This is a genomic window from Oceanotoga sp. (genome assembly GCF_030445905.1).
GTDB classification, from domain to species: Bacteria; Thermotogota; Thermotogae; order Petrotogales; family Petrotogaceae; genus Oceanotoga; species Oceanotoga teriensis.
Genome location: NZ_JASUSU010000002.1, coordinates 1 through 115343, shown reverse-complemented (window position 1 = coordinate 115343; position 115343 = coordinate 1). Strand labels below are relative to the sequence as shown.

Annotated in this window: 102 protein-coding genes, 7 tRNA genes and 2 pseudogenes (1 of these 111 running past the window's edge); 34 read left to right on the top strand and 77 right to left on the bottom strand. The window is 26.5% G+C overall.

Going from position 1 to position 115343, the window contains the following annotated elements:
* The 5 genes in view from PWP28_RS01190 to PWP28_RS01170 are tightly spaced (at most 55 nt apart) and all read left to right on the top strand, a layout consistent with a single transcriptional unit that may run on beyond the window.
* A protein-coding gene (locus PWP28_RS01190) for an ABC transporter substrate-binding protein (RefSeq protein WP_308644076.1) crosses the window boundary here: on the top strand, positions 1-297 show its final stretch. It extends 2190 nt beyond the left edge of the window; 297 of the gene's 2487 nt are visible here — the last part of the coding sequence; its start codon lies beyond the left edge, outside the window; it ends in the stop codon at positions 295-297.
* A 55-nt stretch (positions 298-352) separates the two neighbouring features.
* Entirely contained in the window at positions 353-1393 is a 1041-nt protein-coding gene (locus PWP28_RS01185; RefSeq protein WP_109606312.1) for an ABC transporter permease, read from the top strand.
* 1 nt (position 1394) lies between these two features.
* Positions 1395-2795 carry an ABC transporter permease subunit gene (locus tag PWP28_RS01180; RefSeq protein ID WP_308644075.1) on the top strand — a complete coding sequence of 467 codons (1401 nt, stop codon included), beginning with the start codon at positions 1395-1397 and terminating at the stop codon, positions 2793-2795.
* A 52-nt stretch (positions 2796-2847) separates the two neighbouring features.
* A complete protein-coding gene (locus PWP28_RS01175; RefSeq protein ID WP_109606322.1) occupies positions 2848-3792 on the top strand; it encodes an ABC transporter ATP-binding protein in 945 nt (314 codons plus the stop codon).
* The gene (locus PWP28_RS01170; protein WP_109606308.1) at positions 3782-4828 is read left to right on the top strand and encodes an ABC transporter ATP-binding protein; all 1047 of its coding nucleotides are present in this window, start codon (positions 3782-3784) and stop codon (positions 4826-4828) included. Before PWP28_RS01175 ends, PWP28_RS01170 begins: the two co-directional genes overlap by 11 nt.
* A gap of 11 nt (positions 4829-4839) precedes the next feature.
* Here the strand turns inward: PWP28_RS01170 and PWP28_RS01165 are convergent, their stop codons facing one another.
* The 12 genes from PWP28_RS01165 to PWP28_RS01110 all read right to left on the bottom strand — a co-directional run bounded on the left by PWP28_RS01165 (position 4840) and on the right by PWP28_RS01110 (position 17379).
* Positions 4840-5364: a hypothetical protein gene (locus tag PWP28_RS01165; protein ID WP_109606306.1), complete on the bottom strand. Its 525-nt coding sequence runs from the start codon at positions 5362-5364 to the stop codon at positions 4840-4842.
* A 1-nt stretch (position 5365) separates the two neighbouring features.
* Positions 5366-6157: a DUF4895 domain-containing protein gene (locus PWP28_RS01160; RefSeq protein WP_264149724.1), complete on the bottom strand. Its 792-nt coding sequence runs from the start codon at positions 6155-6157 to the stop codon at positions 5366-5368.
* A complete protein-coding gene (uvrC, locus tag PWP28_RS01155; RefSeq protein WP_264149723.1) occupies positions 6157-7881 on the bottom strand; it encodes an excinuclease ABC subunit UvrC in 1725 nt (574 codons plus the stop codon). Before uvrC ends, PWP28_RS01160 begins: the two co-directional genes overlap by 1 nt.
* Before the next feature lie 12 nt (positions 7882-7893).
* Entirely contained in the window at positions 7894-8421 is a 528-nt protein-coding gene (locus tag PWP28_RS01150) for a DUF501 domain-containing protein (RefSeq protein ID WP_308644074.1), read from the bottom strand.
* Positions 8388-9245 carry a 50S ribosomal protein L11 methyltransferase gene (locus PWP28_RS01145; protein WP_305081786.1) on the bottom strand — a complete coding sequence of 286 codons (858 nt, stop codon included), beginning with the start codon at positions 9243-9245 and terminating at the stop codon, positions 8388-8390. Before PWP28_RS01145 ends, PWP28_RS01150 begins: the two co-directional genes overlap by 34 nt.
* 118 nt (positions 9246-9363) lie before the next feature.
* On the bottom strand, positions 9364-10593 hold the full coding sequence (locus tag PWP28_RS01140) for an ABC transporter permease (protein WP_308644073.1): 1230 nt from the start codon (positions 10591-10593) through the stop codon (positions 9364-9366).
* Positions 10580-11278: an ABC transporter ATP-binding protein gene (locus PWP28_RS01135; RefSeq protein WP_109606293.1), complete on the bottom strand. Its 699-nt coding sequence runs from the start codon at positions 11276-11278 to the stop codon at positions 10580-10582. Before PWP28_RS01135 ends, PWP28_RS01140 begins: the two co-directional genes overlap by 14 nt.
* The gene (locus PWP28_RS01130; protein ID WP_305081788.1) at positions 11275-12294 is read right to left on the bottom strand and encodes an efflux RND transporter periplasmic adaptor subunit; all 1020 of its coding nucleotides are present in this window, start codon (positions 12292-12294) and stop codon (positions 11275-11277) included. Before PWP28_RS01130 ends, PWP28_RS01135 begins: the two co-directional genes overlap by 4 nt.
* The gene (locus PWP28_RS01125) at positions 12287-13591 is read right to left on the bottom strand and encodes a hypothetical protein (RefSeq protein ID WP_305081789.1); all 1305 of its coding nucleotides are present in this window, start codon (positions 13589-13591) and stop codon (positions 12287-12289) included. Before PWP28_RS01125 ends, PWP28_RS01130 begins: the two co-directional genes overlap by 8 nt.
* Complete coding sequence (locus PWP28_RS01120) at positions 13588-14586, bottom strand: TolC family protein (RefSeq protein ID WP_305081790.1); 999 nt, start codon at positions 14584-14586, stop codon at positions 13588-13590. The genes PWP28_RS01125 and PWP28_RS01120 overlap by 4 nt, the downstream gene beginning before the upstream one ends.
* A gap of 321 nt (positions 14587-14907) precedes the next feature.
* Positions 14908-16794 (bottom strand): ATP-dependent zinc metalloprotease FtsH, encoded by a 1887-nt coding sequence (ftsH, locus tag PWP28_RS01115; RefSeq protein ID WP_264149716.1) that lies wholly within the window; start codon positions 16792-16794, stop codon positions 14908-14910.
* Positions 16795-16920: 126 nt separating this feature from the next.
* Positions 16921-17379, bottom strand: a complete 459-nt coding sequence (locus PWP28_RS01110; RefSeq protein WP_109606283.1) for a PadR family transcriptional regulator — start codon at positions 17377-17379, stop codon at positions 16921-16923.
* A gap of 148 nt (positions 17380-17527) precedes the next feature.
* On the opposite strand from PWP28_RS01110, the gene PWP28_RS01105 reads away from it, so the two are divergent.
* Genes PWP28_RS01105 through PWP28_RS01085 form a run of 5 tightly spaced genes read left to right on the top strand, consistent with a single transcriptional unit; the run spans position 17528 to position 22581 of the window.
* Positions 17528-17785 (top strand): metal-sensitive transcriptional regulator, encoded by a 258-nt coding sequence (locus PWP28_RS01105; protein ID WP_109606281.1) that lies wholly within the window; start codon positions 17528-17530, stop codon positions 17783-17785.
* Positions 17786-17806: 21 nt separating this feature from the next.
* Complete coding sequence (locus tag PWP28_RS01100) at positions 17807-19087, top strand: S41 family peptidase (RefSeq protein WP_305081791.1); 1281 nt, start codon at positions 17807-17809, stop codon at positions 19085-19087.
* Entirely contained in the window at positions 19084-19770 is a 687-nt protein-coding gene (locus PWP28_RS01095) for a hypothetical protein (protein WP_308644072.1), read from the top strand. The genes PWP28_RS01100 and PWP28_RS01095 overlap by 4 nt, the downstream gene beginning before the upstream one ends.
* Before the next feature lies 1 nt (position 19771).
* Positions 19772-20173 (top strand): hypothetical protein, encoded by a 402-nt coding sequence (locus PWP28_RS01090; RefSeq protein WP_109606275.1) that lies wholly within the window; start codon positions 19772-19774, stop codon positions 20171-20173.
* Positions 20170-22581 carry an RND family transporter gene (locus tag PWP28_RS01085; RefSeq protein WP_109606273.1) on the top strand — a complete coding sequence of 804 codons (2412 nt, stop codon included), beginning with the start codon at positions 20170-20172 and terminating at the stop codon, positions 22579-22581. Before PWP28_RS01090 ends, PWP28_RS01085 begins: the two co-directional genes overlap by 4 nt.
* A 25-nt stretch (positions 22582-22606) precedes the next feature.
* Here PWP28_RS01085 and PWP28_RS01080 read toward each other — a convergent pair whose 3' ends face one another.
* Positions 22607-25039: a hypothetical protein gene (locus PWP28_RS01080; protein WP_308644071.1), complete on the bottom strand. Its 2433-nt coding sequence runs from the start codon at positions 25037-25039 to the stop codon at positions 22607-22609.
* A 222-nt stretch (positions 25040-25261) separates the two neighbouring features.
* Between PWP28_RS01080 and PWP28_RS01075 the strand changes: the two genes are divergently transcribed.
* From PWP28_RS01075 to PWP28_RS01065, 3 genes are all read left to right on the top strand, one after another.
* Positions 25262-25349: transfer RNA gene (locus PWP28_RS01075), tRNA-Leu, on the top strand.
* 31 nt (positions 25350-25380) lie between these two features.
* A tRNA-Met gene (locus PWP28_RS01070) sits at positions 25381-25457 on the top strand.
* 9 nt (positions 25458-25466) lie between these two features.
* Positions 25467-25543 (top strand) — tRNA-Met (locus PWP28_RS01065).
* Positions 25544-25579: 36 nt separating this feature from the next.
* Here PWP28_RS01065 and PWP28_RS01055 read toward each other — a convergent pair.
* The 3 genes and pseudogenes from PWP28_RS01055 to PWP28_RS01045 form a co-directional block, all read right to left on the bottom strand.
* Positions 25580-26441: pseudogene (locus tag PWP28_RS01055) on the bottom strand (DegV family protein).
* 87 nt (positions 26442-26528) lie between these two features.
* A complete protein-coding gene (locus tag PWP28_RS01050; protein WP_158274905.1) occupies positions 26529-28775 on the bottom strand; it encodes an HD domain-containing phosphohydrolase in 2247 nt (748 codons plus the stop codon).
* A 39-nt stretch (positions 28776-28814) separates the two neighbouring features.
* Entirely contained in the window at positions 28815-29507 is a 693-nt protein-coding gene (locus PWP28_RS01045) for a Crp/Fnr family transcriptional regulator (RefSeq protein WP_264149710.1), read from the bottom strand.
* 176 nt (positions 29508-29683) lie between these two features.
* On the opposite strand from PWP28_RS01045, the gene PWP28_RS01040 reads away from it, so the two are divergent.
* The gene (locus PWP28_RS01040) at positions 29684-31627 is read left to right on the top strand and encodes a S9 family peptidase (RefSeq protein ID WP_109604276.1); all 1944 of its coding nucleotides are present in this window, start codon (positions 29684-29686) and stop codon (positions 31625-31627) included.
* 30 nt (positions 31628-31657) lie between these two features.
* Here PWP28_RS01040 and PWP28_RS01035 read toward each other — a convergent pair whose 3' ends face one another.
* Positions 31658-32053, bottom strand: a complete 396-nt coding sequence (locus PWP28_RS01035) for a hypothetical protein (RefSeq protein ID WP_109604275.1) — start codon at positions 32051-32053, stop codon at positions 31658-31660.
* 294 nt (positions 32054-32347) lie between these two features.
* Here PWP28_RS01035 and PWP28_RS01030 point away from each other — a divergent pair, with 294 nt between their 5' ends.
* The 8 genes from PWP28_RS01030 to argS all read left to right on the top strand — a co-directional run bounded on the left by PWP28_RS01030 (position 32348) and on the right by argS (position 40988).
* A complete protein-coding gene (locus PWP28_RS01030) occupies positions 32348-32725 on the top strand; it encodes a GNAT family N-acetyltransferase (protein WP_305081797.1) in 378 nt (125 codons plus the stop codon).
* A 295-nt stretch (positions 32726-33020) separates the two neighbouring features.
* Complete coding sequence (locus PWP28_RS01025) at positions 33021-34157, top strand: DUF3798 domain-containing protein (RefSeq protein WP_109604293.1); 1137 nt, start codon at positions 33021-33023, stop codon at positions 34155-34157.
* A gap of 66 nt (positions 34158-34223) precedes the next feature.
* Positions 34224-35837: a sugar ABC transporter ATP-binding protein gene (locus PWP28_RS01020; protein ID WP_308644068.1), complete on the top strand. Its 1614-nt coding sequence runs from the start codon at positions 34224-34226 to the stop codon at positions 35835-35837.
* On the top strand, positions 35834-36877 hold the full coding sequence (locus PWP28_RS01015; RefSeq protein WP_109604272.1) for an ABC transporter: 1044 nt from the start codon (positions 35834-35836) through the stop codon (positions 36875-36877). The genes PWP28_RS01020 and PWP28_RS01015 overlap by 4 nt, the downstream gene beginning before the upstream one ends.
* Positions 36877-37989, top strand: a complete 1113-nt coding sequence (locus PWP28_RS01010) for an ABC transporter permease (RefSeq protein WP_305081798.1) — start codon at positions 36877-36879, stop codon at positions 37987-37989. Before PWP28_RS01015 ends, PWP28_RS01010 begins: the two co-directional genes overlap by 1 nt.
* A gap of 11 nt (positions 37990-38000) precedes the next feature.
* Entirely contained in the window at positions 38001-38387 is a 387-nt protein-coding gene (locus PWP28_RS01005; protein ID WP_308644067.1) for a DUF6672 family protein, read from the top strand.
* 128 nt (positions 38388-38515) lie between these two features.
* The gene (locus PWP28_RS01000) at positions 38516-39286 is read left to right on the top strand and encodes a YaaA family protein (RefSeq protein WP_308644066.1); all 771 of its coding nucleotides are present in this window, start codon (positions 38516-38518) and stop codon (positions 39284-39286) included.
* Positions 39287-39299: 13 nt separating this feature from the next.
* On the top strand, positions 39300-40988 hold the full coding sequence (gene argS, locus PWP28_RS00995) for an arginine--tRNA ligase (protein ID WP_109604268.1): 1689 nt from the start codon (positions 39300-39302) through the stop codon (positions 40986-40988).
* A gap of 52 nt (positions 40989-41040) precedes the next feature.
* Here argS and PWP28_RS00990 read toward each other — a convergent pair whose 3' ends face one another.
* The 12 genes from PWP28_RS00990 to PWP28_RS00935 all read right to left on the bottom strand — a co-directional run bounded on the left by PWP28_RS00990 (position 41041) and on the right by PWP28_RS00935 (position 52989).
* Positions 41041-41832 (bottom strand): OAM dimerization domain-containing protein, encoded by a 792-nt coding sequence (locus tag PWP28_RS00990; RefSeq protein ID WP_264149704.1) that lies wholly within the window; start codon positions 41830-41832, stop codon positions 41041-41043.
* Positions 41829-43391: a lysine 5,6-aminomutase subunit alpha gene (locus PWP28_RS00985; protein ID WP_264149703.1), complete on the bottom strand. Its 1563-nt coding sequence runs from the start codon at positions 43389-43391 to the stop codon at positions 41829-41831. The genes PWP28_RS00990 and PWP28_RS00985 overlap by 4 nt, the downstream gene beginning before the upstream one ends.
* A gap of 13 nt (positions 43392-43404) precedes the next feature.
* Positions 43405-44775: a DNA mismatch repair protein MutS gene (locus PWP28_RS00980; RefSeq protein WP_308644065.1), complete on the bottom strand. Its 1371-nt coding sequence runs from the start codon at positions 44773-44775 to the stop codon at positions 43405-43407.
* Positions 44776-45771 (bottom strand): hypothetical protein, encoded by a 996-nt coding sequence (locus PWP28_RS00975; RefSeq protein ID WP_240597494.1) that lies wholly within the window; start codon positions 45769-45771, stop codon positions 44776-44778.
* A 14-nt stretch (positions 45772-45785) separates the two neighbouring features.
* Complete coding sequence (gene ablA / locus PWP28_RS00970) at positions 45786-47057, bottom strand: lysine 2,3-aminomutase (RefSeq protein WP_305081799.1); 1272 nt, start codon at positions 47055-47057, stop codon at positions 45786-45788.
* An 11-nt stretch (positions 47058-47068) separates the two neighbouring features.
* A complete protein-coding gene (locus PWP28_RS00965) occupies positions 47069-48100 on the bottom strand; it encodes a zinc-binding dehydrogenase (RefSeq protein ID WP_305081800.1) in 1032 nt (343 codons plus the stop codon).
* Positions 48101-48104: 4 nt separating this feature from the next.
* Positions 48105-48923, bottom strand: coding sequence for a 3-keto-5-aminohexanoate cleavage protein (locus PWP28_RS00960; RefSeq protein ID WP_109604262.1), 819 nt, complete (start codon positions 48921-48923; stop codon positions 48105-48107).
* Positions 48924-48927: 4 nt separating this feature from the next.
* On the bottom strand, positions 48928-49311 hold the full coding sequence (locus tag PWP28_RS00955) for a hotdog domain-containing protein (RefSeq protein ID WP_109604261.1): 384 nt from the start codon (positions 49309-49311) through the stop codon (positions 48928-48930).
* A gap of 253 nt (positions 49312-49564) precedes the next feature.
* The gene (locus PWP28_RS00950; protein WP_109604260.1) at positions 49565-49972 is read right to left on the bottom strand and encodes a MaoC family dehydratase; all 408 of its coding nucleotides are present in this window, start codon (positions 49970-49972) and stop codon (positions 49565-49567) included.
* Between the two features lie 15 nt (positions 49973-49987).
* Positions 49988-51031 carry an electron transfer flavoprotein subunit alpha/FixB family protein gene (locus PWP28_RS00945; RefSeq protein ID WP_109604259.1) on the bottom strand — a complete coding sequence of 348 codons (1044 nt, stop codon included), beginning with the start codon at positions 51029-51031 and terminating at the stop codon, positions 49988-49990.
* 12 nt (positions 51032-51043) lie between these two features.
* Positions 51044-51832, bottom strand: coding sequence for an electron transfer flavoprotein subunit beta (etfB, locus tag PWP28_RS00940; protein ID WP_109604258.1), 789 nt, complete (start codon positions 51830-51832; stop codon positions 51044-51046).
* 17 nt (positions 51833-51849) lie between these two features.
* On the bottom strand, positions 51850-52989 hold the full coding sequence (locus PWP28_RS00935; protein ID WP_109604257.1) for an acyl-CoA dehydrogenase: 1140 nt from the start codon (positions 52987-52989) through the stop codon (positions 51850-51852).
* A 277-nt stretch (positions 52990-53266) separates the two neighbouring features.
* Between PWP28_RS00935 and PWP28_RS00930 the strand changes: the two genes are divergently transcribed.
* Positions 53267-53842, top strand: a complete 576-nt coding sequence (locus PWP28_RS00930) for a hypothetical protein (protein WP_109604256.1) — start codon at positions 53267-53269, stop codon at positions 53840-53842.
* 33 nt (positions 53843-53875) lie between these two features.
* Here the strand turns inward: PWP28_RS00930 and PWP28_RS00925 are convergent, their stop codons facing one another.
* From PWP28_RS00925 to PWP28_RS00865, 13 genes are all read right to left on the bottom strand, one after another.
* Positions 53876-54451: an indolepyruvate oxidoreductase subunit beta gene (locus PWP28_RS00925; RefSeq protein WP_109604291.1), complete on the bottom strand. Its 576-nt coding sequence runs from the start codon at positions 54449-54451 to the stop codon at positions 53876-53878.
* A 4-nt stretch (positions 54452-54455) separates the two neighbouring features.
* A complete protein-coding gene (gene iorA, locus PWP28_RS00920) occupies positions 54456-56231 on the bottom strand; it encodes an indolepyruvate ferredoxin oxidoreductase subunit alpha (protein ID WP_264149695.1) in 1776 nt (591 codons plus the stop codon).
* 214 nt (positions 56232-56445) lie between these two features.
* Positions 56446-56688: an acyl carrier protein gene (locus tag PWP28_RS00915; RefSeq protein WP_109604254.1), complete on the bottom strand. Its 243-nt coding sequence runs from the start codon at positions 56686-56688 to the stop codon at positions 56446-56448.
* Positions 56681-57742: a nitronate monooxygenase gene (locus PWP28_RS00910; protein ID WP_308644064.1), complete on the bottom strand. Its 1062-nt coding sequence runs from the start codon at positions 57740-57742 to the stop codon at positions 56681-56683. The genes PWP28_RS00915 and PWP28_RS00910 overlap by 8 nt, the downstream gene beginning before the upstream one ends.
* Before the next feature lie 17 nt (positions 57743-57759).
* Complete coding sequence (gene fabG / locus PWP28_RS00905; RefSeq protein ID WP_308644063.1) at positions 57760-58494, bottom strand: 3-oxoacyl-[acyl-carrier-protein] reductase; 735 nt, start codon at positions 58492-58494, stop codon at positions 57760-57762.
* A 10-nt stretch (positions 58495-58504) separates the two neighbouring features.
* Entirely contained in the window at positions 58505-59380 is an 876-nt protein-coding gene (gene fabD, locus PWP28_RS00900; protein WP_264149693.1) for an ACP S-malonyltransferase, read from the bottom strand.
* Positions 59377-60324 carry a nitronate monooxygenase gene (locus PWP28_RS00895; RefSeq protein ID WP_308644062.1) on the bottom strand — a complete coding sequence of 316 codons (948 nt, stop codon included), beginning with the start codon at positions 60322-60324 and terminating at the stop codon, positions 59377-59379. Before PWP28_RS00895 ends, fabD begins: the two co-directional genes overlap by 4 nt.
* A gap of 11 nt (positions 60325-60335) precedes the next feature.
* Positions 60336-60755 (bottom strand): 3-hydroxyacyl-ACP dehydratase FabZ, encoded by a 420-nt coding sequence (gene fabZ / locus PWP28_RS00890; RefSeq protein ID WP_109604290.1) that lies wholly within the window; start codon positions 60753-60755, stop codon positions 60336-60338.
* Positions 60756-60760: 5 nt separating this feature from the next.
* Positions 60761-61603, bottom strand: coding sequence for a DegV family protein (locus PWP28_RS00885; RefSeq protein ID WP_264149692.1), 843 nt, complete (start codon positions 61601-61603; stop codon positions 60761-60763).
* A gap of 8 nt (positions 61604-61611) precedes the next feature.
* Positions 61612-62847: a beta-ketoacyl-ACP synthase II gene (gene fabF, locus PWP28_RS00880; protein WP_308644061.1), complete on the bottom strand. Its 1236-nt coding sequence runs from the start codon at positions 62845-62847 to the stop codon at positions 61612-61614.
* A 118-nt stretch (positions 62848-62965) separates the two neighbouring features.
* Positions 62966-63610, bottom strand: a complete 645-nt coding sequence (locus PWP28_RS00875) for a TetR/AcrR family transcriptional regulator (RefSeq protein ID WP_308644060.1) — start codon at positions 63608-63610, stop codon at positions 62966-62968.
* A gap of 148 nt (positions 63611-63758) precedes the next feature.
* Positions 63759-64919, bottom strand: coding sequence for a YibE/F family protein (locus tag PWP28_RS00870; protein ID WP_109604289.1), 1161 nt, complete (start codon positions 64917-64919; stop codon positions 63759-63761).
* A 78-nt stretch (positions 64920-64997) separates the two neighbouring features.
* The gene (locus PWP28_RS00865; protein WP_109604246.1) at positions 64998-66404 is read right to left on the bottom strand and encodes an alkaline phosphatase; all 1407 of its coding nucleotides are present in this window, start codon (positions 66402-66404) and stop codon (positions 64998-65000) included.
* A 117-nt stretch (positions 66405-66521) separates the two neighbouring features.
* Between PWP28_RS00865 and PWP28_RS00860 the strand changes: the two genes are divergently transcribed.
* Positions 66522-66680, top strand: coding sequence for a hypothetical protein (locus tag PWP28_RS00860; RefSeq protein WP_170110815.1), 159 nt, complete (start codon positions 66522-66524; stop codon positions 66678-66680).
* 27 nt (positions 66681-66707) lie between these two features.
* On the opposite strand, the gene PWP28_RS00855 is transcribed toward PWP28_RS00860, so the two are convergent.
* Together PWP28_RS00855 and PWP28_RS00850 are read right to left on the bottom strand one after the other, a co-directional pair.
* The gene (locus PWP28_RS00855; protein WP_109604245.1) at positions 66708-67667 is read right to left on the bottom strand and encodes a SufD family Fe-S cluster assembly protein; all 960 of its coding nucleotides are present in this window, start codon (positions 67665-67667) and stop codon (positions 66708-66710) included.
* A complete protein-coding gene (locus tag PWP28_RS00850) occupies positions 67657-68403 on the bottom strand; it encodes an ATP-binding cassette domain-containing protein (RefSeq protein ID WP_109604244.1) in 747 nt (248 codons plus the stop codon). The genes PWP28_RS00855 and PWP28_RS00850 overlap by 11 nt, the downstream gene beginning before the upstream one ends.
* A gap of 183 nt (positions 68404-68586) precedes the next feature.
* Between PWP28_RS00850 and PWP28_RS00845 the strand changes: the two genes are divergently transcribed.
* Positions 68587-69144 carry a hypothetical protein gene (locus tag PWP28_RS00845; RefSeq protein WP_109604243.1) on the top strand — a complete coding sequence of 186 codons (558 nt, stop codon included), beginning with the start codon at positions 68587-68589 and terminating at the stop codon, positions 69142-69144.
* Positions 69145-69146: 2 nt separating this feature from the next.
* Here PWP28_RS00845 and PWP28_RS00840 read toward each other — a convergent pair whose 3' ends face one another.
* The 4 genes from PWP28_RS00840 to PWP28_RS00825 all read right to left on the bottom strand — a co-directional run bounded on the left by PWP28_RS00840 (position 69147) and on the right by PWP28_RS00825 (position 73901).
* Entirely contained in the window at positions 69147-70364 is a 1218-nt protein-coding gene (locus PWP28_RS00840; RefSeq protein ID WP_109604242.1) for a MerR family transcriptional regulator, read from the bottom strand.
* 63 nt (positions 70365-70427) lie between these two features.
* Positions 70428-71648, bottom strand: coding sequence for an RNA polymerase sigma factor RpoD/SigA (locus PWP28_RS00835; protein ID WP_240597490.1), 1221 nt, complete (start codon positions 71646-71648; stop codon positions 70428-70430).
* Positions 71649-71784: 136 nt separating this feature from the next.
* Positions 71785-73017, bottom strand: coding sequence for an aminopeptidase (locus PWP28_RS00830; protein ID WP_206050517.1), 1233 nt, complete (start codon positions 73015-73017; stop codon positions 71785-71787).
* A gap of 14 nt (positions 73018-73031) precedes the next feature.
* Positions 73032-73901 (bottom strand): pyridoxamine kinase, encoded by an 870-nt coding sequence (locus PWP28_RS00825; protein ID WP_109604241.1) that lies wholly within the window; start codon positions 73899-73901, stop codon positions 73032-73034.
* A gap of 131 nt (positions 73902-74032) precedes the next feature.
* Between PWP28_RS00825 and nudC the strand changes: the two genes are divergently transcribed.
* Positions 74033-74824: an NAD(+) diphosphatase gene (gene nudC, locus PWP28_RS00820; protein ID WP_308644059.1), complete on the top strand. Its 792-nt coding sequence runs from the start codon at positions 74033-74035 to the stop codon at positions 74822-74824.
* Positions 74825-74968: 144 nt separating this feature from the next.
* Positions 74969-76876 (top strand): methyl-accepting chemotaxis protein, encoded by a 1908-nt coding sequence (locus tag PWP28_RS00815; RefSeq protein ID WP_308644058.1) that lies wholly within the window; start codon positions 74969-74971, stop codon positions 76874-76876.
* Here PWP28_RS00815 and PWP28_RS00810 read toward each other — a convergent pair.
* Together PWP28_RS00810 and PWP28_RS00805 are read right to left on the bottom strand one after the other, a co-directional pair.
* Entirely contained in the window at positions 76873-77745 is an 873-nt protein-coding gene (locus PWP28_RS00810; protein ID WP_109604238.1) for a VIT1/CCC1 transporter family protein, read from the bottom strand. The two genes, PWP28_RS00815 and PWP28_RS00810, sit on opposite strands and share 4 nt — an antisense overlap.
* A 140-nt stretch (positions 77746-77885) precedes the next feature.
* Positions 77886-78164 (bottom strand): hypothetical protein, encoded by a 279-nt coding sequence (locus tag PWP28_RS00805; RefSeq protein ID WP_264149684.1) that lies wholly within the window; start codon positions 78162-78164, stop codon positions 77886-77888.
* A gap of 199 nt (positions 78165-78363) precedes the next feature.
* On the opposite strand from PWP28_RS00805, the gene PWP28_RS00800 reads away from it, so the two are divergent.
* Together PWP28_RS00800 and PWP28_RS00795 are read left to right on the top strand one after the other, a co-directional pair.
* A complete protein-coding gene (locus PWP28_RS00800; protein ID WP_109604236.1) occupies positions 78364-79224 on the top strand; it encodes an ABC transporter ATP-binding protein in 861 nt (286 codons plus the stop codon).
* Positions 79225-79235: 11 nt separating this feature from the next.
* Positions 79236-80036: an ABC transporter permease subunit gene (locus PWP28_RS00795; protein WP_308644057.1), complete on the top strand. Its 801-nt coding sequence runs from the start codon at positions 79236-79238 to the stop codon at positions 80034-80036.
* 32 nt (positions 80037-80068) lie between these two features.
* On the opposite strand, the gene PWP28_RS00790 is transcribed toward PWP28_RS00795, so the two are convergent.
* Positions 80069-81733, bottom strand: a complete 1665-nt coding sequence (locus tag PWP28_RS00790) for a methyl-accepting chemotaxis protein (protein WP_308644056.1) — start codon at positions 81731-81733, stop codon at positions 80069-80071.
* 231 nt (positions 81734-81964) lie between these two features.
* Here PWP28_RS00790 and PWP28_RS00785 point away from each other — a divergent pair, with 231 nt between their 5' ends.
* Positions 81965-82840: a DegV family protein gene (locus PWP28_RS00785; RefSeq protein ID WP_308644055.1), complete on the top strand. Its 876-nt coding sequence runs from the start codon at positions 81965-81967 to the stop codon at positions 82838-82840.
* Positions 82841-82863: 23 nt separating this feature from the next.
* On the opposite strand, the gene PWP28_RS00780 is transcribed toward PWP28_RS00785, so the two are convergent.
* The 18 genes from PWP28_RS00780 to PWP28_RS00695 form a co-directional block, all read right to left on the bottom strand.
* On the bottom strand, positions 82864-84201 hold the full coding sequence (locus PWP28_RS00780; RefSeq protein WP_305081810.1) for a HAMP domain-containing sensor histidine kinase: 1338 nt from the start codon (positions 84199-84201) through the stop codon (positions 82864-82866).
* A complete protein-coding gene (locus PWP28_RS00775) occupies positions 84198-84866 on the bottom strand; it encodes a response regulator transcription factor (RefSeq protein ID WP_109604231.1) in 669 nt (222 codons plus the stop codon). Before PWP28_RS00775 ends, PWP28_RS00780 begins: the two co-directional genes overlap by 4 nt.
* A 65-nt stretch (positions 84867-84931) precedes the next feature.
* Positions 84932-85474 (bottom strand): hypothetical protein, encoded by a 543-nt coding sequence (locus PWP28_RS00770; protein ID WP_308644054.1) that lies wholly within the window; start codon positions 85472-85474, stop codon positions 84932-84934.
* Positions 85475-85606: 132 nt separating this feature from the next.
* Positions 85607-85681 (bottom strand) — tRNA-Gly (locus tag PWP28_RS00765).
* 6 nt (positions 85682-85687) lie between these two features.
* Positions 85688-85772 (bottom strand) — tRNA-Leu (locus PWP28_RS00760).
* 18 nt (positions 85773-85790) lie between these two features.
* Positions 85791-85866: transfer RNA gene (locus PWP28_RS00755), tRNA-Lys, on the bottom strand.
* 149 nt (positions 85867-86015) lie between these two features.
* Positions 86016-87266 (bottom strand): hypothetical protein, encoded by a 1251-nt coding sequence (locus tag PWP28_RS00750; protein ID WP_109604229.1) that lies wholly within the window; start codon positions 87264-87266, stop codon positions 86016-86018.
* Between the two features lie 8 nt (positions 87267-87274).
* Complete coding sequence (locus tag PWP28_RS00745; protein WP_305081812.1) at positions 87275-88699, bottom strand: Rne/Rng family ribonuclease; 1425 nt, start codon at positions 88697-88699, stop codon at positions 87275-87277.
* Between the two features lie 94 nt (positions 88700-88793).
* Positions 88794-90389: an HD-GYP domain-containing protein gene (locus tag PWP28_RS00740; protein WP_308644053.1), complete on the bottom strand. Its 1596-nt coding sequence runs from the start codon at positions 90387-90389 to the stop codon at positions 88794-88796.
* Between the two features lie 68 nt (positions 90390-90457).
* Positions 90458-91039, bottom strand: a complete 582-nt coding sequence (gene pth / locus PWP28_RS00735; RefSeq protein WP_109604227.1) for an aminoacyl-tRNA hydrolase — start codon at positions 91037-91039, stop codon at positions 90458-90460.
* Positions 91039-91671: a 50S ribosomal protein L25 gene (locus PWP28_RS00730; protein ID WP_109604226.1), complete on the bottom strand. Its 633-nt coding sequence runs from the start codon at positions 91669-91671 to the stop codon at positions 91039-91041. The genes pth and PWP28_RS00730 overlap by 1 nt, the downstream gene beginning before the upstream one ends.
* Before the next feature lie 19 nt (positions 91672-91690).
* The gene (locus PWP28_RS00725) at positions 91691-92644 is read right to left on the bottom strand and encodes a ribose-phosphate pyrophosphokinase (RefSeq protein WP_109604225.1); all 954 of its coding nucleotides are present in this window, start codon (positions 92642-92644) and stop codon (positions 91691-91693) included.
* A gap of 5 nt (positions 92645-92649) precedes the next feature.
* Positions 92650-93993, bottom strand: a complete 1344-nt coding sequence (gene glmU / locus PWP28_RS00720; protein WP_109604224.1) for a bifunctional UDP-N-acetylglucosamine diphosphorylase/glucosamine-1-phosphate N-acetyltransferase GlmU — start codon at positions 93991-93993, stop codon at positions 92650-92652.
* Between the two features lie 72 nt (positions 93994-94065).
* The gene (ruvA, locus tag PWP28_RS00715) at positions 94066-94623 is read right to left on the bottom strand and encodes a Holliday junction branch migration protein RuvA (RefSeq protein WP_109604223.1); all 558 of its coding nucleotides are present in this window, start codon (positions 94621-94623) and stop codon (positions 94066-94068) included.
* Between the two features lie 12 nt (positions 94624-94635).
* Entirely contained in the window at positions 94636-95943 is a 1308-nt protein-coding gene (locus PWP28_RS00710; protein WP_109604222.1) for a folylpolyglutamate synthase/dihydrofolate synthase family protein, read from the bottom strand.
* A 3-nt stretch (positions 95944-95946) separates the two neighbouring features.
* Complete coding sequence (locus PWP28_RS00705) at positions 95947-98568, bottom strand: valine--tRNA ligase (RefSeq protein ID WP_308644052.1); 2622 nt, start codon at positions 98566-98568, stop codon at positions 95947-95949.
* A 34-nt stretch (positions 98569-98602) separates the two neighbouring features.
* Positions 98603-99052: a threonine/serine exporter family protein gene (locus tag PWP28_RS00700; protein ID WP_109604220.1), complete on the bottom strand. Its 450-nt coding sequence runs from the start codon at positions 99050-99052 to the stop codon at positions 98603-98605.
* A 3-nt stretch (positions 99053-99055) separates the two neighbouring features.
* Positions 99056-99796 carry a threonine/serine exporter ThrE family protein gene (locus PWP28_RS00695; RefSeq protein ID WP_158274776.1) on the bottom strand — a complete coding sequence of 247 codons (741 nt, stop codon included), beginning with the start codon at positions 99794-99796 and terminating at the stop codon, positions 99056-99058.
* A gap of 28 nt (positions 99797-99824) precedes the next feature.
* Here PWP28_RS00695 and PWP28_RS00690 point away from each other — a divergent pair, with 28 nt between their 5' ends.
* Both PWP28_RS00690 and PWP28_RS00685 read left to right on the top strand, forming a co-directional pair.
* The gene (locus tag PWP28_RS00690) at positions 99825-101756 is read left to right on the top strand and encodes a HAMP domain-containing sensor histidine kinase (RefSeq protein ID WP_158274775.1); all 1932 of its coding nucleotides are present in this window, start codon (positions 99825-99827) and stop codon (positions 101754-101756) included.
* Positions 101757-101842: 86 nt separating this feature from the next.
* Positions 101843-101917, top strand: a tRNA-Asn gene (locus PWP28_RS00685).
* Positions 101918-101959: 42 nt separating this feature from the next.
* Here the strand turns inward: PWP28_RS00685 and PWP28_RS00680 are convergent.
* The 5 genes from PWP28_RS00680 to PWP28_RS00660 all read right to left on the bottom strand — a co-directional run bounded on the left by PWP28_RS00680 (position 101960) and on the right by PWP28_RS00660 (position 109205).
* Entirely contained in the window at positions 101960-103729 is a 1770-nt protein-coding gene (locus PWP28_RS00680) for an oleate hydratase (protein WP_305081817.1), read from the bottom strand.
* Between the two features lie 147 nt (positions 103730-103876).
* The gene (locus PWP28_RS00675; RefSeq protein ID WP_305081818.1) at positions 103877-104440 is read right to left on the bottom strand and encodes a TetR-like C-terminal domain-containing protein; all 564 of its coding nucleotides are present in this window, start codon (positions 104438-104440) and stop codon (positions 103877-103879) included.
* 71 nt (positions 104441-104511) lie between these two features.
* Positions 104512-105003 carry a hypothetical protein gene (locus PWP28_RS00670; protein ID WP_308644051.1) on the bottom strand — a complete coding sequence of 164 codons (492 nt, stop codon included), beginning with the start codon at positions 105001-105003 and terminating at the stop codon, positions 104512-104514.
* A gap of 19 nt (positions 105004-105022) precedes the next feature.
* The gene (locus PWP28_RS00665; protein WP_308644050.1) at positions 105023-107287 is read right to left on the bottom strand and encodes a glycosyl hydrolase family 65 protein; all 2265 of its coding nucleotides are present in this window, start codon (positions 107285-107287) and stop codon (positions 105023-105025) included.
* A gap of 88 nt (positions 107288-107375) precedes the next feature.
* Positions 107376-109205 (bottom strand): heme NO-binding domain-containing protein, encoded by a 1830-nt coding sequence (locus PWP28_RS00660; RefSeq protein WP_308644049.1) that lies wholly within the window; start codon positions 109203-109205, stop codon positions 107376-107378.
* A 255-nt stretch (positions 109206-109460) separates the two neighbouring features.
* On the opposite strand from PWP28_RS00660, the gene PWP28_RS00655 reads away from it, so the two are divergent.
* Positions 109461-110321 carry a DMT family transporter gene (locus PWP28_RS00655; protein WP_109604212.1) on the top strand — a complete coding sequence of 287 codons (861 nt, stop codon included), beginning with the start codon at positions 109461-109463 and terminating at the stop codon, positions 110319-110321.
* Here the strand turns inward: PWP28_RS00655 and PWP28_RS00650 are convergent, their stop codons facing one another.
* Positions 110322-110906, bottom strand: a complete 585-nt coding sequence (locus PWP28_RS00650; RefSeq protein WP_206050514.1) for a DNA-3-methyladenine glycosylase — start codon at positions 110904-110906, stop codon at positions 110322-110324.
* 444 nt (positions 110907-111350) lie between these two features.
* Here PWP28_RS00650 and PWP28_RS00645 point away from each other — a divergent pair, with 444 nt between their 5' ends.
* Complete coding sequence (locus PWP28_RS00645) at positions 111351-113033, top strand: ABC transporter ATP-binding protein (RefSeq protein WP_308644048.1); 1683 nt, start codon at positions 111351-111353, stop codon at positions 113031-113033.
* Between the two features lie 15 nt (positions 113034-113048).
* Here PWP28_RS00645 and PWP28_RS00640 read toward each other — a convergent pair whose 3' ends face one another.
* Together PWP28_RS00640 and PWP28_RS00635 are read right to left on the bottom strand one after the other, a co-directional pair.
* A complete protein-coding gene (locus PWP28_RS00640; RefSeq protein WP_308644047.1) occupies positions 113049-114845 on the bottom strand; it encodes an ABC transporter ATP-binding protein in 1797 nt (598 codons plus the stop codon).
* Between the two features lie 275 nt (positions 114846-115120).
* Positions 115121-115343, bottom strand: a pseudogene (locus tag PWP28_RS00635) (hypothetical protein); the annotation flags it as partial.

The following is a 115343-nucleotide window of genomic DNA, read 5'->3' as shown; positions in this document are numbered from 1 at the left end:
GCTCCTGATATAGCAATGTCTGGTGAAGATGCTGAATTTGAAATCAATGTTTCTAAAGTTAGTTTCCCTAATGATGAAACAGCTTTAGCAAATGAAGCAGAAGTAAAAATAATACTTGTAACTCCTGAAGGTGAAGTAGAATTTGATGCTATGAACTATGGTCCTGGAGAATTTATGGGATTAATTCCATCAACAGCTACTGAAAAATTAGATTCAGGTAGCTATATATATGTTGTAACTGCAACTCTTGATGGATTATTTGTTGATACAAAAACAGGATCTTTAGTTATTTATTAAAAACAATCTTAAGGGGGGATTTTATCTCCCCTTTTCATAAACAGGAGTTGATCATATGTATTGGAAATATGTAATAAAAAGAATTATAGCCGGTATAATAATGTTTATAATTCTTATGTTTACATACTCTGCCCTGTTCAACAAAGTAATGGAAGAAACAACTATGGGTACCATTAATGAACAAATAAGAATGGAAGTAAAATCATTATCAGAAAATAACCCTAAATTTGATGCCTCTTCTTTTGTTAAGAACAGGAAAGAATATTATATAAAGCTTTATGGTCTAGATAAAAGTTATATTGAAAGAGTTTTTAATAATACTTGGAAAACTATAAGATTTGATTTTGGTCAGGCTACAAATATAACTTCGAGCTCTGGCGAAAAGGATGTTACAAAGATCGTTCTTGAAGCTCTACCTCGAACTATTGTATTATTCACTCTATCTCAAGTAATAATACTTATAATAGCTTTGCTCATAGGTCTGAAAAAAGCTCAAAAACCAAGCGGCAAATTTGATAGAACAACTTCTGTCATAACAATGATAGTTTTTGGTATGCCAAAATGGTGGGTTGGAATGATGTTTATAATGTTATTTAGTTATGGCTTAAAAATATTTCCAAGTGGCGGTATGCACAGAGTACCTCCTCCTGAAACATCTTTTGGACTATTTTTAGATTATCTTCATCATCTCGCTTTACCAGTTATAACTTATGTAATAGTGGGATTTTGGGGAGTATCTTTTATTGTTAGAAATATAGTTTTAGGAACACTTCAAGAAGATTATATAATGGCTGCAAGAGCAAGAGGTATAGGTGAAAATAGTGTTCTATACAGACATACTATGAGAACAGCTGCACCACCTATAATAACTATGGTAGTTTTATCTATTCTTGCATCTTTTGGGGGTTCTTTAATCTTTGAAGGAATCTTTAGTTGGCCAGGAATGGGAAACCTTTACCTGATAGCAAATCAACAAAATGATATTCCTGTATTAATGGGAAATCTTGCTTTTACTACGGGTATTTATATCATTGGCTTGGTTATTCTCGATCTCATATATGGATTCCTTGATCCTAGAATAAAAGTAGGTGGTTGATTTGAAATGGAAAGATTTTTCATATGCATTTAATGAATTTTGGACTGAATTCAGAAAAATTAAATCTGGTATGGTTGGTTTAGTACTATTGATAATCTTAATACTAACAACTATATTTGAACCAATTATTTCTCCTTATCCGGAAGCAACCAACAGATGGAGAGATATAACTTATTGGGAAGACAATCCAAAAAGTGCAGCACCTGTTTGGACTAATTGGTTTAGAAAAGAAAAATTGCCTGAAACACAAATATTAGAAAACTCTAACTTTGAAGAAATTTCTAAAGGTGCTTTAAAAATATATAATTTTGATTTTGATTATAACTTTGATTTTGCAACTGCACCAGAAGATTTTATAATACATTTTGATGCAATTGGTTCTCCAATTATAAGTATTAATTTGATACGCCCAGATGGAGAAAAAATAATTTTATCAAAAAAATCTTTAAACCTGAGCAATAAATCTGATGTAAGAATTTCGCTTGGTACAGATGCTAAAGATGGTGCATATAAATTTGCAAATAAAATAGATTATGAAAACTCATCAAGTGTGTTAAAGAGCACTATAAACCCTTTGAATATAATATTTTCACAAGCAAAAGAAAATATTATATCATCTCCAGAATTTTTAAAAGGAGATTATAAAATAACAGTTCAAGCTATTTTTACCAAAGGAGAAGGAGAGATCTCTAATCCTTTAGCTAAAATAAATGGAAAAGTTTCTGGTGTACTTGGTACCGATAATTTTAAAAGAGACCTTTGGAGTGGTGTTCTTGCGGGAATAAAATGGGCTTTATTAATAGGTCTTTTAACAGCTGCTATTTCAGTAACAGTAGGTGTTAGTTATGGTATAACCAGTGCTTATTATGGTGGTTGGGTAGACTCTTTTATGCAAAGAATTTTAGAATTTTTCTTAAATATTCCATTTATCCCAATATTAATAGTCATATCTGCAATATTTAAACCAAGTATATGGACTTTAATAATTTTGATGTGTTTATTAAATTGGACTGGTTCTGTAAGAACCGTTAGAAGTATGGGTCTTCAAATAAAAGAAGAAACTTATATAGAAGCATCAAAAGCTTTAGGTGCAAGTAATTCAAGAATAATTTTTAAACATATGATCCCTTTATTAGTACCTTATTCTTTTGCAAACATGGCTTTATCTGTACCTGCAGCAATACTTACTGAAGCAGGTATGAGTGTTTTAGGACTTGGCGATGCCTCTATTGTAACTTGGGGTCAAATCCTTCAAGATGCAAGAACTGGTGGAGCAATGGTTCAAGGTATTTGGTGGTGGATTATTCCTCCTGGGTTAATGATATCTGTGGTTGGAATGACATTCGCATTTATTGGCTTTTCTATGGATAAAATATTAATGCCTAAACTAAAAACAAGATAAGGTTGTGATTATTTTGAATAATGATATTGCTTTAGAAGTTAAAAATCTTAAAATGTATTATAAAACCGAAAATGGTGATGTAAAAGCAGTTGATGACATATCATTTAAATTAAAAAAGGGAGAAACTTTAGGTCTTGTTGGTGAATCTGGTTGTGGTAAAACCACAACAGGTTTTTCAATATTAAAAATGCCTTCACCTCCTGGTGAAATCGTTGGAGGTCAAATATTAATAGATGGTAAAGATATAGTTCCATTAACAGAAAGAGAATTGAGGAAAAATATAAGATGGGAAAAAGTTTCTATGGTATTTCAAGGTGCTATGAACTCTTTAACACCTGTTTTCACTATAGAAAAACAATTGATGGAAACTCTTCAATTGCATAAGCCTATGAGTAAATCAGAGGCTAAAAAAACTATGATAAAATATTTAAACTATGTTGGATTATCAGAAGATATTTTAAAAAGATATCCTCATGAATTATCAGGTGGTATGAAACAAAGAATTGCTATAGCTTCAGCACTTTTTTTAGAACCTTCATTAGTCATATGTGATGAACCTACAACAGCTCTTGATGTTGTAGTTCAAGCTCAAATAATAAATCTTTTGAAAGATTTAAAAGAAAAATTGAATCTTTCATTCATATTTATAACTCATGATTTGGCTACAGAAGCAGAAGTTTCAGATAGAATCGCTGTTATGTATGCTGGAAAAATAGTAGAAATAGGTACAAATCAACAAATATATGGTGAACAGGGACCTGCTCATCCTTATACTGAAAGGCTATTAGCGGCAACTCCTAAATTACATGAAAATGTAAAAGAATTAGCTTTTATTAAAGGAACACCTCCTAATCTTTTAAATCCTCCAAAAGGCTGTAGATTTCATCCTCGTTGTCCTTATGCTTTTGAAAAATGTAAAACAGAAGAACCTATTTTAAAAGAAATAGAAGCTGAACATAAGGTAGCATGTTGGAGGTGTGATGCAGATGAAAACTGAAAATTTAGTTGAAATAAAAAATTTAAAAAAATGGTTTCCAATAAAAAGAACTATGAAAGAATTTTTTTCAGGTCAGCAAAGATATGTTAAAGCGGTAGATGGGGTTTCTTTCAGTATTAAAAAAGGGGAAATATTCGGTCTAATAGGTGAATCTGGTTGTGGTAAAACTACAACAGCAAAAATGGTCATGCAACTTCATGAACCTACAGATGGTCAATTAATATTCAATGATGAAGATGTGACTCATATATCTAAAGATAGATTAAAAAAATATAGAACAGAAGTACAAATGATATTTCAAGATCCTTATGCATCTATGAATCCAAGATTTAAAGTGAAAGATGTTATGGAAGAACCTTTGATAATTCATAAAATTGAAGAAGATAGATTAAAAAGAGAAATTCTAATAAAAAATGGATTGGAAAAAGTTAGATTAATGCCCCCAGAAGAGTTTATGGGTAGATATCCGCATATGCTTTCTGGTGGTCAGAGGCAAAGAGCTTCAACGGCCAGAGCTTTAATGCTATCTCCAAAACTATTAGTCGCAGATGAACCAGTTTCAATGATAGATCTATCAACTAGGGCTGAAATCCTTCATATGTTAAAACAAGTGCAGAAAGAGTTAAATTTGACATATTTATACATAACTCATGATTTATCAACTGCAAGATATTTTACAGATAGAATAGCTGTTATGTATCTTGGTAAAATAGTAGAAATGGGAACACCAGATGATGTTATAGATAATTCACTTCATCCATATACAAAAGCTTTGATATCTGCTGTATGCGAACCAATTGCAGGAAAAGTAAATAAAGTAAAAAAAGTCCCTATAAAAGGTGAAATACCTTCTGCAGCAAATATTCCAAAAGGATGTAGATTTCATCCAAGATGCCCATACGCAAAGGAAGAATGTTGGGCTTTGGAAGAACCAGAAATAAAAGAATTTAATGAAGGTCATTTCGCTGCATGTAGAAGAATAGAAGAAATAATTAAAAATAATGAAGAAGAAAAAGTTTTAAATGGAGAGTATTAATACTCTCCATTTTATTTTCTCATGAGAATTAAAGAATAATATATCGTAAAAATAGAATATATTATATATAAAATTGAAGGCAGATAAAACCATTGATTTAAACCTATTGAAGTGTTTCCAAATATGCTTACACCAAACCAATTTATAGACATTTTATATATGTAAAATAATATAATTCCAGACATAAAAATACCATTAAAAAAAATTAAAAGACCATATAACTTATAATATCTTTTTGCTATCCTTTCAATAGAATAAAAATGTAAAAAGACTCCAAAAAGGAATATGGGTATAGTTATAAAAATCAATGGTCTCATATCTAAAGTAAATTGAGAACCTATTATTTGATGTATAGTAGATTTTAATAGATTTAAAATTATTGAAAAACTTAATATGGCTATAGAAAATATTATATTAAAAGTTCCCAAAAACATTTCTAATATTATAGATCCAGGAGAAAATTTTTTATTTATTTTTATTTTTTTAGGCGTTTCTTCTCTCTTTTCTTCTATAGGATCTAAAGCTATTTTAGCCATTTCATTCTCCTCCTATATCTATATCATCTATATAATTAATAACTTTTCTTATTTCATTTATCATACTTTTATAAATATCTTCAAAATCGATATTTTTTATATAATCTGCTCTGAGTTTAAATGCACATAGGGCAGGATCTTTTAAATTCATATCTGGCATTTTATATGAAGTTTCCAAAAAGTCAAAATTTTTTAGTATCTTATTTTTCAAACATCTTGAAATTTCTATCATAAGACCTCTTTTTTCAATGTCTATATTTTTTGGTAATAAAAAAACAATATGTATTTTATCTAAATATGGATGATAATATATATTATCTGATATTATCTTATATTTTTTCATTATTTGTTCAAAAGTATCTTCATCAATTATTTCATCAAAAGATAAGTTTTTTTCTCCATTCAATTTTTCTTTAAATTTCATTTTTTTTATTAATCTTTCATCACCTTCTAAAATATATGGATAAAATTTAAAAGGTGATTGTACTATTCCAGAGTAAAAAACTTTGTTTGCAACTTTATTATTTTTTAATAAAAAAAGTTCATATTCATCACTCAATTCATCTTTAAAATCTATATCTACTGGATACAGACAACTCATAACCTTTTTTGGAGGTTCAGCACTTATAGTTTTGAAAACTCTGCCTTGTTCATCTACAAAATAGCTCAAACAAGGAACTTTATTTTCAGAATCCGCTATACAAACATGAAAGAGATGATCATATTCATCTGCAAGTTTATTTTTATATTTTGAAAGTTGTTTTGCTCCCAATAGAATAAAATCATTTATCATTATTTATCCCCCAATTCTTGTTTTATCTTTTTTGCTACTTTTTCACTATTTATTACTTCAGCTATTTCTTCTACTGAAGCTTCTAAAATTTCATTTAATCCTCCAAAATGAGTTATAAGTTTTTTCTTTCTAACAGGTCCTATACCAGAAACTTCATCTAATTTGGTTTTTTCAAATCTTTTAGATCTCAATTTTCTATTAAATCCTATGGCAAATCTATGAGTTTCATCTCTAATATATATTAATAACCTTAAAACTGGATTATCAAGTGGAAGATGTAAATCATCCATTTCTCCTGGAAAAACAACTCTTTCATCTTCTTTCGCAATACCAACAAGGTCTACATCTTTTAAATCATAACCTAATTCATTTAGAGCTTTAAGTGCAGAATTAACCTGTCCTTTACCGCCATCAATGAATAATAAATCGGGAAGTTCATGTTTTTTATATCTTCTTTTTATAACAGTTTTTATACTTTCAAAATCATTAGGTTCTTTAAACTCATCGAGTCTATATCGTCTATAACCACTTTTTTCTGGTTTACCATTTTCAAAGTTCACAAGAGATGCCACCGTATACATTCCTTGAAGATGTGATATATCTATACCTTCTATTTTTTTTGGTATTTTTTTTAAACTTAATATTTCTTTCGCTTGTTTTAATGTATTTCCAAGATCTGTATACCTTTTGAGTTCTTCTTCCAAATTTTTGAAAGCTAATGAATATATGCTTGATCTTCTGCTTAATTTATTAAACATTTTAAGTCCATTATTTTTTAAATAATTTTTTATTTGTTCATCTATATTTTCATCATAAAGTGTAAATATTTGTGGCGGAATTTCATTTTTTCTTATTATATAAAATTGATGTATAAACTCATTTATATCGGAATCAAGGGTAAAAGAAACTTTTGATATTAAATATCCTTCTCTTATTTTCAATAAAACATAAATAGGTTCTTCATAGACTATAACATCTATATTTTTATTATGTTTAAATTCAACACCAAGCTTTATGAATAATCTATCGAGTTTTAAAAGTGTATCTCTCATTTGAGCAGCCTTTTCAAAATTTAGTATTTTAGAATATTCTTCCATATACTTTTCAAGATACTCTTTAACTTTTTCAACATTTCCTTTGAGAAAATTTAAAACATCATTAACTGCATTCTTATATGATGATTCATCAATTTCTTTATAACATGGTCCATAACACATTCCAAGATGATATAAAAAACAAGGTTTACTTTTTCTATCCATATTTCTTTCACATGATCTAACCTTATATACTCTTTGCAAAACTTCTATAACTTCTTTAACAAATCTAACATTTGGATAAGGTCCAAAATAGGTTCCTTTTTGTTCATTTTTAGTTCTAACATATTTTATAGTCGGATATTTTTCATCGGTAATGAGTATATAAGGATAAACTCTCGTATCTTTTAATAAAATATTGTATTTTGGTTTATATGTATATATGAGATTAGCTTCCAGAACAAAAGCTTCATCTTCACTTTCTGTTAAAATGTAATCTATATATTCTGAATCGTTTATTATCTTCAAAGTCTTTTCATTTTTTAATTGATTTGAAGGATTAAAATAAGAACCTAATCTATTTTTTAATCTCTTAGCTTTCCCAACATATATGGGTTTAAAATCTTTATCTTTAAATATATAAATACCAGGTTTTGCAGGTATGTTTTTTATAAGATCTCTATTTACCATTTTAAACCATCCTCATAAGTCACAGCATATACAATTAGCACATTCTAAATTTTCAAGACTTTCTACAACTATTTTTCCAACAGGATTTTTTATTCCACCAAGATAAGATGCCACATGTAAATGTAAACACTTGATATTAGAAAAATTCTTTATTCCTCCGATTCCAGTTTCTCTCAACTTTAATTTTATTGGACTTGATAATTTATTTATTTTATCATCTAATATTTCCAATCTGATTTTTATTTCTTCTTGATGTGCTTTAAAGTAATCAGCTCTTAAATTCTCATCTTCATCTATTATCTTTTGAATTCTTGAAATTTCTTGTATAGATTCTAATTTAGAAATTTCTGAATTTAAAAAAGGACAGCTTAACCAATGAAGAGTAGGAAATGGTTTATCCTTCTTTAAAGGATAATTTCTTATTATCTGTGGATATCCATATTTGCAATATTTCATAATTTTTACTTTTTCATCAATCTTTCTTTTCATTTGTTTTTTCAATACCTTTACTTCTTCTTCTGTAATTTTAAACCTATCCATGAACCTTCCTCCGTTTTTTCTATCAATTCTAAATTATGTTCTTTAATTTTTTCCATTATAAGATCTATTTTTTTGTCCATAATACCTGAAAAAATAACATAAGATCCTTCTTTTATAATACCATCAAATTTTTCATCTTTCAGTAACTCTATCAATATTTCTGCGACCATATTTGAAACAAAAATATCACTTTTTATATCTTCATTTACATTTTCTAAAAAATTTGATTGTTTAACTTTTATATCTAAATTATTTATCTCAATAGTCTCAATTGCTTTTTCAATTGCTAAACCATCATAATCATAAGCATAAACATCTTTTGCACCTTTTAATTTCGCTAATATCGATAGTATTCCTGTTCCACAACCCATATCTATAACTGTTTTATTTTCACAATTCATATCATTTAAAATTCTACCAGCAAGTTTTGTTGTAGAATGAAGACCTGTACCAAAAGCCGTTCCTGGAATTATTTTTATAACTTTTTCTTTATTTTTTAATTCTTTTTCTGGAAATGGATTTATCCAAATATCTTTGACAAATTCAAAAACTTCTAATGTATCAAGCCAAGCTTTTAACCAATCTTTTTCAATTACAACACTTTTAGACAAAAGTTCAAAATTAAATTTATTATTTAACTCATCGATTATATTATCATTTGGGTTTTCATAAGATGTATAAAGCTTTAAAACTTGAAGATTTGTTTTAAAATCATTATCGAGATAATAATCTTTAAATTCATTATCATAAAAAAATTCAATCAATTCATCTTCTTTATTAGAGTTTATTGAATATAAATACTCATAAAATTTCATTTTTTTCATTTTATACACTCTCCATCTTTCTTTATATTTAATTCAATTATACATTATATGATTTATATAAGTTTATATAAAAAGTTAATAATAAAAATAAAAACGCTGAATTAATTCAGCGTTTTTATTATTCATATCTTAAAGCTTCTATTGGACTCAACTTAGATGCCTTATTAGCAGGATATATTCCAAAAAACAATCCCACTCCAGCCGAAACACTAAAGGATACTATAATAGCTTCCAATGTCATTTCAGCAACAAGACCTATTCCTTGTCCAAAAATTGTTATAATTTGTGAAAGTCCCCAACCAAATAAAACACCTATTATTCCTGCTATAAAAGTTATTAAAACACTTTCAACAAGAAATTCACTTAGTATTCTTTTTCTGGTAGCTCCTATAGCCATTTTAATACCTATTTCTTTGGTTCTTTCAGTCACAGAAACAAGCATTATATTCATAATACCTATACCGCCAACGAGCAAAGAAATTGCAGCTATTGATATTAAAACAAATTTCATTATATTAGTCACTCGGCCTACAGTTTCAAGCATGGCATCTTGACTCATGATTTCATAAGTTTTATCATTTCCAAATTTTTCATACATATAATGATCTATTTCTTTTATGGCAAGTTTAGCTGTTTCTTCAGATTTTGCTTGTGCCACAATTATAGAAGTTCTTCCATTTGATTGAAAAAGCCTTGCATCTGATAATTTATCATTCATTAAAATCATATTATCAACATCAAAAAAACCTATACTACCAGATTTTTCCATCAATCCAATTATTTCAAAAGCTACTTTTCTTGTAAAATTTTTTCCAGGTTGAATCAAGTATATAGTTTTTCCAATTGGATTTTCTCCTGGGAATAATTTACTGGCAATATTATACCCAACAACTACATTATTTTCAGCATTTTTGTAGTCTTCATAACTCACATTTCTACCGGAAATTAAATCTACACTTAATAAATCGAAAAAAATTTCTGATGCTCCATAAACGGTAAAATATGAATTATTTTTACCACCTTGAACCAAAAAACTAGATCCTAATAATGACACTGCATTTTTTACACTTGGAGCCATTTCATTTAGTTTATCAGCATCTTCAAGTGAAAATGGATTTCGCTCGATTTTAACCGCAGCTCCTCCTTGCCCACCATAATATCCTCTTTGCACAAAAATCATATTAGATCCAAGAGATGATATTTGCGACTTTATTTGATTTGTTGCACCTTCTCCAACTGCCACAACTGTAATAACAGCCATTACTCCAATTATTATTCCAAGCATCGATAGAAAAATTCTCATTTTATTAGATCTTAAAGATCTTATCGTTTCTTTAAGTATTTCCATTTTTTTTCACCTCTATCGATTCTATGGCACCATCAAGAATTCTCACAACTTTATTTCCTATACTTTCCATTGTAGGATCATGGGTTACAACAACTAAAGTTTTTCCCATATCATTTAATTTTTGAAATATTTGAAGTATTTCTTTTCCACTTTTACTGTCTAAATTTCCAGTTGGTTCATCAGCCAATAAAAAAGCTGGTTCATTTGCAAGACCTCTCGCTATGGCAACTCTCTGCTGTTGTCCACCAGATAACTCTGTTGGTTTATGATCCATTCTATCCCCTAGGCCTACAAGTTCAAGATATTCTTTAGCTCTTTTTTTTCTTTCTTTTGTTGGAACATTTCCATATATCATTGGTAATTCAACATTTTCTAAAGCACTTAAATGAGATAATAAATTGAATTTTTGAAAAATAAATCCTATTTTTTTATTCCTAACTTCGGCCAATTTCTTATCTGGCATAGAAGATACTTCAGAATTTTCTATGTATACATTTCCTAAGGTAGGTCTATCTAAACATCCTAAAATTTGCAAAAGTGTAGATTTTCCACTACCTGAAGGCCCAACGATGACAATATAATCTCCATCTTCTATTTCAAAACTTATATCTCTGAGGGCATGTACTTCTATTTCCCCCATTTTATAAATTTTCTTAACATCCTCAAGTTTCATTACGCTCATCAGAATCCCCTCGGAACACCGTTAACATTTTGAAGTCTTTGGAGTTCAGCTCCATCTGGTATCAAAAGAACTATATCTCCTTCTTTAAGACCTTCTAAAATCTCAACATATTTTTTAGTTTCTTTTCCACTTTTTACATCTACTTCTTTTTTACCTTCAGAAGTTTTTATGTAAACAAATTTTGTACCATTTTCTCTTGTTTTCAAAGCTTCTTTTGGTATGGCTATTGAATTTTTAAGTTCTAAAGTTACTAATTTTACATTTGCAGTTAATCCTGATATTATTCCATATTTTAACGGATCTTCTGTAAATTTAATTTCTACAGGTATATAAACTATGCCTCCAGAACTTTCAGCAACCGGATTTATAAGCGTTAACTCTCCAGGTATAGATACTCCAAGCTGATTAAATTCAATTATGGCTTTCATACCAAGTTTTATATTTGGTAAATCTAATTCATCTATTGAAGATTTTACTCTCATAGACTCATTATCAACTATTACCATCATACCTTTATCCAATTGAGGATTATCTCCAACACTAATATCTAATTTTTCTATAGTTCCTTTAACAGGAGATTTAAGCGTAGTTTTTTCAAGTTCTTCTTTTGCTTGTTCGAGTTGAAGTTTTTTTAACTCTCTTATTTTTTCGGCCATGTTCAATGAATTATCATAATCTATTTGTTTTGAAATATAATTTATTCTATAAGTTAAATCTTCAAATTTTAACAGATGATCGCCTATTTCTACTTTTTGACCTTCTTCAACAAAAACATCTGTTATCTTTTCTTTAAATGGTGGATATATAGTTCTGGTATCAGCATTTACATTTCCAACTATTTCCGTATAATCTCCAAAGTCTCTTTTTTGAACTTTATATTCAAGATTTGGTATTTGAATATTTGCATTTATTTCAGGATTTGTTTCAGATTTTGATTTATTTATAAGAACATAACCTCCAATAATTATGATCAATATAATTATTATCCATATCCATTTTTTGCTTTTCTTTTTACTCAACTAAATCACCCCATAATGCTTCACCATTTTCAGAAGCTATATTCATATAGTTAAAATTATCTGTTAAATTTGAACTTTCAAAGTTTATTTCATTTATTCTATAATCTATTTCATAAAGATCATAATCGAGTTCACTCATAAAACCATTTTCAAATAATTTTCTATTTTTTAAAATATTTTCTTTTGACTGTTTTAAATTAGATGCATTTATTTTTTTATCAAATTCATTAATTCTTATATCATTTAAATAACTTTTTATGGTTCTTTCTATTGAATCAATTTTCTCTTTAACTTTCAAATCACTATAATTATTTTTTCTCGTGTTTGCAAGCTGTTCTTTTTCGCCAAAATCAAGTACATTTAAGTTTAAATCAAATGTCAAACTCCATTTGAAATTCTCTAAATCATTTATATTAAATGCAACAGACATATCTGGCAAATATGGCAAAAACCAAAAAGTTTCTTGTATCTTAGCTGCTTCTACTCTTTTATTCAAAGCTTTTATATCTTCTCTTTGAATATAATTCATATTTATTTTTTCATCATACTCTTTCAATAAATTTAATGCTTCTTCATAAGTTTTTTTATCGATATCATAATCGAAGTTTTCTTGTTTATCTTTTAAAGATTGTATGGATTTTTTAGTTTTTATAATGTCTAATTCAACTTTTTCTCTTTCATCTTCATCTTTTAAATATTCATATTTTTTTACCAATAATTCAAGTTTTTTCATATTAAGATTCATTAATTCTTCATTATTATTTTTATTTATTATAGAATTTATTGTATTCATATAAATAGAGTTTTTTGTCTTTTTTATTGAATATATGGCATCATAATAATTAGCTTCTAAATTTAATTTTTCAACTTCTGGTTCTTTTTTTAAATCCCTTGAAATAGAAAGACCTAAATTACCAATTTGAAACTTATTTTCATCTTCATTATATCCAAATGGTAAAGTCATTCCAAGTTGAGCACCATATAATTCAGTAAAATTTAAATACAACTTTGTAGAATAAGTATAATCATTTAAAGTCTTTTGTACATTTAATATATTGAAGTTTATACTATCAGAATTTTGATTATTTAACATGACAAAAGGACTTGACTTTATAGACATATAAGGAATAAAAAAATTATTTTTCTTTTTGATATTTATCTCTATATTTTTTAAATTATTTTCACTTTCTTTTAATTGTATGTTTTTGTTCAATTCTTCCTTAAATATATCCTCAACTGATGAGAAACTAATTATTGAAAATAAAGAAAGAAAGAGTATTAAAATTACCTTTCTCAATTTAATACCTCCTCAGGTCTCCTTCCAGTATCAAGTAAATATTTAACAAAAGAATTAAAATATTGCTTCATTGTTTCATAATAAGTTTTTGAACTATCGATATAATCAGCCTTAGATTTATTTAATTCAGCCTCTGAAGCTAAACCATTTATAAACTTATTATTTGTATCTTCATAAGTTGTTTTTGATAAATTTATTCTTTCTTCAAGATTTTTTATAGATATTTTAAAAGATTCTAATTGATTTTTTAAGTCTCTATGTGATTTATACAAAGCATCCTCTGAGTCTTTTATATTTACTTCAAGTTTTCTATTTTTTAATTCAAGATTTTTTATATCAAATTCTGATGAGTTTGAAGGTAATGTCTTCATCTCAACTTCATTTAATTCTTTATTCTTTTCTAATATTTTATAATCATAATTATTATCAAAATAAACTTTATCATCAACTAAATAATTGGCATAATCTATTAAACTAACCTTTATTTCAGAAATTTCTTTTGAATATATTTCTATTAAATCATTTTTTGAATCAAGCATTTTTACTTTTTTACTCGTTATAGAATTTTCTAAATCACTTAAAGTTAATTCAGCATTTTTTAGTTCATCAATAGAAATCAATTTTTTTTCGAATAATTTTTTCTTATTTTCTAAATCAATTCTTGCATTTTTGATTTTAAGTTCAGTACTTTCATAGTCGAGTTTATCTATTAAGTAATCAAAATAAGTATTTATAGTATCTGTATAAAATCTTTCTACAGTTTTTTTATTTTCTTTTAAAGAATTTAAAAAATTTATTTCCGCACTTAACTCTGACTTTTGATTTGTTGCCATTATTTTATTCTTATCATATTCCATTTCCATCAAAACATATTCCAAATTTGAAAGTTCATATGTTGTAGATGTAGCTTTAGCAGACTCTATAACATCAAATAATGTAGCAGAAAAACTCATAATAGTAAATACTAATACCAATAAAATTAAAATTTTTTTCATATCATTACCTCCCAATTAATATTGTTTCTAATATATATTATATTTTTTATTCTAATAAAATTCTATTTTTATACCTTACTACAAAGATAATTAACTTACATTTTTGTAAGTTATAAGTGCTTATTAGATTATATTATTTATTATGTGAAAAAATCAAGCAAAATCTAATAAATTCATCATATATTCAATATTGAATTTGTTATTGTGTTATAGTTATATATAACACTTTTTTATTATATCATTTTATCAATGATAAATCAAGTCACTTAAAAAAAAATAAAAGTGCATTGAAACAAAGTTCAATGTACTGATTATATTCATTTACGCTTTTACATCTAATATTTTTATTTTTATATTTTCATCATCGATTATTTTTTTATTTAAATCATCTATATCCATTTCCATCAATTTTTTAAATTCTTCTCCATCTATAGTTTCTTTTCCATACAAATATGCTGCCAATAGATCTAATCTCTGCTTATTTTCACCAAGTATATTTTTTGCTCTTTCATAACTTTCTATTATTAAGTTTTTTATTTCATTATCTATCTCTTTTGCAGTATCTTGAGAATAATTCTTCATTTTAGTTAATTCTCTTCCAAGAAAGACTTCGCCTTCTTCTTCTCCCCATGCAATAGGTCCTATCTTTTTACTCATTCCAAGCTGAGTGACCATCTTTTTAACTATTTCTGTGGCTCTTTTTAAATCATTACCAGCACCAGAAGTTATTTCATTAAAAATTATATCTTCAGAAGCTCTACCACCTAAAAGAGTGATTATCCTATCTTTTAGCTCTTCTTCACTCATTAAAAATTTTTCTTCTAATGGTAATTGTAATGTATAACCTAAAGCAGCATGACCTCTTGGGACTATGGTGATCTTATGAACTGGATCTGAATTTGGCAATAAATATCCTAACATCGCATGACCAAGTTCATGATAAGTTACTATTTTCTTTTCTTTATCAGAAAGTTTTCTGGATCTTCTTTCTGGTCCTGCAATAACTCTTTCAATTGCTTCTGAACAATCTTCCATAGTTATAAATTCTCTTTTATTTCTTGCTGCAAGTAAAGCAGATTCATTGATCAAGTTTTCTAAATCAGCTCCAACAAATCCAGGAGTACCTCTTGCAAGTACTTCCGGATCAACATCTTTAGATATTTTTTTACCTTTCATATGAACTTTTAGTATTTCTTCTCTTCCTTTTAAATCTGGAGCATCTATAACAACTTTTTTGTCAAATCTTCCAGGTCTTAAAAGTGCTTTATCAAGTATATCTGGTCTATTTGTTGCAGCCATAACTATAATTCCTGCTTTAGGATCAAATCCATCCATTTCAACAAGTAAAGAGTTTAAAGTTTGTTCTCTTTCATCATGTCCGCCACCAAGTCCGGCACCTCTTTGTCTACCAACAGCATCGATTTCATCTATAAATATTATTGCTGGAGCTTCAGCTTTTGCTTGATTAAACATTTCTCTAACACGTGATGCTCCAACACCGACAAATAACTCAACAAAATCAGAACCACTTATATAAAAGAAAGGTACACCAGCTTCACCTGCAACAGCTCTTGCTATAAGAGTTTTTCCTGTTCCAGGTTGTCCTACTAGAAGGACACCTTTTGGCATTCTCGCTCCGAGAGTATTAAATTCTTGAGGATTCTTAAGAAAAGTTACTATATCTTCAAGTTCCTCTCTTGCTTCATCTATTCCAGCAACATCTTTAAATCCTATTTTAGCTTTTTTGGGATCAAATTTTCTTGCCGGACTTTTTTTAAAGTTCATTCCAGGAGCTCCACCGCCTCCTCTTGAGCCGACACCTTTGAAAAGCCATACCCAAAAAAGTATCATTATTAAAATTGGTGCCATATATATCAAAAGACTTACCCACCAACTCGATCCAGTGCTCCTTATATATTTTATCTGTATCCCTTCATTTACAAGGGCTCTTGTATATGCTTCATCCTGTAACAAGGTAGGTGCATAAGCTTGGAGAATGTCTCCTGTTTTAGTTTTAGCCCTAACTAAACCACTGTCTTCAATTTCCAGTCTTATTATCTGTCCTTTATCGATTTGCTTTAAAAGTTCTGTATATCCTATCTCTTTATTGGATGGGGCATTTAATCTGCTTATACTAAAAACTATTATTGCAAACAATATTAAATAAACAAATATAGGCCCTAAACTTCTTTTAGGTTTTTTATCCATATTACCCTCCTTTGAACGAATATTCTTATAACTTTTATATATTTTATAATTTTTATATTACAGAAAAATTTAAAAGTCAATGCATATATTAATTGTATCATTTTTATCTATTATAAAAAAATAAAATTATTTATCTTTTTCAATTTCAGCATCTATTATATCCAATATATTCAAAAGTTTTTCTTTTATTTTTTTTAAATCTTTTATATCATAATAATCTGTACAATTGTAAAGACTATATAATATATTAAATTCTGTTTTTATATTTTCAGGATAATTACTTGGAATGTTCGTAAAAAACATGTCTATTTTTTTTACCTCTTTTTTTAAATTAACATATTTTTTATACATTTCTTTTGAATATTCTTTACCATAATCTGTAAAACTATATATTTTTTTATTTTTATAAATTTTAAAATCTATTATACCATTATCAGATAAAGTTTTTAAATGTGGATATACAGTTCCAGAAGAAACAGGAATATCCTTTCTTTTACAAAACTTTATAAAAGAATATCCAGTTATCTCTCCATTTTCTATCAAATATTGAATCATTAAGAATTTTAAAAAAGGAAGTTTAGCCATATTATCTTCTCCATAATATATCTATATAGATATATTATTCATTCGACTTAAAAAAAACTTAAAAATGAATAGCTTCAATTATTTTAAATCTTTTGATTTAAATTTTATGTTATAATTAAGTAGATATTTAAATAGGAAGGGAGAGAATATGAGCCAAAAAAATATAATAAACCGTCTAAAAAGAATAGAAGGTCAAGTTAGAGGTCTTCAAAAGATGGTTGAAGAAGATAGACAATGTTCAGAAGTTTTAACCCAACTTTCTGCAATAACAGGTGCTTTAGAAAAAACAGCAGAACAAATAGTTAAACAATATACAAAAGGTTGCATATTAGAATATGAGAAAACACAAAATGAAAAAATACTAGATGATCTAATAGCTAATATTTCAAAATTAAAAAATATCTAAATTGAAAGGAGTTTTTTATAAATGAGTCATAAAAATAAAAGAATTTTTATACTTTTATTGATAAGTATTTTATTAATATCTTCTTGGGTATTCGGAGCTAAAAATGATGCAAGAGAAATAGAACAAATATATACTGAAGATTTTCAAACTCCTATCGTAAAATTATTATATTATATAGATAATTTATACTATGAAAAAGATGATGTTGATTATGATAAAATACTTGATTCTACACTAAATGGTCTTGTAGAGGGATTGAATGATCCTTTTGCTTGGTATTTTGATGCGAGAACAACCAAAGAAAATAATATAAATGAATCTGGAGAATACGGTGGACTTGGAATAAAAGTAAAATATGATCCAAAAACAAAATCTATAGTTGTCGTAGCACCTATGCATAATAGTCCTGCCGAAAGAGCAGGAATACTACCAAAAGATTATATAATAAGTGTAAATGGTTCTTCAGTTGAATCTTTAGGATATTATGAATCTGTTGATCTAATGAGAGGAAAACCTGGAACAACGTTAGAAATAGAACTCTTTAGACAGGGTTGGGAAGAGTCAAAAATAATTGAAATAAAAAGAGAACTTATAGAAACTAAAACTGTTAAATATACATTTTTAAATTATGAAAATAATAATATTGCTTATTTAAGACTCACTGAATTTGGCGAAAAAAGTGCTTTCGAGATGGATGAAGCATTGAATAAAATATCAGAAAATAAAATAAACGGTTTTGTACTCGATTTGAGAAATAATCCTGGTGGTTATTTAAATGTTGTAATAGATATTGCTTCGATGTTCATAAAAAAAGGAGAAATAGTTTCTGTAAAATATTATAATGGTCAGCAAGAAATAATAACTCCAGAACCTGGAAAATACTTCAATATGTTTGAAAATATTCCAATAGTTGTTCTTGTAAACGGCGGTTCTGCATCTGCTTCAGAAATACTTACAGGAGCTCTCAGAGATAGCAAAAAAGGAGTTATAATAGGAGAAACAACCTTTGGTAAAGCTGCTGTTCAAAGGCCTATAGAATTTTCAAATGGTGGAGAAGTGTGGCTTCCTATTGGACATTATTTCACTCCAAATGGTGAGGATATTCATCTAAAAGGTATAAAGCCTCAAATAGAAGTAAAAGCAAAAGTTAAAGATGTTGTATCTATTACAGATACCTCAGATAAAGAAATAGATGAAATCTTAAATGAAACTACTAATAATATAACCGTAGATATAAATGATATTCAAGTAAAAACAGCTTTAGAGGAATTAATAAAAAAAATTAGGGGAGAAAATAATTGAAACTATATGGTTGGGTTTTAGTCATATTCATAGTGATTTTTCCTTTAACCCTTATTTTAAATTATATTTTTTTAGATAATTCAATTGAAAAAATAAATATAGAAAAAACTCCTGTAATATACCATAAAAAAGAAAATTTGATAAATGAATTTAATTCAATGGGAAACATATTTTCTGTTTCCCAGTTTACTTCAGGTCTTATGGATACTGACATATATGTTGGAGACATAAAATATGATCCAATCAATTCTGTTTTGTATTTAAGTCCTTTTTCAAAAAATAATTATGAAGATATAAAAAGTATAATATTAGCTGTAGATAATGATTATAAAGAAAAAAAGTCCGAATATGATTTATTTGGAATGAAACTTCCTTATTATCAGCTTTATACAAAAAATATAAGACTTAAAATGATACCTAAAATTTATATATTGAACAAAGATGATTTTAACGATTTCGAGTACGATTTTTTAAAAACAAGATATTTTTTCTTATCTTATGAAGATTATAGAGGATATTCTTTTAATCAGGTTACATTAAGTGCTTTAGAAGAGTATGGAAGTATAATACTCGATGAAAAATTACTTGAATATAAAAATGTTGTCGAACTAATAAAAGCTTTAAAAGAAAATGGTTTGAACACATTCTATAAATTAGAGTTCATAAACTTTAAAGGTGAATAATATGCATTTACAAAATATTCCAATAATAATATTCGATACATTATTTCAACCTAAACGAATATCAGAAAATACTAAAGAAAGTTTTTTTATACCGCTGATAATATTTTTTATTTATCAGCTTTCTCCTTTAAACTCACTTTTTTTAGAAAATATCATTTTTATTATGAGTTTGAGTTATTTAAGTACCGGCTTAAGATATGCTTTTGAAAATAAGTTTAAATATTATTCTCATATTTCTATGGTTTCACCTTTGATATTTGGAATAATCAACAAATATTTTTTGATAATATCTATTTTATGGGTTTTTTTTATAAAAATAAAATTTGATATATCTCAAAAATACTATTATTCATTGTTAATAGGATCTATTTTTGATATTTTTATAGTTTGGTGGTATTTATGAATAAAAATTTTTATGAAAAGATGACAAACTTTGTTATAAAAAACTCTAAAATTATAATAATAATTGTAGCTGTTTTAACTGCTATAAGTTCTTTTTTAGCCACGAAAATTGGTATAGATTCCGATTTGTTAAAAATAATACCTCAAGATTCTCCTATAATACAAGAATATAATTATGAACAAAAAGAATTATCAAGTTCAGATATAATGATAACGAGTTTCTTTTTAAATGAAAATTCTGACCCCGAAAAAATAGCTTTAGATTTTTATGATTTTATGCAAAACGAACCTACATTTAATAATTTTACAGAAACTGATCTATCATTTTTACTTTCATTTGGATTAGTTTATTTAGGAGATACTGATATACTTGAAACGATTTCTTCAAGTATTAATGATTTTTTTGAAGCTGCAAAATCTGCAAATCCATACGATTTTAAAACTATAGAATATTTAAATACTGCAATAGAAAATGTATATCAACTTGAATCTAATTTATCTAATAATAATGCAACAACAGAAATAAGCTCTTACTATGCCTTATCTCCAGATAAAAAAGTTATGATAATGGGTTCTACATTTACAAAGCCAGTTACAGATCTTGATTATGCTAGTTATATAGTTCAAAAAATAAAAAAACAAAGTGATCAATTAGAAAAAAAATATGATATAGAAATTGGATTAACCAATGCTTATGTAACTCAATATGAATCAAATAAAGCGATTTCAAATGATTTTAGCAAAACGACTATATTATCTGTTATTTTAATAATAACAGTATTTATAATAGCTTTTGGAAGTATTTATACAACCATAGTAGTCTTTGTTTCTCTAATAATATCAATGGTTATGACTATGGGAGTTTCTCAATTACTTTTTACAAATTTAAATATAATAACAACTTTTGTAATAGCAATAACTCTCGGACTTGGTATAGATTATGGAATTCATATAGTTACTGTATTAATAAATGAATATAAAAATAGGAACGATTTTGAACAAGCATTATTTATAACATATAAAAATACTTTTATACCCTTATTATTTGGCGTTTTAACTACTGTTGTAGTATTTCTATCTTTGACATTGATGGGATTACCAGCTTTCACAGAAATGGGTTTGATGAGTTCATATGGATTATTGATTTTCTTTTTTATGATGGTATTTTTTGTTCCAGCTGTAATATATCTGATAAGAGATAAAATAAAAGTCAGTAACTTCATCATATATATAAACAGATTATTTAAAAAATTAGGGTACAGAATTCCAAAACATGGAAATGTCATAAGTTATATTATAATTCCAATAATAGTAGTTTTAATAGGATTCGGAATAATGAATATTATAAATTTTTCATACACTCCACCAGGCATGATATCTGAAAAATCAGAATCTATAATAGTTGGAGAAAAAATATCAGAAGCTTTTGGGACAAATACCTTTAAATCTACTAAATATATTATGAGAATAGATGAAAATTTCGATAAAATATCTGCAGATCTTTTATCTACGGGGCTTGTAGATAAAGTTGAAAGTTTACCAGATATGATAAAATCCCAAATAGGAAACTTTTCTGACTTAAAATCAAAAATAAATGAATATTCACAAATAGTAAAAAATCCTATAGTTGTATCTCTTTTAAAAAAATATAACATGTATAATAACAGTCTTGATCTTATAAATATAGCTTCAAAATCGAAAGATCTATATCAATTTTCATTGAACATATCTGAAATACTTCCAGAAACAGTAAAAAGCAATTTTATATTCGAAAAAAATAATGAAAAATATATGATTTTAAATGTTTATACATCTATAGAACTATGGAAAGATAATGGTATAAAACTTTTATTTGATGAACTAAATCCAGAATCTCAAGAAAGAGTTGTTGGACTTTCAAAAGCAATGTTCAAAATAATGACAATGGTAAAACAAAAATTCATAATTCCAATGATAGTATCTTTTGCTTCTATTTGGTTATTAACTTTAATTTCAAGAAAAAAAATTGGTGAAGCTTTTGAAGCATTTGTTGGACTATTTGCAGCATCAGCCGCATCATTTGGTATTGGATATTTTTTTGGAATAGAAACAACCTTTGTAACTCTAATGACCTTCCCACTTGTATTTGGTATAGGTGCTGATGGATTTATACATTTATTTCATTCAATAGATGAAGATAAAATACATTATTGGCATACATTAAAGTCTGTAACTTTATCTTTCTTGACTTCAGCCTTAACTTTTGGAAGTTTTCAAATATCTGAAGGAGATTTTTTAAAAGCTTTTGCTTGGACTATGGTATTTGGTATAGTTTTAACTTGGATATTCACAGTTGTTCTAATCCCTTCTTTCAGAAGAAAATCGATTATTGGCGAATGGAATAAAAAAAATAATAACAAACGGAATTGAATTCAAATTCAATTCCGTTTTTTTATTACCATGGATACACAAAAGGTATATCTAAATCTATCCAATAAAATAAAGCTGAATTAAATTTCAAATATATTTTATAATCCAACTTGCTAAATGTTCCATAATCAAAACTACCACCCAAAATTATTTTATCCAATCTAAACTTACCATCAAAAATACTCCAATTTAAACTCAATAAATCTTTTTCTACACTTCCACCAAAAAATAATTCATTATAATCCCCTATTGTTCTATATCCAATCAAAGGATCTAATTTGATGTCATATAAAATAAATGGTTTATCAATTGCTAAACTATATTTTAAAGTTTTATCATATTCAAATAAACTAAAAAATCCCACTGTATATATATTCCAATGGTTTATAGAATATGGATCTATGATTAAATTATTTTTTAATGATACTTTATTAAAATTATAATCAAAAAAATCTATTCCTATTTCAGGAATAAATAAAAATTTATTCAATCCATTGTAAAATTCATAATCATCAGAAATATTAAACCCATAATTATATCCTTTATAATAATTAAAATATACCTTATTATGAGTATAAAAATCAAATTGTATCATCGAATCAAATTTAAAAGACTCATCAAAATCATATAAAAGAATAAAATCGCCAGAATAATTCATTGCTTCTGACATAAAACCTAAATCTATTCCATAAAAAGTTTTATCTTCACTTTTTTCATATTCTAAATATGGAAAAACAGAAAATTTAGGTAATTCATAATATTTATTTAATTCTTTATTTTCTAAATCCAAACTTTCAAATTCCATCTCAAATTCATAATCTTTTAAATAATGCTGATAAAAAATATTATAATCGAAATCATTTAAGTTTTTATATGCAATATGATAACCATCATATTCATAAACTAAATAATAAATTTTATTATCATAAATAATTGGATTGAAAGCTCCACTTATACTGTTTGTCAATTTATAAGTTTTAAAATCATTCAAATCCATACGATAAATATTATATATTCCATCTTCTTTATTAGAAGAATAATAAAGATAATTTTCATATGCAAATAGATTCAATTCTTTATATTCATCATCTGTTATTTTAATAAATTTTTCTTCTAATAAATCATACATATAAATATCACTGATATTATTTATATTCATGCTTATATATAGTTTATTTTCATATGATTCTATATAATTAAAAACAATATTAGAATAATCTTTTAAAACTTTCTTCTTTTTATTTTTAATATCATATAATATTAAAGCTGATTGTCCTTTATTGAGCTTAGAATAGACAATATTATTTTCTCCAACAAAAGAAAATGATATAACCCTATCATCTATAAATCTATCTCCCTTTGGACAATTACAATCAAAATATAAACTATATACATAATTATCATTTTTATTTCCAACAGTATAGATCAAAGAATCGTTTTTAGAAACATCAAAATTACTTATATTCTTTTTTATTAAAATATCATCTTTATAAAGACCTTTTATATCATTTTTTTGATTTTTAAAATAGTATATATGATCTTCACTGGCTTTAATATTTCCAGTATTATATTTTGGTCCTTCTAATTCATAATATTTATCATTATATCCCTTATTTTTCAACTCTATTTCCAAATTTTTATAAGACTTTTTTATATCGAATAGAAATTCATTCCAATTATCTCCTGTAATATCTTCAAATGATTCACTTATGGTATTCAAAACACTCGAATTTAAGTCTTTTATTATGAGTTTTAAAACTTCTTCCCCATATTTTATATAAATATTTTTAGTAATCAAAGCCCCATACATATAATTAAAACCTGCTGGTGAATAAATATCAATATTTGCTCCACCTCCATAATAATACCTTGGATAATCTTTACTTAAAACTTCTTGTTTTAGATACATATTAAAAATATCATCTCTATATCTCCCATTAAAATACTTGCTTTCCATATATATGGATACACCTTCATGCATATAACTTGGTATAAATAATCCCCCAATTAATTTTTTTATTGTGTCTGAAGGAATAATTTTTAAAATAGGATCTTCTATTAAGTTTCCATAAAAAACATGATTAAGTTCATGAGTAAAAACAAATTTAAGCCAATCAGTTACATTATCACCAAGACCTATGCTATCTTGAGGAGGATTTATATAAAGCCTTATAAAATTATAAGCTCCATTGGCAAATGAATTCGTATAATCAACATCATCAAGAATATAAACTTTTATTTTTTCTGGACTAACTCCGTAAAAATCAGAATATTCAGAGTAAATATACTCTGAAAAATCTTTTAATTCATAAAAAAAATTTTTTAAGTCTTTTTCAAATATAAACTTAAAATGTTCTGTTTCTTCAAAATATAAATCAGCCGGAGGTTGATAAATAATACCTGAAATTCCAATGAAAGATATTAAAATAACAAATAATATAATAAAATATTTTCTCACATCCCAAACCACCTTTTATATTAATTTTAAACGATTATAACAAAAAAAAATGACTTTTATAGAATCCATTTTCTTAAAAATATATCAATAATAAGAAGCTCATTAATTTATTATTTATAATTATTATTTATATCAACATATAAAAAAAATACTTTCTTAACAATACCCTCTTGACAACTTATCATATTTATGATAAAATTCTTTACGGAATGAATGAAAGATGCCGGGGTGGCGGAATAGGTAGACGCTGTGGACTTAAAATCCATTGGGCATTTCGCTCGTGTCGGTTCGAGTCCGACCCTCGGCACCATCTTTTAAAATTCCAAAGTACCTTTACTTGGTGCGGGGTGGAGCAGTCTGGTAGCTCGTCGGGCTCATAACCCGAAGGTCGTAGGTTCAAATCCTTCCCCCGCTACCATATTTTTTTGGCGAGGTAGCTCAGTTGGCTAGAGCATACGGCTCATACCCGTAGTGTCAAGAGTTCGAATCTCTTCCTCGCCACCAAAAAATAGTGTGATTTTTAATCACACTATTTTTTATTTATATCATATCATTTTCTGTTAAATAAACTATACCTATGGCACCTGGCCCAACATGAGTTCCTATAACTGGGCCTATAGGAATTTTATCTATTATCTTACCTGTTTGTTCTTTTATTAAATCTGCGAATTCTTGTGCATCATTATCACAATTTATATGATGAATTATTGCATCTTTAAATCCATATTGTTCTATATCCTTTAAAAATACATCTATCATCTTTTCAATTGCTTTTTTTTCTTGTTCTTATTTTTTCCATAACATCTGTTTTTCCATCATTTACAGTTAAAATAGGTTTTATTTTAAGTAAAGATCCTAAAAGTGCCTGAGCTGAACCTATTCTTCCTCCTTTTTTTAAGTATTTAAATGTATCAGGTATAAAAAGGAATCGGGTTCTTTTTATTGTATTCTCAATAGTCTCAACAACATCATTAAAAGCCCCACCAGCCTTAGAAATTCTTGCCCCTTCTATAGCCGCATAACCCAATTGCATACTATTGGACTTAGAATTTAAAATTTTTATTTTAGCCTTTGGATATTCTTTTAAAATCATATTTTTAACCATTACAGCTGTTGAAAAAGTTCCACTCATATCAGCTGAAATAAAAACTCCAACTATTTCATTACCTATTTTTATTTCTTTTTCAAACATATTATAAAAAAAATCAATAGATGGCTGTGAAGAAATTGGAATTTCTCCTTTTTCATCTAATTTTTTATAAAAAAAATCATTTGTAATCTCATTTTCAACAAAAGTTTCTTCATCGAATGAAACTCTAAGAGGAATTATCCCTATACTTAATTCTTCTACCATATTTTTAGGGATATAAGAGGTACTATCTGTAATAACTTTAACTGACATATTTATCTCCTTATCATGTAATTAATTTTTTTCACATAAACATTATAATATTATTCTTTAAAATTTTCTTTAAAATTTTTTTGTTTTTCACAAATCGAACCATAATTGTTTAATTTCATCAGAATTTTCTTTTAACACCTTTAAAATTTCTGGATTAAAATGATTGGGAGAGGTTCTTCCATCTCCTTTAAAAATTATTTCCATAGTTTTTTCATGCGAAAAATCTGATTTATAAGATCTTTTGCTTCTCAAAGCATCATATACATCAACAACGCTAACTATTTGAGCTTCAATGGGAATATCATTACCTAATAATCCTGATGGATAACCAGTACCATCAAATTTTTCATGATGATATAAAGCTATATTATAAGCTATTTTAAAATTAGAATTTCCAGATAACAAATAAGAAGAATATAATGTATGTTTCTTCATATCCTCCCATTCATCAGTAGTTAAACTTTCTTTTTTGGTTAGAATATTCTTATCCACAAAAATTTTACCTATATCATGAAGAGGTGCAAAAATCTTTATCTTTTCACAAAAATCCGAATTCAAATCCATCTTCTTTGCTATAAAATATGCAAGTTCACCAATTCTATATATATGATTCGCCATCTCTTGATCATAAGATTCTGCTATTATCGCAAGCTTATTACTAAAATCTACATATGAATCAAAAATTTCCTTGTTTTTTTCCATAATAGTTAGATAATTGAACATAATTTTATTAAAATATCTTGCAAATCTAATAGATTCATTTGAAAAATTCATATTTTCAGAGCATATATCAAAGATCATAACTCCATAAAGTTTTTTTTCTGTCCTTATAGAAATATTCATAGTTTTATACACTTTTATTTCATCTTTAGAATCTGAAAAAATTAATGGTTTATCATACTCTTTAATAAAGACTTTACTCATATTATAGAACTGTTCTACATTAAAATCAAAATTTTCAAGCATTTCATCAGTATAATTAGATTTTTCTACTATGTTTATTTTATCTTCTTCAAACAAAAGAACCCCGCCATTATCGGCCTCTGGCATCAAAAATTTCATCTTTGTAAAAACTTCTTTTAGAAAAGTATCTAAATTAGAAAAGTTATGAATAGAAAAATCTATTAAAACTTTAAGATTATTTAATAGAGTTTCATTTTCATTATATGATTCTTCAAGTGTTTCATTTAAAGCTTCAAGTTCTTCATAAGAAGCATTTAATTTTTCTTCTTGTTTTTTTAATTTTTTTATATATTTTTTCTTTATTAAAAGTCTTGATCTCAGATAAAAAATTAAAAGAAATAAAATCAAAAATATTATTAAATTCAAAATAATGAAATATTTATATTTTATAAAAAAAGATTCTGATTTGTTTATTAATTCATAATTTGAAGGTAAATATTTTCTGTTTATATTAAATTTATTGAGAATATAATTATCAAAAATAAATTTTTGATGGGGTTGATACAAATGTTCTTTTAATTCTTTTTGTCTTCTCAAATTTTCAAATATTTTTATCATTTCTTCAGCTTGAGATTGTCCACTCAAAACTTTACCACCAATCACTCCAGTATTCAAATAAAAATCCCATGGAACAAAAACAGGTACTTTACTATCAGAAGCCAATCTTTTAGAAAATTCTACAGGATCCATATACTTACCTTGTTTATCCACGAAATAAACCATTAAAAAAATTGCAGAATTTTTATCAATACTTTTGACAAAATCAAATATATCTTTAAAATTTTCATTCTCAATAAAATTAATTTCTTTAAAATCAAAAAATTCAATCTCTTTTAGAATTTCTTCTTTCAAAATAATTCCAGTTGCACTTTTATTATCATTTATTATATATAAAGAATTTAAATTTGAATACATATCCTTTATAAGTTTTAAATTATTTTTCATATCTATATCTTCAAAAATTCCATAATAATTTTTGAGTTCAGAAAAATCTATATTCTTATAATTATTTACACCACAAAAAATTATGGGAATATTTCCAAATATATCTTCACCAAAAACTCTAAGAAACTTCAATGCATTATCGTCTATAGAGAATATATAATCAAATTTTGTATTTTTATATTTTTCAGAAAAAAATTCTTTTAAATGTACAAAAAAATCATCTTCATAATGATGTTTTGTATCCATATACTCTATAAAATAATTATAATCATTCTTTAAATTATAATCAACTAAAAATTTTGTTATATCATCTGACCATTTATATCCAGAATGATATGAATTTAATATTAGAATATTCAAATCCTCAGAAAAAGAAAAGCCCATGATTAAAAAAAAAGAAATAAAGAAGAATATTCTTTTAAACATCATTCACCTCCTTTTAAATTAATTATAACATGTTTGATTTTATTTATATATATCTCCTGCTAATCCCTCTAAATAAACTCTATCTATAATTTTTATAAAATTATCTTCTCTTTTTATAACTCCTATTTCAGAAAGTTTTTTTATAACTCTATTCAAATGTCTATAACTTGTTCCAAGTAAATCTGCAAGCTCTGTAATTTTTTTAGTTTGCATCTCTTGTATAAATCTTGACTCTTCTTCAGTTACAGAAACTAAATATGCTGCCAATCTTTTTTCTACAGAATAAAGAAGATTTATAGAACTTGAATTAGATAAAAAATCTAATTTATAAGCCAAAGAATTACATATGTTTCTCAAAAAAATACTATCATCAAAACAATACTTATCTATATTTTCATAACTAATTCTTATTAAATAACTATCCATCATAGATTCCACATTAGTTTTTGCAATTCTATTTGAATAAGTATACTCTAAATCCCCTATAAATTTCAATGGTTCATAAAATCTTAATAAAAGAGATTTCCCATTTTCCAATAATGTATATATTTTAACTTTTCCTTCAACAAATAAATAAAAATACTCCATTTCAATATTTGTCATACAAATAACTTCGCCTTTTTCATACTTAACTAAATCCATAAATTCAGTAATATCTTTACTGAAAATATTTTGAATTTTGAACTCTTCAATGTACTGATTCATTTTTTGTTTATCTTTTATAACTTTCATAAAATCACCTCACATTTATTAATATTATACAATTAAAAAGACATTGACAAATACAAAAATATTCAAAGAAAAAAATTCTAAACAAATTAAAACAAAAAATGATCATCAATTTTAAATATTATAAAAAATAATATATAATATAGTTAACCAAACAAACTAATCAAGGGGTGATAAAATTGAGAAATATAAAGATTGATGATTTTACTGATTATTCTTATATATCAAACTTAGAAACATCTGCAAACAAAGAAAATTTTGCATTTGTATTATCAAAAGCAAATCTAAAAGATAATTGTTATGAAAAAAATATTTACCTTGGTAATTTAGAACAAAAAAATATAATCAAATTAACTAATAGCGGAAAAGATATGAATTTAAAATGGTTAAATAAAAATGAATTAATATTCATATCCCAAAGAAATAAAGATGAAAAAGAAGAAAAATCTACACATTTATACAAAATAAATATAAATGGTGGTGAAGCCGAAAAATTTATAACTATTGACCAAAATATAAGTTCATATAAAATATTACAAGAAAACAAAATAATTTTTACATCGATCAATGATAATTACAAAGACAATCTATCAAAAGATCAATTAGAAGAAGAAAAAGATTATGAAGTATTTGAAGAAATTCCATTTTGGTCAAATGGTAATGGATATGTTTCAAAAAAGAGGAATACTTTAAATCTGTATGATATAGAAACTAAAAAAATAAAAAATATATCAGGTAAAGAAAAAAATATATCTCATTATGATATAAAAAATGAAAAAATAGTTTTTATATCAAATGAATATGAACATAAGATGCCTTTAAATGAAGAAATTTATATATATGATTTAAAAACAGAAGAATCAAAAAAATTAAAATTAAATGAAAAACTAAGCATAGCATATGCATATTTTATAGACGAAAATACTTTAATATTTTCAGGTTCAAATATGAAAAAATATGGTATAAATGAAAATATGAAATTTTATTCTTATGATCTGAGAAATGATCAACTAAAATGTATAACACCCGAATTAGATCAATCGATGTGGAATTCTGTCGGAACAGATTGTAGATTAGGATCAACGAATGGACCAAGAGTTAAAGACAAAAAATTATACTTTGTTTCAACTGTTGGATATTATAGCAATATATTCAGTGTCGATTTAAATGGAGATGTAAAACAAATAACTGATATAAAAGGAACTGTAGATGGATTCGATATTTTAGAAAATGATTTTATATATTATGGATTAAAATCTGATCTATCTTTGCAATCAATATATACATATAATCAAAATATAAAATTAACAAATTTCAATGATTGGGTATTAAAAGAATTAAAATTATCTCATCCAGAAAAAGTAGAATTGAACAAAGAAAATATAAAAATTGATGGTTGGATATTAAAGCCTGTAGATTTTGATGAAAATAAAAAATATCCTTCGATATTAGATATACATGGAGGACCAAAAACTGTATATTCTGATATATTTTATAATGAAATGCAATATTGGGTAAATCAAGGGTATGTAGTATTCTTTTGCAATCCTCGTGGAAGTGATGGTAAAGGAAATGAATTTTCAGACATAAGAGGAAAATTTGGTACGATAGACTATGAAGATATTATGGATTTTACAGATACTATAATAAAAAAATATGATTTCATAGATCAAAATCGTATAGGTGTAACTGGCGGTTCTTATGGTGGTTTCATGACAAACTGGATAATAGGAAACACTAATAGATTCAAAGCTGCTGCTTCTCAAAGAAGTATATCAAATTGGATATCAAAATCTATGACAACCGATATTGGATATTATTTTGTACAAGATCAACAAGATGCAAATCCTTGGTCTGATATAATGAAACTATGGAATCAATCACCATTAAAATATGCAGACAAAGCAAAAACTCCTACATTATTTATACAATCTGATGAAGATTATAGATGTTATATGGCAGAAGCAATTCAGATGTTTACAGCTTTAAAAGTAAATGAAACAGATTCAAAATTAGTTTTATTTCACGGAGAAAATCATGAGTTAAGCCGTTCAGGAAAACCAAAACATAGAATAAGACGTTTAAAAGAAATTACAGATTGGATGAACAAATACTTGATTTAAAAAAACGGAGAATTTATAATTCTCCGTTTTTTATACTAAATTTTTATCATTTTTATTTTTTTCAATCCATAAATTTATAACTTTAACATCAATTCCAGTTTTTTCATGCAAAAACTTAGATGAAAGTTCAAAATCAAACTTGTCTTTCATACTCTTTAAAACAGAAATATCATATACAAAACCTTCTTTAAACCTTTTTGCATACTCATATATGGCTTTATTTTTAACAACAATAATTTTTAATCCGCTGAAATCAGAATCATAATTTATAAAACCTTTTTTATAAAATAATTCAATCCAGCATTTAACAGTATTAATATCAACATCTGAAAATTCTTTTATAATATCGGTATAATATACACAGTTACAACCATTTTCGAAATAAAAATTTAGTATATAATGAAAAAAATCTTCTTGTTTTTTCATAATATACACTCTCCTTTAAAAATAAATTCAAAATATTATATAATATAAGAGAAATTAATTAAAGCATACTGTAAATTATTTAATTAATTTTAGTTAATATTAAGTTACGATTTTTTTCTAAATTACAATAAAAAGGAGGCAAAAAACATAAAAATAATAGAGGGTAACCAAATAAACCTATTAAAACTAGAATATTCAGATTTTCATGAAATAATTAAAAATCCAAAAAAATTTGATTTAAATAATTCATTTTTTCCTTTTAAAAAACAAGAAAATATTTTATTCGAAAAAATTATGAAATCCCTACTTAAAGATATTCAAATATGTAAAAAAAACTATTCAGATTATATAAGATATGAAATATATCATAAAAAAGAAAATGTCAGAATAGGTAGTATAAGTTTAAAAGGAATTCTATTTATAAATGAATCTTTAAAAAAAGGTTATGAATTTGGATATGGAATAAACAAAGATTTTTGGAATAAAGGAATAATGACAGAATCAGTGAAATTATTTTCAAATGATTTTTTTACAAATTTTAAACAATATGTTTTATATGCAGAAACATTAAAAGGAAATATAGCTTCACAAAAAGTTTTGAGAAATAATGATTTTAAAATAATATATGAAAAAACTCTTACTTATATATGGTTAAAAGAAAAATCTTTCTAAAAAATAAAAGCTCGTTTTTTTATAAAACGAGCTTTACTTATTATTAACTATAACCTACTATTTTCAAGTCTCTCTATAATCCCCTATTAACATTTTATTAAATCAAACATATACAATGAAATATTTTTCATTAAACATTAATATTTGTAAATATTTTCTTCATATTTGTTATAATAATAGTAATCATAATTTTAATTTATATTTATTTTGTGTTATAATTCAATTAAATTATATTTAATTGAAGGGGGTGTGGCAATTGAAAAAGATATTAAGTTTGATATTATTATTATCTTTTATGGTATTTAGTTTTTCGGCAAACTTTCATATTGGGGTTGTAACAGGAACTGTTTCTCAAAGTGAAGATGATTTAAGAGGAGCAGAACAATTGATAAAGGAATATGGTGATGTTGCAAATGGTGGAATGATTCAGCATGTTACATATCCAGATAATTTTATGCAAGAAATGGAAACTACCATAGCTCAAATAGTTGGGCTTTCAGATGATCCTTTAATGAAAGCAATAGTTGTAAACCAAGCTGTTCCAGGAACAGTTGAAGCTTTTAGAAGAATAAAAGAAAAAAGACCTGACATAATATTACTCGCTGGTAATCCTCATGAAGATCCTGGAATGATAGCAGATGCTGCAGATTTATCTGTAACGCCTGACAATGTTGCAAGAGGTTATTTAATCGTAAAGGCTGCAAAAATGCTTGGGGCCGAAAAATTCATGCATATTTCTTTTCCAAGGCATATGAGTTATGAATTATTATCAAGAAGAAGAGACATAATGAGAGAAGCTGCAAAAGATCTTGGAATGGAATTTATAGATATGGGCTCTCCTGATCCTACAAGTGATATAGGTATAGCTGGTGCTCAACAATTTATATTAGAAAAAGTTCCTGCATGGCTTGATGCATATGGGAATAAAACAGCTTTCTTCTGTACAAATGATGCACATACAGAACCTCTTTTAAAGAAAGTTTCTGAATTAGGTGGATTCTTTGTAGAAGCTGATTTGCCTTCTCCAACAATGGGTTATCCCGGAGCATTAGGTATAGTTTTTACGGATAATGAAAAAGGTAATTGGCCTGCAATACTTAAAAAAGTTGAAAAAGAAGTTGTTGATAGAGGCGGAAAAAATAGAATGGGAACTTGGGCATATTCATTTGGATTCACAACAACAGCCGCACTTGGAGAACATGCAATCAATGTAATAAATAAAAAAGAAGAATTATTAGATTTTGACGCTGTAATGAAATCATTCATGAAATATACTCCTGGAGCAGGTTGGAACGGAAGTTATTATGTTGATGCCGACGGAGTTGACAGAGAAAATTTCATACTTGTTTATCAAGACACATATGTTTTCGGTAAAGGTTATTTAGGAATGACAAGCTTAGAAGTTCCAGATAAATATTTTGGAATAGAATAAATAAATTATTTACTCATAATAAGGGAACTTAAGTTCCCTTATTATTTTGATAAAGAGGTGAATTTGATGAATGAAAAAGTTCCATTATTAAAACTCGAGAACATCTCTAAAGATTTCTTTGGGAATAAAGTTCTCAATGATATTAATTTAACCATTGAACAGGGAGAAATAATAGGATTAGTTGGAGAAAATGGTGCTGGTAAATCAACTATGATGAATATAATATTTGGCTCTAATATAATAAAAGATACTGGTGGTTATGGAGGAAAAATTTATTTAAATGGTTCTGAAATTAATTTTAATTCTTCTTTTGATGCTTTAGATGCAGGAATAGGAATGGTTCATCAAGAATTTTCTTTGATCCCTGGATTTACAGCTTATGAAAATATAGTATTTAATAGAGAAGATACAAAATATAATTTTATGGTTGATATTTTTGGAGACAGACTTTCAACACTAAATAGATCTAAAATGAAAAAAAGGGCTGAAAAAGCTATAAAAACTCTCGAAGTAAATGTAGATATAAATATGCTTGTAAATGAAATGCCAGTTGGACATAAGCAATTTACAGAAATAGCCAGAGAAATAGATAGAAAAAATACAAAAATTCTTGTATTAGATGAACCAACAGCAGTATTGACAGAATCCGAAGCCGATATACTCTTAAAAACAATTAAAAAATTATCAAAAAAAGGTATATCCATAATCTTTATATCTCATAGATTGAAAGAAATTCTTGATATATCAGATAAAATAGTTGTTTTAAGGGACGGCGAATTAATAAAAGAAGTCTCACCTTCTGATACAAGTATTCATGAAATATCTGAATGGATGGTCGGAAGAAGTTTAGAAAAAAAAGAAAAAAAATCTATTGAAGAAAGAAAATTTGAAAATATTATTTTTAAAACCAAAAAATTATGGGTGGATATGCCTGGTGAAACTGTTAGAGATGTTTCACTTGAAATATATGAAGGTGAAATATTTGGTATTGGAGGGCTTGCTGGTCAAGGAAAACTAGGAATAGCCAATGGAATAATGGGTTTATATCCTGCTGGTGGATACGTAGAATTTCGAGGTCAGGAACTTCAATTAAATGATGCTCTGACACCTTTAAAAAAAGGGCTTGCCTTTGTATCAGAGGATAGACGAGGTGTGGGTTTATTATTAGATGAACCTATAGATCTAAATATAGGGTTTACAGCCATGAATATTCAAGAAAAATTTATAAAAAAATTATTCGGTGGATTATTGAAGTGGCGAGATGATGAAAGTCTACAAAATATTGCAAATGAATATATAAACTCATTAGAAATAAAGTGTACTTCTGAGAAACAAAAAGCAAAAGAACTTTCTGGTGGAAATCAACAAAAAGTTTGCCTTGCTAAATCATTTGCATTAAAACCAGATTTATTATTTGTATCAGAACCTACAAGAGGCATTGATGTGGGTGCTAAACAATTAGTGTTAGATACTTTAAAAAAATACAATAAAGAATATGGTACAACAATAATAATAGCTTCTTCTGAACTAGAAGAACTTAGATCTATATGTGACAGAATTTCAATAGTAAATGAAGGAAAAATTGCAGGTATACTTTCTCCTAAAGATCCAATAGCTTCTTTTGGAGAACTTATGGTTGGTAATGTGAGTACCGATTCAAAGAAGGTGAGTAATGTATGAATAAAATAAATAATTTTATTGAAAAAGCTGGTTGGCCAAGGATAATAATAGCTTTATTTTTATTATCTTTCTTTATAGCTACACCTTTTGTAGGTCTAAGATTAGATACATCCATATCTGATACATTAATTAGATTTGGTATGAATTCTGTACTTGTTTTAGCTATGGTACCCATGATACAGTCTGGTTGTGGATTAAATTTTGGACTTCCATTAGGTATAATCGCTGGACTTTTGGGGGCTGTTATAAGTATAGAAATAGGTATAACAGGATTCGCTGGTTTCATAATGGCTATAATAATATCTATTCCATTTGCATTAATATTTGGAATAGGTTATGGAATACTTCTAAATAGAGTAAAAGGTGATGAAATGACTGTTTCAGTGTATGTAGGATTTTCTTCAGTTGCTTTTATGTCTATGATGTGGTTATTATTGCCATTTAAGAGTCCTGATATGATATGGGCTTATGGTGGTGAAGGGTTGAGAACTACAATAAGTGTTGAAAAATATTGGTATCATGTATTAAATGACTTTTTGCCAATAAAAATAAACGATTATATAACAATTCCAACTGGTCTCATACTATTCTTTATATTGATGTGTTTAATTGTATGGATGTTTTTCAAAACAAAAACAGGAACCGCAATGAGTGCTGTAGGATCAAACCCTGATTATGCAAGAGCTTCAGGCATCAACATAAATAAAATGAGAATAATATCAGTGGTATTTTCAACAATTCTTGGTGGAATAGGAATAATAGTTTATGAACAAACATTTGGTTTTATTCAATTATACCAAGGTCCTTTTTATATGGCATTTCCAGCTGTTGCTGCAATATTACTTGGTGGTGCATCTATTCATAAAGCAACTATAACCCATGTAATAATAGGTACAATATTATTTCAAGGTATACTTACAATGACACCTTCTGTAATAAATAATATTATACAAACAGATATGTCAGAAACGATAAGAATAATAGTTTCAAATGGCATGATATTGTATGCATTAACGAGAGTAAAGAAGGTGAATAGCTGATGGATAATAAAAAAGATAAATTATCTCATTTTTTTATAAGTAATGCAGTTCCAATAATATTTATAATTTTATCTGCAATTTCTATTCCAATATCTGGTTTTTCTCCAGAATATTTAATACAAGAAATGATAATAAGATTATCTCGAAATTCCTTTTTAGTTTTATCTCTTTTAATTCCTGTAATCGCAGGAATGGGATTAAATTTTGGAATAGTTCTTGGAGCTATGGCCGGTCAAATAGGTTTAATTTTTATAACTGACTGGGGCATAGTTGGAATTTCAGGGCTATTTTTAGCTATGATAATATCAACCCCTATAGCTATATTATTAGGAATACTTGGAGGTATAATATTAAACAGAGCAAAAGGTAGAGAAACTGTAACCTCTTATATACTTGGTTTTTTTATAAATGGAGTTTATCAGATAATAGTTTTATATGGAATGGGAAATATAATACCAATAACTAATAAAAACATATTATTACCAAGAGGTTATGGTATAAGAAATGCAATAGATTTAAATGGTATAAGAAGAGTTTTAGATGATTTAATACCTTTAAATATAGGAAATATAAGAATACCTATCATGACTTTTGTTGTAATAGCAATACTATGTATTATTATAATATGGTTTAGAAAAACTAAACTTGGACAAGATATGAAAGCTGTTGGTCAGGATATGGAAGTCGCAAGATCATCTGGTATAGCTGTTGAAAGAACAAGAATATTATCAATAATAATTTCAACTGTTTTTGCAGCATTTGGTCAAATACTTTTTTTGCAAAACATAGGTACTATGAATACTTATAATTCTCATGAACAAATAGGTATGTTTTCAATAGCAGCTCTTTTAATAGGGGGAGCGTCAGTTATAAAAGCTACTATACCAAACGCTTTTCTTGGAATAATACTATTTCACATGATGTTTGTTGTATCTCCAAGGGCTGGAAAAGAACTTATAGGTTCGGCTATGCTTGGAGAATTCTTTAGAGTCTTCATATCTTATGGTATAATTGCAATTTCATTAGCTTTACATGCCTGGAGAAGACAAAAAGATAAAGAAAGGGCAAGATTTGAATTCAGAGGAGATACTTCTCCCTCAGATAATAATTAAGGGGGACTAAAATGACTACAAAAAAAAGAAGAACTTTAATAAGATTATCTTTAATAATATTAATAATACTATTTTCTTTCTTTCTATACTTAAGTGGAAAACAACATGAAATATTTATAGATAATAAGACAATAATCATAGAAAACGAAGAATATTTAAATATAAATACAGCTAAATTTAAAATTAATGATCAAGATTTTATAGATATTGCTAAAAGAAAAAGAAAAAAAGTAGTTGTCTCAGGTCCAAATCATAAAATAATAGTAGAATATGAAGATGAAAGCGGAGAAAAAATTTCTATTTCGAAAAATATAAACTTAGGATTAAAAAAAGATATGATAATTAATATTCCAGCTTTAATAAATAATAATAGTAAATTCATAACAGAAAAGGAATAAATACTTTTTTACTTAATATTTATAATGTATAAACAAATGATTGATATAATACATTTATAATATGAAAATCAATAAGCCTGCCATAAAGGCAGGCTTTTATGATATTATATAAAGGGAGGAAGAAACCCATGAAAATCCTTATACCCCCCTCAGAAGGAAAAAATACAAATATTAACACCAATATAATTTACTCCAATATCCGGAGTAAAAATACTTTTTATTTTCTCGAAGAACACAGAGATTTAATCTTTCGATATTTAGAAAATATGAATAAATTAAAAAAATCTGAAATCGAAAAAATCCTCTCTGTTAAAGGAGAAAATCTTGACATAGCATTAAAATCTAATATGAACATAAAAAATTCTGAATGTATACGATCAAAAGAGTTGTACACTGGAACTATGTTCAAATATATAGATTATAAAAATTTTAATGTAAAGCAAACAGACTTTTATGATGAAAATGTTATAATATTTTCAGGTCTTTTTGGTCTTTTATCGCCAAAAGATTTCATACCTAATTATAAATTAAAATCTAATACAACTCTACCAAACTTTAAAAAAATAGATATATACTGGAAAAATATAATAACAAATTACTTGATTTCTTTACAAAAAAAAGAATTAATAATAGATTTACTTACAAATACACATAGGAATATGTATGATCAAAAAAAATGTAACACTTTTAAAATAGATTTTTATGAACAGAAAAATAATATTATAAAAAAATCTGGACATAATTCAAAAAAATATCGAGGTATTTTCATAAACGAAATAATAAAAAATAAAGTAAGTTCTTTTACAGAATTAAAAAAAATTTCAATAGATAATTTATATTTTTTGGATGAAAAAAGCGATGAATCAAAAAATTATTCATATTTGATAAAAGAAAAATAGTGGAGGTTTTAAAATGAAGTTAACAGAAAAATATTTATACGAAATAATAAAAGATCACCTTATAAATTTATATAATGAAGAAATATCAAATTCTTTATTTATACAGGAGACAAATAACTCCAATTTTGGAGATTTTCAAACAAATTTTGCAATGATAAATGCAAAAACATTAAAAAAAGCCCCTAGAAAAATTGCAGAAGAAATACTTGAAAATTTTCCACAAAGTGATTTAATAACAAAGGTTGAAATTGCTGGTCCTGGTTTTATAAATATATTTATAAGTGATGATTTTGTGGGAGAACAATTAAAAAAACTTGGTAATGAAGAAATTGAATTCGATTTAAATACTAAGGGAAATGTTATAATAGATTATTCATCTCCTAATATCGCAAAACCAATGCATATAGGACATCTTAGAAGCACTGTTATAGGAGACGCTATAAAAAGAATTTATAGATATTTAGGTTATACTGTTATAGGAGACAATCATCTTGGAGATTGGGGAACTCAATTTGGTTCTTTAATCGTCGGATATGATAGATGGCTAGATAAAGAAAATTATAAACAAAATCCAATCGATGAACTTGAAAGAATTTATGTAAAATTCACCCAAGAATCAGAAAAAAACGTAGATTTAATTGAAATTGCCAGAGAAGAACAAAGAAAATTACAAAGTGGTGATGAAAGAAATACTAAACTTTGGAAAGAATTCATAGAAGTATCTTTAAAAGATTATGAAAAGATATATAAAAGAATGGATATAGACTTTGATACTTATTATGGAGAATCTTTTTATCACAATATAATGAAAGATGTTGTAAAAGATCTCATAGAAAAAAATATAGCTTTTGAAGATGATGGCGCTTTAGTTGTGAGTTTTGATGATGATAATCTTCCAAATTGTATAGTTAGAAAATCAAATGGAAGTTTCTTATATACTACTTCAGATCTCGCATGTATAAAGTTCAGAAGAGAAAATTATGATATAAATAGATTGATATATGTAACAGATCAAAGACAACAAACTCATTTTAAACAAGTATTTACAATAGCTGACAATCTTGGTTGGAATGAAAAAAAAGATCATGTATATTTTGGATTGATGAGATTTGTAGATGGAGTTTTTTCAACAAGAAAAGGAAATGTTATAAAACTTAAAGAACTTTTAGACAAAGCCACACAAGAAGCTGAAAAAATATTGTTAGAAAGAAATTCTAATAAAGAAAATTTAAAAGAAAAAGCAGAAATAATAGGAGTTGGAGCGGTAAAATATGCCGATTTAAGTCAAAATAGAACAAGCGATATAATATTCGATTGGGAAAAAATGCTTTCATTCAATTCAAATTCATCTCCTTATTTACAATATACATATGCAAGAATAAACTCTTTGATAAAAAAATCAGATTTAAATGATATACAAGAAATATATATATTTGAAAATGATTATGAAAAAAATCTTGCCAAAAATTTATTAAAATTTCCTAATGCAGTTATGAGAGCAGGAGAAAATTATAAACCAAATTTATTAACAGATTATTTATATGAACTTGCACAAACTTTTAATTCTTTTTATAATAATGTTCGTGTATTGAATGCTGAAGGAAAATATCTTGAATCAAAATTAGCTTTATGTAAAAAAACTGCTTATGTACTTGAAAAGGGCTTAAATCTTCTTGGAATTAAAACTTTAGAAGAAATGTAAAATATAAAATTAGGACTCTAAAATAGAGTCCTAATTTTATATAATTTAAATATTAATCCTCTTTCATTCTGTTCACTATTTCATTAGCTATATATGCACCAACATCATCAGCAAAAGAATTTGGCCCAAACCCCGCATCAAAACCTATTTCTTTTGCAAGTTCATGATTAATTCTCGCACCACCAGCTATTAAAATAGTCTTTTTTCTTATTCCTTCAGCTTCTGCAAGCTCTATAAACTCTGTCATATTTTGAATATGAATATTTTTTTGGGTTACCGTTTGAGAAACTAATATGGCATCTGCATTCAATTCAATAGCTTTAGAAATAAGATCTTCATTTAAAACTTGAGATCCCATATTATAAGCATCGAACATCTCATATCTTTCGAGGCCATAATGACCAGCAAATCCTTTCATGTTCATTATAGCATCTATTCCAACTGTATGTGCATCAGTACCAGTACTAGCACCTATTACAACAAGTTTTCTTCCTATATTATTTTTTATATAATCATCTATTTCTTCCATTGACATTTTATCAACTTTAACTTTAGGCACTTCAATAACTGTATAATCTACTGCATGGGGACATTCTCCATAAGCATTAAAAAAAGTAAATCCTTTATTTAATTCTTTATAAAAAACTATTTGAGGATTTTGAAATCCCATTTTTCTCATAAGTATTTTTGCAGCTTCAACAGCTTCATCTCCATATGGAACTGGTAATGTAAAACTCAATTGAATTTTACCATCATTCATAGTATCTCCATACGGTTTTACATTTTTCAAATCTAAAGTTTTATCATAATCTTTTTTATTTAATGAATATAAACCTCCACTCATCGTTTATCAGCCCCTAACATTTCTTCAATAAATGGATTAAAATAATTTTTATCCTTTTCAAAAACCCCATTAAGACCTTTACCACCATTTTTAGGTCTTTTAACATCTGCAAAAACACCTTTTTCAAGTGCATTAAAAAGACCTTCTCCTTCTATAGTTTTTAAAAGATCTTTTGATTTTTCTAAAACATGATTCGCTCTCTTCTGTATAACTCCATTTTCTTTAAACACTATTTCATCTCCAAGATTTCTCATGTTATTGAATATATATTTAGCATTTTCTATTGATAAATATCTGTCTGACATAAAAGGAGTATGAATTGCTTCAGTGAGCATTCCAAGAAGTTGTATTCCTTGATTCGTCCATATTGATATCACATTGAATAATGCATCTTGTACATGTCCTCTAAATATGTTACCAGTCATATATTTTGTAGGTGGCATATATTTTAAAGGTGCATTTGGGAATATCTCTCTTATCATTTGGGCTTGAGCTAATTCATACAAAAATCCATTTTCTATATCTGGACTCATTTCAAAAGCATGCCCAAGTCCCATCTGTTCTTCTGGAATACCTGCAATCAATGCCAATTGTTCATTTATGAAATCAGAAGCTAAAACAGTATGTGCTTCCTCATAAGCATCTGCAGTAGTTAAATAATTATCTTCTCCAGTATTTATAATAATTCCAGCAAATCCATTTATAACTCTCGAAAAATATTGATCTATTATTGTTCTTTGCATATTTATATCTCTGAATAATATACCATATAATGCATCATTTAGCATAACATCTAATCTCTCCATTGCCCCCATACCTGCAATTTCTGGCATACAAAGACCAGAAGCATAATTCACAAGTCTTATATATCTTCCAACTTCTTCTCCAACTTCATCAAGAGCTCTTCTCATTATTCTAAAGTTTTCTTGAGTTGCCATAGTTCCTCCAAAACCTTCAGTTGTAGGTCCATAAGGAACATAATCTAATAAACTTTGACCTGTTGATCTTATAACTGCTATTATATCTGCTCCCTGTCTTGCTGCTGCTTGTGCTTGAACAACATCTTCATAAACATTTCCAGTTGCAACTATTACATAAAGATATGGTTTTTTACCTTCACCTATATTTTTTATGTATTCATCTCTTTTTTCTTTATTTTCTTTTATTCTTTTGACCATACTTTTTACTAATGGATTTATATTTTCTTTTATTTTATTAAAATCATTTATCGGGAGTTTAGTTATATTCAAATCTCCAGAAGATATCTTTTCTGCTATTTCTTGAGGTTTCATACCAGTTTCAATCATAGCATTAGAAATATAAAAAGCTGCACCACTACTTAAACTATTATTCTCTTTTAAATGATCTATAAGTACATTTGGCAAAGGTATATCTTCATCATTCACTCCATCTATTTCAAAAAATCTACATATAGTTCTTTCAACTGAAACGGTTGAATATACATCAACGAAACCCTGAACTTTTTCAGCTATATTCTTTGCACTACTTCTTGCTTCATCTACATATTTCCAATTTAATCCCAATTTACTCTCTCGCATAATATATCTCCTTTCATTCAAGACTTTCTATAGAATTAAAAATCAATTCTTCATCAACCCCTAAAATTTTTGCTATATTAATAGCATCTTTAGATACCATTTTTTCATCTTCTATTTTTAAAATTGAATAATCTATATACTTTTCAATTTCATTTGCTTTTAACTCTAGATTTAAAATATCTTTCTTTAGCCCTTTAACTGTAAATAAATCAACATTCTCATAATTGATTCCACTATAATGAGTAGAAAGAAAAAATGTACAATTATAATTATAAAAAGTCTTCAAAGTTCCATTTATTATTGCAACACCTTCTTCAGGATTAGTTGTTCTTGCAAATTCATCAAAAATTATAAATAATTTTTCACCTTTTTTTAACCTTTTCAATGCTTCGTTTATTTTCAATATTTCAGAAGCATAAGAGGATAAGCCCTTCTCTATATTCTGAGAATCACCTATATTTATTATGATATCATCGTATACATCTAAACAAGCATTCTCCGCTGGAACATAAAAACCATATTGAAAAAGATATTGGGAAATTGCTAAAGATTTTAAAAAGACTGTTTTTCCAGTCATATTGGCACCCATTATGATATTTAATTTATGATTTATATTCACATCAATCGACTGATAATTCTTATTTTTATTTTTTAAAATATCTAAAACTCTAGGATTAAAAAGACCTTTATAAACTGTATTATTTTTTGAATATCTTGGTCTAACAAATTTTTTCTTTTCTATTAATTCTGTTTTAGCTATCAAATAATCCAAGTAAGATATTTTTTCGAAATTTTCTTTTAATATTTTAAAATCTTTTCTGATAATATCCGTTAATTTTTTTCTTATCAAATCTTCTAATTTACTTTCCTCATACAAAAGGTTCAAATAAGCTTCTTCATTTTCTTTGCCTTCTATTTGAAAAATTTTTTTCTTTTTTCTTAATTCTTTTAAATCTTCTGAATAAGAATTATAAATATAAAAAGAATTTAATCCATATTTTTCTGGATCTAAAAGATTTATTAAATTTTTTGTACTTTTTGGAAATAAGTTTTCTATGGAATCTATTTTCAAATTATAAATTTCTTCACAATATATACAAAAATTTTTTATTTCAAATAACTCTATATCATTAAAAAATAAATTTGAATCGGATAATTTATATATTGTATTTTCAATATCTTTAATATGAGACAAAGAAACTTTTAGAGGATTTATTAAATTAATATTTTTAATATAATTTCTCATTATTTCTATTCTTTCATATTCATTTTCTATATCCTCAATATTGGTCATAAATTTTAATTTTTCTATATATTTGCATCCAATTGGCGAATATAAATTCATATCTTTTAAAATAAAATTAATTTCTTTATTTTTATACATCTAATCAACCTTTCTAACATCGAAAATAGGTATATCAATATAATTTTTCAAATCTGAAACTATATTATCACTATTCATAATATAACCTTGTGGAGAAACTGGATTTACAGTTATAGCAATTAAATTTGGTTTTTTTAAGACTCTTAATTTTCCTCCCCTTTTTAAAAAAAGCAAAAAAATTTCTGAACTCAGAAATAATTTTGTATAATCTTTTACTATAATTTCGAATTTTCCGGTATCTTTTCTTTCTATTAAATATTTAATAAAATTATTTGTTAATGATCCCGTAGTATATATCTTATATGAATATTCTGAAATATCTTTATTCAAATTTTTTATGTTTAAAAGAGTTTTTATATTCAATCTATAAAAATTATTTTCTTTAATATAAAATATACCTTCTTCATATTTTTTAAACTCTTCACTGTATAATCCTTTATAAGGGTTTATATTTATAAGATTAAAAACATGCACTGTTTTTTTCACCAGTTCTTTTTGATTTAAAGAAACTGCAGCTCCTGTGGTTAAGATCATAGATTCTGTTATGAATGGTGATGATGGAGAAAGCCTTGAAATCGCACCATCTATTAAAACTGTATCTGAATTATAATTTTTTATTTTATTTATGATTTCATACATTTTATAAGTTGAAGATGGGCCAGATAATAATACTAGCCCATTTTCAAGACTTCTTGCAATAACTATTCTTCCAAGGGATGTTTTACTGTTTGAAACATATAAGATTTCCGCATTGAATTTTTTTTGTAAAAAATGTTTTTCAGAAGTCGCAAAGATCATATTTTCTTTTATTTTTATTTCAGGTTTTGATGTATAAGTAACTTGATCACATTTCTCACCATCTATTCCTATTGAAGTCAAACCAAGAATTTTGGTTTTATTTAATTTTTTTATGAGATAATTCAAAGTTTCTGTTTTTCCAGTATTTTTTTCTAATCCAACAACAGAAATACTTTTAAAATTCAAATTTAAATCCATATTTTATTCCCTCATCATAAACTATGTTTTTTCTTCCATTCTTTAACTCTATTACCTCTATCGAGATTCTCAGGTTCAAGACTTATCTTTCCATCTTTAGCCTCAAAAAGTGCAGCAACACCTTTTAATTCATATTTTTTTCTATATTCAGAATCATTTACATCTGTTTTAGTATCTTCTGGTTCATGATATGTAGTTATAACCCCTTCATAATTTCTTAAAATAACACTTCCATCACTTTCTGAAACCATATATTGTGGCATAAGTCTTATCTTTCCTCCACCACCTGGTGCATCAACAACAAAAGTTGGAACACAATAACCAGATGTATGACCTATAAGACTTTCCATAATTCCAAGTCCTTTTCTAACAGATGTTCTAAAATGACCTATACCTTGTGATAAATCACATTGATATATATAATATGGTCTAACTCTTATCTTTACAAGTTGATGAACTAATTCCATCATTATATACTTACTATCATTAACTCCTTTTAATAGAACACTCTGATTTCCGAGAGGTATTCCAGCATTTGAAAGCATTTCACATGCTTTTGTAGATTCAGGAGTTATTTCTTTTGGATGATTAAAGTGTGTATTAATCCATATAGGATGATATTTACTTAACATATTTACAAGTTCAGGAGTTATTATCTGAGGTAAAACAACAGGAGCTCTTGTTCCTATTCTTATTATCTCAACATGAGGAATACTTCTCAATTCTTTTATTATATATTCAAGCATTTGTACTCCTGCAAGAAGAGCATCTCCTCCAGATAACAAAACATCTCTAACTTCAGGAGTTTCTCTTATATATTCTATAGCCGCATCTATTTCTTTTTTTGTTCTTGCTGAATCAGTTTGACCAGCAAATCTCCTTCTCGTACAATGTCTACAATACATAGAACACATGTCTGTTATCAAAAATAAAACTCTATCTGGATATCTATGTGTTAAACCAGGAACAGGTGAATCTGCATCTTCATGCAACGGATCCAACATATCCCACCTATCCACGAGCAATTCTTTTCCAGTTGGAACTGCCTGTCTTCTTATCGGATCTTTTGGATCATTTGGATCCATTAAAAGGGCATAATATGGAGTTATTGCCATTCTCAATGTTTTAAGTGCATTCTTCACTCCTTCTTCTTCATCTTCAGTTAAATTTATAACTTTTTTTAATGATTCAACATCAGTTATTCTATTTTTTATTTGCCAATGCCAATCATTCCATTGTTCATCGTTAATATCTTTCCATAAAGAGATATCTTTATATGACCGCATCTTATCTCCCCCTAAATATATAATTTTTCAAATAAATTCCTTATTTTATTTGATTCCCTAAGAATATTCAAACTCAAATCTGCATGATTTTTAGTATATCCATTACCAATGATCATATTTATATCTTTTCCAACACCTTCAGCACCCAGAGCTGCTTTAGTAAATGATGTAGCCATAGAAAAAAAATAAACTATTCCTTCATCTTTTGTTATTAAAATAGAAGACATTTCGGTATTTTCAACATTAACATTATTTATAACAACATCGCATAATTCATTGTTTGTAATATCACAAATTTTTTCATATATATCAACAGGCTTTGTAGCATCTGCTACTACAACTTCATCAACAATATCGAGTTTTTTAAGTCTTTCAGCATTTTCTTTGGAGTATTCAACAACTATTACTTTTCCATTTTTTGCATTCTTTTTAGCTTGATATGCACAAAGCACTCCAGACTTTCCTCCGCCACCTATTATACAAACATTTTGACCGTCTTTAACAAGTTTATTAACTTGTGCAGGAGCTCCTGCAACATCTAAAACAGCTAAAGATAATTTTTCGGATATATCTTCGGGAATTTTTGCATACAAACCACTCTCAAAAAGAATGGCTTTTCCAATGATATCAACCTGATCAGTATCTTTATTAATTTTTAAAATACGATCTATCTTCAAAGGAGTTAAAGATAAAGAAACTAGTGTGGCTATTTTATCTCCAACACATAAATCTTTATCTGGGAAATCATCTCCTATTTCTAAAACTTCTCCTATGAGCATCCCACCCGAACCAGTAACTGGATTTTGAAGTTTACCTCTCTCATTGACTATATTTAAAATCATATTTTCTATTTTTTTCTCATCATTATCACAAGCATTTTTTATTTGTGTAAAGCTTGCTGAATCTACATTCAAAGTCTTAACATTTAATAAGATTTCATTAGAATATATATTCATATCATTATTTATTTTTTTTGCTGGCTGAGGCAAAGCTCCCTTAGGTTCTATAACTCTATGTGTTCCATATGGGTTTCCCAATTTCATATGATCAACTCCCTTTAATGTTTAATATTTTTCTAGCTTCATCTGGTGTTGCAATTTCTCTACCAATTTCCTTAGAAATTCTAACTATTCTTTCAACTAGTTGAACATTTGATAAAGCTTTTTCACCTTTCTTATAATATATATTATCTTCAAATCCAACTCTGACATGTCCCCCCATAAGAATTGCATGTACTGCAAGTGATAATTCAAATCTACCAATTCCTGCAACTGTCCAAGTTGCATCTTCTGGTATTTTATTAACCATATATACCAAATCATCTATATTTCCTGGTATCGCACCTGGAACTCCCATAACAAAATCAAAATGCATAGGTGATTCAATCAATCCGTTTTTGTTTAAATTTATTGCATTTTGAATCATTCCTCTTTCAAAAACTTCTATTTCTGGTTTAATACCCCTATTCTTCATTTCTAATGCAAATTTTTCTATATATTCTTTAGAATTCACAAAAATATCATCTCCAAAATTACATGTACCAGCTGAAAGTGTTGCCATTTCAGGGTTTAATTTCAGAGGTTGCATTCTTTCTTCAAAAGAATGCCATACAGCTCCTCCTGTAGAAGGTTGAAAAATAACATCACATTTTTCTTTTATTTTTTTTGAAATTTCTTTATATATTTCGAAATCCTGTGAAGGATTTCCATTCTTATCTCTTGCATGTACATGAACTATAGAAACGCCAGCTTTATAACATTCATAAGCTTCATCCGCTATTTCCTGCGGAGTCAAAGAAAGATTTGGTTGCTGTTCTCTTGTTACTTCAGCTCCAGTTAATGCAGCAGTAATTATTAATTTTTCCATAGCATCATCTCCTTTGTTTATCAGCAGGGACTATACATGTTCCAACAGCTTTACAAACAACTATTGAATCTTCAAGAAGATCGGCAGCTGAATCATTTATATCTGGTCTTGGAGATATAACTTTTCTTGCAATAAACTCCATTTTTCTGGAAGTTTTACCCTGTTTGATTATTTTACCAGTTGCTTCAATATAATCTCCTGCATATACAGGATTTAAAAAGTCTACACTTTCATAAGCCCTAAATAATCCTTCATCTCCATCATTTCTTATCAGTAATTCTGTTGCAACATCTCCAAATAATTGAAGCATTTTAGCACCATCAACAAGATTTCCACCATAATGAGCATCTGCCTGACTCATTCTAAGTCTTATAATAACTTGTTCCATATTAAAACCTCCTCGAAAACTTTATCACTTTAATTTCACACTATGAAATTTTTTTCATTTATCTATTTTTAATTATATCATTTATCTTTATTAATTAAAATTTCATATTATATATGATTTTTTAACAAATATAGTCTTTAAAGGCTTTAATCATGAATAATACAAAATATTTAGATTTAATTATTATGACAAAAAAATGAGAAATGTATTTAATACATTTCTCATTTTTTTATTTTATTATTTTATTATTTTATTATTTTTTAAATTGTACTAAAGCTTCTCCATCTATAGCAACTTTTCCATCTTCCTTAATAACTTGAGTTATTAAAATCAATCTGAATTTTTCATCGATTTTTTCTTTTACTTCAATTCTAACAGTGAGTTCTTCATCTAAAAATACTGGAGCTTTAAACTTTGCTGATTGTTGCATATAAATAGTTCCATTGCCTGGAAATCTCATTCCAAGAACAGCTGATATCTTTCCTAAAACAAGTATTCCATGAGCTATTCTTTGACCGAATATAGATTTTTTTGCAAACTCTTCATCTATATGAAGAGGATTCTTATCTCCACTTATCTCGGCAAAAGTATTAACATCAGTTGATGAAATTTTTGTTTTTTCTTCATAAACATGTCCCAATTCTATTTCTGCATACGTCATAAGACTACCCCCTTATCAAATAATTTTTTCAAGTTCATCTATATTATCTATGGAATCTATAATTTTTGGAATAATATCATATAAATCTCCCACTATGCCATAATCAGCTACTTTAAATATAGCAGCGTCTGGATTTTTGTTTATTGCAACTATATATTCTGAGTCCTTCATCCCTGCTATATGTTGAATGGCACCTGAAATTCCACATGCTATATATAATTTAGGTCTAACTGTTTTACCAGTTTGCCCAACTTGATGAGCTTGAGATATCCATCCTGAATCAACTGTAGCTCTTGAAGCTCCTACAACACCACCAAGTTTTTTTGCTAACCTTTCTAAAAGTTCAAACCCTTCTTTTTTAGCCAAACCTCTTCCACCAGCAACTATTATTTCTGCTTCTTCTATTGCTACATCATGTTTAGCTTCTTTTATTATCTCTATTATTTTTGTCCTTATTTCTTCTTCGTTTAAAGCATAATCAAATTTTGTGATCTTCCCACTTCTCGATTTATCTTCTTCTGCTTTTTTCATAACACCAGGTCTAACAGTAGACATCTGAGGTCTATGATTTGGACAAACTATTGTAGCCATTATGTTTCCACCAAATGCCGGTCTTGTCATAAGTAATTTTCCATCTTCTTCATCTATTTCAAGATTTGTACAATCAGCTGTCAACCCTGTAGCCGTTCTTGCAGCAATTCTTGGTGCTAAATCTCTTCCTATATGTGTTGCTCCCAATAAAATTATCTCTGGTTTCTTTTCTTCTATCATTTTAGATATTATTTTTGAATAAGCTTCAGTAGTATAATTCTTTATAGCTTTATTCTCATAAAGCAATACTTCATCTGCACCATGATTTATAAGATCTTGACTTAAGTGTTCAACTTTATCTCCTATCAATACGGCTACTACTTCTACATTTAATTTATCCGCCATTTTTCTTGCTTCGCCAAGAAGTTCATATACAACAGGCATTAATTTTCTTTCTCTTTGCTCTGCAAATATCCATACTCCTTTATATAAAGAATGTTCATTTTTAGCAGGATCTACATAAGCCATTTTCTTACCTCCTTATAATACGTGTTTTCTTTTCAATTCAACTATTAATTTCTGTGCCTTTTCTTCATTATTTCCTTCTAACATCTGTCCTTTACCTTTAGGTTCAGGTGTGAAAGATTTTTTTACTTGTGTTGGTGAGCCTTTTAAACCTATATTCATTCTATCAACATCTAAATCATCGAGTCCCCAAACTTTTACTTTATCATTTCCAAAAGCTTCAAATATTCCCGCCATATTCATATATCTTGGTTTATTCAATTCTTTTATAGCTGTCAATAAAACAGGTGTTTGTGTTTCAATTATTTCATAACCATCTTCTAAAGCTCTTTCAACAATTATTTTATCTTCATTTATTTTAAAATTTTTAACGTATGTTATTTGAGGTATATTTAATCTTTCGGCTATTTGAGGTCCTACCTGTGCAGTATCACCATCTATCGCCTGTCTACCAGCAAAAATTATATCGAAATCACCTATTTTTTTTATTCCAGCTGCTATTGTTTCTGATGTTGCCCATGTGTCAGAACCACCAAAAAATCTATCACTCAACAATATTGCTTCATCAGCACCCATAGCCAATGCTTCATTCAAAACTTCTTTAGCTTGAGTAGGTCCCATAGAAATTACAGTTATATGAGTATCTTTATTTTCATCCTTTATCTTTAAAGCTTCTTCCAATGCATTTTTATCATCTGGATTCATTATACTTGGTACACCTTTTCTAATTAATGTCCCTGTGATAGGATCTATTTTTAATTCTGTTGTGTCTGGTACTTGCTTTACACAAACTATTATTTTCAATTTTATTTTCCTCCTTTTTACTTTATCGTATTAGCTGCTATAACCATTCTTTGAACTTCAGAAGTTCCTTCATATATTTCTGTAATTTTAGCATCTCTCATCATTCTTTCAACTGGATAATCTTTAGTATATCCATAACCACCATGAAGTTGAACTGCTTTTGTAGTTACAAACATCGCTGTTTCAGCAGCAAATAATTTTGCCATAGCCGCAAGCTTTGAATAAGGTTGTCCATCATTTTTTGCCTGAGCAGATTGATAAACTAATAGTCTTGCAGCTTGTATTTGAGTTTCCATATCAGCTATATTAAATTGTAATGCTTGAAATTTACTTATAGATCTGCCAAATTGTTCTCTTTGATTGATATAATTCAAAGTTTCATCCATTGCACCTTGAGCTATACCTAATGCTTGAGCAGCTATACCTATTCTTCCGCCATCTAAAGTTTGCATAGCAATTTTAAAACCTTTTCCTTCTTGGCCCAACATATTTTCTTTAGGTACTCTTAAATTTTGAAATATGAGTTCTGCGGTAGCTGATCCTCTTATTCCCATTTTGTCTTCTATTTTACCTATTGAAAAACCTTCCATTCCTTTTTCTATTATAAAGGCACTTATTCCTCTAGTTCCTTTACTAGGTTCTGTCATAGCAAAAATAACATATATATCCGCATACTTACCATTTGTTATAAATATTTTTGATCCATTTATTATCCAATCTTCCCCATCTTTTTTTGCGAAAGTTTGCTGACCAGCAGCATCTGTTCCAGCATTTGGTTCTGTTAATGCAAATGAACCCAATTTCTTACCCTTTGCAAGAGGAACTAAGTATTTTTGTTTTTGTTCTTCTGTCCCAAATTTATATATAGGCCAACAAGCTAAAGAATTGTGTGCAGAAAGAATTACTCCTGTTGTAGCACAATATCTTGATAACTCTTCTACAGCTAATACATAACTCATTTCATCTGTTCCAGCACCACCATATTCTTTTGGCATATTCATACCAAAAAAACCATATTTCTTCATCTTCTCTACATTTTCCATAGGAAATCTTTCAGTTTGGTCTATCTCAGCTGCAATTGGCTTTACTTCATTTTCTGTAAATTCTCTTACCATTTTTTTTACAATTTCCTGTTCTTTTGTCAAGTTGAAGTTCACAGCTATACCTCCTTATTTGTTATATAAGTGAAAATATTCACTTTAGTTTTACTTTTATAAACTTTATTTTCGACTTTTTGTAAAAGTGAATCATCTCTCATTTTAATTATACATTATAATTATTAATAATTAAATTACATTTTAAATAGGTTATTGTTATTTATTTTAGATTATAATTGATTATCTTTCGTTTTATAAATATCTCTTATTTTTTAAGTTTTTATTTTTATAGTCGATTTTATATCTGAAGGTGGGTGATAGCATTTTTAAAAATTTTTTGATTTTTTTTATATTAATTTTTATACCTTTGAGTGTTTTTACATATTATGATAATGAAGTAAAACTTGATGAGAATGGTAGTTGGTCTTTTGTAGAACAAGAAAAAAAATATTATGGAATGTATGATGATATATATTTTGGATCAACAAGAGATTTTATAGAACAAAATAATAAAGAATTATTATTGAAAAAAGATGTGGATTATCTTTTATTCAGAGAAAAATTTAATGAATACTCTTTAGATTCTTTTTATTTTTTTTATGATGATTTATTTTATAAAACTATTTCTGATTTCTTAGTAGTTCATTATTCTGCAAAATATTGGATTTCAGACTATGAAAAAATAAAGAGCAAATTAATAGAAATTTATGGAAATCCCGATGAAGATGAAATATATTATAGTAACAGTTTTTGGATTGGAAAACTTGAAAATGCTTTTGACAACAATCAAGCAACTTTAAAAACTGTATGGAAAAAAGATTATAAAGATATAGTATTAGAGCTTTTTAAAATTGGAAATGATACTAAAATAATAGTTTCTACAGTATCAAACGAAATAAATCCCGATCTATAAATAACCCGGATTATTAAAAATCCGGGTATTATTTTAGGATATTTCAAGTCCTTTTTTATAAGCTTTTAAGTTCATATCTATAAATTTCTCTTTAACATTATTTTTTATTGATTCTTCCCAATCTATATTTTCAAGACCCAAAGCCTTTGTCAAAGGTGCAAGAAGTACTATATTTTGTGTTTTTATATTTCCCAATTCTATCGCAATTTTAGTAGCTGGAATTATTAAGGTTTTAACTTTTGTTTTTAATTCTTCAATTATTCCTTCTGGATACTCTGCTTTTCCTGAAAGTATAGGTGCTGATTGGATTTCATGATCATTTATAACCAATAATCCATCAGGTTTTAAATATTCAATCCATCTCATAGCTTCCATTTTTTCAAATGATATTAAAACATCGGCTTGCCCTTTTCCGATTATGGGCGAATAAACTTGTTCTCCATATCTTATCTGAGTTGTAACAGATCCACCTCTTTGGGCCATACCATGAACTTCAGACATTTTAACATCGTATCCAGCATTTAAAAGTGCTGTAGATATTATCTTTGAAGTTAAAATTATTCCTTGTCCACCTACACCAACAAGTAAAACATTTTTAGTTTCTTTAATCATATCAAACACCTGCCTTTTCTATTGCATCAAAAGGACAAACTTGTGCACAAACTGAACATCCAACACAGGTATTTATATCTATTATAGATCCTACATTTTTGTCAAAAGAAATTGATGGACAACCTACCTTCAAACACATCTTACATTTTTTACATTTTTCATGATTTACTTGATATCTAACCGTTTTAATTTTATATTTTTGTTTTTCTTCTTCTCTTAGTTTTTTTAATGCACAAGGCCATTTAGTTATTATTACTGAAGGTTCTTCTAATACTGTAAATTCATTTATAGCACTTCTAACTTCATCGAGTTTGTTAGGATCAACTGTTTTAACATGTTTTATTCCTACAGCTTTAACAATAGCTTCTATATCTATTTCTTCCGTCTTTTCTCCCATTAAAGTATAACCAGTTCCAGGATTTTCTTGATGTCCTGTCATTCCTGTAACTCTATTATCAAGTATAATAGATATAACTTTTGATTTATTATAAACGATATCTATAAGACTTGTTATACCCGAATGAAAAAATGTTGAATCTCCAACAATACCAAAAATTTCTTTTTCTTCTCCAGATTTTTCAAATACTTTTGAAAAACCATGAGCTGCAGATATTCCAGCCCCCATACATATAACTGTATCCATAGCATTTAAAGGATCTGCTGAACCAAGAGTATAACAACCTATATCACCTGTTATAACTGCATTTTTTCTTTTACTTAATTCAAAAAATAATCCTCTATGTGGACAGCCTGAACAAAGTGTAGGAGGTCTAGGAACTATCATTTCCGGATTAATAGAAATTTTTTTATTTTCTTTTCCCAATAGTTTTTCAGCTATTATATCTGGATTTAATTCCCCAGTTAAAGGTATTTTCTCTTTACCTATAACATTTATCCCCATAGCTTTTATTTCTGTTTCAAGAAAAGGTTCATTTTCTTCTATTACATAAAGTTTTTTTACCTTGGAAGAAAAATTTTTTATTTTTTCTTTTGGTATAGGAAAACTCATTCCTAATTTTAAGTATGAAGCTTCATTTCCAAAAATTTCTTTTGCATATTCATAAGAAATTCCTGAAGTTATGATTCCTATTTCTGAGTTATTTATTTCTTCTCTGTTTAACCAAGTATCATTACTTGAGAAATCTTCTAATTTTTTTAACTTTTCTTCGAGTTCTACATGATGCTTTCTACAAGCTGCTGGTGTTGCAACAAATTTAGATATATTTCTTTTATAAGGTTTCTTTTCTACTTCTTTTCTTTCTTCAAGTTCTACAACACTTTTTGAATGACATATTCTAGTTGTTAATCTGAATAAAACTGGAACATCAAATCTTTCTGATATTTTATATGCTTCCTTTAAAAAATCTTTTGCCTCTTGAGAATTTGATGGCTCTATTAAAGGCATCTTAGCATGTCTTGCATAATATCTATTATCTTGTTCGTTTTGCGATGAATGTAAACCAGGATCATCAGCAGTTACTATAACATATCCTCCATTAACTCCTAAATATGCATAAGTAAACATAGGGTCTGCAGCAACATTTAAGCCAACATGTTTCATGGCAGACAAACTTCTTGCACCTGCAATAGATGCTCCAACTCCAACTTCAATTGCAACTTTTTCATTTGGAGTCCATTCAGAGTAAACTTCTTTATAATTTGCAAGATTTTCTAAAATCTCTGTACTTGGAGTTCCAGGGTATGCCGACGCAAATGTAACTCCTGCTTCATAAGCACCTCTGGCAGTAGCTTCATTACCAGTCATTAATACTTTCATAAACTCTCCCCTTTCCTTTGATATTCTCCCATTTTTATTATACAACAGTTAATGAAATTTTTTTCATCTCGATTTTTAAGATTATTAATAATTATTGTCTTTTATTAAAGCTATATCTTTTTATTTAGGATTATTTCGATAAATCATGAAAAATATTTCATTGTATATGAAAAATAAAAAAATGAGGATAATTATAAAATTATCCTCATTTTTATTAATTTAATTTTTCTTGAAGTATATTTACTATATCCTTTACCGTTCTTATATTTTCAACTTGAGAATCTTCTATATTTACCTCAAGTTCTGTTTCAAAATCCATTGTTAAATCTACTAATTCCAATGAATCAACATCTAAATCTTCTATTAATCTTGAATCTTCTTTTATCTTTTCTTCTTCAATATCTAAACTTTCTGATATTATAGAAACTACCTTTTTTAATAATTCTTCTCTACTCATTTTTATCCTCCTCAAAAATTTCTTCTATGATTTCTTTTACTTTTTGAATTTTATTTACCTTATCAACTGAAGAACCAGAAAAAACAAAGCCTTCTTCTATATTCCCCTTAGCTGCATTATACAAAGCTCTAGCAATACAATAAGGAGTATTTTTAAAATCACATGTTTTTATGCAATGATAATTACATATAAATGGCTTTTTTTCTCCTTTTCTAAAAGATTCTATAAATTCATTTTTTATAGCTCTACCTGGAAGACCTACAGGACTTTTTATTATTGTTAAATCTTTTTCATTTGCATTAATTATAGCTTTTTTAAAATTAATATCAGCATCACATTCATATGTTGCAATAAATCTTGTTCCCATTTGAACCGCATCTGCACCGAGATTCAAAACTTTTTCTACATCCTCTTTGGAGTTTATTCCTCCGCCTGCAATTATTGGAATTTCTTTTTGATAATTATCTTTTAATTCTTTCATATACTTTTTTAATACTGGTATATTTTTTTCAAGGCTATAATTTTTTTCAAATATATTTTCATATTTATATCCTAAATGTCCTCCAGCTTTGGGTCCTTCTAAAACAAAAGCATCTGGCAAATAATTATATTTCCTAATCCATCTTTTAACTATTACTTGAGCTGCTTTTAAAGATGATATTATTGGAACTAATTTTGTTTTACTATCTTTTTTTAAATATGATGGTAGTTCTAAAGGTAATCCAGCTCCAGAAAAAATTATATCTATTCCTTCATCAATAGATGTTTTAACCATATCCGCATAATTATTTAATGCTACCATTATATTTACTCCAACAACACCTTTAGTCTTTTCTTTCGCACTTTTTATATATTTTCTCAATGCATCTATACAAGCTTTTTTATAATTTTTTTCATCTTCAAATAATCCTATACCTGCCGTACCTATTACCCCTATTCCACCTGCTTCTGCAACGGAAGAAGCCAAATTATCTAAAGATATTCCAACAGCCATTCCTCCTTGAACTATTGGATATTTTATGTTTAATTCTCCTATTCTAAAATGATTTATCATTTTGTTTTCAACCTCTTTTATATACTTAATCCTCCATCCACTCTTATAATTTGTCCAGTTATATAAGACGATCTGTCAGATGCAAGAAATAAAGCAAGATTAGCTATGTCTTCAGCTTCACCAAGTCTTTTTATTAAACATTTTTCCTTAACTTTTTCTAATACTGTCTCAGATAAGTTCTCTGTCATACTTGTTTTTATAAAACCTGGAGCTATTGCATTAACTCTTATATTTTCATTTCTTAGAGTAAGTTCTTTTGCCCATGTTTTTGTCATCCCTATTATTCCAGCTTTTGCAGCAGAATAATTAGTTTGACCAGAATTTCCCTCTATTCCAACAATTGATGAAATATTTATTATATTACCATATTTTTGTTTTTTAAAAAATTTTGATATTTCCTTTGTCATGAGAAAGGTTCCTTTTAAATTAATATTTATAACATCATCAAAATCTTTTTCTTTCATCCTTATCAAAAAATTATCTTTTGTAATTCCCGCATTGTTGATGAGAACATCTACTTTTTCAAAATTTTCTTTTAAAAATGTACTCAAATTTTTTATTCCTTCAGAATCTGTTATATCTAAAGGATAAGGTATATAATTTTTAAGTTCATTTTTATTTTCATTCAATGTTTTTTCATCTCTTGATATGGCTATTACAATCGCATTATTTTCAATAAATTTTTTCGCTATTTCAAATCCTATACCCCTTGATGCACCCGTAATTAAAATAATTTTATCTTTTAAATTCATAAATTCACTCCTAAACATATTCAAGTTTTACATCCATGAGTATATTTTTAATCATTTTACTTAAAACTTTTGATGGTCCTATTTCTATAAATTCATCTATTCCATTTTCTTTCATATTTTCTATACTTTCTACCCATTTTACAGGTCTTGTTATTTGTTTTATAATATTTTCTTTTATTATATATGGATCTATTTCAAATTTTGCATTTACATTCTGAACAATTGGAATTTTTGGCGTTTTAAAATTTATTTTCTCTAATTTGATTCTCATATTCTCTTCAGCTTTGTTCAAAAGATGTGAATGAAATGGGCCACTAACATTTAATTTTATTATCCTTTTTGCACCATTTTCTTTGAGTTCGTCCATAGATTTTAATAATTGTTCTGTCTCTCCACTTATAACTGTTTGCATTGGAGAATTATAATTTGCTATTATAACATCATCATAATTGTTTAAAATTTTTTCTATTTCTTCTATTTTCATTCCTAAAACAGCAGCCATACTTCCTTTATTAGGTTCACATGCATTACTCATAAATAAACCTCGACTATGAACAGCTTCAACTGCCTCTTCAAAACTTATAACTCCTGAAACTACAAGTGCTGTCCATTCGCCAAGAGAATGTCCAGCTAAAGCTTTTATATTCAAATACTTACTTTCATTGTGAATGTACTTTATATAACTACATATGAGTATTGCAGGTTGAGCATTTTCAGTTAATGTAAGTTGATTTATATCTTCACCAAATATTATAGATTTTATATCAAAATTTAAAATTTCATTTGCTATATCAAAATATTTTTCATATCTTTCATCAAGAGCCATACATTCTTTACCCATAGATAAGTTTTGAGATCCTTGTCCTGGAAAAATTAAAGCCTTCATTTAGATAACACCCCCGAAAAATTTTTAATAGTATAATCCATATCAGAACATAAATCTTCTATTATTTCTTTAACACTTTTTATATTTTCTATTAATCCAACACTTTGTCCAGCCATAAAAGAACCATTATCATTATCTCCATCAATATGAGCTTTTTTTAAACTTCCTATTAAAAGTCTTTCTGCTTCTTCTATTGATTCAGATTCTATCTTATTTATATTTTTCACAAATTTATTCTTTATAGATCTCGCTGGATGTCCCATTTTTATTCCAGTTATAACACTATCTCTTATACCAGCTTTTAAAATTTTATTTTTATAATTTTCATGTGCTTCACATTCATAAGAAGCTATAAATCTTGTTCCCATTTGAATTCCACTCGCACCCAACATAAAAACTGCCGCCATACCTCTTCCATCTGCTATTCCACCGGCTGCAATTACAGGAATCTTTAAAATAGAGGCTAATTTTGGTATTATTACCATAGTGGTAACATCACCTATATGCCCACCGCATTCCATCCCTTCACCTACTATAAAATCTATTCCTTTTTTTTCAAGCCTTAAAGCAAGATTTTCAGATGAAACAACTGCACCAGTTATTATATTATTTGATTTTAAAATAGGTATATATTTTCCTGGATTTCCAGCCGCCATTATAACAACAGGCACTTTTTCTTCTATTACAATATTTATTATATCCTCAATAAAAGGATTTATCATTATAATATTTACTGCATAAGGTTTATTTGTAAGTTCTTTTATTTTTTTTATTTGTTCTTTTAAAATATCTGGTGTCATACTTCCAGAACCAATAGTTCCAAGTCCTCCAGCATTTGAAACTTCGGCAGCAAGTTTAGCTGTTCCAACCCAAGCCATTCCACCTTCGATAATGGGATATTTTATATTTAAAAGTTTAACTATAGAATTTTCAGAAAAATCCATAATAATTCACCTTACCTTTTTATTCCAGCCATGATTTCAGCTTTAGCTGCAAGTTTTTCTCTTACAAAAACTTTTGCTTCTAATTTATAAACTTCTTTTTTGCTTTGAATAATTCTAACTTCATATACAATTCTATCACCAGGCCTTACTTCTTTTTTAAATCTGCAATTATCTATACCTATAAACAAAGGTATAACATTTTGTCCTTTATAATCTTTTAAAAGAAGAATTCCAGCTGTTTGTGCCATTCCTTCAACAAGTAAAACACCTGGCATTAAAGGATACATCGGAAAATGTCCTTGAAAATACGGTTCATTTATACTGACCATTTTTTCAGCTTTTATTGATTTTTCATCCATAGAAATCACATTATCTACTAATAAAAACGGATATCTATGAGGCAAAATTTCCATTATTTCATCTATGTTCATAAGCATTAAGATTCCTCCCAAACAGTTATAAGACCTCCAGAATCTGGACCTAAATGTGTTCCAATGACAATATCTATATAATCTTTTCTTATTTCAAGATCTATGTTTTTATTTTTAATATTTAAATATATATCCTCTGCAATTTCTTTATTATTAGTATGTAAAACCATTATATGTTCAATATTTTTATTTTTTTCAAAACTCATATCAACTATTTCCTTATTTAATTTTTTCATCCCTCTAATATTTTTAACGGGTGTCAATATTCCGTCGTTCAATGATAATATTGGTTTAAGTTTTAAAAGTCCTCCCATGAGACTTTTCGCTTTTCCTATTCTTCCACCTTTATAAAGATAATTTAAATCTCCAACACTGAAATAAACTTTAACTCTTTTATAATAATTCTTACAAAAATTTATTATACTTTCTAAATTTTTTTCATCATTCTTTATTTTTTTTTCTAAATCTTCAATTAAAAAACCAAGAGCCCAAGAAGCTAATTTAGAATCTATAACTTTTATTTTATCCGAATTTACTATATTTGCCGCCATCAAAGCTGAATTAAATGTACCACTTAAAACTGCCGAAAGATGAACAGAAATTATATAATCAAACTCTTGTATCATATAAGTATAAACTTCTTCAAAATCTTTAACAGATGGTTGTGAAGTTTTAGGAACATAATTTGAATTTTTTATAAATTCATAATAATCTTCTAAATCAAGTCTATTTGCTTTTATAAATTCATCTTCTTTATTTATATATAATGGCACATAACCAATATTTAATTCTTTAAGTTTTTCTTTTGATATATTACATGTATTATCCGTTACTATTCCAATCTTCATAAGTTCACCTACCTCTTGGTATAAACAATCGATGCATTATGTCCACCAAATCCAAAAGAATTTTTTAACATAATCTTAGTTTCTTTTTCAACAGTTTTTTTCACTATATTTAAATCTTTAAAATCATCGTCAATTTCAAATAAATTTGGCATACCATGAATAAAACCTTTTTCCATTTGAATTATACTGGCTATTAATTCAATAGCTCCTGCCGCTCCAAGACTATGACCTATAAGAGTTTTAGTGGATTGAATATAAGGTTTTGATATGTTTTCTTTAAAAACACTTTCAAGAGCTATTTTTTCTGATTTATCTCCAACAGGTGTACTTGTAGCATGACAATTTATTAAATCTATGTCTTCTGATTTTATATTTGCCATATTTAAAGCAAGTTGAACAGCTTTTGCAGCACCTTTTCCTTCAGGATCTGATTTACTTATATGATATGCATCTCCTGTCATACCAAATCCCTCAAGATATCCATAAATTTTAGCCCCTCTTTTCAATGCATGTTCTTCTTCTTCAAGTATTAGAACTCCAGATCCTTCCCCCATAACAAAACCATCTCTATTTAAATCAAAAGGTCTTGAAGCAGTTTTTGGGTCTTCATTTCTTTGAGATAATGCTGTCATATTTGCAAAAGCCGCAATTGGTATTGGATCTATGCAAGCTTCTGTTCCACCAGCAACAGCAATATCAACATATCCATGTTTTATAAGCATAGCTGAAGTTATTAAAGCATGAACTGAAGATGCACAGGCACTCATAGTAGAAAAATTAGGACCTTTTAAATTATTTTCTATTGAAACTACTCCAGAAGGCATATCAGCTATCATCATTGGAATCAAAAATGGACTAACAAATTTTGGCCCTTTTTTATTCATATTATTAAATTCATTATAAAGAGTTTTAAATCCACCTATCCCAGAAGCTATTATAACTGCAGCATTTTCTCTCCATTCATCATTCTCATCATTTAATCCTGAATTTTTAATAGCTTCTTCAGCAGCTATCATAGCTAACTGCAAAACTCTATCATACCTTCTTGCTTTTTTCCTATCCATATAATCTTTTGGATCAAAATTTTTTATTTCAGCTGCAATAGTGACTTTATGATCTTCAGTATCAAATTGGGTTATATTATCAATACCTATTTTCATCTCTCTAAGACTTGTTTCAAATTCGTTTATATTTTTTGCAATAGAATTTATAGTTCCTAAACCTGTTATAGCTACTCTTCTCATTTTAAGCCTCCTGTAAATTAAAATAAAATATTAAATTAATGTTATGACCAATGGTCATAATCATTTAAAACAAAATGACCGTTGGTCATTTTGTTTTAAAATAAAAATTAGCCAATGGCTAACTTTCATTATTTTGTAGAGTTTTTTTTGTTAACTCTATATAATAATCAAGTATAGTTTCAGGAGTTGTATTACTCCATTTTTTATAAAGTATTTCTCTAAGTTTTACTTGCTGAACCATTCCTGTAGTTTGAGTCCACAAGACCATAGCTAATTTTTGTGGATCTACATCTTTTCTTATAGTTTTATCTTTTATTCCTTCTATAATTGACTTACTTAAATAATCAAATATCATTTCACTTTTTTCATAAGAAAGTCTCACAAGAGGATCTTCTGGATTCAAATGTGCTTTTTGAGACTCATAATTTACTATTAAATTATAATAATCAGGATATTCTTTATAAAATTCTACATAAGATTTTCCCATCATTACAACTTTTTCTATACCGGTATGACATGTTTTTATATTTTTTCTTATTAAATCTTCTATTAGTTTTAAACCTCTTACAACAACAGAAAAATAAAGATCTTTTTTACTTGAAAAATAAAGATACAATGTTCCTTTAGCTATTCCTGCATTTTTAGCTATTTCTGTCATTGTTGTATCTTCATAATTTTTTTCAAAAAATAATTTTTCAGATGCATCTATTATCATTAGACGTTTTTCTTCTTTATTTATTTTTTCTGGAATTTTTTCTTTCATTAGATCACCTTTCTGACCAATGGTCATTTTTCTTTTTTTATTATAACACTTTTTTTTTATTTTATCAACAATAGTTAAAAATTACTTCTAAATAATATTTAAGAGAAAACTTAAAAAATTTTAAGTTTTCTCCTATGCCTTAAAAGCTCTACAATTCAAGTTTAGAAACATTTTTTGCTTTTTTGTTAATTTTTATTATATTTTTCTTTTCAAAGCTTAAAATAAATCCACCTATTATTGCTGTTAATGGTGCTGTAAGTACTAAACCAAAACTTCCCACTATTATATTAAGGATCTCTGAAGATATATAATTTATATTTATTAGTGCAAATTCATTAGTATTCTTTGCCATAAAAGCCATTAATAAAGTTGCATATCCTCCTGAATAGGCTAAAAGTAATGTAGTAGCCATTGTTCCTATAACTGCTTTTCCAACATTCAAACCGGATTTTATAAGTTCTTTAGAATTTATATTTTTTGCTTTATTTTTCACCTCATTCATAGAAGCAGAAATATCCATCGAAATATCCATAACTGCCCCAGAAGAAGCTAAAAAAATTCCACTTATAAATAATTTATTTAAATCAAGCATATAATACCCAGAATAAAGTAAAGTTTCTGAAAATGGTTTTACAGAACCGTTTATATAAAATGGTCTTGAAAACAATTCAGATATTATTATTGTTATTAATACACCAGAAATAGCTCCCAAAAAAGCAATAAGACCTTTTTTGTTGAATCCTGCAACCAAAAAAATTATTATAAATGTTAACATCGAAACTATTAACAAAGATATTATTATTGGATTATAACCTTTTAAAAAAAGAGGTATCATTATTTTCCATAGAAATAGAATAGTTGTTGTAAATGAAAGTAATGATTTTACTCCGGTCCAGCCCGATATTAATATGAGTATTATAGAAAATGATAATATTAATAATATTTGTGAATCTGCTCTATAAAAATCTACTATAGAATAGTTTAAACTATTAGAATTAGTGTTTTTTTCTATTAAAACTTTATCTCCAATCTTAAAATTTTTATCTAATTCCATCTTACCGATTAAAATATTGCTTAAAATAATTATTTTATTTTTGTCTTCCCCATTAAGTATTTTTAATTCAACGTATTGTTCGCCTTGTTTTATAATTCCAAACTGTTGAATTTCAGAATTATCTACAGAAATAACTTCAGATTTATAATATTCATAATTATTTTTTGTTTCATTAACTGGAATATAAAAGAGTAATACATTTATCATTAATAGAAAAATTACGAAAAAATTTTCATTATTTATATTTAATTTCATTTTCAAATCATTCACTCCCCTTAATTAAAAAGTGCAGGGATAAATCCCTGCATAATAATAACTGTATATTTTACACTATTACCCTATTATTTGAAATAATTTTTTCGCTATATCTGTATTATCATAATATCCATTGAACATTTCTGAATTATATCCTTGTGCAAATGTTGCAACAGGAACCCCTGTATGAGAATATGTAGTCCAAGATATTCCAGATTTTTCATTTAATATATGAGTTAAAGTTATAGTTAATGGTTCATATCCACCATATAATAAGTATGTATATTCAGTATTTGGCACTTTATCTTTCCATGACATATCATATGCTTGTTTTATTTTTTTTACTTCATAATCGTTCAATATCATACCTTTATCTTTAGCTTTTTCTTTATCTTCTGGAAAAAATAATCCAAAATTCTCATTTATTAAATGTTTAATATCTTCAAATGATGCATTCTGCTTTTTATATTTCGATAAAACTTGATCAAAATTTTCAAAAGATACTTTTTGATTATTAATTCTATCAAAATATGTAGAGTAAGCTGTTCCAGCAAAACCTATAGTCATTCCACCTGTTTCATGATCTCCAGTAACTATTATTAAAGTTTCATTTGGATGCTCTTCATAAAATTCATAAGCTTTTTTCACAGATTCATCAAAAGCTAATGTATCATATATATTTGTAACTGCATCATTTGCATGTCCAGCCCAGTCAATTTTTCCACCTTCAACCATTAGAAAAAAACCTTTTTCATTATCAAGAATATTTATAGCCTTTTTTGTTATATCTGAAAGAGAGAATTCATCTTGTCTATCTATATCATACTTCATCGCAGAACCGCTTGATAAATCTTCATTTATTATTATTACTTTTTGATTTTTATCTTCAAAATTATCAAATTCTTTTTCTGTATTTAATATTTTATATCCGTTTTCTTCAGCATATTCATAAAAATCTTTTTCGTTTTTACTTTTTCCTTTAGGATACTTTATTCCACCACCACCAAAAAAATCGAAATCACTTTCAACAAGTTCCATAGCTATTTCATAATAATTACTTCTTGAAGATTGATGTGCATAAAACGCTGCTGGTGTAGCATGATCAAGTGAAACAGAAGATATTATACCCACTTTCATTCCATTTTTCTTGGCTCTTTCAGCGATAGTTTCATATTTGATCGTTTTATCAGCATTCATATTAATTACACCTGATAATGTTTTATATCCAGTTGCTAAAGCAGTACCTGCTGCTGCTGAATCTGTTATAAAAGAATCTTGAGAATATGTTGTTGTCATACCCTGCGCTTCAAATTTGCTCATTTGCAATTTCGTGTCTTTGTTATTAATTTTGGTAAGATAGAGTTCCGCAGAATTTATTTGTGGCAAAGCCATCCCATCTCCAATAAAAAAGAAAACATACTTTATCTGAGAAAATGATAATACACTTAATACCAATACAGTAATCAACAAAAATGTTTTTTTCATTGATTCACCCCCTTTAATATTTAAACTTATTTTCTCATCTTTATTTTTAGATATTACAAAATATTGTTAAGAAAAATAAAATATGATAAACTTTAATAAGTATATGGAGGTGTTTTCATGAAAGGGCTAAAAATTTGTATACTCGGTTTAAGTATAATACTAATTTCTGGATTTATATTAATCGATGATATGAGTAATCTTGGCGGGTTTGGTGAAGTTTTTCTATTTTTTTTAGGAATTATAATAATAATTTTAGGTATAAATAAAAAAGAATAAAAAAATCAGGAAAATATCCTGATTTTTTTATTTTAATATTGATTTTATTATCATTTCAGAGGCCTCTTCTTCTGTAAGTCCTTTTGACATCAAAGTTTCAAGTTGATCAGAATTTATCCTTCCAACAGATGCTTCATGAGTTAATTCAGCAAGCTCATTTTTTACTCTTAAAAGCGGAATTGTAGAAAGATCTACTTTCGGGCCATCCACTATTTCATCACATTCTATATGACCTTTAGAATAATCTCCATTACCATAAGCTTCTGTAATAACTTTAGCTTTACTTTCATCTGTAGCTATAACAAAAGTTTTAGCTATTCCAGAAGAATTTTTACCATTTAATCTCAATATCTCATTTATTTCAACATAATCATCTTTCTTTTCTCTAACTTTGGTTTCAATATAAGCTTTTGCATCGTCTTTTAAATCTACATCCATCTTTATTTTCATATTTCCAACTCTTGTTTTTGTAAGTGTAAATCTATTATCATATTTAGAATTATTTCCAACAATGGTCTCATAATCAGTATCTAAATTTACCAACCCTTCTTCATTATGAAAATGAACATCTTCATAAGTAACTTTAGAATTATTTCCTATAATCATCTTAGATTTCATTTTATGCAAAATATCTTTAGCTGCTGGAAAAGAACAATGCGATATAAAATTTATTATAACATTGTTACCTATATCAAATTCATAATCAAGATTTTGTTCTCCAAAATCTTTTAAATAACCTACACAAAGATGAACTGGTTTTTTCACAACAACCCCATCATCTACTTTGAAATACAATTTAACATGATTTTCATCACAATCAGCTTCAATATGGACTCCTTCTACAGTGTTTCTTCCAAGAATTTTATGTCCACTAACAATTATGGAAACTATATCTTTTGTAAGAAGTCCACTTACATCTCCACCTGCTTTATCATAAGCTTTTTGTATATATTCAAACTCTTTAGAATAATTCTTTTCAATTTGCAACTTTTTTCACCTCTATTTTTTCAGCAGGTTCATTGATATTAGTACAAAAATCACATAATTTTTTATATATATTCCCAATATATTCTGGAGTACCTTCATTTCTTATCATTCCATTGCATAACAAAATAGCTTTATCTGATAATAATGATATTTCTTCCCTATGTGTGATAGTTATTACAGTACTATTATTATTTTTAAGTTCTTTAAGTATTGAATCTATCATAGAATTTGACATCATATCTATACCTGAATCAGGCTCATCTAATATAACAATTTCTGGTTTTAAAATAACTATTGAAGCAAGTTCAATCCTTTTTCTCTCTCCTCCAGAAAGAGTTTTATCAACATTTCTATTTAAATATTTTTCATTTAGACCTACAAGATTTAAATATTTTATCATATCATTCATTGTAAGTTGATTTTTATTTCCAAGTTTCAAATAATCTATAACGGACATTCCCTTGAATCTTGCTGGCTCTTGCCAAGCCATTGTTATACCTTTTCTTGCTCTTTCATCTATTTTTAAATCAGTTATATCTTCATTATTAAGAATTATTTCACCTTTATGATTTTTATAATATCCATTGAGACCCATTATTATCTTTGCAAGCGTCGATTTACCAACACCGTTATTGCCGAGAACCGAATAAGTTTTTCCTCTTTCAAAAGTATAATTCAAATCATTTAATATATTTTTTTCGGATGTACAAAAAGATATATTCTTTAATTCAAGCATGTGAAATCCTCCATGAATTTATTAAATACGCTTTTTAAGCGTATTTTAAAAGTTCTATTATTATTTTACTACTTATATCTTAATTAGTCAATTTATATCGTATTTAATTTTTATTTCTTATTGTTAAATAGTCAATTTTTTCTTTAAAAATGATAAAATATCTTATAAACAGGGGGGATTAAAATGGAATTTATTTTAGTTTTTGTTTTAACATGTACAATAATTTTATTAATTTTTTCATTGTTATTTTTAATAAGAAAATTGAATAGAATATCTTTACCAATTTCAAAACCAACAGTATTTTTTAAAAAAGTTATGAATTATAGTAATTCTAATGAAGAATTTTATTTGATAAACTTTTCCGATATGGATATATATGAAATAACAATATTTTATATCGACGAAAATAGCATTAAATTTCACTTTTTAAATGAAATGCCTTCACTTCTAAAAGCCGAAAATTTTCAAAATATTTTAAAAAATAAAACTTTATTAACTATAGAAAAAACAGCTTTAAATTGGATAGAAGAAAAAACAAAAAATTATTTCAAAATAAATATTACAGATAATAAAGAAAATTTTTTATTTACTTTGAAAAAATATTATAAAGATATAAATTTCAAAAAAATTACTTTCAAAAAAAATTTTTTATACTGCATAATTAAAGATCCAAATGATAAAAGTTATATTTTATTCGCAAAATCAGATGATATATCTGGCAATACTATAAAATTTTTATAATATTATTTTTTAAATACAAAATTTTTAAAATATACTTCATCACCATCAACATGAACAGTTACATAGCTTGATGCTTTTTTCATACTTCCAATATCATATTGTTTGAATAAATTAAATTTAGACTTAAAGAAAAAATCTTTAAAATACTCTAATTTATAATAATTTGGATTTATTTTTTTACTTTTAAGAGTTTGAGCCCATTCATCATAAAAAAGACTGTGAATAATACAATAATGTTCATCTTTTAAAACCCTATTATATTCAGAAAAATTTGGTTCTTGTAAAAAAGATAAATAATTTATAGACCCTGTGATATCGAATATAATATCAAAAAAATTATCTCTAAATGGTAATGCATCAAAATCACCACACATAAATATTGGATTTAAAACAAGTTCACTTTTCTCTATTTTCTTTTTTACAAAACTTATAGCTGGATAACTTTTATTATATAAATAATAATTCACTTTCTTTTTTTTATTATCATCAAAATACTTAAGAAAGTTTATATCTCCATATTCAAATTCGAGTATTTCATTATAATCATCTTTTACATAGTTTATATTATATTCATATAATTTTTTAAAAAATGCTGAAAAATATGGAGTTATTTCTGAATTATATTTTTTCAATTTAGTATTTTCATCATATTTTTTAATTCTATCAACACCAAAATTATCAAAACCCGGAGCTTTTATTATCCCTTCGGATATTTCAACTTTATAACCACATTCACATTCTAAAAAACCATCAAAAATACTACTATCTATTATTTGAGACGTATTTATTTTTAATGTTTTTTTACAAGTTGGACAATAAAAATTATTAATAACATTCACTGGAACTCCATATTTAAATTTCTTCTTTTTTAAAGAACTCATCTGTTTTTTCTTTTCTTTTATAACTTTTAAGGCATTTTCTATCTTCTCTTTTTCTTCATTCAATTCTTTTTCTTTCTGAACAAGAAAATCATCTAAATAAATTTGATCATCACTTAATATCTCATTTATTCTATTAAAAGATATTAATTTTTTCATTTCAGATATTGTAAACTTTAATTTCTTGAGTTCTAATATTTCTTTAATCTGTATTTCAGATTTTTCATCAAAATAATATTGATTATGAATTTTTTTTGGTATCAAAAGTCCTTCAGATATATAATATCTTACAGTATCTGGCGTTAAATCATATTTTTTAGAAAACTCTCCTATTTTCATCATGTTAATCTTCCCCCTTGTCTATCATTAATTATATCAAAAAAGGAAGAGGATAACCTCTTCCTTTTAATATTTGAAATCTTCTAATAGACTTTTTATTACTTTACTTCTCTTTGGATGTCTGAGTTTTCTAAGTGATTTATTTTCTATTTGTCTTATCCTTTCTCTCGTTACATTAAAAAACGCACCAACTTCTTCTAATGTTTTTTGTTTACCATCAAGAAATCCATATCTCATTTTTAATACCATAGCTTCTCTCGGTTTGAGTTGATTTATAAGTTCTTCAATGGTATCTCTAATAATCATTTTTTCACCTATTTGTTCTGGAGTTGGAGCATTGTCTTTTATAAAATCTATCATTTCAGAATCTCCTTCTCCTTCCGAATCATTTGAAATAGGAGAATTCAAAGAAAATATACTTTTAGAATTATTCAATATTTCTTTAATTTTATCGGGTGTTTTTTTCATGATCTTAGCAATTTCTTCGACTTCGGGACTTCTTCCATTATTTTGAACAAAATCATTTATAACTTTGTTCATAGAATTTATTGTTTCAACTAAATGAACAGGAATTCTTATAGTTCTTCCATAATCAGCAATAGCTCTTGTAACTGCTTGTCTTATCCACCAATAAGCATAAGTAGAAAATTTGTATCCCTTAGTCCAGTCAAACTTTTCTACCGCCTTTATTAATCCCATATTTCCCTCTTGGATTAAATCTAAAAAACTCAATCCTCTACCAGAGTATCTTTTCGCTATACTTATTACAAGTCTCAAATTCGCTTTTATCAACTCTTCTCTTGCACGTTTATCATTCTTTTGAGCTCTTCTTGCAAGATTTCTTTCTCTCTGAGGACTTAACAATTTAACTCTGCTTATTTCTTTAAGGTATATTTTTATAGGGTCTGAAACACTAATATTATCATACATTTCTGAACCTATTTCAGCATAAACATTCTTAAATTCATCATCATCATATTCTTCTTCTACTCTTTCCACAACTTTTATATCATTTTTTTCAAGTTCATTATAAATATTTTCAATAAAAGAACTGTCTATTTCATTATTTGCTTCAACAGGTATAACTCTATCTATATCTTCATAATAAAGAATGTTACTGTTTTTAGATGCTTTAGAAAACAATTTTTTCATGACTTTATCAATATTAGGTGTTTTTTTCTTTTTATACCTTATAACTGCTTCTTGATTGTCTTTTTCTATACTTTCAATATCAAGATTTTTAATCTGTTCTATTAAATTTTTTTCTTTTAATGACTGTTTATCCAAACATATCACCTCACATAACCATTATACCACCATAATACTAAATCGTAATGTAAATCTGATTAAATTTAAATAAATTATTAAATTACTTGTAAATATTTTATGTTAGATATTTTTGGTTAGTGAGTTGATTTTAATACTAAAAAGCCCAATTTCCGTCAGAAAATATTTTTTCTTCATTTCCTTCTTTATCAACACCAATAATTTCAAGATCCGAAGAACCTACCATAAAATCCACATGAGTTAAACTGGTATTTCCACCTTTATTCCTAAATTCTTCTTCAGTCATATTTGACCCATTTTTCAAAGTATACCTATAAGCCTCTCCAAAAGCCAAATGACATGATGCATTTTCATCAAATAAAGTATTATAAAATAATAAATTCAAATTAGAAATTGGTGAATTATCTGGTACTAAAGCTACTTCTCCAATATATTTAGCATTTTCATCTGTTTCTAAAATACTTCTTAATATTTTTTCACCTTTTTCAGCTTTAAAATCAATAACCTTTCCATCTTTAAATTTTAATTCAAAATTTTCTATTATATTTCCAGAATATGAAAGTGGCATAGTTGATTTTATAATACCATCTATTCTATTTCTATCAGGCATTGTAAATATTTCTTCAGTTGGAAGATTTGGAACAAATTCAACTAAACTTTTAGTATTTTTTAGGCCCCCTCCAATCCAAATATGATCTTTAGGTAATCCTATTTCAAGATTTGCTGTTTTAGAATTGTATATTAATTTATCAAATTGTTTTTTATTTAAATAAGAAAGTTTATCATTCAAATTTTGCATATGGATTTTCCAAGCTGAAATAGGGTCTAAATTATCTACTCTTACTGTTTTAAATATATATTCCCATAATTTTTCAAGTCTTTTATTTTTTTCTATATTAGGAAAAACTTTGTCAGCCCATCTTTGAGATGCTGAGGCTACAACACACCAATTTATCGATCCGCTCATCAATATATTTCTATACTTTTTTAAAGCCTTGGAAGCTGTTATATTCCATTTAGAAAGTCTATCAGGATTTACATTTTTGAATAAATCTGGATCTTCAGAGATAATTGATAAAAATGCAGCTCCATCTTCCGCAAGCTTTTCCATTCCTTCTGCCTTCCAAGATGGATATTCTTTAAAAGCTTCATCTGGAGCTTTTAAAAATTTTATTAAAGTAGATTTTGAATCAGAGATATCCATATAAACATCTCTTGCACCAATATCATATGCTTTTTCTTGAATTACTCTTGCAAGTTCTATAGAATCAGTATCGGTTTTAATAACTAATTTCTGTCCTTTTTCAAGATTAATTCCAACTTTTAAAATTAAATCTGCATACTTCTCCATATTTTCTAATAAATTCAATTTAATCCCTCCATTTACATTAATTCATATGTACTTATTGTAACTGGTACTTTCAGACTATCCAAAACTTTTTCTAATAAAACACCTTCTCTTTTTGGATAATCATAACCATAACTCGCTCTTATAGCCGTAGTTATAAACTTTACTCCTCTGTCTATCGCTATTGGCAAAGAGTCTCCATTTAAAAGACTTCCCACTATAACAGATGTAAAAACATCTCCAGTACCTGGGTAAAAAGCTGGTATGTATTGACAGCTTACTTTCCAAAATTTATTATCTTTTTTATTATAAGCTAAAGTAGAAGTGTCTTTTTCATTTTTTTCAGGTACACTTGTAAGTATTATTATTTGAGGCCCCATTTCAGATAATCTTATCATCCAGTCTTTTAATATTTTTTCATCTGTAATCTTTTCATAATTCTCTCCCAATAAAAAACAAGCCTCGGTAAAATTTGGAGTTATAATATCGGCTTTTTTTATAAAATTTTTCATTTTCATAACCATTTCTTCAGTCATAGTGGCATAAAGTTCACCATTATCTGCCATAACAGGATCTATAACCACAAAATTATCATTTTTTTTAAAGTAATCTATAAAATCAGTAATAATATCGATCTGTTTAGGAGAACCTAAAAAACCTGTATATATACAGTCAAAATCTATATTAAGACTTTTCCAATGATTAATATATTCAGTCATAGAATCTGTAAGATCTACAAAACTATAATTTTCAAAACCTCCGGTATGTGTAGATAAAACTGCTGTAGGTATTGCACAGACTTGGGCTCCCATAGTTGAAATAATAGGAGTTATTGCCGAGAGTGAAGATCTTCCAAAACCCGATAAATCATGTACTGCAGCGACTCTTTTAACAATATTTCTCATCATATTACTCCTTTCTTTATTTATTTCTATATTAATTATATATTTTTATAAAATATTATTCAATTACTAAAAAAAATTAAATTTTGGTATAATTTTTAATGTAGTTAAAAATTAAATTTTAGGGGGATTTTATGATAAATATAAATTGGGATCCTGATATTCCAGAAGATAATGATTTTTTAATAGTTTGTATTAGTAATAATGAGATTTTTATAAATACAAACAACTGTTTTTATATGACGCCTTTAGAACTTCAAAATAAAAATATAGAATTAATAGATAGAAGTTATATAGGAAAATTAAATTCAAAAAAAATATTCGCAATTAATATAAATGAACAAGAAAAAATTTTTTTTGAAAAAATAAATCTCAGAAATTTATTACCTTTTATAGAACAAGAAGATTTTATAATTTTATCAAGAGCTCTTGAAATAATAAACTGGAAAACTAAACATAAATTCTGTGGTAAATGTGGTGAAAGAATTACAGAAAATATTTCTGAAGGATTTTTGAGATGCAATAAATGCGGTTTTATAATATATCCAGAAATATCTCCCGCAATCATAGTTGGAATAACCAAAGATGATAAAATACTATTAGCTCACAATGATAAATTTAAAGAAAACATGTATTCTATTATAGCTGGTTTCGTAGAATGGGGAGAATCTCTTGAAGATACTGTAAAAAGAGAAGTAATGGAAGAAATTGGGATAACAATCAAAAATATTAAATATTTCAACTCTCAAACATGGCCTTTTCCTAATTCTTTGATGGTTGGTTTTACTGCTGAATATGATTCTGGTGAAATAATACCAGATGGAGTTGAAATAACTGATGCAAAATGGTTTGATAAAAATAATTTACCTGATATACCCAAAAAAGGTTCTATTGCAAGAAATATTATAGATACTATATGCAAATGAGAAGATTTATATCTTCTCATTTTCTTTATAAAATATTTTTAAAATAAAAAAATTAATATTACTTAAAATTTCTTAATATAATTCAAACCCTACTTCAATAATATTAAAATAGATCCATAAATTAATATTATAGGGGTGTGGTCAATGAAAAAGATAAGCCATAAAATAATTTTAATGTTTTCTTCTACCTTAATAATAATCTTCATAATTTTATACTTGATAATATCTTCAAATTCATCAAATACAATAAAAAATTTAACTTCTGATTTTAGTTTTGAAATAATGAATGCATCTACAAATCAAATAAATACATTAATATATGGATTAAAAGATGAAATTGAAAGTTATTTAACAAATAATTGGCTCATCGAAGACGCCACTATAATGGGTACTTGGGATATGATAGAAAGAGAATTTGAAAACAGATTAATGCAAAAAGAAGATATATATGAAAATATATTTATATTTGATAAAAAAGGGGATGGATGGTCTTTAAAAGAAGGAGAAACCTCTTATTCAAATTCTCCTCATTTAAAAATAATAGAAGAAAATCAAGACTTTCATATAAGCAATATATATTTAAATGATTCTAAAAAAAAATTATTTGATATGATATTTATTTTAAAAGATATAAATCAAGAAAAAATCGGTATTTATGGTGTTACAATAAAATTTGAAAGAATTGAAAATATAGTTTCAAAAATTAATCTATCAGGAAAAGGGTCAGCATGGCTTGATAATATAAAAGATATTTCATATAAAAATATAATACTGAATGATAATTCAAAAATACAGAAAATAGATTCAAATGAAGATATAATAATGATAAAAAAGATTAAAAATTCCCCTTGGATTTTAGGTCTTACAATAAATAAAAATATTCTTTACAAAGATTTGGACAGATTAAACAATTCTTTAATTATGATTTTTTTTATATCTATAATAGTCTTTTTAATTATATCTATAATAATGGGAAAGTTAATTTCAACGCCCATAATAAAACTACAAAATAATATCAAAGAATTAAAAAATGGAAATTTGAATACTGAATTTAAAATAAATACTAAAGATGAAATTTCAAAAATATTTAATTCACTCGAATCAACTACTAAAGAATTAAAAAATTCCTTTTTAGATATAAATTCTAATTCAAAAGATATAAATAATATATCTCAAAATCTTTATAATATGTCAGAAAACTTAAAAATAAATTCAGAAAATTTAAAAAGAGGATCTAAAAATGTTAATGAAAGAGTACTTTCATTTTCAAAAGATGTAGATATATTAAACAAAAATAAAAATTTTCTATCACAAAACTCTAAGAAATTGTCTAAATCATCTTCAAATCTTAAACAAGAACATTTATATTTTTTGGAATTATCAAATAAAGGTCAAAACAATCTACAAAATATAAGTCAAAATATAAATGGAATACATGATGAAGTACAAAAATCAACTCAAAACATAAACAAATTGATTGAAAATTCTCTAAAAATAGAAGAAATATTATATACCATTGAAAATATAACAGAACAAACTAATTTATTATCATTAAACGCTTCTATTGAAGCAGCTCGTGCTGGAGAATCCGGGAAGGGATTTGCCGTTGTTGCTGGAGAAATAAGGAAGCTTGCCGACCAAAGTAAACAAGCAACTCAACAAATATCAAATATATTGATGAAAACTCGTAAATTTAGTGAAATTTCGAAAAAAGGCACTCAAAAAACTAATATTTCATTGAATAATTCAAAAAAAATATTAGAAGATTCTTTAGAAATATTTAATTCTATATTTTTAAAAACTAAAAATTTAAATGAAGATATCATTGATTTAAATCAAATGGCAAATGAACAATACAATCAAACTAAAACTATAGATGATATTATAGTTTCATTGAATAAAGAACTTGAGATTATAAATAATTCAATATCAGATATAGAAAAAATATCTGATACAAATAACAAAAATTCATTGGACTTAAATTTAAAAGCTTCTGAATTAAAAAATATATCAAATAAATTAAATAAAAAAATAAATGTATTTAAATTTTAAATATCAATCCCAAAAATTATTCTAACTAAATACCCCACAAAAAAAGAAAAAGCTGAAACTCCCATACTTATAAAAAACATTTCTAAAAAACGTTTTTTAAAAGACATATCTTTTGCAACAGATATATAAAAATTAAATATTAAAATTATTAGAACCGCTATAAATAGGGTTATAGAAAGAGCTAAAAAATAATTTTTTAACAATAAATAAGGTAAAATCAAGAAAAAAACTGTTAAAATATAAGCTATTCCAGTATAAAAAGATGATTTTAAAGCATCTTCATCTCCATCTGATCTTTTAGATAAAAATTCTGAAGCAGCCATAGAAAAAGATGCCGCTATACCAGTTATAAGACCTGATATCGCTATTATATTGGTGTTTCTCAACGCAAAAGTTAAACCCGCAAGAGTTCCAGTTAGTTCTACTAAGGCATCATTCAATCCAAGGACTATTGAACCAACATAATTCAATTTATCTTCATGAATCAAATTTATTAATTCATTTTCATGTTTATCTTCATCTTTTATTATTGATATAGCTTCTGGAATTTTATCGACAATATCTTCATACGTAAGTTGAGCTTGTTCTTCACCTTTTTCCATAAGCTTTATACCAAAAATAAGTCCAAAAAGCCTTGAAATAAAATAATAAAAATAAACCATAAAATAATTTGGTTTTACATCTTTTTCGGTATATTTTTTCCAAAATTCATAATGTTTTTTTTCATCTTCAGCTATAGATTTAAGAACATATTTATTTTTTTCGTCTTTGATTTTATTTGCAATTTTGTTATATATTAAATATTCAGTTAATTCATATTTTTGGTATACAAGAATTTTCTTTTTTAAGTCCTCAGAAATTTTTTCCATGGTATCATCTCCTTTTAATAATACACTATAATTTTACAACAATATTATGATTTAATCAAATTAAAAATCCAAGACCATACTTCAATATAATCGAGTATAGTCTTGGATCTTAAAAAATTATTATATAATTAAATTATTATCTACAATATGCACTTTCTAATTTGAGTTATATGTGCATCTCCTTTAATAGGTTTATATATTTCGACCATAGCTGCTTCATTAGGAGAATTTGGATATGCAGCCTTTGCATTACAAAAATAACAATAGTTCATACCACTTACGACTTGAGTTGCAACTGCTATTGGTGTATATTTAACTCCAACAAAATGTTCCATAGATTGACTGAAAACACTCATTTCTTCATCAGAAATATCAGTTTTAAACTCACTCCAACCTCCAACTATCATCTTGTCTTCCATATAAAACCCTCCTTATATTATGCTCTTTAAAGAGCTTTTATACAAAGGTTTTTATAAATAAAAATTAATTCAACAAAATTATACCATAAAATAAGTTTATTTTTACAAATTATCAAAAAAACATTAAAATAATTCTCATTTCAGATTTTTATATTAAATTTAATGTATAATGAAAATATACAATTCAAGGAGGTATAAAATGATAGAAGTAAAAAATCTAAAAAAATATTATGGGAAAAATAGAGGTATAGAAAATATTGATTTTCAAATAAAAAAAGGTGAAGTTTATGGTCTTATAGGCCCTAATGGAGCTGGGAAAACAACTACTTTGAGAATATTAATAGGCTTATTAAAACAAGATGAAGGAAATATTTTTTTTGATAAATATGAATTGCCAAGTGATAATAAAGAAATAAAACAAAAATTGGGGTATTTACCTGGTGAAGTCAATTTTTATGGTGAAATGAAAATATATGATTTTTTACAATTCAATAAAAACTTTTATATTAATTATGATGAAAAATATGAAAAATATTTATTAGAAACATTAAATATAGACACAAAAAAGAAATTTAAAGAATTATCTTTGGGAAATAAAAAAAAGATTGGAATTCTTCAAAGTGTTGTTCATAATCCAGATTTTTTAATATTAGATGAGCCCACAAATGGTTTAGATCCAATTTTGCAACAAAAACTTTATGAAATAATAGAATTACAAAGACAAAAAGGATCTACTATTCTTTTTTCATCTCATATATTATCAGAGGTTGAAAAAATTTGTGATCGTGTTGGTATAGTAAAAGAAGGGAATCTTATAAAAGAATTTGAAATAGATGAGCTAAAAGATTATTCCATAAAAGAAATTTATTTATCTAATTTGACTTTTATAAATGATTTAAATAAATATAATCATAAAAGAATTAAAGATAATGATTATTTATTTAAAATAAAAAATAAAAATCTGAAAATTTTTTTTGGAATACTTTCAAAATGTAGTTTTGATGATATAAAAATTGACAGACCAAAACTTGAAGATATTTTCATAGAATATTATAAATAAGAGGTGAAAAAATGTTTTTGATAAAAAAAGAACTAAAATATAATTTCAAGAATTTCTTTATTTGGACAATGATATTTATTCTTTTTGGTTTTATGTATATACCAATAACAAATAAATTACTAGAAAATATGGGACCTTTAATGGATTTTGTGGATAAATTCCCAAAATTTTTACTACAAACATTTAATTTTAATAAAGAAATGTTTTCTAAAGCTGAAGGTATTTTTGGTTCTGAAGGAATGACTTTTACTTATTTTCTCGGAGCTTTTTTTGCAACCTTTTTATCTTCGAATTTATATGTAAAAGAATTCGATTCTAAAACAATAGAATTTTTAATTACAAAACCCGTTTCAAGAAAATTTATTTTTATACAAAAATTCCTTTCTGGGATTTTCTATATAATAATCCTAAATTTAATTTTTACAGTAAATACATTATTATTATTCAATATTTTTATAAAAACAGAATATTCTGTAAAAATACTTCTTGGTTTTGGACTTTATTCACTTACAGTTCAATTGTTTTTTTATTCTTTATCAACACTCATAGGTATAATATCTCAAAAATCTTCAGTAAATACAGCTGTATCAACGATAATATTAATATTTATGTATTTCGGAAATACTCTTGGAGAGAGCTTTGAATCTATAAATTTTATAAGTTATATGAGTATATTCAAATATATTCCTTTAATAGAAACCGTTGAAAATAATAAAATATTTTTTTCAAATAGTATAATAATAATTTTTCTATCTTTTATAATAACTTTTATTTCATACAATGTTTTCAAAAGATCAGATTTCAAAATATAATAGCTTATCTAAAGATAAGCTATTATATTTTATTATATCTTATATTGATTAACAAAGTTCATCAAAGATTCAGCCATAAGTTTTAATTTTTCAGAATTATCTGTTAGATTACTTACATTGTTGGCTTGAGAAACAATCGCATTTGTTGTATTTTCTATCTCAGAACATATATTTTCAACAGAAACAGATATCTCATTCATGGTTGAACTTATTTCTTCCGTAGAAGCTGATTGTTCTTCACTTGAAACGGTTAAATTTTCTACCATATCAGTTATAGATTTAACTCTTTCATCTATATTGTTGAACTTATCTTCTATAACTCTGGCATTTTTATCTATATCCGAAATGAGATCTTTTGTTTTAGTAGAGGAATTCTTTACTTCTTTGGTACCTATTTGAACTTTATCTAAAATAACCGCTATCTCTTCAGTAGCTTTTTTACTCTCTTCAGCAAGTTTTCTTATTTCATCTGCAACTACAGCAAATCCTTTTCCTGCTTCTCCTGCACGCGCAGCTTCGATTGCAGCATTTAAAGCTAAAAGATTTGTTTGTTCTGTTATTGAATTTATACTTATGAGAATAGAATTAACATCATTAACATATTCTCCCAATTGATTAGAAGTCTTTTCGTTTATTAAAGATTGTTCAACAGTTTTTTCAATTGTATTCATAGTTAGACTTATACTATTCTTTCCCTCTAAAGCATTATCAGATGTTTCTTGAGAAATTTCTAAAAGTCTTTGAGCAGACTTTGAAATACTTTCAGAATTATGTGCTATTTCCTCAACTCCAGAATTTATTTGATTAACAGAGTTCGATGTTTGCATACTGCTTTCATTTATATTACTCAATGTAGTACTTATTTGTATTATAGATGCATTTGATTCTTGTGAAATACCAAGTAAAGAGGTTGAAGCATTATTAATTTCATTAGAATTTTCTTTTATTTCTTCTATAGAATTTCTTAAATTATCTGTCATCGCCTTTAAAGCACCAGCCATTTTACCAATTTCATCTTTAGTTTTCTGTTTGAATTTTATTGAAAGGTCCCCATCACCAAATAAAACAATTTGTTCTGATAAATATAGAAGAGGTAAAGTTATATTGTTTCTAGCATAAAAATAAAATATAACACTACTTATTATTACTAAAATCAAAATTATTATCAATGCCATGTTTCTATCAAATTTCATTATTTTATCAGAATCATCATTTCTTGCTCCAACAAAAAATATTCCTATAGCTCTATTATTTTTATCTCTAAGTAATTTATAAGTTCCTCTATAACTAATTTCATTAATTTTAATATTTACATCATAATTTCCATTTTTCAAAACCTCTTGATATATATCATCTTCGAGAAATTGATTTTCTACATTCTCTATACTGGTTAAAATTCTTTTATTTTCTGCAAAAAAAGAATAATAAAATTTATCGCTCTTTAAACTGTTTATAAATTCCTGATTTTTATTTATCTTTACATCACCTTTATAAATAACATCATTTTTAATAACCCAATCCCCTGGATATTTACTTTCTATAACATTCTCACTCATTTCCAATATTCCCTCAATGAGATCATCTTTTACTGTATTTGAAGAATATTGTAAAGAATACAGCAATAATCCAGTAAATATTATTCCCATAAATACCATGATTGTAATAAATAATAATAAAAGTTTTTGACCAATTTGCATAAAATTCCCTCCAAGTATCCCACTAAAAATAAAATTTATATCACAAAAATATTATATCATAATAATTAAGACTAAGTAAGCCTAAATTAAATTAATGTTTATTTTAATTATCATTATTATAAAATTAACTTTTTAATTCAAAAATAAACTTTAGTATATAAATTGAACATTTTTATTCAGAAATAAAATGTTATAATAGAGTAAAAAGATATTTTAAAGGGGGAGGTTTTTATGAAAAATAGTATAGGTCAAATATGTGATTCTGCAAGTAATCTTCCTGATAATCTAGTGAAAGAGTTTGGGATATTGAAAATACCGTTTTATATAACTTTTGATGATGTTAATTTTTATAGACATAACATTGATATATCTGATGAAGAATTCTTTAAAAGAATGGAAAAAAATCCTAAGAAAATACCAAAAACAGCTGCTCCAAATACAAATGATTGGTATGAAAGATATGAAAAATCTTATAAAAATGGCAATAAAGATATCATAGTAACAACAATATCTCCACAACTTTCTGGAAGTTTTCAAAATGCCAATATAGCAAAAAAACAATTTTTAGAAAAATATAAAGATTCAAATATAGAAGTAATAAATTCTAAAAGCTGTACTTGTGGTCAGGCTGCACTGGAAATATCAATAGCAAAAATGATAAAAAATAATTTCAAGTATGAAACAGTAGTAAAAAAAGCAAAAGAAACACTCAACACCATGAACACCTTATTTTCTGTTAAAACCCTTAAATATATGAAAGAAGGTGGACGAATAGGCGGCGCTACTGCATTTTTAGGAAAAATAATAAATATAAAACCAATAGCAGAATTTGTCGAAGGAGAAGTAAAAGCGGTAAAGGCAGTTAGAGGTAGAAAAAACAGTTTAAATACGATGACAAAAATTGCTCTATCAAGAATTAAAGAGCCTAAGAACCTTATAATATGTACAAGAGAAGCTTTATGTAAAAATGATGAAAATTACATAATAGAACTTTTGAAAGAATCTTTTGATGATATAAAAATATACTCTGGCACTCTTGGAGCTGTTATAGGAGCCCACTCTGGTCCTGGATCAATAGGAATAGGTTTTGTAGAATGTGCAATATAAAATGAGCAGTTCATATGAACTGCTCATTTTTTTATTTTTATATCGTATTTCACACCATTATATGAATTATATATACTTATCGTTCCACCATAAAGTTTAACTATTCTATATACAAGGGACAGACCGAGTCCAAACTTACCTTTATTTCCCTTATAAAAAGCATCAAAAAGAAAAGTCTCATTTTCTTCTTTTATTTTTTCTCCATCATTTTCTACAATAATAAATATATTATCTTTATCTTCATCTATAAGTGTTTTAATGAAAGTTTTTGTATATCTTATTTGATTTTCATATATATTTTCAAATAAAACTATTATTTGCTCTTCATTAGTTAAAAAATTTATATCTTTAGCTTCAAAAATCCATTTTATATTTTCATTCATATTTTCAAATCTTTTAGAAACTTCAAAAGCTATTTTTGAAATATTATAAATACTTTTTTCTTTTTGGTTTTTACTTATAAAATCAAGTTTAGAATAATAGATAAGATCTCTAACTCTTTTTTCCATAATATCCATTTCTTCATCTATAACATTAAGAGTGTTTTGAAGATTTCCTTTTGGAAATATACCATCTCTTATAGACTGTGTATAACTTCTTATTACCATTAAAGGTGTTTTTAATTCATGCGAAATATACTGTAAAGACTTTTGTTGAGAATCATCATTTTCTATCAATCTTTTTCTCAAAAGTTCTATAGAATTTGCTAAATCTCCTATTTCATCATTTCTTTTAACTTTTACTTCTTCTTCCCACTGTCTTTTAGAGATTTTTGAAACTGTCTTTTCAAGTTTTAAAATAGGTACAGTTAAATATCTTGATAAAATATAAGAAATAAAAAAAACTATAATAGAAGATATCAAAGCCCCTATTAAAAGTCTTCTAAAAAGGGAAAATTCAAGTTCTTTTTTATATGTATCAGGAGTAAAAGATATGAGATAACCTTCTTTTATTCTTGAAATTTTATAATAAATTTTATTGTTTTCATTGTTCAAATACCCAAAGTTCGAATAATTATCTTTTTGAATCTTATCCCAAATTTTATAAAAAAATTTATTATATTCCAAATTTCTATTACCCATCATTTTATAAGATTTTATATTACCATAATTATCTATTATAACATGTTGAACATTTCTTATGTTTTGAAAGCCTCTGATTTGATTTCCCATCATCATATCATGCATATTTATATCATTGTTTATAACATAATTTTGAGCATCCTCAAGAGCTTTATAAACTTCTTCAGTAAAAAAATTCCTTATAGAATTTATATTCATAAAAGCCATAAGAATATATATTAATATTATTATTAATGTAAAACTTATCCAAATTTTTAAACCTAGTCTATTTTTTATCATGATTTAGATACTCTATATCCATATCCATATATTGATTCTATATTCAAATTAATAACTTTTTTTCTGAGCCGTCTTATTAAATCATCAACTACTCTATCTGAGCCAAAATAATCTTTTCCCCATATCTCATCTAATAATTTTTCACGTGAAAAAGCATTTCCAGCATTTTTAGATAAATAATAAACCATATCAAATTCTTTAGAAGTTAATTCTATTTCTACTCCGGAATCTATTATAATTCTTTTTAATGGATCTATTTTTATATTTCCAAGATCTATAATTTTATCTACTAAGCTATGTCCATAAACTCTATTTAAAAGATTTTTTGCTCTTATAATAAGTTCTCTCGGCATAAAAGGTTTTGAAAGATAATCATCAGATCCCATATCAAGGCCAACAACTCTATCTATCTGAGTGTCTCTCGCTGATATAAAAATAACAGGAGTAGTATTATCAAAATTTTTTATTTTTTTTATAAACTCAAATCCATCAGTATCCGGTAACATTATATCGAGTATCCACAAATCTGGTTTATCTTCTATATATTTTTCAGCATCAAATCCTTTTAAAAAACTTTTAACTTCCCAACCTTCTTTTTCAAGATAACTTTTTAGTATAGTATTTAAATTTTCTTCATCTTCAAGAAGATAAATTTTATAGTTCATACTATCACCTCAAAAAGCTCAGAATTTTAAATTCTGAGCATTGATTAATTTACTTCTATTATATATTATTTATTCTCATTTAAAAAATCTTGCATATCTTTTATTCTTTCTTTTTGTTCATTAATCATTTCATTCAAAATATTTTTTATTTGTTCATCATCATCATTATCTAAAGCAATATTTAAATCTTCCATATGTTGATATCCTCTATAATTATCATTATAATCTCTAAATCTTAAACCTCTCATCTCTTCCATCAATGAAATCTTTTGTTCTTTTAAATCTTTGTATTCATCTAATCTTTCTGGTAAATATTTCTCTACGAGTAAATCACTATAAGAGTTATTCTTCATATGCGAATAATTATTAAAATTTCTATCATCACTTCTATATCCCATATTATTTCTCATATCATACCTTCTATCATCATTCATCATATTTCTGCCATATGAATTATCATAATAATCATGACATGATCTACTTCCATAACTAAATGTTTTATCAAAATCACCATAATTCCTTGAATCGCCTTTATATCCCATATAACCTGCAAATGCAAATAAACTTATTAATCCAATAACAGCACCAACTAATAAAATCTTCTTCATAAAATCCGCCTCCTTTTATTTTCATTTATATTATAAAAAAAAAGATTGGCAGAAAAATGTTCTAATTATGTGAAATTATGTGAAATAAAAAATAAAATAAAAAAACGAAAGCAATTATGCTTTCGTTTATTTTGGAGCGGAAAACGGGATTTGAACCCGCGACCCCTTGCTTGGCAAGCAAGTGCTCTACCGCTGAGCTATTTCCGCATGCTTTGGTGCGAAAGGTGGGACTTGAACCCACACGGATCACTCCACTGGATTCTAAGTCCAGCGCGTCTGCCAATTCCGCCACTCTCGCCCTTTAGATATAAAAAAATGGTGACCCGCCTGGGACTCGAACCCAGGGCCCTTTGATTAAAAGTCAAATGCTCTACCATCTGAGCTAGCGGGTCACTGCATAGTGGTTAACTTCATTACTTGAAGCTTGTTTCTTTTGTTTCGCTCGTTTCATTCGCTAACCGATATTTATTATAACCTAAGAATTAAAATCTGTCAAGTTACAAGTTGTAACGAGTACCTTAATTATTTTTTCTTTTTCGTTTCATTTCTCATATCCAGGCAATCTATAATTAGAGTCAGTCTTTAAAATCAGCGGATAAACAGTGTTTCCAGCACTTTGATATCCAACAGCTATTATAGAATGATCTTCTGCAATATCAAAAGAATATATTCTATCTTCATTTTCTGTGCCAAATATTTTTTGTTCTATAAGATTTCCATTTAAATTCATTATTTTTATAAATCCATCATAGTCTGGCCATTTTTCAACTGAAAATCCAGCCGTATAAATTCTTTCTCCTATTTTCTTCATCTCTAATATTCTTGATAAATTTTGAACGGCTTTCGTCTCAAAAAATTCTGGTTTTACCTGACCATCTCTTTCTATATCAGAAACAGTTTTTAACAAAAATGGTTTCCATGTACTTTGATTTTCTGGAACTATGTATCCAGATACATATAATTTGTTATTCTCGTCTATAATAGCAGATGTGGTAAATTCATCATAAATAGAGTTCCCATATTCACCATCGAACTTTAAAACACCTTCTCGGCTATATTTTAATATCAATATATCATTTTGTTTTTTAGGATTAGAATTTGTAACTCCAACAGCAACAATATAATTAGGATTTACATATATATCTTTTATTTCTTCGGCATCTTCTCTACCATATTCCGAATCCCAAATTTTATTACCTATAGAATTCAACTCTGCAATATAAGCTTGTCTATTATCATCTTTTTTAGAATATCCTCCAACGATAAATCCATCAAGTGTGGAATTCACTACATAAAATCTACCATCTTTTTGAAATATATTAGACCAAGTCTTTCCTCCATTTGAATCTATACTCAAAATATAAGGTTTTTGACCTTTTTCACCTACAAATATATAACTTCCATTTTTATAAGCAAAATCATAAAATCTAACATATCCACTTTCTATTAAAAACTTTTTTTGAATATTTCCTTCAATATCAAATTCATATAACAAATTATTATTATCTCCATACCCCAATACAGCATATTTCTCATTGTTTATATTTTTTACTTTATTAAAAACAATTCCTTTGTCCTGAATTGTTTTAAAATAATAACTATTAGAAACATTTTTTATTATATCTGGGTTTTGTATATAGTCGACAAAATTTTGTCTTTCATAAGCCGTTTTAGAGGTTATATTTTCATGAGATCTATAATTCTTAGAATTAAAAACATTAAAAACACTTATAAATAGCATAATTGCTATAAAAACTAAAATAATAATAATAATACCTTTAATAAATTTCATCTTATCACCTATTTTTTATATCTTATATTGTATGTATTTGGATCTGTCCAATTAAATTCAAATTTAATCTTTGTACCAGTCTTTTCTTCAAGTTTTGCTTTTATTTCTGGAGTGACATATCCAGACAAATTATGATGAATACTGACTAAAACTTGTTTTATATCATGTTCTGATAGTTCTTTTAAAGAATCTTCAACTTCTTGAATCATCCTATTATAAACTACAGATGGTGCTGAAACTCTTCCTGTACCATGACAAACTGGACAAGGAGTATATATTAAAGAATCTATTGAAGGACTTGTTCTTTTCCTTGTCAACTCAAGTAGTCCAAGTTCTGTAAATCCAACTATAGTAACTCTAGCCTTATCTTTTCTTAATTCATAGGATATTAATTCTATTATAGCTTGTTTATGTTTTTCATTGTACATATCTATAAAATCAACTATTATGATACCTGCTATATTTCTTAACCTCAATTGTCTCATTATTTCTCGAGCTGCTTCCATATTTGTAGAAAAAGAAGTTTCTTCGATATTTTCACCTTTTATATTTCCCGCTGAATCTATGTCTATAACAGTCATAGCTTCAGTTTTATCTATTGTTATGGTTCCACCACTTTTTAAATCTATTTTTCTGGCAAATATATCATTTATTTGTAAATATATATCATAATAATTAAATGAATCTTTTGTTTTTAATTCCAATACTGGAGAAAAATCTATTTTATCTATTTTTCTCCTTATTTTAATATATAATTCTTTAGAATCCATAACTATTCTTGAAACAGCTGAATCTAATCTTTCTCTGAGAACATAATCAACAAAATCTTCTTCAGAATAAAGAAGTCCCGGTTTATTTGAATCTTTATAATCTAATAAAATCTTATGCATTATTCTTCTTAACTTAAGTACCTCTTCGTTTATGGTTTCCCTATCAATTCCTTGACAATTAGTTCTAAAAATCAAACCTTCAGTTTCATACATTATATCTTCAGCTATCTCTCTTATTCTATCCCTCTCACTTTGTTCTGTTATTTTTCTCGATATACCAATACTTCCCTCACCATAAGGCATATAAACAGTGTAATTACCTGGTATATTTATTTGCATGGAAAGTTGAGGACCTTTTCTTGAATTACCATCCTTTCTAACTTGTACTATAACATTGTCACCACGTTTGTATTCATTGGGTAATCCTACAAGATCTTTAAATCTTAAAAAACCATTTTTTTTCATGCCTATATTTACAAAAAAAGCTTCAAGGCCTGTAACTTCATTTTCTATTCTTCCTATAAATATTTTCCCAGAATTTTTATCCGCTTCTATATCTTCAAAGAAGATCTCAGAAAGTATATTATTTTCTAACAAAGCGACCCTTATCTCTTCTCCTGTATCATTAAAAACCATTACTTTATCTCTTTTATAATCATCCATAATATCACCTATTGCCTTATTTAAAATAATCATCTTATATAATTATTCTATCATACTCAAGATACTTTTAAAAATAGAATTAAAAAAGAAGACATTAAATGTCTTCTTTATATGATTCATATATTTCATTAAATTTTTCATGATTTTCTTTAAAAATTTTCATTATTTTAGGATCAAAATCATCTGGCGATGTTTTCCAATCTCCATTTACAATTATATCATAAGCTTTTTCATGCGAAAAAGAAGGTTTATAACTTCTTGGAGATCTTAAAGAATCATAAACATCTGCCAAAGATATAATTCTTGCTTCTAAAGGTATTTCTTCTCCAGATTTATTAAAAGGATAACCTTTGCCATTATACTTTTCATGATGGTACAAAGCTATATTTTTTGCAAATTCAAACTCTTCATCATCACCAAGAATTTCAGCTGCATAAAGAGTATGTTTCTTCATTTCTTCAAACTCTTCTTTTGTCAATCTTCCTTCTTTATTCAAAATTTTTTTATCTATCATGAGTTTCCCTATATCATGTAAAGGGGCAAAATAATGAATTTTATCGGTAAAAGAAGTATTCATATTCAATTGTTGACTTATAAAAACAGAGTATTCTGCAACTCTTTCAATATGTTTACCAGTTATATCATCATATTTTTCAGCTATTTTAGACAATTTTTTAGAAAAATTAATATACGTATCTTCAAGTTTATTATATGTCTTTTCAAGTTCTCTATAAAGACTTTCAAGTTCATCATTTGAAGATGTTATCTCTTCATAAGATGCACTTAAATTTTCAAGTAATTCTATAAATTCTTTTAAGGTTATTTCCTCTACTTCTTTTAATTCTTTCAATCCTTCGAATTTAAATTCTTTATTCTTAATATTATCAAGAATACCATCGAATTTCACTTCAGGTATTATTGAAATACTTTGATTATCAAAAGTTCTTAATTCTTTTAAAAGAAGTTCTATACTACTTATTATTTGAGAAAACTCTGTCTCAAAATCCCCAAGAAGTTTCAAAGATCTATATTTAGTTCTTATATTCCAAAATAATAATCCAAAAGATAATATTGTATAAAAAATAATTATATATGACTCTAAAGAAATATCTATAGATGTTACAAAAAACAAATTATTTATTTTTTTTATTTCATTAAAATAAAATTTAAATTTCTGAAAATTTAAGTTATTTCTCCCAATTTTAACTTCATGATCCATATTATTTCCAATAATAATATCATTATTTTCATTCAAAATGTAAAAAAAATGACTATTTTCAAAAATAAGATTATCCTTGTTCAATTCTGCTACAACTGTTTTATCAGTATAATTGAAATACAAAAATAATTTATCTTCATGTAAAAATAAAGAATCTTCTTTATTCAGAGTTTCAAAAATACTTCTATTAAAAACAAAATTTTTATTTTCTTCTCCATCATTTAAAATATAAATATCATTAAAAATATCTGGAAGTTGTCCAATATCATTTTTAAATAAATAATCAAAATTACTTTTATAAACATCAATAACATAATCAAATGAATTAATATTATTTTTAGAAATATTTCTAACCTTGCTACCAGTAAAAAATATCAATATAAACCATAACAATATTATAGTAACAACAAGAAAGATATTCTGTAATGTCATATTTCTTGCTGTTTTATTAAAAATATTTTTAAATCTCATAATTTTAACTCCCGCTTAATTGTTAATCTTATATGTAATAATTATAACATAAATTCAACAATAAAATATCAAGCGTCCAAAAAATTTTTACCATTAAATTTATTCATAACATTTTGAACATCTTCATTTAAAAGCTCTTCCAGGGCTTCACAAGCGGGATCTATTATTTTATAAATATTTTCTAATTCATTTTTAGAAAATTCAGAAAGTACATAATCTGCTAAATCCATATATGGTGGTTTTTTATTGACACCAATTCTTATTCTTGCAAAATCATCTGAATTTAAAGCCCCTATTATAGATTTAACGCCATTATGACCTCCAGCAGATCCTTTTGGCCTTATTCTCATTTTTCCTAAATCGAGTTCTACATCGTCATATACAACAATAATATTTTGTGCTTCTATTTCTCCATATTTTTTTTTGAGTTCAAAAAGTGATTGACCAGATAAATTCATATATGTAATTGGTTTAACAATTACATATTCATTAGTTTCAAATCCTTCAAAAGTCTTTGCTGATATTTTTTTATAATCTATATACCTTTTATTAAGTTCCACGAATCTGTCAACTGTTAAAAAGCCCACGTTATGTCTTGTAAAAACATAACGTGGACCCGGATTACCTAATCCAATGATTATTTTTTTCATTATTCCTCTGTTTTTTCTTCGATTACTTCTGGTTCAGCTGATTCTTCACCAGTTTCTTCGTCTTCAACAGAAACAACTTTTTTATTGATTGTTACAAGAACTTCATCTTCATCAAGAAGAACTTTTGCATTTTCAGGTATTAATTCAGCAATATCAGCAACTGTTATATGTTGATTTATTTCTAAATTTGAAACATCTATTCTTATTTCTTCAATAACATCCTTTGGAAGAATTTCAACAGGTATTTCGAATAATACAACTTCCATAACTCCATTATCTCTTGTTACACCAATTGGATCTCCTTCAACTTCAAATGGAATATTTAATGTCATCTTACGTCCTTCAGCTGGAATATAAAAATCAGCATGAATAGGCTTATCTGAAACTTTATGTCTTTGAATTGTTTTTAAAAATACTGTTATTTTTTCATTTCCAAAATCCAAATCAATTAATGAAGCTTCTGTTATTTTTTCTAACATTCTTGACATTTCTTTTTCAGCAATAGCTATATGTTTATTTTCCTTCAAAGCAGGACCATAAACTTCAGCAGGTACAAATCCTTCTGCTCTCAATACATTTGCTTTTTTCTTTAAATCTCTTTCGACTACTTCAAGATTATATTTTCTCGCCATCGTCTTTACCTCCTAAGTTTTATCTAAATAAAATACTAACTGACAAATTTTTTCTTATCCTTACAACAGCTTCACCAAAAAGTGGTGCAACTGATAATACTTTAAACTTTTCTGGCAGTTCATTATGATATACTGTATCTGTAACAACAATTTTATCAAGACGTGAATTTTGCATTTTTTCTTTTGCATCATCTGAAAAAACGCCATGAGTTGCACATGCGGTTATACTTTTTGCACCACTTTCATATAATGCATTAGCTGCACCAACTATAGATCCACCTGTATCTATTAAATCATCAAAAATAATACATTTTTTACCTTCTACATTACCTATAACATTAACTATTTCAGCAACATTATCTTTAGGTCTTCTTTTATCGAGTATTGCAAGAGGTGCAGAAATTTTTTCAGCAAATTTTCTTGCTCTTTTAACTCCGCCAACATCAGGTGATACAACCACATACTCTTCTGGATTTATTTTTGCTTCATCCAAAAAATAATTTGCAAAAACTGGGAAACTCCATAAATTATCAAGAGGTATATCAAAAAAACCCTGAATTTGTTCGGCATGAAGATCTATCGTAGCAACTCTATCAGCACCAGCTGTTGTTAATAAATTTGCAACTAATTTTGCCGTTATCGGATCTCTACCTCTTGCTTTTCTGTCCTGCCTTGCATATCCATAATAAGGAATTATAACAGAAATAGAAGCCGCTGATGCTCTCTTTAGTGCATCAATCATTATAAGAAGTTCCATAAGATTATCATTTACAGGATTAGATAAAGACTGAATTATATAAACTTCATAACCCCTAACAGTTTCATTTATCTTTACATTTATTTCTCCATCTGCAAACTTCTTAACTTCACAATCTCCTAATCTGGTACCCATGTATTCAACTATTTTATTAGCAAGAGCCAGGTTAGAATTACCAGTAAAAACTTTCATCTCAGAACGCCCAACTAAAGACATATTTCTTACTCTCCCTTCTCTCTTTCTTTTTCAAGCTTTCCCACTTTATTTATTTGTCTGGCCCTTCCAAATGCCAAAGTAGAATCAGGAATATCTTCTGTAATAACTGATCCTGCAGCTATTATAGAATTCTCTCCAACATTTACAGGTGCCACTAAAGATGTATTACTTCCAACAAATGAATTTTTACCTATATTTGTTTTGAATTTATTTTTTCCATCATAATTACAGGTTATTGTTCCCGCACCTATATTTACATTTTCTCCTATACACGCATCACCAAGATATGATAAATGTTGGGCTTTCGAGTTTTTACTCACTTTAGTCTTTTTAGTTTCTACAAAATTTCCTATTTTTACATTATCTTCTATAATAGATTTCTCTCTTATCCTACTATAAGGACCAACAGATACATTATTAAAAATTTCAGCCTTCTCACATTCAGATCTCAAAACTTTAACATTATCTCCTATTTTACAACAATTAATCCTTGTCATAGGTCCTATACAACAATCTTCTCCTATTGTTGTATCTCCAAAAATATATGTTTGTGGCATTATGACTGTATCAAAACCTATTTTGACTTCTTTATCTATATATGTACTTTCTGGGTCTAAGATAGTAACTCCATTTAGCATTAAATTATTTAAAATTTCTTTTCTTGCAATATAAGAAAGTTCTGATAATTGAACTCTATTATTAACTCCCGAAACTTCATATTTATTGTCTGTCTTAAAAATACCCACTTTTTTAAAATATAAAAAAGCATCAGTTAGATAATATTCCCCCTGCGAATTATTAGAATTTATCTGCTTTAATGCTTTTCTTAGACTTGTTATATTATAAATAGCTATACCACTATTTATTTCTTTTATTTTTAATTGTTTTTCATCGGCATCTCTGTGTTCAACTATTTTTTCAAATTCATCTTTGTTTCTCACAACTCTTCCATATCCATAAGGATTTTCAAGATCTACTGTCAATAAAGTTGCATCATTTTTTTCTTTTCTATGCTTAGATATCAAATTTTTTAATGTTTTTAAAGATATCAAAGGCACATCTCCATAAAGGATCAATAATTCTTCTCCAGTTAAAAATTCTTCAGCAGACATAACAGCATGGCCTGTACCCAAAGTTTGTTTCTGCTCAAAAATTTCAACATCATCATTTAAAATAGTTCTTACTTTATCAATTCCATGCCCCAAAACTACCGCAATATCATTAGTTAATTCTTTAGATGTATCAATAACCCAGTTTAACATAGGTTTACCCATTATTTCATGCATAACTTTTGGCTTTTTAGATTTCATCCTTGTACCCATGCCAGCAGCTAAAATTAATACTTTCATTGTACACCTCCATGTTAACATTTATATCTTTAAATAAAGTTACTGATTAGTACCGAATTGTTAATTCATAACTCACATTTTAGACAATAAAATTTTTATTATTTCTTCAGTACTTTTATCTTCTAAATTTAAAGCTTTAATGTTTTTAATAATAATCGCCCTATCAAAACCAAGAGCTTCAAGAGCATCAACAGAATCTGAAATACTGTTATCGGCTTTTTCAAGTTTTCCGATATCAAATTTATTTTTTAATTCAGAAATAAGCCTTTCCGCTGTTTTTTTCCCTATGCCAGGAAGTTTAGATAGACCTTTAACATCTTCTGAAGAAATCATTATTGCAACATTTTCTGCATCATTAGTTTTAGTTATTCTCGCAGCAGTTTTTGGTCCTATTTTTGAAACTGTTTTTAACGCTTTATAAACCGATATTTCTATTTCATCTTTAAACACATAAAAAGATGTATTCCATTCATTAATTTCAAGACTTGCATAAAAATTATAATCATCGCCCTCTTTTAAATCTTTCATTATTCTATAAGAAGGAAAGGCCTCAATTGTAAGAGGCCCTATTTCTATATCTATAAATTCATCTTCAATATTCAAAACTTTTCCTTTTATTTTTTTAATCATAAAAACCTTCCTTTATTGACAATTTAAAAAGCTTTTTATTTGTCCAACTAAATATAAAGAACCGGTAACAAAATAATAATCTGCTCTTTCATTTAGAAGCTTTTTAAAAGCCTCCGATGTATCTTCCACATAATCTATAGGATAAGATGAATATTTTTGCATTTCTTGCTGTATCCTTCGTGGATTTATAGATCTATTATTTTCTATAGATGTAACAATTATTTTATCAAAAGAACTCGGAATTTCTTTAACCATATCTTCAATATCTTTATCATCAAGTATTCCAACAAGAGCAACTTTATTCCCAAAAGGAGTATATAAATTTAATGTTTTTTTCAACATTTTTATTCCTTCAATATTATGAGCTCCTTCAAGAATTATTTTTTTACCATTATATTCGATTAATTCAAATCTACCATTCCATGAAAATTCTTTTAAACTTTCTCTAAGTTTTTCAAGATCTATTTTATAATTGTTTTTGAGAAAAAAAGATTCTATAGTAGCTAAAGCCACAGATACATTGTGTGGCTGATATGCACCATTTGCCTTAAAAACAAGATCTTTAAGTTCAAGTTTTAAACCATAATAATCTATCATATTCCAATCCATAGAATATCTTGGATTTTGATATTTAAAATTATTATTAATCTCAAAAACATATTCTGCATTGACAGTTTCAGCTTTTTTCTTTATAACTTCTTTTGGACTACCATTTATATCTCCTATTACAACATAATTCCCTTCTTTTATAATTCCAGCTTTTTCAAAAGCTATCTCTTCAAGGGTATCTCCAAGTATTTTAGTATGATCTTTTTGAATATTAGAAATAACAGAAACATCAGATTTGACAACATTTGTAGAATCTAATCTTCCACCAAGTCCAACCTCTATAACTGCCACATCTACCTCTTTATCTTTAAAATACTTCAAAGCCATAGCAGTAATTATCTCAAAGAATGATGGTGACATATCTTCATCAGAATGCTCTAAACTTTCTAATATAGGTGACATTTGATTGTATAACTCTAAAAGTTCATCATCTTCAATAAGTTTATTATCAACACTTATCCTCTCATTTATCTTTATGAGATGTGGAGATATAAAAGTTCCAACTTTAAACCCTTGAGATATAAGCATATCAGAAACAGCTTTAGTAATACTTCCTTTACCATTTGTTCCAGCTACATGAATAACCTTATAAGAAAATTGAGGATTATCCATTCTATCTATTAAAGCTTTCATTCTTTCTAAACCAAGTTTTATTTTTATATTACCTGCTTTTTTTTCATAAAGTAACTCCAAAAGTTCATTAAAATTCATATATTATAACTCCTCGTAAAGTTTCTTAACCTTACCAAGTTGATATTGACCTTCTTCTAATCTTCTTTTTGCATCTTCAACAACTTCTGGATCTGCCTTTTCTACAAAATTTTTATTTGAGAGTTTTTTATTCATTTTTTGAACTTCTAACTCAAGTTTGTCTATTTTTTTAGTTAATCTTTCTTTTTCGGCATCCACATCGATCAATTCGCCAAGTGGAACATATACCTCTACATTTTCATCTACAAAAGCAGTTCCAGATTTATCTGGTTTAATAGAAACTTTATTAATATTATCTATATTTGCAAGATTTTTTATAAGATTTTTATTCAAATCTATCCATGAAGAATCTTTTAACTCTTTATACATCATATCAGTCTTTTTACTTGAAGGGATATTCATTTCCGCTTTTACATTTCTAATACCTCTAACACTTTCCATTATTTTTATATATAGATTTTCATCATTTTCAAAAACTGTTTCTTCATCATATTCTGGCCAATGACTCGTTATTAAGAGTTCTTCTTTTTCAATTGGTAATGCTTGCCATAATTCTTCTGATACATAAGGCATAAATGGATGTAAAAGTCTCAATGCATTATCAAAAACATGCAAAATAACATTCTGAGCAATCTTTTTATCTTCACCCTCTGAAAATAATCTTGGTTTAACAGATTCTATATACCAATCACACAATTCACTCCATACAAAATCATATATAGCTTTTGCTCCATGATTAAAATTAAAAGTTTCAAGAGCCTTATCTACAATTTTTATTGTTCTATTCATCCTTGTGAGAATCCATTTATCTTCAACCTTTAATTGTTCAAATGCCATATTATCAAGTTTTTCAAAATCTTTAAGATTTAAAAGTGCAAATCTTGTAGCATTCCATATTTTATTTGCAAATTTAGAATATGGCTCAAAAGATTTGTTATCAAGTTTTATATCTCTTCCTTGAGCTGCAAGTATAGCAAGTGTAAACCTCAAAGGGTCTGCACCAAATTCTTTTATTATTTCAAGAGGATCTATACCATTACCTAAAGATTTAGACATTTTTCTTCCTTTTTTATCTCTAACCAAAGGCGTTATATAGACATTGGAAAAAGGCTTATTACCCATAAACTTTTCTCCCATCATTATCATTCTCGCAACCCAAAAAAATATAATATCAAAAGCCGTTATTAATGTTGTCGTTGGATAAAACCTTTCAACATCTTCTGTTTTATTTGGCCAACCAAGAGTTGAAAATGGCCATAAAGCTGATGAAAACCAGGTGTCTAAGACATCACTATCTTGAGTAAGATTTTTTGAACCACATTTTTGACATTTATCCGGAGCTTTCTCAGAAACATTTATCTCACCACAATCATCACAATACCATACAGGTATTCTATGACCCCACCAAAGTTGTCTCGAAATACACCAATCCCTTATTTCATTCATCCAATTCAAATAAACTTTTTTATATCTTTCTGGATAAAAGTTTATATCATTGTTTTCAACAGCCTTTATAGCTTCTTCAGCAAGCGGTTTAACCTTAACAAACCACTGATCCATCAAAAATGGCTCTACAGTTGTATTACATCTATAACAATGCCCTACTGCATGTTTATGATCTTGAATTTCAACAAGATATCCTTGTTCTTCCAAATCTTGTACAATTTTTTTTCTGGCTTCATATCTATCAAGTCCTTTATATATACCACCATTTTCATTTATTTTAGCATGTTCATCCATTATTTGAATTTGTTCAAGATCATGCCTTATACCAATTTGATAATCATTTGGATCATGAGCAGGTGTTATTTTAACAAATCCCGTTCCAAATTCAGGATCTACATAAGGATCAGCAATTATCTCTATTTCTCTTCCAATTAATGGCAAAATTACTTTTTTACCTATCTTATCTTTATTTCTTTCATCAGAAGGATGAACTGCCACTGCAACATCTCCAAGCATTGTTTCAGGTCTTGTTGTTGCAATAACTATAAAATCATCTTCATCTTTTATAGGATATTTAATATTCCACAAATGTCCATTTTCATCCTCATGTTCAACTTCATCATCTGCTAAAACAGTACCGCAACTTGGACACCAATTAACTATATATTTCCCTCTGTATATTAAGCCTTCATTGTAAAGTTGTACAAAAACTTTGTTCACAGCTTCATTGAGTCCTTCATCAAGTGTAAACCTTTCTCTTGACCAATCTACTGAAGCTCCAAGGCCCTTTATTTGCTCTCTTATATGATCTCTGTATTCATTGGCCCAATCCCATACTCTGCCAACAAAATCTTCCCTATCATACTCTTCTCTTCTTTTTCCTTCAGTGGCTCTCAAATGTTTCTCAACAACATGTTGAGTAGCTATTCCAGCATGATCTTCACCTGGTAACCATAAAGTATCATAACCTTTCATTCTATAATATCTCGTCAAAATATCTTGTAATGTAATATTTAAAGCATGTCCAACATGTAATTTGCCAGTTATATTTGGTGGAGGAATGACTATAGTAAACGACTCTTTTCCTTTATTATTTGGCTCAAAAGCTTTCTTATCCTGCCATATTTTATACCATTTATTTTCTAATTCATGCGGTGTATACCTTTTTCCTATATCCATCTACGAATCCTCCTCATACTATATAAAAATTATATTATTTTTTCTTATTAATAAATTTTTGAGATTTAAGTTTATTACTTATCAAATCTGCAACATTAAAAGAAGCTGCAATTCCTATCACTATACCAAAAGCAGCAACAAAAGTTTGATATGCATAACTTGAAGCTTCTTCAAGATTTCCCTGTATAAAATATTGAAATGTAAAAAAAGCAGTTGCACCCGGCACAAGTGGTATTATTCCAGCTGTAATAAATGGATGAACGTTAGTATCAAAAATTTTTGACATAACATAAGAAGTAAAACCAACACTCAAAGAGGCAAAAATTATTCCACTTTCAAAGCCATAAGCTTCTTTAAAGACCTCATAAAAAAACCAACCTATAGCTCCAGTTAAAGCCGCAAAAGGTATATGTTTTTTAGGTGTATTAAAGATAACTGCAAAAGACCCTGTAGCTAAAAAAGAAAAAAATACTCGAATCCACATAAATTACCTCCAGAATGCTGCGGAAATACCCGCTCCCATAACAAGAGCTCCAAGAACAAAAATGGCTTCTAACAACTTAGAACTTCCTGAAACCAAATTTCTGTCTCCAATCTCCATTATACCATTAGTTAATAACAAACCAGGAACAAAAACCATAACAGCTCCAGCTAAAGTTGGAAAAGGATTTATTGAATAATACAAAGATAATATTTTTATCAAAGTATGAAGTAAAAACCCTGCCATAAAATCCTTAAAAATTTTATTTTTAATCCTCATAGTTAAAAGATATACTATAGTACCCACAGTACCTGAAGCAATACCTTCAAAAAATCCTCCTTTAAAAACAAATGAAAATGAGAAAGATGCTATAAAAACTGCTATAATATTTATAGGCATAGACCTTATGATCTTATTCTGTTCATACTTAAGTATCAATATATCATCTCTAACAAAAGATATAGGAGGCGTCTCGGAAATCATTTTTTTAATAAGATTTTCCCATTGTTCAAGTTTATTAAAATCTATTGAGGTATTTTGAATTCTTTCTATTCTCGTTATAGATTTTCCTTTTTTATCAACAACGGTTAAATATATTACAGTCCCTATAGAAGCTATTTGTACTTCTAAATTATATGCAAGAGCCGCATCTGATATATATTTTTCTATTTCTGTTGCATTAGAACCATGATAATACAATTGTCTTGCTAATTCTAAAAAAACGTCAACAACTCTTTCTAAATGCATATAAATACCTCCATAAGGATGTGAAATGATGATAGAAAATTTTTCGAAAAAAATCATTAAAATAATAAACTATAATTTTATTATATACTCATTAATTTTAATAACAACTATTTTTCTTGTTACATATGGAATTATAAAGCAAAATGTTCAAAATAATCTGAATATTTTATTTAGAAATAAAGAAAATATTATTAATAATGTTTTCTTAACAATGTCTGATGAATTTAGAAACTATGTGACTGAAAAACCCAATTCAATTCAAACTCTTGATTTCATATATAACACAAAAACTGATAAATATCTATACAAAAACTTTTTGGAAAAAGAAGAAAAAATATCAAATATAAATTATTCACAATCAACAATAAAATTAGATAAAAAAGATTATCTAATATCTTATCAATACTTTCAAGGTGATAAATATATATATGGAATAAATATAAATCACTTTATAAATATTTTAAACAATGAAAATGAATTTGGAAAATACTATGTAATACTTAGAATCAAAAACGATATTTATTATCCTTCTGGAATAATTTTCAAAAAAAATATAGATAATATTTTATCTGAAAATATAAAAAGTATAAGACTAAACTATGAAAGATATGAAATAAAAAGTTCATCAAATAATTTTATATCTTATTATGTTTTAATAAATTCTAATATATTAGATCAATTCAAAGATTTTATAATATTTATAGCTATATTTTTTATAATATTATCTTTTATAATAATAAAAATGATCAGTGCATATCTCGATAATCAAATAAAAACACCCATTAACACTATAGTTGAAGGTATAAAATCTATAAGAATGAAAAATGAAAAAAGTATAAATTATGACGGAAATGATGAATTTAAAATGATAAGTAAAGAATTTAACTCCCTATACAAAAGTCTCGACACAACTATAAACGAGTTAAAAATATCAGAAACCAATGCAAAAAAATCTTCTGAATTTAAAAGCAATATATTAAAAATATTATCACATGAAATAAGAACTCCTTTACAATCAATAATAGGTTATTCTTCACAATTAAAAATAAACACTTCAGAAGAAAATAAAATGATGTTGGAAATGATAAAAAACAGTTCTTATGACCTTTTAAACAAGTTTGAAAGACTTCATGAAAGGGCAAAAATAGAATCTGAATCAGAAAATGATGGTCCAAAATTAAATATTGAAAAAATTGATATGATCAACTTTATAATGACAGTATCTTCTAAATTTGAATCATTATGTGAAAAAAAATCTTTAAAATTCATCTTAAAAGTAATGAATGATCCAGAAGAAATTTTGATAGATAAATACAAAATAAAAAGAATCTTAGAAGAGATTTTAGACAATGCAATAAAATTTACAGATGATGGTCAAATAGAAGTAATAATAGATAAAAATAAACAGGATACTATAATAACTATAAAAGATGATGGTCCAGGAATAAATATAGAAGATATGGATATACTATTCGAAGATTTTTTTCAAACAGATAATTATTTAAAAAGAAGAAGAGATGGACTTGGAATAGGTTTATCTATATCAAAACATTATATAAAAATGCATGGTGGATCTATAAAAGTAAAAACCCCTGAAAAAGGTACGGAGTTTATTATAATAATTCCTTCAAAAATAAACAAAGAAAAAATAGAAAATTTTAACTTTAAAAAGGATATAGAAAAATCATTCTCAAAATATGAAATATTACACTCTGAAAAAGCTACTAAAAAAGATTATAAAAAAATAATAAATGCTTTAGAAAGAAAAATTTCTATATTGAACAATGAAGAAATAGAAAATGAATCTATAGTATTATATGAAATAGAAAATTTAAGCAAAGAAATAGAGCTAAATGGTTTAAATTCACTAATAAATGAACTAATAAAAAATAATTATGCAAATAAAAAAGAGTTATATGAAACATTATATAACAATATAAGATTTCAAAACTACCTATAATATTAAAAAAAATTAATATTTTCGTTACCTAAATTTGATTGTCAAACAATTGTTTTAGTGATATAATCTTCTTCGGAAACGGAAGATCCGGCTTAGCTCAGCGGTAGAGCGGATGGCTGTTAACCATTAGGTCGGGGGTTCGAATCCCTCAGCCGGAGCCATAAAAAAACCTTCTTTGATTTAAATCAAAGAAGGTTTTATTCTTATATCAAATTATATTCTTTTAAAAGATCTTCAATTACAGTACCAGCTATCTTACCTTTTATTTTCTTAATTGCAAGTTTTGCTTCAAGAGAAAGTCCCGCATCTGTTATTTTTTTACCATCTCTCATCTTTGATGTTGCATCAAGCAAACATCTAACATCATATTTAGAGCCATAAACTTCCGGTACTCCACGATCTATATTCAATAAAGTATAAACAGCTTCCATAGCAGTTCTTGTAGAATATTCTATTGTAAATACTGTATCACGTGGTGTTTCTGTAAATTGACCAATAAATGCAAAATTAGTACATCCATCTGGTACTACATTTGGTCTATCTCCTTCAGCTCTTGGTGCAAAATGAGCCGTTATATAAGGCATCATACATGGAATACAATGAGCTCCAGTTTCAGACATTTCTTCAATTTGATCTTCAGGTACTCCAAGATGATACAACCACTCTTGAACTATTTCTTTACCTGTACAATCTTTCATAGACTTCTTTATATAATTGCCTGGAACATCTGTCAATAAAGAATAAACCCATACAACAATTTGATCATCTGGTTGTGATTTAAAATGAGGTTGACGATTTACAGTCCAACTCATCAACCAATTGGAATCTTTAATTGTAACAATACCACCAGTAACGACTTTACCGCTAAATGGATCTCTTTTTGATATTTTTTCTATGTATTCTGGTATTCTTTTGTCTAAAGTTGTAACTGTGGCTGATTCCCAATTTGTTTCTTCTATACTATTACAAAATTTTTCTGGACGACCAAACACTGAATCTTGTGCTGCAATATTTTTCCAAACTTTCCAAGAATTACCTTCTGAATAATTTATTTCTGGTACATGGTCATCATCACCTAGTGTTGAATTATCAACTATACTACCATTAGTTACAAATACAAGATCATCTTCTGTTAAAGATATTTCATCGTCTCTTCCATCACGTGTACAAATTATTTTTTTTGCCACTTTTTTATCTTTATCAATATCAAAAATAACATTTGTAACGGCTACATTGTATTGAAAATCAACACCATAACTCTTTAAATATTCCATCAAAGGCAATACAAGAGATTCATACTGATTATATTTTGTAAATCTTAAAGCCTTAAAATCAGGAAGTCCACCAACATGATGAACAAATCTTTTTATATATCTCTGCATTTCAAGAGCACTATTCCATTTTTGGAATGCAAACATAGTTGTCCAATACAACCAAAAATTAGATGAAAAAAATTCTTCTGAAAAAACATCATTTATTCTTTTATCATAAAGATCTTCTTCACGCATAAAAAATACTTTCATTATTTCCATAGAGGCTTTTTCTGAAAGCTCAAATTTTCCATCAGTATGAGCATCTTCACCTCTGTTTTCTGTAGCTCTCATCAATGAATAATTTGGATCATGCTTATTTAACCAATAATATTCGTCTAAAACACTTATACCTTCCGTTTCAATTGAAGGAATTGAACGAAATAAATCCCATAAACACTCAAAATGATTATCCATTTCACGTCCACCACGAATTATAAAACCTTTTTGTGGATCATTTATACCATCCAATGCTCCCCCTGGAATATCAGATTCCTCAAGTATATGAATATTAGAACCTTTCATTTGACCATCACGAATTAAAAATGCAGCTGCTGACAGTGATGCCAATCCTGAACCTACTAAATATGCTGATTTTTTATCTACTCCTTCAGGTTTTTCTGGACGAGCAAATGCTTCATAATTCCCATTACTATAATACATAAAAAAACCTCCTTTTTTCGCTTCATATTTAAATCATCTCATTCATTTTTATTATAGCAATGTGATCAAATTATTACTACGGTCAAATACAAAGCAGTGTCCAAAAATCGGACACTGCTTTGTATTTGATTAATAAATTTAATTTTATTAGGGTAATTTCTTACTTCTTTTAAGTGATTCAGATATATTGCCATCAAATAAAGCCCCTATACGTCGAATGATGATTTCAGGTTTTTCAACCATACCATCTGCAATCCAATGAAGGACCATATTAGTGAGAGCACTTTGATAAAATGAAGCAATAATCTTCTTATCTCTGTCACTCGCTTGAATATTTTTATTTATATCTTCTACATATCTAAACATAACATTACCTGCAATAGTATAAAGATATCTTTCCAATTCTTCTCTATGTATTGAGTTAAAAACATGATAAATTGCTTTTTTATTTTCTAAAGAAAACCTCGCAGCGAATATAAAACTCTCTTCCCAAGATTGAGTTTCATTATATTGAGCTATAACATCTTCTATTTCGCTTTCAAATATCTCTCTAAGAACGGAATATAAATTCTCATAATAATAATAAAATGTTTTTCTATTAATTTTACATTTATTAACTATATTTTTCACTGTAATCTTATCAAATGGCTTTTCATTTAGCATTTGAATAAAAACATCACGTATCATTTTCTTTGTATACTGTTGAGCCATCTTTTTCACTCCGTTTCATTCAAGAAATAGATATAATGAATATAGTTACTTTGAGATATTCTTTAAACGATTTATCTATTTTCTTTTTTCATATTTAATAGTATCAATACTCCAAGAATTACAAGCCCTGCACCTATCAAAGAAGAACCTATTTTAGTTCCAGCAATATTTATCATCAAAAAAACAAATGAAACACCCGTTAATATATAAACAGGTATCATAACCGCTCTATTTTTAGAATGATATGCAAGTTGAAAAAGCCCTACAGCTGGAGCAAATATAAATAAAGGCCATAATGTATCCATATATGAAAATCTGGTAAAGGCATTAAAAAAGAAAAAAATTCCCAAAAATGTTAATATTCCACCTGGAACAAGTATCCCTGGATCTTGTCTTCTATTACCAAAATAACTAATTTCAAAACCAAATCCAGCCAACAAAATAAATAAAGGCCATATATACTCCCAGATATTTACATTTATATATCCTCTAAAAAATATTAAAAGCCCTATAAATATGAAAATTATACCGTATATAAATTTCATAACTCCATTTTGATTCATACTAATCCCCCTTTTTAATTCATCTATTTTTTAACTTATATGAACTCTGTAAAAGTATATGTTTATTAAAATGATATATATTGACAGGATCTCCTTTCTCAAGAGAATATTTTATATATTGTTTATCAACTTCTACTTTTATTCTTCTTGATTTATATAAGATTTTAAAAGAATATTTTTTCCAAGCTTTAGGCACTTTAGGCTCAAAATATATATTATCATTATACACTTTCATGCCTCCAAACCCCATAGTCAAGCCTAACCATGTACCAGCCATATTGGCTGCATGAATTCCATCTTTAGTATTCCCATGATGATTATCCAAATCAGTCCTTGCAGTCATCATAAAATAATTATAAGCTTTTTCTAAATATCCTATATAATTTGCGGCAATTGAAAATATACAAGTTGAAAGTGAAGAATCATGAGTTGTTATTTTTTCATAATAATCATAATCCTTTTTTATTTGTTTCTTATCAAACTTATAATTCAAAAGAACTTCAGCAAGTATTAAATCAGCTTGTTTACAAACTTGATATCTATAAAGAACAAGTGGATGATAATGTAAGAGTAAAGGAAAATTTTTTTCTTTTTCAAGATCCCATACAGGTTTACTAAGAAAACTATCATCTTGTGCATTGATTTGAAGTTTTTTATCATATGGCAAAAACATATTTTCAGATGCATTTATCCATTCTTCAACTTCTTCTTCCATCAAGTCTATTTTATTTATAAGTTTTATAAACTCTTTATTATAATTTTTTTTCAGAAAATTATAAACATAAACAGAAAACTTGAGACTTTCACTAACCATTATATTTGTATAATAATTATTATTAACTATAGCAGTATATTCATCAGGACCAGTAACACCATTTATTCTAAATTCTCCATCTATAAAAAATCCCGTATTCATCCAAAGTCTCGAAGTCTCAAAAAGTATTTCAGCCCCAAATTTCACCAATAAATCTTCATCATTTGTACTTTCAAAATACCTTTTTATAGATATTGCTATATCACAATTTATATGATACTGTGCAGTACCAGCCGGAAAATATGATGAACATTCATATCCGTTTATAGTTCTCCAAGGATACAAAGCTCCTTTTTTATGATTCATTTGTAAAGCTCTTTCTTTAGCTTTATCTAAGGTATTATATCTAAATTCAATCAATTTTTTAGCTATTTCAGGATTTGTATATATAAAAAATGGAAGTATATATGTTTCAGTATCCCAAAAATAATGCCCCTCATATCCTTCACCGGTCAATCCTTTTGCAGCTATATTTGTTATGCCATCTTTACCCGTTGAATTAAGTATATGAAACATATTAAATCTTATTCCTTGTAAAAGTTTATCATCACCTTCAATTTCAACATTACAATTATTCCAAAAATCGCTATAATATTTCTTTTGATAATCCAAATAATAATCATAGCCATTTTCATAAGCTTCCTCTGACTTTTCTTTTAAATATTCAAAAAGCTTAAAATTTAAACCTCCTAAAGAATAATACGCATTTCTAATTATAGAAGCACTCTCATTTCTTCTCAAATTAAAATCAAATATAATACTTGAAGAATCATCTTTAGAAAAATATCTTTTTCTTGTCAAATCTCCTTTTAAAATTCTATGTTTCAAATAAACACCATATTCTTTTTTACTTCTTTTTGTTCTTTGATATATATATAAATCATCATCTAAAGTTTTGTTTTCAATAGTTTCAAAAACCGTTTCAGAAGTGCTTGCAACTCTTGGATCTTCAGGATTAGAATAATTTCTAATTCCTCCATCCAAAATAGATTCAAAAGACACTTTCACACTTCCATTCAATGGAATTATATTATATTTATAAAATATTAAACCCTTTTCCTTAAAACTCACAAATCTTTCAAAAATTAATCTTATAATCTTACCCTGAGAGGATCTCCATTTTATTTCTCTCTTTAAAATTCCTTCTCTCATATCCAAATTTCTTTCATATTCTATTATTTCACCCGTATTTAAATCAAATTTTTCATCATCAAAAAAGATATTCACTCTTTTTGTATTTGCCACATTAACCATAGTTTGTCCTTGACTTGGATAGCCTTTGAATTTTTCTCCATATTTTATATCATTTAATTCATAAAATCCATTTATATATGTTCCATCATGTCCTATAATATTTCCTTCATCAAAACTCCCTCTAATACCTAAAAATCCATTCGCAAGGGCAAAAATTGTCTCATTTTTAATATAATCATCTTTATTATAGTTTTTTTCTAAAATATTCCAATTCATAAATTTTTTCCCCCTTTTTCTTATATATATATTATACAAAAAGTATGGCAATTATACAAAAAAAGACCACTAAAAGTGGTCCAAAAAATTAATATCTTATATTAGAAAACTTATTTGTAAATTCTTTTATAAAAAATTTTGATTTTTCAAGACTATCAAATATGCTATCTAAACGAGTGATAAACTCTTTTAATGAACTATACATTTCTTCTGAAACAGCCGAATTTTCTTGTGATGTTGCCATGAGACTCTCTATATTTATGGCAGTTTTTTGAAGCTCTTCTCCTTCTTCCAATAAAGTGTCAAAAACATTTTTTACTTCTAATGAAAGATGTTCAAGATGAATAGTTTTCTCTGCACTCTCTTCAACAGATTTACTAAGATTATCTGCTTCTTTTCTTGATTTATTATACTCAGAAAGTATACTTTCTGTTAGATTATTAATCCTATCTGAAATATTAACTATTACTTTAGAAATATCAGAAGCTGATCTTTTAGATTCTTCGGCAAGATTTCTTATCTCATCAGCAACAACGGCAAACCCTTTTCCCAATTCTCCAGCTCTGGCAGCTTCAATAGCAGCATTCAATGCAAGTAAATTAGTTTGTTCGGCGATAGAAGTCACAGAATCAATTACTTTAAGAGTATTGAGTGTATCTTTTTGAACCTCTTTACTCTCACTCATCAAAATATTAAATCTTTCTGTCATTTCAATAATTTCATCTGAAGAATCTAAAACAATTTTATCATTCTTTTTTAAAAGCTCTATACTTTTCAAAAGAGTGTCAGAAATGCTATCTCCTTTACCGAGAATATCATTTATCTTTTGAGAATTATTATTAATAATAGAAGATATATCTTGAGAATCATTTGAAATGAGTTCTGAGCTTTTCTTCACTTCTCCAACGAGTTCTTTTAATTCTTGAGTATCTTCTTTTATGTTTTTAGAATAATCTACTATATTTTCTGTGAAATTTTCTATCTGATCAACATCGACCATCATTTCAGTAAATATTTCTTGATTTTTTCTTCTAAAATTATTAACTTTTTTATTATTATCATTTATGACTTTATCTCCATATATCATTACTGGATCTTCAAAATTAAATTTAGCCATATTTTCAATACTTTTATTTATTATTTTTTCAAAAGCATTTTTATATACAAGAAAAATTATATAAAAAAAAGTTGATATACTGAAAGAAAGAAATATAGAAATTGGAATAGACTCTATGAAGGATTTAAAAACGTAGGATATAGAAAAATAATTTATAATAAAACTAATCAATAAAGAATACATATACATGATAAAGCTTCCCTTTTTCGATGAAAGACCTGGAATTTTAAAAAATTTCAAAATTATACTTTCTCCATATTGCTTTGAAGCTTTTAATTTTACTTTTAAATAAGAACCATCATCATTATTTTCTTCAATAATTTCATACTCTATGGGATCTTCAAAATGTTGTGATGCTCCACTCAACATTCCAAGAAAATAATAAGTAAGATATTTTCTTTCACTCCTATAAACGACATAAGCACTATTTTTATCTATATACTCAAAATCTATTTTAGGTGGTTTAGAGCCTTTTATCCTTCCAGCAATAGATTTATGTACAAAATCCATAACAGACATAAATGATAATATTCCTTTTTTCTTAAAAAAAGGTGCATACATCTTATAGAAAGTATTAACATTCTTAGTTCCAGTTTCAAATAAAAGATCTTTCAAAGGTTTTTTTGTTTTAATACTCATTTTATCAAGAATTTTATATATTATACTATCTTCTAAATCTTTTAATACAGATTTTCCATTTTCAGAAACAAGTGAAAATTCTTTTAGAACCTCTTTAACAAGGTTTTGACCATATATTTCTTCCCATGTTTCTACCCAAGCTTTAAACATAATCTCTTTCATATTAACACCTCTGAAATTTTCTAAATTTTATCTTCACACAACATTAATATGTTATATATATTTCATTAAATAAAAACTAAATTAAGATGTACAAAAAGTTAAAATTGAACACCAAAATTTAAATTAAGGTAACGAAAATCAGAAAATTGCAAAGTTTAAACAAAGACATATTAAATAGAAAGCTTTATTCACTTAACAAGAGATTGACAAAAAAAGTCTATAATAAAATTAGTTATATATTATAAGAGGTGAATTATGGATAATAAAAAGAAAGCAGTACTTTTAATGTTATTGTCATCACTCGCATTTGCTTTTATGGGAGCATTTGTAAAACTTGCAGGAGATCTTCCAACATTCCAAAAAACATTTTTTAGAAATCTAATAGCCGTAATAATAACGGGCTTTATAATATATAGAAAAAAAGAAAATTTTTTTGGAAAGAGAGAAAACCTAAAATTTTTAATAATCAGATCAGCATTAGGAACTCTTGGAATGATATCATTCTTTTACAGCTTAGATCATTTATTACTTGCAGATGCTTCTATGATAAACAAATTAAATCCATTCTTTGTAAGTATCTTTGCTTACTTTCTTTTAAAAGAAAATTTTTCAAAAATACAGATTCCTACATTAATAATAGCTTTTTTAGGCGCTCTAATGATAATAAAACCACAATTCAATTTTGATATACTGCCAGCCATTATAGGGCTTTTTGGAGCAATATTCTCAGCCGGTGCTTATACAACAGTCAGATATCTTGGAAATAAAGAATCTTTCTATACTATAGTATTTTTCTTTTCATTTTTTTCAAGTATAACTACATTACCAGTTATGATAATTCAATACAAACCAATGACATTATTTCAAATATTAATAATGCTTTTAGTGGGAATATCTGCTGTAATAGGTCAATTCACTTTAACAATTTCATACAAACTTGCTCCAGCAGGTGAAATATCTATATTAAATTATACGAATGTTCTTTTTTCAGGAATAATTGGATATTTTATGTTTGATTCAATTCCAGATATACTAAGTCTTGGTGGATACTCATTAATAATAATAGCTGCTTTAATAATATATTTTCATACAAATAAAAAAAATAAAAAAATATAACTATTTTTTTGATACAAATTCATTATCTTTTATATAAAATCTCCAGAGTTTATCTTTAAACTCTTCAGAATAATCTATATTTATCCTTTTGGACTCCACCACTTCAAAGGCTTTATTTCCTCTTCTCAAATATAAATCCTTGGAGTCCAAAAGGTCATAACCATCAAAATTCTTATCTATTTTATAAGCCATACATAACTTTCCAGGTCCATTACTTATATCTTTTACTTTCTTAACATTTCTTATTCTCTTTAAAAAATCTAAATGATTTAAAGGTTCTACCCCTCTTATTAAAACTGCTTGAGGATCATTTTCCTTAGAACACACTATATTCATACAATAATACATTCCATATATCATATATACATAGATATGCCCTCCACTTTTGTACATAGAAAGATTTCTCTTTGTTTTTTTCCCCTCATAAGAATGACAAGCCTTATCTTTTATTCCACAATATGCTTCTGTCTCGACTATCTTAAATTCAAAGACAAAGTTATCTTTTTTCAAAACTAAAATATCCCCAAGTATATTCTTAGCCGTATATAATGCATTATTTAAAAAATAATCTCTATTTTTTATCAAAACAACACCTCCAAAAATATCTTCATTATATTTATTTTAATATAAAATCTAAACAAAAAAAACTAAACATAAAAACAACCTTAAATTAATTTTAAAAAAATATTCTATTTTCGAAAACAAATGAATTCATTAAACTTTGAAATACCTTTAAATTCTATTTTTTAAAGATATTATTTTTATCTTATTAAAAAATAGTGCCATATTCAAAATATTCAATAAAAATAAAAAAACAAAAACTCTTTATTAATAATGATTTTGAGTATTTACAAAATCACTTGACTACCATATAAAATTATGTATAATTTTATTAACAATACTTAACATGGATTAAACTTAATCAATGAAAATAAATTTCTATTAACTTTAGAAATTGTTGTATCTAAAAATTTTATAAATAGAAAAAAGAGATATAAATTCTATTATTAATATGTGGAGTGAAATATCTTGAATAAAAAAACTTTTAAATTTTTTTTGAATCTTATAAAAACAAATATAAAATATCAAATTTCATTATTTACTCTTGGATTATTTGAGATTTTTTTTACATTAATAATTCCAATAATGCTAAAAGTTCTTTTTGATAATATAGGAGAATTTGAATTAAAAAAAATCATATTATATTTAATATATATTTTAATAGCTTCAACTTTGAGTATTTTAATAGAAATAATATCTGGATATATTAGTAACATTTCAGAATCTCTTGCTGGAGCTCAATTAAAAGAAAAAATACTGATAAAATCTTTAAATCTTCCATTCTCTTATTTTGATAAAAATGGAAGAGGTAAAATACTATCAATAGCTATTTCAGATACAGAAAAAGTTGGACGTTCTATATCAGCATTTTATGCTATATTACTTGAAATATTAAATTTTATAATAGGTATAATAATAATTTGGTCTTTTAATTATATCTTTGGAATAATGGCATTATTATCAACCTTATTATATTATTTTTCTATGAGTGGTTATATAAAGAAATTACAAGATTCATCAAGATCTGAAAGAGAAGACTATTCAAAAACTATTGAAATATTTAGAGATACTTTAGATGGCTCACAAGAAATAAATATATATAATTCAAAAAAATTTTTTATATCAAAAGTTAAAAATTTTATTCAACAATGGATATCAAAAGTTAAACCACTTGCAAAGTACCAAACTTTAAACTATGGAATACAACAGTATCTTTCAACGCTATTACCATTATTGTTTCTCGGTTTAGGATTAGTATTAATAAAGAAAAATTTAACTTCAATAGGTGTTGTTATAGCTGTCTTTTCTTATCTTGGTACTTTATACAATAATATAGAAAGAATATCTTATATATGGAATTCCACTTTAAAAACTATTCCTATAGCTGAAAAAATAATTGATTTTTTCAATTTAACAGAAACAAAAATGAATTATGATTCAAGTATTTCTTTTAAAAAGATAAACAAAATAGAATTCAAAAATATTAATTTTTATTATAAAAAAGATCATCCTATATTAGAAAATATAAACTTAATAATTCAGGAAAACCAAAAAATAGCTATAGTCGGACAAAGTGGAAGTGGAAAATCTACTTTAGCAAATATCTTATTAAAATTTATATATCCCCAAAATGGTGAAATATATATAAACAACACGAATATCACCAATATTTGTATAAAAGAATTTGAAAGAAAAGTACTTTATACAGGCTCTAATCCTCACATATTCCAAGGAACAGTATATGAAAATATAACGATGGGTATAAAAACTGAAAAAGAAAGAATAACTGATATTCTTAACATATGTGGATTAGATCTATCATTAGACAGTTTTATAGGAGAAGGATTTGGAGATTTATCATTAGGTCAAAAACAAAGAATAGGCCTTGCAAGAATTTTTTTAAGAAATCCAGATATAATCATTCTCGATGAAGCAACTTCTGGAATAGACTCTATATATGAAAAAAATATTATGAATAAATTATTATCTCTCAATAGCATAATAATAATACTTTCCCATAGAATATCTACAATAAAATACTGTGAAAAAATATTCGTATTAAATGATAAAAAAATAACTGCTTCTGGTTCTCATGAATATTTAATGAAAAATTCAAAAGATTATATAAATATTTTTAAAAATCAAATATAAAAACGAAGGAATAGATTATATTCCTTCATTTTTATTTTTATCTTTTATAAAGGTCATTCTCTTTTCAGCATCAAAAAAAGACTTAAAAATATTATCTGATTTCAATGCGTTTTCTTTCAGATCATTCAAAACAATCTTTCCATTTTCTAATCCTATTATTCTGTCAGCCATATTTAAAATACTGAATCTATGAGATATTATTATTACTGTTTTATCTTTTATATATTTTTTTATATTTTCTATAACTTTTTCTTCTTTTATTTTGTCAACACCTTCAAGTGGTTCATCAAGTATTATTATTTCTGGTTCAGATAACATCATTCGAGCAAGTGCTATTCTAACTCTCTGTCCTCCAGAAAGATATGAACCATTTTGACCCGTTATTGTGTATATTCCATTTTCCAAATCTTCTATGAAATCTTTTACTCCCGATAATTCTATTACTTCTTTTAATTTCTTTTCATCAATATTTCTTCCCATTGTTATATTTTCTTTTATTGAACGATTAAATATATGACTATTTTGACTTAAAACTCCTATTTTTTCATAGATATTTTTTATATTCATTATATTTTCTGAGTTTATAAATATATTTCCTTTATTTGCTTTTTCTTCTCCAGTTATGAGTTTCACTAAAGTAGTTTTTCCTTCTCCACTTTTACCTATTAAGGCTATTTTATCTCCTTTTTTAATTCTTAAATTTATATCATTCAAAATTTTTTTATCGGTATATGAAAAATCTACATTCTCCAATTTTATTTCTTCTATATTTTCTATTATCTTTTCTTCTTCATTTTCTCTTTCATCATTAAATTCAAAAATATCTTTAATTTTTATTATTGAAGGAGAAAAGAAGTTTCTATTTTTGAACAGATAATTCATAAAAGGAGTTATATTAGAATTTATTATACCTATATAAGTTAATATAAAAAATATTTGATCAATACCAATGCTTTTATTTAAAATATAAGAAATATAAAACCAAACAAATATCATTGAATAATAAATATAATCTAAAAAATTGAAAGGAAATAAAAAATTTGATAATTCTTTTGTCCAAATTCTTTTAAATCCTAAATATATAGATTGCGAATTTTCTTCAAATTTTTCTAATTCATAGTCTTGTGATAAAGTTGATTTTATTTCTAATCTTCCTTCCAAAGAATCATTAACATAACTAATTAATTTTCTCGAACTTTCCATTAAATTACTATAATCTTCAAATCCAGGTATTTTACCTTTATTTTTTTCCATAGAAGGTCTCAAAAAGATATATATATAAATAATAAAATATATTATTGAAATAAAAGAAGATACAATATCTATAAAAGATAATATTATTATCGCTGTTATTGATATCAATATTGAAAATAAACTGTTTATACTTTGTAAGTTTAATGATTGAGAAGCTCTTTGTGTATCCGTTGAAATAATTTCTGAATAGTATGAACTTCCATCTTTTTTAATAGTTTTTTCTTTTGATAAAAATATTTTTTTATAAAGTTTTTCTTTATAAGATTTTTCTATTTTATAAGAAAGTATAGAAGATATATAATCTAATATATAATTTAATATTAAACTTGAAGTGTAGAGTATTCCAAACAATAAAATTAAATTTAAGGCCATTTTATTTTCTAAATTTAAAATCAAATCTTTATATATAAATGGAATATATAGATTAATTCCAATTACAATAGCTGCACCAAAAAATAAAACTGTGAAAATAATTTTTTCTTTTTTATTTAAATTTTTTGACATCCAAATAAGATTTTCAAATTCTTTTTTGGTATTTATTATAAATTTATTTTTCATATTCTCCCTCCATTAAAATTTTAATTTTATATTTATATATAATAAAATTATACTCATTTTTATATGATTATCAAGTAACAAAAATAATTTTAAAAACCCTATTAATAAACAATTTTATCTTTTTATAAAAATATTAACATTTTAAACTTGGAACTTATATATATATAATAAAAACTCCCTCATTAAGATACTTAATCAATGGGGAGTTCATAGATAAATAAATTAATCTCTTTTAAAAGATCGAATAATTCTAATTGGTAAATTAAATGTTATATTTAGATTAATTTATCTTTCATTTCATTCATAAAATTTAAAAATTTTTTTCTTTCATTTAAATCAAAAGCAAAAACAGATATACCACATAATTTTGGGTTCAATCCATACTCTTGTATAAACCAATCTATTTCTTCACAAGTTTTAGGATAAAACTCATCTTTTACAGTTTTTATATCATATCTTCCATAATTTCTTATGAATTTTTTCATCATTTCCATCTCT

What these genes read in the sequence shown, in the direction of transcription:
- PWP28_RS00665 (WP_308644050.1), bottom strand. Translation starts at nt 107,287, where the DNA reads ATGAATTGGAATATTTTAGAAAAAAACTATAATAAAGATGATTATATT.
- PWP28_RS00670 (WP_308644051.1), bottom strand. Translation starts at nt 105,003, where the DNA reads ATGAATCAAAATGGAGTTATGAAATTTATATACGGTATAATTTTCATA.
- PWP28_RS00730 (WP_109604226.1), bottom strand. Translation starts at nt 91,671, where the DNA reads ATGGCGAGAAAATATAATCTTGAAGTAGTCGAAAGAGATTTAAAGAAA.
- PWP28_RS00965 (WP_305081800.1), bottom strand. Translation starts at nt 48,100, where the DNA reads ATGAAATTGGGAAACCCATATGGAACACATAGAGTTATAGAACCTAAG.
- PWP28_RS00845 (WP_109604243.1), top strand. Translation starts at nt 68,587, where the DNA reads ATGGAATTTATTTTAGTTTTTGTTTTAACATGTACAATAATTTTATTA.
- glmU (WP_109604224.1), bottom strand. Translation starts at nt 93,993, where the DNA reads ATGAAAGTATTAATTTTAGCTGCTGGCATGGGTACAAGGATGAAATCT.
- PWP28_RS00770 (WP_308644054.1), bottom strand. Translation starts at nt 85,474, where the DNA reads ATGAAGAAGATTTTATTAGTTGGTGCTGTTATTGGATTAATAAGTTTA.
- PWP28_RS00785 (WP_308644055.1), top strand. Translation starts at nt 81,965, where the DNA reads ATGAAAAATAGTATAGGTCAAATATGTGATTCTGCAAGTAATCTTCCT.
- PWP28_RS00980 (WP_308644065.1), bottom strand. Translation starts at nt 44,775, where the DNA reads ATGTATAAAAATAAAGAAATTAATTTTATTTTAAAAGATATGAATTTA.
- ablA (WP_305081799.1), bottom strand. Translation starts at nt 47,057, where the DNA reads ATGCGGTCATATAAAGATATCTCTTTATGGAAAGATATTAACGATGAA.
- PWP28_RS00860 (WP_170110815.1), top strand. Translation starts at nt 66,522, where the DNA reads ATGAAAGGGCTAAAAATTTGTATACTCGGTTTAAGTATAATACTAATT.
- PWP28_RS00885 (WP_264149692.1), bottom strand. Translation starts at nt 61,603, where the DNA reads ATGAAGATTGGAATAGTAACGGATAATACATGTAATATATCAAAAGAA.
- PWP28_RS00910 (WP_308644064.1), bottom strand. Translation starts at nt 57,742, where the DNA reads ATGATAAATCATTTTAGAATAGGAGAATTAAACATAAAATATCCAATA.
- fabZ (WP_109604290.1), bottom strand. Translation starts at nt 60,755, where the DNA reads ATGAACATAGATGAAATAATGGAAATTTTGCCTCATAGATATCCGTTT.
- PWP28_RS00985 (WP_264149703.1), bottom strand. Translation starts at nt 43,391, where the DNA reads ATGCGAGAGAGTAAATTGGGATTAAATTGGAAATATGTAGATGAAGCA.
- PWP28_RS00775 (WP_109604231.1), bottom strand. Translation starts at nt 84,866, where the DNA reads ATGAACTATAAAATTTATCTTCTTGAAGATGAAGAAAATTTAAATACT.
- PWP28_RS01160 (WP_264149724.1), bottom strand. Translation starts at nt 6,157, where the DNA reads ATGATAAATGATTTTATTCTATTGGGAGCAAAACAACTTTCAAAATAT.
- PWP28_RS00705 (WP_308644052.1), bottom strand. Translation starts at nt 98,568, where the DNA reads ATGGATATAGGAAAAAGGTATACACCGCATGAATTAGAAAATAAATGG.
- PWP28_RS00750 (WP_109604229.1), bottom strand. Translation starts at nt 87,266, where the DNA reads ATGAAATTTATTAAAGGTATTATTATTATTATTTTAGTTTTTATAGCA.
- PWP28_RS00725 (WP_109604225.1), bottom strand. Translation starts at nt 92,644, where the DNA reads ATGTCTTTAGTTGGGCGTTCTGAGATGAAAGTTTTTACTGGTAATTCT.
- PWP28_RS00780 (WP_305081810.1), bottom strand. Translation starts at nt 84,201, where the DNA reads ATGATAAAAAATAGACTAGGTTTAAAAATTTGGATAAGTTTTACATTA.
- PWP28_RS00790 (WP_308644056.1), bottom strand. Translation starts at nt 81,733, where the DNA reads ATGCAAATTGGTCAAAAACTTTTATTATTATTTATTACAATCATGGTA.
- PWP28_RS00850 (WP_109604244.1), bottom strand. Translation starts at nt 68,403, where the DNA reads ATGCTTGAATTAAAGAATATATCTTTTTGTACATCCGAAAAAAATATA.
- PWP28_RS00675 (WP_305081818.1), bottom strand. Translation starts at nt 104,440, where the DNA reads ATGGCTCAACAGTATACAAAGAAAATGATACGTGATGTTTTTATTCAA.
- PWP28_RS01025 (WP_109604293.1), top strand. Translation starts at nt 33,021, where the DNA reads ATGGTATTTAGTTTTTCGGCAAACTTTCATATTGGGGTTGTAACAGGA.
- ruvA (WP_109604223.1), bottom strand. Translation starts at nt 94,623, where the DNA reads ATGATTAAAAAAATAAAAGGAAAAGTTTTGAATATTGAAGATGAATTT.
- PWP28_RS00960 (WP_109604262.1), bottom strand. Translation starts at nt 48,923, where the DNA reads ATGGAAAAATTAATAATTACTGCTGCATTAACTGGAGCTGAAGTAACA.
- PWP28_RS01165 (WP_109606306.1), bottom strand. Translation starts at nt 5,364, where the DNA reads ATGGCTAAAATAGCTTTAGATCCTATAGAAGAAAAGAGAGAAGAAACG.
- argS (WP_109604268.1), top strand. Translation starts at nt 39,300, where the DNA reads ATGAAGTTAACAGAAAAATATTTATACGAAATAATAAAAGATCACCTT.
- iorA (WP_264149695.1), bottom strand. Translation starts at nt 56,231, where the DNA reads ATGAAAGTATTAATGACTGGTAATGAAGCTACTGCCAGAGGTGCTTAT.
- PWP28_RS00825 (WP_109604241.1), bottom strand. Translation starts at nt 73,901, where the DNA reads ATGAGAAATATTGTTAAAAGAGTCGCTGCAGTACATGATTTATCGGGT.
- fabG (WP_308644063.1), bottom strand. Translation starts at nt 58,494, where the DNA reads ATGAATTTAAAAGATAAAATTATTTTAATTACGGGTGCATCAAGGGGT.
- nudC (WP_308644059.1), top strand. Translation starts at nt 74,033, where the DNA reads ATGATAAATATAAATTGGGATCCTGATATTCCAGAAGATAATGATTTT.
- PWP28_RS01085 (WP_109606273.1), top strand. Translation starts at nt 20,170, where the DNA reads ATGAATAAAAATTTTTATGAAAAGATGACAAACTTTGTTATAAAAAAC.
- fabF (WP_308644061.1), bottom strand. Translation starts at nt 62,847, where the DNA reads ATGAGAAGAGTAGCTATAACAGGTTTAGGAACTATAAATTCTATTGCA.
- PWP28_RS00745 (WP_305081812.1), bottom strand. Translation starts at nt 88,699, where the DNA reads ATGGATGATTATAAAAGAGATAAAGTAATGGTTTTTAATGATACAGGA.
- PWP28_RS01015 (WP_109604272.1), top strand. Translation starts at nt 35,834, where the DNA reads ATGAATAAAATAAATAATTTTATTGAAAAAGCTGGTTGGCCAAGGATA.
- PWP28_RS01050 (WP_158274905.1), bottom strand. Translation starts at nt 28,775, where the DNA reads ATGTTTAAAAGAATATTCTTCTTTATTTCTTTTTTTTTAATCATGGGC.
- PWP28_RS00875 (WP_308644060.1), bottom strand. Translation starts at nt 63,610, where the DNA reads ATGAAAGAAAAAATTCCAGAAAAAATAAATAAAGAAGAAAAACGTCTA.
- PWP28_RS00795 (WP_308644057.1), top strand. Translation starts at nt 79,236, where the DNA reads ATGTTTTTGATAAAAAAAGAACTAAAATATAATTTCAAGAATTTCTTT.
- PWP28_RS00640 (WP_308644047.1), bottom strand. Translation starts at nt 114,845, where the DNA reads ATGAAAAATAAATTTATAATAAATACCAAAAAAGAATTTGAAAATCTT.
- PWP28_RS01105 (WP_109606281.1), top strand. Translation starts at nt 17,528, where the DNA reads ATGAGCCAAAAAAATATAATAAACCGTCTAAAAAGAATAGAAGGTCAA.
- PWP28_RS01110 (WP_109606283.1), bottom strand. Translation starts at nt 17,379, where the DNA reads ATGGCTAAACTTCCTTTTTTAAAATTCTTAATGATTCAATATTTGATA.
- PWP28_RS00955 (WP_109604261.1), bottom strand. Translation starts at nt 49,311, where the DNA reads ATGGAACAAGTTATTATAAGACTTAGAATGAGTCAGGCAGATGCTCAT.
- ftsH (WP_264149716.1), bottom strand. Translation starts at nt 16,794, where the DNA reads ATGGATAAAAAACCTAAAAGAAGTTTAGGGCCTATATTTGTTTATTTA.
- PWP28_RS00655 (WP_109604212.1), top strand. Translation starts at nt 109,461, where the DNA reads ATGGATAATAAAAAGAAAGCAGTACTTTTAATGTTATTGTCATCACTC.
- PWP28_RS00695 (WP_158274776.1), bottom strand. Translation starts at nt 99,796, where the DNA reads ATGCATTTAGAAAGAGTTGTTGACGTTTTTTTAGAATTAGCAAGACAA.
- PWP28_RS01100 (WP_305081791.1), top strand. Translation starts at nt 17,807, where the DNA reads ATGAGTCATAAAAATAAAAGAATTTTTATACTTTTATTGATAAGTATT.
- PWP28_RS01175 (WP_109606322.1), top strand. Translation starts at nt 2,848, where the DNA reads ATGTATTATAAAACCGAAAATGGTGATGTAAAAGCAGTTGATGACATA.
- pth (WP_109604227.1), bottom strand. Translation starts at nt 91,039, where the DNA reads ATGAAAAAAATAATCATTGGATTAGGTAATCCGGGTCCACGTTATGTT.
- PWP28_RS00710 (WP_109604222.1), bottom strand. Translation starts at nt 95,943, where the DNA reads ATGAATTTTAATGAACTTTTGGAGTTACTTTATGAAAAAAAAGCAGGT.
- fabD (WP_264149693.1), bottom strand. Translation starts at nt 59,380, where the DNA reads ATGAAGGCTTTAATTTTTCCAGGACAAGGATCTCAAAACTTATCTATG.
- PWP28_RS00810 (WP_109604238.1), bottom strand. Translation starts at nt 77,745, where the DNA reads ATGGAAAAAATTTCTGAGGACTTAAAAAAGAAAATTCTTGTATACCAA.
- PWP28_RS00950 (WP_109604260.1), bottom strand. Translation starts at nt 49,972, where the DNA reads ATGACGTATGCAGAAATAGAATTGGGACATGTTTATGAAGAAAAAACA.
- PWP28_RS01170 (WP_109606308.1), top strand. Translation starts at nt 3,782, where the DNA reads ATGAAAACTGAAAATTTAGTTGAAATAAAAAATTTAAAAAAATGGTTT.
- PWP28_RS01045 (WP_264149710.1), bottom strand. Translation starts at nt 29,507, where the DNA reads ATGAAAGTTATAAAAGATAAACAAAAAATGAATCAGTACATTGAAGAG.
- PWP28_RS00690 (WP_158274775.1), top strand. Translation starts at nt 99,825, where the DNA reads ATGATAGAAAATTTTTCGAAAAAAATCATTAAAATAATAAACTATAAT.
- PWP28_RS01120 (WP_305081790.1), bottom strand. Translation starts at nt 14,586, where the DNA reads ATGAAAAAAATTTTAATTTTATTGGTATTAGTATTTACTATTATGAGT.
- PWP28_RS01030 (WP_305081797.1), top strand. Translation starts at nt 32,348, where the DNA reads ATGAAATCCCTACTTAAAGATATTCAAATATGTAAAAAAAACTATTCA.
- PWP28_RS00990 (WP_264149704.1), bottom strand. Translation starts at nt 41,832, where the DNA reads ATGAGTGGAGGTTTATATTCATTAAATAAAAAAGATTATGATAAAACT.
- PWP28_RS00915 (WP_109604254.1), bottom strand. Translation starts at nt 56,688, where the DNA reads ATGAGTAGAGAAGAATTATTAAAAAAGGTAGTTTCTATAATATCAGAA.
- PWP28_RS00975 (WP_240597494.1), bottom strand. Translation starts at nt 45,771, where the DNA reads ATGGATTTAAATTTGAATTTTAAAAGTATTTCTGTTGTTGGATTAGAA.
- PWP28_RS01185 (WP_109606312.1), top strand. Translation starts at nt 353, where the DNA reads ATGTATTGGAAATATGTAATAAAAAGAATTATAGCCGGTATAATAATG.
- PWP28_RS00805 (WP_264149684.1), bottom strand. Translation starts at nt 78,164, where the DNA reads ATGGAAGACAAGATGATAGTTGGAGGTTGGAGTGAGTTTAAAACTGAT.
- PWP28_RS01090 (WP_109606275.1), top strand. Translation starts at nt 19,772, where the DNA reads ATGCATTTACAAAATATTCCAATAATAATATTCGATACATTATTTCAA.
- PWP28_RS01010 (WP_305081798.1), top strand. Translation starts at nt 36,877, where the DNA reads ATGGATAATAAAAAAGATAAATTATCTCATTTTTTTATAAGTAATGCA.
- uvrC (WP_264149723.1), bottom strand. Translation starts at nt 7,881, where the DNA reads ATGGTAAATAGAGATCTTATAAAAAACATACCTGCAAAACCTGGTATT.
- PWP28_RS01145 (WP_305081786.1), bottom strand. Translation starts at nt 9,245, where the DNA reads ATGAAAAAAATGAAATTTTATGAGTATTTATATTCAATAAACTCTAAT.
- PWP28_RS01000 (WP_308644066.1), top strand. Translation starts at nt 38,516, where the DNA reads ATGAAAATCCTTATACCCCCCTCAGAAGGAAAAAATACAAATATTAAC.
- PWP28_RS01140 (WP_308644073.1), bottom strand. Translation starts at nt 10,593, where the DNA reads ATGGAAATACTTAAAGAAACGATAAGATCTTTAAGATCTAATAAAATG.
- PWP28_RS00800 (WP_109604236.1), top strand. Translation starts at nt 78,364, where the DNA reads ATGATAGAAGTAAAAAATCTAAAAAAATATTATGGGAAAAATAGAGGT.
- PWP28_RS01150 (WP_308644074.1), bottom strand. Translation starts at nt 8,421, where the DNA reads ATGGATAGGTTTAAAATTACAGAAGAAGAAGTAAAGGTATTGAAAAAA.
- PWP28_RS00895 (WP_308644062.1), bottom strand. Translation starts at nt 60,324, where the DNA reads ATGGATTTTTCTGAAAATTCTATAGTTAAACTTTTAAATATAAAATAT.
- PWP28_RS01005 (WP_308644067.1), top strand. Translation starts at nt 38,001, where the DNA reads ATGACTACAAAAAAAAGAAGAACTTTAATAAGATTATCTTTAATAATA.
- PWP28_RS00680 (WP_305081817.1), bottom strand. Translation starts at nt 103,729, where the DNA reads ATGTATTATAGTAATGGGAATTATGAAGCATTTGCTCGTCCAGAAAAA.
- PWP28_RS00700 (WP_109604220.1), bottom strand. Translation starts at nt 99,052, where the DNA reads ATGTGGATTCGAGTATTTTTTTCTTTTTTAGCTACAGGGTCTTTTGCA.
- PWP28_RS01035 (WP_109604275.1), bottom strand. Translation starts at nt 32,053, where the DNA reads ATGAAAAAACAAGAAGATTTTTTTCATTATATACTAAATTTTTATTTC.
- PWP28_RS00865 (WP_109604246.1), bottom strand. Translation starts at nt 66,404, where the DNA reads ATGAAAAAAACATTTTTGTTGATTACTGTATTGGTATTAAGTGTATTA.
- PWP28_RS00660 (WP_308644049.1), bottom strand. Translation starts at nt 109,205, where the DNA reads ATGAAAGAGATTATGTTTAAAGCTTGGGTAGAAACATGGGAAGAAATA.
- PWP28_RS00840 (WP_109604242.1), bottom strand. Translation starts at nt 70,364, where the DNA reads ATGATGAAAATAGGAGAGTTTTCTAAAAAATATGATTTAACGCCAGAT.
- PWP28_RS00870 (WP_109604289.1), bottom strand. Translation starts at nt 64,919, where the DNA reads ATGAAATTAAATATAAATAATGAAAATTTTTTCGTAATTTTTCTATTA.
- PWP28_RS00945 (WP_109604259.1), bottom strand. Translation starts at nt 51,031, where the DNA reads ATGGCTTATGTAGATCCTGCTAAAAATGAACATTCTTTATATAAAGGA.
- PWP28_RS01020 (WP_308644068.1), top strand. Translation starts at nt 34,224, where the DNA reads ATGAATGAAAAAGTTCCATTATTAAAACTCGAGAACATCTCTAAAGAT.
- PWP28_RS00815 (WP_308644058.1), top strand. Translation starts at nt 74,969, where the DNA reads ATGAAAAAGATAAGCCATAAAATAATTTTAATGTTTTCTTCTACCTTA.
- PWP28_RS00740 (WP_308644053.1), bottom strand. Translation starts at nt 90,389, where the DNA reads ATGAGATTTAAAAATATTTTTAATAAAACAGCAAGAAATATGACATTA.